The sequence below is a fragment of the Pseudoalteromonas sp. DSM 26666 genome (assembly GCF_900116475.1).
Lineage (GTDB): Bacteria > Pseudomonadota > Gammaproteobacteria > Enterobacterales > Alteromonadaceae > Pseudoalteromonas > Pseudoalteromonas tetraodonis.
In genome coordinates, this window is sequence record NZ_FPAR01000001.1 from 433,869 (window position 1) to 549,211 (window position 115,343).

Annotated in this window: 102 protein-coding genes and 1 tRNA gene (2 of these 103 cut by a window edge); 45 read left to right on the forward strand and 58 right to left on the reverse strand. The window is 40.2% G+C overall.

What is annotated here, in order from left to right:
- The 10 genes from BM380_RS01985 to BM380_RS02030 all read left to right on the forward strand — a co-directional run.
- On the forward strand, nt 1–445 hold the end of the coding sequence (locus BM380_RS01985) for a type 2 periplasmic-binding domain-containing protein (protein WP_090492595.1). The gene continues 455 nt to the left of window position 1, outside the view; only the last 445 of its 900 coding nucleotides appear in the window; the start codon falls outside the window, past its left edge; it ends in the stop codon at nt 443–445.
- A 6-nt stretch (nt 446–451) separates the two neighbouring features.
- Nucleotides 452–1,084, forward strand: a complete 633-nt coding sequence (locus BM380_RS01990; protein WP_024602504.1) for a sulfotransferase — start codon at nt 452–454, stop codon at nt 1,082–1,084.
- Nucleotides 1,085–1,158: 74 nt separating this feature from the next.
- Nucleotides 1,159–1,731 (forward strand): MiaE family protein, encoded by a 573-nt coding sequence (locus tag BM380_RS01995; RefSeq protein ID WP_013464932.1) that lies wholly within the window; start codon nt 1,159–1,161, stop codon nt 1,729–1,731.
- A 192-nt stretch (nt 1,732–1,923) separates the two neighbouring features.
- Nucleotides 1,924–2,892, forward strand: coding sequence for an ATP-dependent 6-phosphofructokinase (locus tag BM380_RS02000; RefSeq protein WP_090492597.1), 969 nt, complete (start codon nt 1,924–1,926; stop codon nt 2,890–2,892).
- A 27-nt stretch (nt 2,893–2,919) separates the two neighbouring features.
- The gene (locus BM380_RS02005; RefSeq protein WP_090492599.1) at nt 2,920–3,345 is read left to right on the forward strand and encodes a DUF1090 domain-containing protein; all 426 of its coding nucleotides are present in this window, start codon (nt 2,920–2,922) and stop codon (nt 3,343–3,345) included.
- Between the two features lie 357 nt (nt 3,346–3,702).
- The gene (locus BM380_RS02010; RefSeq protein ID WP_013464929.1) at nt 3,703–4,086 is read left to right on the forward strand and encodes a response regulator; all 384 of its coding nucleotides are present in this window, start codon (nt 3,703–3,705) and stop codon (nt 4,084–4,086) included.
- 8 nt (nt 4,087–4,094) lie between these two features.
- Nucleotides 4,095–5,000, forward strand: a complete 906-nt coding sequence (locus tag BM380_RS02015) for an AAA family ATPase (protein ID WP_090492601.1) — start codon at nt 4,095–4,097, stop codon at nt 4,998–5,000.
- Between the two features lie 232 nt (nt 5,001–5,232).
- Nucleotides 5,233–5,994 carry a DUF58 domain-containing protein gene (locus tag BM380_RS02020; protein WP_254772043.1) on the forward strand — a complete coding sequence of 254 codons (762 nt, stop codon included), beginning with the start codon at nt 5,233–5,235 and terminating at the stop codon, nt 5,992–5,994.
- Entirely contained in the window at nt 5,987–7,960 is a 1,974-nt protein-coding gene (locus BM380_RS02025; protein WP_090493049.1) for a transglutaminase TgpA family protein, read from the forward strand. Before BM380_RS02020 ends, BM380_RS02025 begins: the two co-directional genes overlap by 8 nt.
- Complete coding sequence (locus BM380_RS02030; protein WP_090492605.1) at nt 7,957–9,279, forward strand: Na+/H+ antiporter family protein; 1,323 nt, start codon at nt 7,957–7,959, stop codon at nt 9,277–9,279. The genes BM380_RS02025 and BM380_RS02030 overlap by 4 nt, the downstream gene beginning before the upstream one ends.
- Nucleotides 9,280–9,463: 184 nt before the next feature.
- On the opposite strand, the gene BM380_RS02035 is transcribed toward BM380_RS02030, so the two are convergent.
- Genes BM380_RS02035 through BM380_RS02045 form a run of 3 tightly spaced genes read right to left on the reverse strand, consistent with a single transcriptional unit; the run spans nt 9,464 to nt 11,572 of the window.
- Entirely contained in the window at nt 9,464–9,898 is a 435-nt protein-coding gene (locus tag BM380_RS02035) for an acyl-CoA thioesterase (RefSeq protein WP_008114650.1), read from the reverse strand.
- Between the two features lie 5 nt (nt 9,899–9,903).
- Nucleotides 9,904–10,722: a M23 family metallopeptidase gene (locus BM380_RS02040; RefSeq protein WP_090492607.1), complete on the reverse strand. Its 819-nt coding sequence runs from the start codon at nt 10,720–10,722 to the stop codon at nt 9,904–9,906.
- On the reverse strand, nt 10,715–11,572 hold the full coding sequence (locus BM380_RS02045) for a 6-carboxytetrahydropterin synthase (RefSeq protein ID WP_090492609.1): 858 nt from the start codon (nt 11,570–11,572) through the stop codon (nt 10,715–10,717). The genes BM380_RS02040 and BM380_RS02045 overlap by 8 nt, the downstream gene beginning before the upstream one ends.
- Before the next feature lie 195 nt (nt 11,573–11,767).
- Between BM380_RS02045 and fabA the strand changes: the two genes are divergently transcribed.
- A complete protein-coding gene (gene fabA / locus BM380_RS02050) occupies nt 11,768–12,283 on the forward strand; it encodes a bifunctional 3-hydroxydecanoyl-ACP dehydratase/trans-2-decenoyl-ACP isomerase (protein ID WP_008114654.1) in 516 nt (171 codons plus the stop codon).
- A 63-nt stretch (nt 12,284–12,346) separates the two neighbouring features.
- Here fabA and rmf read toward each other — a convergent pair whose 3' ends face one another.
- The gene (gene rmf / locus BM380_RS02055; RefSeq protein ID WP_008114656.1) at nt 12,347–12,517 is read right to left on the reverse strand and encodes a ribosome modulation factor; all 171 of its coding nucleotides are present in this window, start codon (nt 12,515–12,517) and stop codon (nt 12,347–12,349) included.
- Between the two features lie 363 nt (nt 12,518–12,880).
- On the opposite strand from rmf, the gene BM380_RS02060 reads away from it, so the two are divergent.
- The 3 genes from BM380_RS02060 (at nt 12,881) to BM380_RS02070 (ending at nt 15,048) form a co-directional block, all read left to right on the forward strand.
- Nucleotides 12,881–13,516 carry an acrylate utilization transcriptional regulator AcuR gene (locus BM380_RS02060; RefSeq protein WP_090492611.1) on the forward strand — a complete coding sequence of 212 codons (636 nt, stop codon included), beginning with the start codon at nt 12,881–12,883 and terminating at the stop codon, nt 13,514–13,516.
- Between the two features lie 49 nt (nt 13,517–13,565).
- Complete coding sequence (locus BM380_RS02065; RefSeq protein WP_090492613.1) at nt 13,566–14,558, forward strand: acrylyl-CoA reductase (NADPH); 993 nt, start codon at nt 13,566–13,568, stop codon at nt 14,556–14,558.
- Between the two features lie 73 nt (nt 14,559–14,631).
- Nucleotides 14,632–15,048: a VF530 family protein gene (locus tag BM380_RS02070; protein WP_008114664.1), complete on the forward strand. Its 417-nt coding sequence runs from the start codon at nt 14,632–14,634 to the stop codon at nt 15,046–15,048.
- Between the two features lie 63 nt (nt 15,049–15,111).
- Here the strand turns inward: BM380_RS02070 and BM380_RS02075 are convergent, their stop codons facing one another.
- Nucleotides 15,112–15,543 (reverse strand): DUF3859 domain-containing protein, encoded by a 432-nt coding sequence (locus BM380_RS02075; RefSeq protein WP_013464918.1) that lies wholly within the window; start codon nt 15,541–15,543, stop codon nt 15,112–15,114.
- Nucleotides 15,544–15,601: 58 nt separating this feature from the next.
- A complete protein-coding gene (locus BM380_RS02080) occupies nt 15,602–17,419 on the reverse strand; it encodes a protein kinase domain-containing protein (RefSeq protein WP_090492615.1) in 1,818 nt (605 codons plus the stop codon).
- A 240-nt stretch (nt 17,420–17,659) separates the two neighbouring features.
- Here BM380_RS02080 and BM380_RS02085 point away from each other — a divergent pair, with 240 nt between their 5' ends.
- Nucleotides 17,660–19,177 carry a leucyl aminopeptidase gene (locus BM380_RS02085; RefSeq protein WP_090492617.1) on the forward strand — a complete coding sequence of 506 codons (1,518 nt, stop codon included), beginning with the start codon at nt 17,660–17,662 and terminating at the stop codon, nt 19,175–19,177.
- Between the two features lie 184 nt (nt 19,178–19,361).
- Complete coding sequence (locus BM380_RS02090) at nt 19,362–20,909, forward strand: methyl-accepting chemotaxis protein (RefSeq protein WP_090492619.1); 1,548 nt, start codon at nt 19,362–19,364, stop codon at nt 20,907–20,909.
- A 49-nt stretch (nt 20,910–20,958) separates the two neighbouring features.
- Here BM380_RS02090 and BM380_RS02095 read toward each other — a convergent pair whose 3' ends face one another.
- The 9 genes from BM380_RS02095 to BM380_RS02135 all read right to left on the reverse strand — a co-directional run bounded on the left by BM380_RS02095 (nt 20,959) and on the right by BM380_RS02135 (nt 31,214).
- Nucleotides 20,959–21,510, reverse strand: coding sequence for a cytochrome b (locus tag BM380_RS02095; RefSeq protein WP_090492621.1), 552 nt, complete (start codon nt 21,508–21,510; stop codon nt 20,959–20,961).
- Nucleotides 21,511–22,018: 508 nt separating this feature from the next.
- Entirely contained in the window at nt 22,019–23,179 is a 1,161-nt protein-coding gene (locus BM380_RS02100) for a hypothetical protein (RefSeq protein ID WP_090492623.1), read from the reverse strand.
- A gap of 384 nt (nt 23,180–23,563) precedes the next feature.
- The gene (locus BM380_RS02105; protein ID WP_090492625.1) at nt 23,564–24,334 is read right to left on the reverse strand and encodes an SDR family oxidoreductase; all 771 of its coding nucleotides are present in this window, start codon (nt 24,332–24,334) and stop codon (nt 23,564–23,566) included.
- Nucleotides 24,335–24,343: 9 nt separating this feature from the next.
- The gene (gene mmsB / locus BM380_RS02110; RefSeq protein WP_013464907.1) at nt 24,344–25,243 is read right to left on the reverse strand and encodes a 3-hydroxyisobutyrate dehydrogenase; all 900 of its coding nucleotides are present in this window, start codon (nt 25,241–25,243) and stop codon (nt 24,344–24,346) included.
- A 4-nt stretch (nt 25,244–25,247) separates the two neighbouring features.
- Nucleotides 25,248–26,405 carry an enoyl-CoA hydratase/isomerase family protein gene (locus BM380_RS02115; RefSeq protein ID WP_090492627.1) on the reverse strand — a complete coding sequence of 386 codons (1,158 nt, stop codon included), beginning with the start codon at nt 26,403–26,405 and terminating at the stop codon, nt 25,248–25,250.
- On the reverse strand, nt 26,405–27,184 hold the full coding sequence (locus tag BM380_RS02120) for an enoyl-CoA hydratase (protein WP_090492629.1): 780 nt from the start codon (nt 27,182–27,184) through the stop codon (nt 26,405–26,407). Before BM380_RS02120 ends, BM380_RS02115 begins: the two co-directional genes overlap by 1 nt.
- Nucleotides 27,185–27,194: 10 nt before the next feature.
- The gene (locus BM380_RS02125; protein ID WP_090492631.1) at nt 27,195–28,352 is read right to left on the reverse strand and encodes an acyl-CoA dehydrogenase family protein; all 1,158 of its coding nucleotides are present in this window, start codon (nt 28,350–28,352) and stop codon (nt 27,195–27,197) included.
- Nucleotides 28,353–28,471: 119 nt separating this feature from the next.
- A complete protein-coding gene (locus BM380_RS02130) occupies nt 28,472–29,962 on the reverse strand; it encodes a CoA-acylating methylmalonate-semialdehyde dehydrogenase (protein WP_090492633.1) in 1,491 nt (496 codons plus the stop codon).
- A gap of 70 nt (nt 29,963–30,032) precedes the next feature.
- Complete coding sequence (locus tag BM380_RS02135; RefSeq protein WP_090492635.1) at nt 30,033–31,214, reverse strand: thiolase family protein; 1,182 nt, start codon at nt 31,212–31,214, stop codon at nt 30,033–30,035.
- Between the two features lie 330 nt (nt 31,215–31,544).
- On the opposite strand from BM380_RS02135, the gene BM380_RS02140 reads away from it, so the two are divergent.
- The 9 genes from BM380_RS02140 to BM380_RS02185 all read left to right on the forward strand — a co-directional run bounded on the left by BM380_RS02140 (nt 31,545) and on the right by BM380_RS02185 (nt 41,015).
- Entirely contained in the window at nt 31,545–31,979 is a 435-nt protein-coding gene (locus BM380_RS02140; RefSeq protein WP_008114692.1) for a MerR family transcriptional regulator, read from the forward strand.
- A 37-nt stretch (nt 31,980–32,016) separates the two neighbouring features.
- Nucleotides 32,017–33,192, forward strand: coding sequence for an isovaleryl-CoA dehydrogenase (locus BM380_RS02145; RefSeq protein WP_090492637.1), 1,176 nt, complete (start codon nt 32,017–32,019; stop codon nt 33,190–33,192).
- 10 nt (nt 33,193–33,202) lie between these two features.
- The gene (locus BM380_RS02150) at nt 33,203–34,810 is read left to right on the forward strand and encodes a carboxyl transferase domain-containing protein (RefSeq protein WP_090492639.1); all 1,608 of its coding nucleotides are present in this window, start codon (nt 33,203–33,205) and stop codon (nt 34,808–34,810) included.
- A 12-nt stretch (nt 34,811–34,822) separates the two neighbouring features.
- Entirely contained in the window at nt 34,823–35,593 is a 771-nt protein-coding gene (locus tag BM380_RS02155) for an enoyl-CoA hydratase/isomerase family protein (protein WP_016899945.1), read from the forward strand.
- 8 nt (nt 35,594–35,601) lie between these two features.
- Complete coding sequence (locus tag BM380_RS02160) at nt 35,602–37,593, forward strand: acetyl/propionyl/methylcrotonyl-CoA carboxylase subunit alpha (RefSeq protein ID WP_090492641.1); 1,992 nt, start codon at nt 35,602–35,604, stop codon at nt 37,591–37,593.
- Nucleotides 37,593–38,489: a hydroxymethylglutaryl-CoA lyase gene (locus tag BM380_RS02165; RefSeq protein WP_090492644.1), complete on the forward strand. Its 897-nt coding sequence runs from the start codon at nt 37,593–37,595 to the stop codon at nt 38,487–38,489. Before BM380_RS02160 ends, BM380_RS02165 begins: the two co-directional genes overlap by 1 nt.
- 29 nt (nt 38,490–38,518) lie before the next feature.
- The gene (locus BM380_RS02170; RefSeq protein ID WP_013464896.1) at nt 38,519–39,217 is read left to right on the forward strand and encodes a CoA transferase subunit A; all 699 of its coding nucleotides are present in this window, start codon (nt 38,519–38,521) and stop codon (nt 39,215–39,217) included.
- A gap of 15 nt (nt 39,218–39,232) precedes the next feature.
- Nucleotides 39,233–39,889 carry a 3-oxoacid CoA-transferase subunit B gene (locus tag BM380_RS02175; protein ID WP_090492646.1) on the forward strand — a complete coding sequence of 219 codons (657 nt, stop codon included), beginning with the start codon at nt 39,233–39,235 and terminating at the stop codon, nt 39,887–39,889.
- A gap of 247 nt (nt 39,890–40,136) precedes the next feature.
- Nucleotides 40,137–41,015 (forward strand): LysR family transcriptional regulator, encoded by an 879-nt coding sequence (locus BM380_RS02185; RefSeq protein ID WP_013464894.1) that lies wholly within the window; start codon nt 40,137–40,139, stop codon nt 41,013–41,015.
- Between the two features lie 643 nt (nt 41,016–41,658).
- Here BM380_RS02185 and msrA read toward each other — a convergent pair.
- Nucleotides 41,659–42,945, reverse strand: a complete 1,287-nt coding sequence (gene msrA, locus BM380_RS02190; protein ID WP_090492649.1) for a peptide-methionine (S)-S-oxide reductase MsrA — start codon at nt 42,943–42,945, stop codon at nt 41,659–41,661.
- A gap of 490 nt (nt 42,946–43,435) precedes the next feature.
- Between msrA and pxpB the strand changes: the two genes are divergently transcribed.
- The 4 genes from pxpB (at nt 43,436) to BM380_RS02210 (ending at nt 49,355) form a co-directional block, all read left to right on the forward strand.
- On the forward strand, nt 43,436–44,092 hold the full coding sequence (gene pxpB, locus BM380_RS02195; RefSeq protein ID WP_090492650.1) for a 5-oxoprolinase subunit PxpB: 657 nt from the start codon (nt 43,436–43,438) through the stop codon (nt 44,090–44,092).
- Entirely contained in the window at nt 44,089–45,030 is a 942-nt protein-coding gene (locus BM380_RS02200) for a 5-oxoprolinase subunit C family protein (RefSeq protein WP_090492652.1), read from the forward strand. The genes pxpB and BM380_RS02200 overlap by 4 nt, the downstream gene beginning before the upstream one ends.
- A 286-nt stretch (nt 45,031–45,316) precedes the next feature.
- Nucleotides 45,317–46,981, forward strand: a complete 1,665-nt coding sequence (gene asnB / locus BM380_RS02205) for an asparagine synthase B (RefSeq protein WP_033103477.1) — start codon at nt 45,317–45,319, stop codon at nt 46,979–46,981.
- A gap of 793 nt (nt 46,982–47,774) precedes the next feature.
- Nucleotides 47,775–49,355 (forward strand): BCCT family transporter, encoded by a 1,581-nt coding sequence (locus BM380_RS02210; RefSeq protein ID WP_013464887.1) that lies wholly within the window; start codon nt 47,775–47,777, stop codon nt 49,353–49,355.
- Between the two features lie 78 nt (nt 49,356–49,433).
- On the opposite strand, the gene BM380_RS02215 is transcribed toward BM380_RS02210, so the two are convergent.
- The 4 genes from BM380_RS02215 to BM380_RS02230 form a co-directional block, all read right to left on the reverse strand.
- On the reverse strand, nt 49,434–50,135 hold the full coding sequence (locus BM380_RS02215) for a 3'-5' exonuclease (protein WP_013464886.1): 702 nt from the start codon (nt 50,133–50,135) through the stop codon (nt 49,434–49,436).
- Between the two features lie 3 nt (nt 50,136–50,138).
- Nucleotides 50,139–52,034 (reverse strand): putative nucleotidyltransferase substrate binding domain-containing protein, encoded by a 1,896-nt coding sequence (locus BM380_RS02220; RefSeq protein ID WP_016899937.1) that lies wholly within the window; start codon nt 52,032–52,034, stop codon nt 50,139–50,141.
- 86 nt (nt 52,035–52,120) lie between these two features.
- Complete coding sequence (locus BM380_RS02225; RefSeq protein ID WP_013464884.1) at nt 52,121–55,201, reverse strand: efflux RND transporter permease subunit; 3,081 nt, start codon at nt 55,199–55,201, stop codon at nt 52,121–52,123.
- 2 nt (nt 55,202–55,203) lie between these two features.
- Nucleotides 55,204–56,220, reverse strand: a complete 1,017-nt coding sequence (locus tag BM380_RS02230; RefSeq protein WP_090492654.1) for an efflux RND transporter periplasmic adaptor subunit — start codon at nt 56,218–56,220, stop codon at nt 55,204–55,206.
- A 221-nt stretch (nt 56,221–56,441) separates the two neighbouring features.
- On the opposite strand from BM380_RS02230, the gene BM380_RS02235 reads away from it, so the two are divergent.
- On the forward strand, nt 56,442–56,879 hold the full coding sequence (locus BM380_RS02235; protein WP_090492656.1) for a hypothetical protein: 438 nt from the start codon (nt 56,442–56,444) through the stop codon (nt 56,877–56,879).
- 56 nt (nt 56,880–56,935) lie between these two features.
- On the opposite strand, the gene BM380_RS02240 is transcribed toward BM380_RS02235, so the two are convergent.
- Entirely contained in the window at nt 56,936–57,943 is a 1,008-nt protein-coding gene (locus BM380_RS02240) for an oxygen-dependent tRNA uridine(34) hydroxylase TrhO (protein WP_064662748.1), read from the reverse strand.
- A 205-nt stretch (nt 57,944–58,148) separates the two neighbouring features.
- Between BM380_RS02240 and BM380_RS02245 the strand changes: the two genes are divergently transcribed.
- Both BM380_RS02245 and BM380_RS02250 read left to right on the forward strand, forming a co-directional pair.
- A complete protein-coding gene (locus BM380_RS02245) occupies nt 58,149–59,471 on the forward strand; it encodes a DEAD/DEAH box helicase (RefSeq protein WP_090492657.1) in 1,323 nt (440 codons plus the stop codon).
- 2 nt (nt 59,472–59,473) lie between these two features.
- Nucleotides 59,474–60,304 carry a CvfB family protein gene (locus tag BM380_RS02250; protein WP_010389931.1) on the forward strand — a complete coding sequence of 277 codons (831 nt, stop codon included), beginning with the start codon at nt 59,474–59,476 and terminating at the stop codon, nt 60,302–60,304.
- Nucleotides 60,305–60,359: 55 nt separating this feature from the next.
- Here the strand turns inward: BM380_RS02250 and BM380_RS02255 are convergent, their stop codons facing one another.
- From BM380_RS02255 to gyrA, 10 genes are all read right to left on the reverse strand, one after another.
- Nucleotides 60,360–60,734: a hypothetical protein gene (locus BM380_RS02255; RefSeq protein WP_254772044.1), complete on the reverse strand. Its 375-nt coding sequence runs from the start codon at nt 60,732–60,734 to the stop codon at nt 60,360–60,362.
- Nucleotides 60,735–60,824: 90 nt separating this feature from the next.
- Nucleotides 60,825–61,529, reverse strand: coding sequence for an orotidine-5'-phosphate decarboxylase (pyrF, locus tag BM380_RS02260; protein WP_090492659.1), 705 nt, complete (start codon nt 61,527–61,529; stop codon nt 60,825–60,827).
- A 33-nt stretch (nt 61,530–61,562) separates the two neighbouring features.
- Entirely contained in the window at nt 61,563–62,699 is a 1,137-nt protein-coding gene (gene lapB / locus BM380_RS02265; RefSeq protein WP_090492660.1) for a lipopolysaccharide assembly protein LapB, read from the reverse strand.
- A gap of 2 nt (nt 62,700–62,701) precedes the next feature.
- Nucleotides 62,702–62,983, reverse strand: a complete 282-nt coding sequence (locus BM380_RS02270) for a lipopolysaccharide assembly protein LapA domain-containing protein (protein ID WP_008114742.1) — start codon at nt 62,981–62,983, stop codon at nt 62,702–62,704.
- Nucleotides 62,984–63,004: 21 nt separating this feature from the next.
- Complete coding sequence (gene ihfB / locus BM380_RS02275) at nt 63,005–63,292, reverse strand: integration host factor subunit beta (protein WP_008114744.1); 288 nt, start codon at nt 63,290–63,292, stop codon at nt 63,005–63,007.
- Nucleotides 63,293–63,359: 67 nt separating this feature from the next.
- Entirely contained in the window at nt 63,360–65,027 is a 1,668-nt protein-coding gene (gene rpsA / locus BM380_RS02280; RefSeq protein WP_002961176.1) for a 30S ribosomal protein S1, read from the reverse strand.
- Nucleotides 65,028–65,122: 95 nt separating this feature from the next.
- Nucleotides 65,123–65,833, reverse strand: coding sequence for a (d)CMP kinase (gene cmk / locus BM380_RS02285; RefSeq protein ID WP_016899929.1), 711 nt, complete (start codon nt 65,831–65,833; stop codon nt 65,123–65,125).
- Nucleotides 65,834–65,940: 107 nt separating this feature from the next.
- Nucleotides 65,941–67,218: a 3-phosphoshikimate 1-carboxyvinyltransferase gene (gene aroA / locus BM380_RS02290; RefSeq protein ID WP_090492661.1), complete on the reverse strand. Its 1,278-nt coding sequence runs from the start codon at nt 67,216–67,218 to the stop codon at nt 65,941–65,943.
- Nucleotides 67,218–68,300 carry a 3-phosphoserine/phosphohydroxythreonine transaminase gene (gene serC, locus BM380_RS02295; RefSeq protein ID WP_036956455.1) on the reverse strand — a complete coding sequence of 361 codons (1,083 nt, stop codon included), beginning with the start codon at nt 68,298–68,300 and terminating at the stop codon, nt 67,218–67,220. The genes aroA and serC overlap by 1 nt, the downstream gene beginning before the upstream one ends.
- Before the next feature lie 98 nt (nt 68,301–68,398).
- Nucleotides 68,399–71,098 (reverse strand): DNA topoisomerase (ATP-hydrolyzing) subunit A, encoded by a 2,700-nt coding sequence (gene gyrA / locus BM380_RS02300; RefSeq protein ID WP_008465686.1) that lies wholly within the window; start codon nt 71,096–71,098, stop codon nt 68,399–68,401.
- Nucleotides 71,099–71,276: 178 nt separating this feature from the next.
- On the opposite strand from gyrA, the gene ubiG reads away from it, so the two are divergent.
- From ubiG to yfaE, 5 genes are all read left to right on the forward strand, one after another.
- Nucleotides 71,277–71,987 carry a bifunctional 2-polyprenyl-6-hydroxyphenol methylase/3-demethylubiquinol 3-O-methyltransferase UbiG gene (gene ubiG / locus BM380_RS02305; RefSeq protein ID WP_036982780.1) on the forward strand — a complete coding sequence of 237 codons (711 nt, stop codon included), beginning with the start codon at nt 71,277–71,279 and terminating at the stop codon, nt 71,985–71,987.
- A complete protein-coding gene (locus BM380_RS02310; RefSeq protein ID WP_090492662.1) occupies nt 71,987–72,667 on the forward strand; it encodes an HAD family hydrolase in 681 nt (226 codons plus the stop codon). The genes ubiG and BM380_RS02310 overlap by 1 nt, the downstream gene beginning before the upstream one ends.
- Nucleotides 72,668–73,078: 411 nt before the next feature.
- Nucleotides 73,079–75,361, forward strand: a complete 2,283-nt coding sequence (gene nrdA, locus BM380_RS02315; protein ID WP_013464874.1) for a class 1a ribonucleoside-diphosphate reductase subunit alpha — start codon at nt 73,079–73,081, stop codon at nt 75,359–75,361.
- A gap of 73 nt (nt 75,362–75,434) precedes the next feature.
- Nucleotides 75,435–76,565: a class Ia ribonucleoside-diphosphate reductase subunit beta gene (nrdB, locus tag BM380_RS02320; RefSeq protein WP_013464873.1), complete on the forward strand. Its 1,131-nt coding sequence runs from the start codon at nt 75,435–75,437 to the stop codon at nt 76,563–76,565.
- Nucleotides 76,565–76,837, forward strand: coding sequence for a class I ribonucleotide reductase maintenance protein YfaE (yfaE, locus tag BM380_RS02325; protein WP_008112475.1), 273 nt, complete (start codon nt 76,565–76,567; stop codon nt 76,835–76,837). The genes nrdB and yfaE overlap by 1 nt, the downstream gene beginning before the upstream one ends.
- 97 nt (nt 76,838–76,934) lie before the next feature.
- Here yfaE and BM380_RS02330 read toward each other — a convergent pair whose 3' ends face one another.
- The 3 genes from BM380_RS02330 to BM380_RS02340 all read right to left on the reverse strand — a co-directional run bounded on the left by BM380_RS02330 (nt 76,935) and on the right by BM380_RS02340 (nt 78,593).
- Complete coding sequence (locus tag BM380_RS02330; protein WP_028835283.1) at nt 76,935–77,531, reverse strand: DUF1287 domain-containing protein; 597 nt, start codon at nt 77,529–77,531, stop codon at nt 76,935–76,937.
- 27 nt (nt 77,532–77,558) lie between these two features.
- Nucleotides 77,559–78,032, reverse strand: coding sequence for a hypothetical protein (locus BM380_RS02335; protein WP_090492663.1), 474 nt, complete (start codon nt 78,030–78,032; stop codon nt 77,559–77,561).
- Nucleotides 78,033–78,167: 135 nt separating this feature from the next.
- Nucleotides 78,168–78,593, reverse strand: coding sequence for a tetratricopeptide repeat protein (locus tag BM380_RS02340; RefSeq protein ID WP_008112472.1), 426 nt, complete (start codon nt 78,591–78,593; stop codon nt 78,168–78,170).
- Nucleotides 78,594–78,801: 208 nt separating this feature from the next.
- Here BM380_RS02340 and BM380_RS02345 point away from each other — a divergent pair, with 208 nt between their 5' ends.
- Both BM380_RS02345 and BM380_RS02350 read left to right on the forward strand, forming a co-directional pair.
- Entirely contained in the window at nt 78,802–79,191 is a 390-nt protein-coding gene (locus BM380_RS02345; RefSeq protein ID WP_008465669.1) for a YkgJ family cysteine cluster protein, read from the forward strand.
- 173 nt (nt 79,192–79,364) lie between these two features.
- Nucleotides 79,365–81,755, forward strand: a complete 2,391-nt coding sequence (locus BM380_RS02350; protein ID WP_090492664.1) for a TonB-dependent receptor — start codon at nt 79,365–79,367, stop codon at nt 81,753–81,755.
- A 78-nt stretch (nt 81,756–81,833) separates the two neighbouring features.
- Here BM380_RS02350 and BM380_RS02355 read toward each other — a convergent pair whose 3' ends face one another.
- The 6 genes from BM380_RS02355 to BM380_RS02380 all read right to left on the reverse strand — a co-directional run bounded on the left by BM380_RS02355 (nt 81,834) and on the right by BM380_RS02380 (nt 86,634).
- The gene (locus BM380_RS02355) at nt 81,834–82,451 is read right to left on the reverse strand and encodes a BamJ family beta-barrel-assembly machinery protein (RefSeq protein ID WP_008112467.1); all 618 of its coding nucleotides are present in this window, start codon (nt 82,449–82,451) and stop codon (nt 81,834–81,836) included.
- A gap of 69 nt (nt 82,452–82,520) precedes the next feature.
- The gene (locus BM380_RS02360) at nt 82,521–82,844 is read right to left on the reverse strand and encodes a hypothetical protein (protein ID WP_013464868.1); all 324 of its coding nucleotides are present in this window, start codon (nt 82,842–82,844) and stop codon (nt 82,521–82,523) included.
- 114 nt (nt 82,845–82,958) lie between these two features.
- A tRNA-Ser gene (locus tag BM380_RS02365) sits at nt 82,959–83,049 on the reverse strand.
- Between the two features lie 98 nt (nt 83,050–83,147).
- On the reverse strand, nt 83,148–83,525 hold the full coding sequence (locus tag BM380_RS02370; protein WP_174818629.1) for a hypothetical protein: 378 nt from the start codon (nt 83,523–83,525) through the stop codon (nt 83,148–83,150).
- 203 nt (nt 83,526–83,728) lie between these two features.
- Complete coding sequence (locus BM380_RS02375; protein ID WP_036982794.1) at nt 83,729–84,277, reverse strand: NAD(P)H nitroreductase; 549 nt, start codon at nt 84,275–84,277, stop codon at nt 83,729–83,731.
- A 395-nt stretch (nt 84,278–84,672) separates the two neighbouring features.
- A complete protein-coding gene (locus BM380_RS02380; RefSeq protein WP_090492674.1) occupies nt 84,673–86,634 on the reverse strand; it encodes an oxidoreductase in 1,962 nt (653 codons plus the stop codon).
- Nucleotides 86,635–86,956: 322 nt separating this feature from the next.
- On the opposite strand from BM380_RS02380, the gene sppA reads away from it, so the two are divergent.
- Together sppA and ansA are read left to right on the forward strand one after the other, a co-directional pair.
- Nucleotides 86,957–88,822: a signal peptide peptidase SppA gene (sppA, locus tag BM380_RS02385; protein ID WP_090492676.1), complete on the forward strand. Its 1,866-nt coding sequence runs from the start codon at nt 86,957–86,959 to the stop codon at nt 88,820–88,822.
- Nucleotides 88,823–88,892: 70 nt separating this feature from the next.
- On the forward strand, nt 88,893–89,903 hold the full coding sequence (gene ansA, locus BM380_RS02390; RefSeq protein WP_024601031.1) for an asparaginase: 1,011 nt from the start codon (nt 88,893–88,895) through the stop codon (nt 89,901–89,903).
- Nucleotides 89,904–89,969: 66 nt separating this feature from the next.
- Here the strand turns inward: ansA and gndA are convergent, their stop codons facing one another.
- On the reverse strand, nt 89,970–91,343 hold the full coding sequence (gene gndA / locus BM380_RS02395; RefSeq protein ID WP_013464864.1) for an NADP-dependent phosphogluconate dehydrogenase: 1,374 nt from the start codon (nt 91,341–91,343) through the stop codon (nt 89,970–89,972).
- Between the two features lie 350 nt (nt 91,344–91,693).
- Here gndA and pyk point away from each other — a divergent pair, with 350 nt between their 5' ends.
- A complete protein-coding gene (pyk, locus tag BM380_RS02400) occupies nt 91,694–93,130 on the forward strand; it encodes a pyruvate kinase (protein ID WP_008112452.1) in 1,437 nt (478 codons plus the stop codon).
- A 61-nt stretch (nt 93,131–93,191) separates the two neighbouring features.
- Here pyk and BM380_RS02405 read toward each other — a convergent pair whose 3' ends face one another.
- The 10 genes from BM380_RS02405 to thrS form a co-directional block, all read right to left on the reverse strand.
- Nucleotides 93,192–94,016, reverse strand: coding sequence for a LytR/AlgR family response regulator transcription factor (locus BM380_RS02405; RefSeq protein WP_008110464.1), 825 nt, complete (start codon nt 94,014–94,016; stop codon nt 93,192–93,194).
- Nucleotides 94,013–95,086: a sensor histidine kinase gene (locus BM380_RS02410; protein WP_008110465.1), complete on the reverse strand. Its 1,074-nt coding sequence runs from the start codon at nt 95,084–95,086 to the stop codon at nt 94,013–94,015. The genes BM380_RS02405 and BM380_RS02410 overlap by 4 nt, the downstream gene beginning before the upstream one ends.
- Before the next feature lie 204 nt (nt 95,087–95,290).
- Nucleotides 95,291–96,847, reverse strand: a complete 1,557-nt coding sequence (locus tag BM380_RS02415) for a SulP family inorganic anion transporter (protein WP_090492679.1) — start codon at nt 96,845–96,847, stop codon at nt 95,291–95,293.
- 114 nt (nt 96,848–96,961) lie between these two features.
- Nucleotides 96,962–97,420 carry an Lrp/AsnC family transcriptional regulator gene (locus tag BM380_RS02420; RefSeq protein WP_008110469.1) on the reverse strand — a complete coding sequence of 153 codons (459 nt, stop codon included), beginning with the start codon at nt 97,418–97,420 and terminating at the stop codon, nt 96,962–96,964.
- 84 nt (nt 97,421–97,504) lie between these two features.
- Nucleotides 97,505–98,146 carry an MBL fold metallo-hydrolase gene (locus BM380_RS02425; protein ID WP_090492681.1) on the reverse strand — a complete coding sequence of 214 codons (642 nt, stop codon included), beginning with the start codon at nt 98,144–98,146 and terminating at the stop codon, nt 97,505–97,507.
- A gap of 1 nt (nt 98,147) precedes the next feature.
- Complete coding sequence (locus BM380_RS02430; protein WP_090492683.1) at nt 98,148–99,965, reverse strand: M14 family metallopeptidase; 1,818 nt, start codon at nt 99,963–99,965, stop codon at nt 98,148–98,150.
- A 287-nt stretch (nt 99,966–100,252) separates the two neighbouring features.
- Entirely contained in the window at nt 100,253–100,615 is a 363-nt protein-coding gene (gene rplT, locus BM380_RS02435) for a 50S ribosomal protein L20 (RefSeq protein WP_008110477.1), read from the reverse strand.
- A gap of 15 nt (nt 100,616–100,630) precedes the next feature.
- The gene (gene rpmI / locus BM380_RS02440; RefSeq protein ID WP_004587840.1) at nt 100,631–100,831 is read right to left on the reverse strand and encodes a 50S ribosomal protein L35; all 201 of its coding nucleotides are present in this window, start codon (nt 100,829–100,831) and stop codon (nt 100,631–100,633) included.
- A gap of 212 nt (nt 100,832–101,043) precedes the next feature.
- A complete protein-coding gene (infC, locus tag BM380_RS02445; RefSeq protein WP_008110479.1) occupies nt 101,044–101,604 on the reverse strand; it encodes a translation initiation factor IF-3 in 561 nt (186 codons plus the stop codon).
- A 59-nt stretch (nt 101,605–101,663) separates the two neighbouring features.
- Nucleotides 101,664–103,574: a threonine--tRNA ligase gene (gene thrS / locus BM380_RS02450; protein WP_024601037.1), complete on the reverse strand. Its 1,911-nt coding sequence runs from the start codon at nt 103,572–103,574 to the stop codon at nt 101,664–101,666.
- A gap of 565 nt (nt 103,575–104,139) precedes the next feature.
- On the opposite strand from thrS, the gene BM380_RS02455 reads away from it, so the two are divergent.
- Entirely contained in the window at nt 104,140–104,586 is a 447-nt protein-coding gene (locus BM380_RS02455; protein ID WP_008110482.1) for a DUF3010 family protein, read from the forward strand.
- 330 nt (nt 104,587–104,916) lie between these two features.
- Complete coding sequence (locus BM380_RS02460) at nt 104,917–106,650, forward strand: AMP-binding protein (protein ID WP_090492685.1); 1,734 nt, start codon at nt 104,917–104,919, stop codon at nt 106,648–106,650.
- 45 nt (nt 106,651–106,695) lie between these two features.
- Here BM380_RS02460 and BM380_RS02465 read toward each other — a convergent pair whose 3' ends face one another.
- The 7 genes from BM380_RS02465 to BM380_RS02495 form a co-directional block, all read right to left on the reverse strand.
- Nucleotides 106,696–107,802, reverse strand: a complete 1,107-nt coding sequence (locus tag BM380_RS02465; protein WP_090492688.1) for a GGDEF domain-containing protein — start codon at nt 107,800–107,802, stop codon at nt 106,696–106,698.
- Nucleotides 107,803–107,982: 180 nt separating this feature from the next.
- Nucleotides 107,983–109,335, reverse strand: coding sequence for an NADP-specific glutamate dehydrogenase (gene gdhA, locus BM380_RS02470; RefSeq protein WP_090492692.1), 1,353 nt, complete (start codon nt 109,333–109,335; stop codon nt 107,983–107,985).
- A 387-nt stretch (nt 109,336–109,722) separates the two neighbouring features.
- Entirely contained in the window at nt 109,723–110,196 is a 474-nt protein-coding gene (locus BM380_RS02475; RefSeq protein WP_024601041.1) for a YehS family protein, read from the reverse strand.
- Between the two features lie 98 nt (nt 110,197–110,294).
- Complete coding sequence (locus BM380_RS02480; RefSeq protein WP_090492694.1) at nt 110,295–111,539, reverse strand: lipoprotein-releasing ABC transporter permease subunit; 1,245 nt, start codon at nt 111,537–111,539, stop codon at nt 110,295–110,297.
- The gene (gene lolD / locus BM380_RS02485; protein WP_090492696.1) at nt 111,529–112,227 is read right to left on the reverse strand and encodes a lipoprotein-releasing ABC transporter ATP-binding protein LolD; all 699 of its coding nucleotides are present in this window, start codon (nt 112,225–112,227) and stop codon (nt 111,529–111,531) included. The genes BM380_RS02480 and lolD overlap by 11 nt, the downstream gene beginning before the upstream one ends.
- Complete coding sequence (locus BM380_RS02490; RefSeq protein ID WP_024601043.1) at nt 112,220–113,437, reverse strand: lipoprotein-releasing ABC transporter permease subunit; 1,218 nt, start codon at nt 113,435–113,437, stop codon at nt 112,220–112,222. Before BM380_RS02490 ends, lolD begins: the two co-directional genes overlap by 8 nt.
- A gap of 136 nt (nt 113,438–113,573) precedes the next feature.
- Complete coding sequence (locus BM380_RS02495) at nt 113,574–114,446, reverse strand: LysR family transcriptional regulator (RefSeq protein ID WP_175527444.1); 873 nt, start codon at nt 114,444–114,446, stop codon at nt 113,574–113,576.
- 130 nt (nt 114,447–114,576) lie between these two features.
- Here BM380_RS02495 and BM380_RS02500 point away from each other — a divergent pair, with 130 nt between their 5' ends.
- On the forward strand, nt 114,577–115,343 hold the 5' portion of the coding sequence (locus BM380_RS02500) for an S-(hydroxymethyl)glutathione dehydrogenase/class III alcohol dehydrogenase (protein ID WP_008110499.1). The gene runs 355 nt beyond the window's last position; 767 of the gene's 1,122 nt are visible here — the first part of the coding sequence; it begins with the start codon at nt 114,577–114,579; its stop codon lies beyond the right edge, outside the window.

A 115,343-nucleotide genomic window follows, 5' to 3' on the forward strand; every position in this document is an offset into this window, starting at 1 on the left:
TTGGCCTGACACACAAATACTGCAGGATAACGGTTTAACTGTATCGACATCAATCGAATATAGTTCGTTATTTAATATGTTGATAAAAGGCCGAGGTGATGTATTTCCTCGTTCTGTGTTAGAGGTTGAAACTGAGCTCAATACCTTTAAAGATGAAGCCGGTGCGAACCTCACGATAGTGCCACACTTATTGTTGCAATACCCAAGTGCAATCTACTTCTTTTTTAGTAAAGAAAAGCCCGAAATAGCGCAAGCGGTTGAGAAAGGCTTAGCTATTATGCGTAAAAACGGTGAGTTTGATCGTTTGTTTAAGGCTTATCATCGCAGTGCGATTGAGCATGCAGATATAAAAAATAAAATCATCATTAAATTAAAAAACAATCAGTTACCCGCATTAACACCCCTTAATGATGCATCACTTTGGTTTTCAGAAAAAGACATTTAAAACGCCATGACACAAAAAATATTTATTATTGGTTTACCACGCACTGGGACGACTAGCGTATGTAATGCATTTTTAGATTTTGGTATACCTACTGCCCATACTGCTTACACTAACGCTTGTTTTGAAAATGCGGTGGCTATCGCAGACACACCCGTATTTAACGATTATCAAACATTAGATAAATATTACCCAGGTTCTAAATTTGTATATTTAAAGCGAGAACTTAGCGCTTGGTTGCCTTCAATCAAACAGCTTTTACTGCGTATGCATACTAATTTAACGCGTGCTGATGGGGGCTTTAATATTCATTTAAAGCGCTGTTACTTAAATACGTTTAGTGATTTTTCACTCGAAAACATTAATCAGGATGAATATTTAACTAATTGTTATAACACTCATTTTAATAGTGCTAATGCTTATTTTGCTGACCGGCCTAATGATTTTTTAGCCATTGATATAGCAAATCCCGAGAGTTTTAATAAGCTATGTGAGTTTTTAAATATTACCAGCAGCTTAGCTGGCTTTGAAAAAATGAACATGGGCGGTAAAGTCACTGCATGGAATGATATAAAGCACCCATTAAAAATTGAGTCAACGTCGAAAGGGCGGATTGATAAGTTTTTGCCTTATGAAAGTTAAATTTAAATCGCGATCAAAGATTTTTATTTTTAAATACGCTAAAATCCACGCATTATTTTATAAGTTGTATCACTATGTTTGAATTAAAATACCACACGCCATTTGAATGGACCGAAGTTGTTTTAGCTGACTTCGAAACCTTTTTACAAGACCACGCTGCTGCTGAGAAAAAAGCATCTGGCATGGCTATGTCAATGCTTTCACATTATCCGGATAAGCGTAAATTAGTTAAAGCCATGACTGACTTAGCTCTTGAAGAGTTAATTCATTTTAAACAAGTGCTTAAACTATTAATTGAACGCGATACTAATTTGGGTGATGATAAAAAAGACCCTTACATTAAACAAATTCGTGCACACTTTAGGCATGGTCGTGATGGTTTTTTAATGGACAGACTATTAGTAGGTGGGGTAATTGAGGCGAGGGGACATGAACGTTTTTCTTTAGTTGCCGAGGCACTACCTGAAGGAAAAGAAAAAGATTTTTATGTCGCAATTGCTAAATCAGAAGAAAAACATAAAAATTTATTTGTGGAACTCGCCTACGAATACTTTGATAAGCAAGAAGTTGACGAACGCTTAGACGAGTTACTAACAATAGAAGCCGAAATTTGTAAAAACATTCCTTTTACAGCGGCTCTTCATTAAAAATTACGGTATGTTGTTTGATAAAGCAAAAGCAACATACCAACTTTTCAAGTTACTATTGCTCCCTTCATACTGATTAAACAATCAAATAAACCCTAAGTAGATCAACTTTACTGCGCTTACTTTACACAGCCTACTAATAAACAGCTATTATGAATTATTAAAGTTTAGCTTATCGAAGGATGTGAACTGATGCAGCCAATTAAACATATTGCCGTATTAACCTCAGGGGGCGATGCGCCTGGGATGAACACCGCATTATTTGCCATAGTAAAAACCGCTCAACAACACGGAATAAAAGTGTCGGGCGTTCGAAAAGGGTTTGAGGGTTTAATTGATAATGACTTAGTGACACTTGATTGCAAAAACCTACAACAAACCATGCACTTAGGTGGTACTGTGTTAAAAACAGCGCGTAGTGAAAGATTTAGAGGTGATGCCGGTAGAAATCAAGCACTAGCCACAATTGAACATAATAATATTGACGCTTTAATTGTGATAGGTGGAGATGGCTCATTTAGAGGGTGTTTATGGTTATCACAAATTACTGACATACCTTATATAGGCATTCCAGGCACTATTGATAATGATATTGCGGGTACAGATTACACCTTAGGGTTTGATACGGCAGTAAACACATCAATGCAATGTATTGATAATATTAGAGATACTGCAGAATCACATAATAGGGTGTTTGTTATTGAAGTAATGGGACGTGATTCTGGTTATATTGGCACTTATGCCGGTTTAACCTCTGGCGCCGATTCGATATTAATACCTGAAAGTGATGAAGACATAACTTATTTAGTGAATAAAATTAGCGATTATCACAGTGAGCATGCTTTTATTGTGGTGGTATCTGAAGGTGATGAAATTGGCGTTGAGCATATATGTGAGAAAATAAGTACCGTTAATCCCAGTATAGATTTGCGCGTAACTAAGCTAGGGCACTTACAACGCGGCGGTAATCCATCTGCAGCGGATCGTATGTTAGCAATAAGATTAGGCGTACACAGTGTTAAGGCTTTATGTGCTGGAGAAAGCGCTAAAATGGTGGGTATTTTAAATAACAAAGTATCAAATACTCCTATGCAAGATGTTGTAAAACAACATGTTATAAATGAAGAGCTGCAAGGGCTGTTATCTGTATTTTGCCGCTAACAATGAATTAAAGAGGAATAATGACCAATGCGAGATAATAAAAACTCTAAAATGACGATTATTAAAGGTATTACAATAAGTTTTTTATTTGCCGGTTCAACAGTCGTATTGGCCAAAGATGATTGTGCAGATTTAACGGGGTGTGCGAAAAAAGCCTGTGAAGTTAACCACCAGTTATTAACTGCAAAACGCCAAGGTAATTCACACCAAGTTGCAGGTCTTAATAAAGCACTCAATAATATAAACGAATACTGCACCCAGGATGGATTAAAAGCAGAGTTACAACAAAAAATAGATGATACCAATAGCGAAATTGAAGAATATAAAACCGATCTTAAAAAAGCTAAGCGCCAAGGTAAGCATGACAAAGTTGAAAAGTATCAGCAAAAGCTAAACGACAAAACTAAACAGCTTAAGCAATTAATTGATGAGCTAAATAGTTTGATTAATTAAAATGTCATTACAGCGTTTTTATATTTAATAAAGTAGAGCATATTACTATAAATAAATAATGTGCGAATAAAAGGGCTAAAATACCATGTTTATAAGTGACGTAATTGCCGATAGTTAGTTTGATTAAGTACATTTTTACCTTATTTAACATAATATAAATTATAGGTAGTTATCTATCTATATATAAGCAGCGCTCTATTTTAAAAGCTTCAAGCTTGCTAAGTCCAATACTAGGCGGTATCGGACATTAAGTGGCTTTAAACAACTATTATAGTTATTCATAGTTATCACCTTGAGGTTCCTTAATGCTTAGCTTAATATTAAAGCACAAGCCGTAAAAAACATTGAAGTATTCATATGGAATTTGTACGCCCACTCGAACCAATTTTAATTATTGATGATGTTAAACAGATCCGCGCTGATTTAAGCCAAGTATTAGCCGGTTTAGGTTTTGATGACATCATTGAGTGTGATAATTTTAATTGTGCTAAACCTCTGCTTATTGAAAAATCACCCAACGTTATATTCTTAGATGTTGATTTACCTGATTCTGAAAGCATTGAAATTTTAGAGTCGATTAACAACGAACACCCTCATGCACATGTTGTTATGTGTTCAGGCCACAATAGCTTTGAAACAGTGCAAAATACCTGGGAGCTAGGCGCAAAAGAATTTATAGCTAAGCCCTTTAACGCGCAAAAAGTTGATGCGGTAATGAAACGTTTAGAACTCATAGATTAAAGGAAATTATGCAGCACATTGTTACGACAATAATTGATGATCTATCTACCGTTATATTTGGTAAACAACAACAAATAAAATTAGCGTTAGCCTGTTTATTTAGTGAAGGCCATTTACTAATTGAAGACTTACCCGGTATGGGAAAAACCACTTTGTCGCATGCATTAGCTGTAGTACTGGGGTTATCGTATCAGCGTATACAATTTACCAGCGATTTATTGCCCGCTGATATTATTGGCACCAATATATTTAATAATAATGAACATAGTTTTTCATTTCATAAAGGCCCAATTTTCAGCCAAGTGGTGCTTGCTGATGAAATAAATCGCGCGGGTCCTAAAACACAAAGTGCTTTATTGGAGGCGATGGAAGAACATCAAGTAACAGTAGATGGAGACAAGTACCCGCTCCCTACTCCATTTTTTGTAATTGCGACTCAAAATCCATTATATCAGGCAGGTACATACCCGTTACCAGAATCACAACTAGATCGTTTTTTAATGCGAATAAGTTTAGGGTTTCCACCTAAAGATGCAGAAAAACGGTTACTGTTAAATAATCTAAAACGTGATTATTCGCAGTTACCGCAGCGAATTGAACAACATCAACTTAAGCAAATTCAAGATGCTATATCAAATATCACGCTAAGTTCGCCAGTGGTTGATTATATAATTGAGTTAGTGACTTATACTCGTGAGTCTCAAACATTAATGACTTCGCTTTCCCCAAGAGCCAGTATGGCACTGGCTAAATCGGCCAAAGCGTGGGCTTATATTGAAAGCCGTGACTACGTATTACCCGAAGATGTACAGGCTGTTTTTTCAAGTGTGTGTCAGCATCGATTAGGCTTACATAGTGATGCGGGCGATACACAAATAGCGGCCATTTTAAAACATGTTTTAGTGCCCGTTTAGGTAAATGCGTATTTATAAATTTAAGCGCCCTACTTTTATTGACGATATAAAAAGCGCGATTTTAACGGCCTTATTAAAAAATAAGCACAAAAAAAATAGCATCACCTTAAAACATAATACTATTTATGTTTTACCATCCACGCTTGGCGTTTACTTTAGCGTTGTTGCATCATTAAATTTTGTAATGGGGATTAATTATCAAAATAATTTAATTCTGTTTATGGCTTATTTAATGTTTGTGATTATAATTTTTGCATTGTTATTGGGCTACAGTAATGCCAGAGGTTTAACTGTCAGCTTTAAATACGTCATTGACAGTTTTGCGCCTCAGACACCACAGCTAGTTTGGCAAATAGAAGCCGATGATCCTTGCCAATCCATTACATTGAGTTACCCCAAGGATTTGAAAAATGCGTGTTACATTACGCGCGTTAAAAATGAAGTAATAAAATGCCAATTATCATTACCTTACAACAAGCGAGGCTGTTACAAGTTAAAGCCAATAAAAATTGCCAGTAATTACCCCTTTGGTTTAGTCAGTGTGTGGAGTTATATACAACCGAATAAAGCAGTGTATGTTTATCCGTCAATAATTAAAACAACAAATCAAAAACACCAAAACTTAGTTGCAAATAATACCGATGAAGGCACTGAAAAACATAAAGGTGATGATGAATTTGAAAGTTTAATTACTCATTTGCCAGAAATGGGGTTACAGCGAATATCATGGAAGCACTATGCAAAAACACAGCAATTACTTGTAAAACAATTTAGTGATTTTAAATCAGCGGATGCACAATTCGATTTTAACTTAGTCACGGGCGATACCGAACAGCGTTTAGGGCAACTCTGTTTTTTAGTTTGCCAAGCATTTGAAAGTGATATTAATTATTCTTTAAAACTTCCTAATAAATTAATCACCACCAATTCAGGCAAGCTGCATCATCAGCGTTGTTTACAAGCGTTAAGCCAAGTCGGTAATGATAATGAATGAGATTAAAAACCATCGCGTTATTAACTTTGCTCTATCGTTTATTTATTTAGGGCTAGTCAGTTTTTTTACAGAGCACTTACCCCTGCCCTTTATTGCAATGCTTAGTGTGTTATGTGGCTGGAATATTTATTTAACAGTTAAACAAAAGCAGAAACCCAACGCATGGTTTGCTAATGGATTGGCCGCCATTGCATTAATTATTATGCTAAGCAGCATAGGCTTTAAAGATACCGTTGTATTGTTTGTAGCCATGCTGTTATTGTCGTGTGTTTTTAAATTATTGCAGGCAAAATCAAAACAGCATTACCAATTGATCATTACTCTTACGTTCTTTTCACTCTCAGCGGTATATTTGTTTAGCCAAACCATTTTTACTACCTTAGTTATAAGCACCTTCTATATTTTAAACTTTGCGGTGCTAGGGTTATTAGAGTCTAGTCATAGCTTAAAACTCTCTTCAAAACAAAGTGCTAAAATTATGCTACTGGCTTTTCCTTTAGCCGTAATACTTTTATTATTTTTACCTAAACTTCCGGCATTTTGGCAACTACCCGGTCCAAAAATGGCACAAACAGGATTATCTGAACAAGTCGATCCGTTTGATATAGCAAAGTTATCAAATTCTGATGAACTGGTATTTAGAGCAAAATTTAATGGTACACCACCCCCTACGCCCTATTATTGGCGCGCTATTGTACATGATGAATTTGATGGTGCAGCGTGGAAAACATCCTCCTTTTTAAAGCAAGCGTTGATATTACCCGCTAAAAAAAGCACGAGTGAAAATGAGGCTCAGTATACGGTTATAGCTGAGCCTGCTATTTCAGATTGGCTATATGGGCTTGGTTTTTCAAGCAGTGAAAGCCCCAATGTTATTGCCAATACTTTAGGTTTATTACGAAAACAACAATATAAATCCAAGGTTTTACAATATGCAGTTAATAGTGAACCGTTATCTAGTACATCGCTTAATAAGTCCCAACAGCGGTTTTATAGCCAATTAACTGTTAGTAATAATCAAAAATCTCAGCAGTTAGCGCAACAATTAAAAAATAATAGCGCCAATGCTGATGAATTTTTTAATCGACTTTTAAGCTATTTTTCAAAAAATGAATTTAGCTATACACTTACACCTACACCCATGCGCGGCGAAAATACGCTCGATCAGTTTATGTTTGATAATAAACGCGGTTTTTGCGGGCATTATGCCAGTGCCGCTGCCTTTATTTTTAGAAGTGCAGGTATTCCTGCGCGTGTTGTCAGTGGCTATTTAGGAGGCGAGTTAAATAAAAACAGTGATTACATGACTATTCGTCAATACGATGCGCATGCCTGGGTTGAAGTATATACCGGTGCCGGTTGGAAAGTATTTGATGCCACAGCGGTTGTCGCACCCGAGCGGTTAAACGGCTCCTTGTCACAAAGTACCACCCTTAATGACGAATTTAAAAATAATATTAGCTTTGGACTCGTTAGTTTAAGTAACTATGCCGCCATTAATTGGCTTAGACTTGAATTAGAAAACTTAGATTATCAATGGTCTAGTTGGGTACTTGGGTTTGATAAAGACAAACAACAAGATTTATTTGCTACCTTATTTGGTAATAAGTTTATTTGGCTGGTGCCACTTGGGGTTATTATTATTTTAATTTTAAGTTTTACGGCTTACTTCATTTATTTAAACAGACCTAAAGCCTCAACAAAGCAACCGCCACTGGTAAGTGAATTTTATGAAATTATTCTTTGGGCTAATAAACATGCGATTAGCTATCCTGAAAATGCCACGCCAACCCAAACTTTAGAACACATTAGCAATCAAGCGCCCCATGCAGAGCAACAAATAACCGCTTTTTGTGAGTTATTTAAGCAAGTGCGTTATGCAAGGCATCCATTTACTAAAGAACGTAAAAATCAGGCTAAAGATCTGATAAAATTAATTAAATCTACAAAACAGAGAAATCTATGAACGCAGTAATTATCGGCGTTATTTTAATGCTTGGACTCACTTTAGTCCGTGTAAATGTGATTGTTGCAATGACGATAAGTGCACTGGTTGCCGGATTAACCGCTGGCATGGGATTGAAAGAAAGCATCGATGCATTTAATTCAGGATTATCGTCAGGTGCCGAGATTGCTTTAAGTTATGCTATGTTGGGCGCATTTGCCGTGGCAATTTCTAAGTCAGGCCTAACACGTATTTTAGCTGCGAAGTTATTAGCTAAAGTTAATGCACAAACAGGTTCGAGTGAAACCCTGCTCAGCTATTTTATCCTGTTTATTATTTTGATTTGTGCTATTTCTTCACAAAATTTAGTCCCTGTTCATATTGCGTTTATTCCTATTTTAATCCCGCCGCTATTAGTGGTGTTTAACAAATTGCGATTAGACAGACGCGCCATTGCTTGTATTTTAACCTTTGGTTTAGCCACCTCGTATATGGTACTCCCTTATGGGTTTGGTGGAATTTATTTATACTCAATATTACATAAAAACCTAGTGGATAATGGCCTTGAAATAGTCAATACCAGCGTACCTTTGGCGATGATTATTCCTGCTATTGGCATGTTCGTGGGGTTGTTAATTGCGCTGTTTATTACTTATAGAAAACGCCGAGAATATACAAATACCGCCCTTACCGTTGAGAGTAAACAAACAGAAATTGATAACCCCAAAAAAGTAATGATGGTTGGTTTATTTGCTGTTGTTGCGTCGTTAATTGCTCAAAATGCCAGTGGCTCCATGATATTAGGCGGCCTAGTTGGCGTGGTTATATTTAGTGTATTTGGTGTGGTTAAGTGGGAAGAAAACGGCGACGTATTTAGTAAAGGCGTGGCAATGATGGCCATGATTGGTTTTATTATGATCTCAGCACAAGGCTTTGCCGCGGTCATGAAAGAAACTGGGCACGTAGCCAGCTTAGTTCACAGTAGCGCCGCAATTTTTGATGGTAATAAGCCGATGGCTGCGGCTGTAATTTTATTAGTCGGCTTATTTATAACGATGGGAATTGGCAGCTCGTTTTCAACGGTACCTATTATTGCCACCTTATTTGTTCCTTTATGTTTAGAGCTAAACTTTTCGGTTATGGCAACCGCTGCACTTGTTGGTACTGCTGGCGCATTAGGTGATGCAGGCTCCCCTGCATCTGATTCTACATTAGGGCCAACTTCCGGCCTTAATGCTGATGGTCAGCACGACCATATTTGGGATTCGGTTGTTCCAACTTTTATTCACTTTAATTTACCGCTATTGGTATTCGGCTGGATAGCCGCCATGGTACTTTAATTTTTAAAAGGTGTGCTTTGTGCACGCCTTTTTATTTTGAAATTTACACCCTCCTTTTTTACTCATTATCTCAAACAAACATTAATGCTAAGTTTGCAGCATTAAGAAATAAAGTATGATGTGTTCTTAATGGGTTTTAATATAAGCACCAAACTAGGTGCTTATATTAATTTACTATATCGCGTTATAACTCAAAGCCATGTAGCATTTTATCGCATACTACCGGTGTTGGTCTGTGGTTATCATCCACGGCAACAAAGGTAAAACTACCCGTAATAGCAGAATGCTTATTATCTTTGTGCATGGTTTCTAGGAATATTTCAACATCTACCTTTAGGCTGGTATTCCCTACATGCGACACTTTTGAGATTAATTCGGCAAATGAACCTGCTGGAATAGCCTCTTTAAAATCTACCCTATCAGATGAAATAGTCACTAATGGCTTACGGCAAAAACGGGTAGCTGCTATAAAAGCAACCTCATCCATCCACGCTAATGCATCACCACCAAATAGCGTATTGTGGTGATTAGTACGCCCAGGAAATACCGCTTTTGTAACCGATGTGGTCGAATCTTTTATACGCTGCGCAATAATTGCTTCGCGCTCTACTTGAGTCATAATCTCTACTTTTTGTTTGCTAATGTGTCTTGCATCAATAATGCAGGGTCCAGGCGTTCACCTTGCCAATTAAATCGCCAATCTAAATGCGGGCCAGTTACACGGCCCGTAGCACCTATTTCAGCCACTTTCATACCTTGTGTAATTTTATCCCCCACTTTCACATCTAGCTTGCTTAAATGAATATAAGTCGAGGTAACACCGTGGCCATGATCTAAAATTAATGTGCCACCTGAGTAATATAAATCTGGTTCAGCAAATACCACGGTACCGCTGATCGGCGCGTACACAGGAGAGCCTGTTTTATTTGCTATGTCTAAACCAAAGTGTGGTCTGCGTGGTTCACCATTAAAGTAACGCTGGCTTCCATAAACACCTGAAATACGGCCCTCAGCAGGCCTGAGCACAGGCTGTAAAAAGTACTCTAGGTCAGAGTCAACAGCGCGCGCTTTTCTTACCGCGACCGCTTCACGGCTAATACGTTCACTGACCGCTTTTGGTGGCGATACATATTTTTTTGCAACACCGGTTATTTTATCGATGTTGTAGTCACGAAGGGTTATAACTAAATCTTGGCTGTAGCTTTTTCCACTTTTATCAACCCATGATAAAGTGTGGTTTGGTTTTGCATCACGACCAAAACCAAATACAAATAAGCCAGTATCAGATAGCTTTAATGGCTTACCATTTAAACTAACCGATTTTGCGTTATTTAATTGCCCTGTAACCAAGCCGCCTTGAGTTAAATGCCCTTTTAGTTCAACTGCCAAAGCACTAAAACTAAATGATGCAATTAACGCTGACACTAATAAGGATTTAAGCATAACTAATTGACCCTTTGCCAACGCCTTCATAAGCGGTAATTTTTACGTCTTTTTCTGGATGCTGCAGTTTTACTTGACCGGCAATATACTCAGCAATACATTCTACTGTGGTATCTATGGGTAAAATGTCGCAACGCGATTCGCTAATAGCCATTTCAAAATAACCTTGCGCGGCTGTATATGCAAAACACACGTCATCTTCTTTGGCGATAATGTGTTTTAATTCAGAGGCGCTGATTTGATCTTCGCTGGTAGCTAAGTAAATATCTTGCCATTTATCAGCCCACTGTTTTTGTAAACGAGGCATAGAGATACCACCTAAGCTGATCCCTATTTGTGAACGATGGCCATGAATAATGCGCTGGCAATTACCATCATGCTTTTTAAGGCCATGGCTGTAGTGGTAGTAAAAACTTTGGTTGTGCTCAGGCTTTAATACCAGTTCAATTTTTTCTATATTATCAGGAAGCTGTGGCAGTATTGTGGCAACTAAATACTCTGTAACCGACTCAATGGTTATCTTATCGGTATCTATCAGGCAAAAAGCTTGATGAGGCGCACTAATTGCAAGGTGCTTATTCTCACCAAATGTACAATCTAATGTTTTATGATCAGCAAATTCATTAATGCTACCGTTTATGTTATTTGGAACAGCTAAACGGTGATCAATACACTCATCAATAATGCCTTTTATTTGCTTTTTAACTAAGCCAAAGTCTAAAACCATAGACTCTTCATTTAGTTTGCCATGTAAAGTCAAATCAACAATCCAACTTTCGCCAACTGCACCGCGTTTATTGCATAAGTAAGAAAAATCAATCACAGTGAGTGAGTTAACAAAAAGGGTCATAAATTTCCTTTAAACTGATTAAAAGTCAGCCCTAATTATAATGATTTCTGTTAGTAATTGCGCGGTTTAATCATACTAAAATCAGTTGCATTGACTGATTGGCTATATTTAAACCATTTTTTAACTGCTCCGAGTTGTTTAGCGTACAAGTGTACGCTAAAGTACGGGGCAATTTCTAAGCAAAGATAAAGTGTTATGGAACCTAAAAATAGCTATACAAAAGAAGATTTGATCCTTTGTGGTCAAGGTGAAATGTTTGGTGAAGGAAATTGTCGTTTACCAAGTGACAACATGTTAATGATGGATCGTATCATCTCTATCACCGATGATGGTGGTGAGCACGGTAAAGGCCAAATTATTGCTGAGCTAGATATTGACCCTAGCCTTTGGTTTTTTGACTGCCACTTTAAAGGCGACCCTGTAATGCCGGGTTGTTTAGGCTTAGATGCAATGTGGCAACTGGTTGGGTTTTTCTTAGGCTGGTCTGGTGGCCCTGGTCTTGGCCGCGCATTAGGTGTAGGCGAAGTTAAATTTACTGGCCAAATTCTACCAACGGCAAAAAAAGTAACTTACCGTCTCGATATGAAACGCGTTATTAAACGTAAGTTGTTTATGGGCATGGCTGATGGCACTGTTGAAGTAGACGGCCGCGTTATATACGAAGCAAAAGATTTAAAAGTGGGCTTATTCCAAGACACTAGCGCGTTTTAATTTTAACGCACGCAACAAAAAAGCCTCTAACTAGAGGCTTTTTTGCTTAAATTCGTTGTGAGTTTATGTTTTATACATATTGCGATTTTCTATTGCCTCGCGCCAACCACCAAGCCACTCAGACTTAGGATCAACTTGTTGATAAGGGCAGTGCTCTTTTGAGCGACCAGCTAAACCAGCTTTAAAACCTTGAGAATGAGCTCTTTCTAAACGATCTCTTTTCTGTCTCTTCATCGGTAAAATCCTCACCTTTATATTTATATTTTTGTAGCATTAAATTCATCTACATTTAATAAATAGCCAACAAAAATGTTAAATTCAAACACAAAATACAATTAATTTGTTTGACTTTAACTAAGCTGCTGATGCAATGATAAATTAATTTAAAAATAATTTTATTGATCAACTTTAACCAATTTAACTTTATTAAAATGTTCCGGTACATCGGTTCAAAACACATAAGTGTCATATTTGTGACTAGCAATATACCCTTAAGTTCCCAATTAATTTGTAATCAAAAAATGAACGTCAGAGCTGTTTTAAAAACATTCCAAATAAAGGCTTGATTAATTAAAACCGATCGGTCTAATATAAGGCATGAACAAAATAGCAGCAATTACAAATCGACGCGGGCGTCCACCCAAAATAGCCAGAGACAGTGCCGATACAAAAGCGCTGCTCATTCGTGTGGGCTTAGAAACCTTAACTGAGTTTGGCTTTAGTGCTACCGGGCTCGATACCATATTAAAAAAAGCAAAAGTACCAAAAGGCTCTTTTTATCATTACTTTAAAAGTAAAGAAGCCTATGGCTTGGCTCTAGTTGATGCCTACGACGATTTTTTTATAAATAAACTTAAATTTTACCTAGAGCAATCTGAAGTCCCCGCACTTGAGCGCATTGTTAATTTCACACAAAGCGCAATTGCTGGAATGCAAAAGTATGATTACAAACGCGGGTGCTTGGTGGGTAACTTAAATCAAGAGCTTAATCATTTAAGTGACGACTTTAAAACCCGTTTAATGCAAAGCTACATCGCTTGGCAACAACAATTAAAACGATGTTTAGATTTAGCCCAGCAGCAACAAACTATTAATCCACACATTAATACCGAACAAATGAGTGAATATTTTTGGGTGGGTTGGGAAGGCGCAGTAATGCGAGCTAAACTAACCCAATCAAGTAAGCCACTTACTTTATACACAGAAATGTTTTTACGCGCATTACTCAGTTAATGCATTTTTTATTATTAATTTAAAGACGATCGGTCTAAAAGGAAATCTAATGAACAATTCTATCAAAGCTATTGTTATAGATAAGCAAGACGACAACTACACTGCAGCTCTAAGCACCATAAACAGTGACGATCTGCCAAACGAAAATGTATTAATTGATGTGCTTTACAGTACCTTAAATTATAAAGATGGCTTAGCCATTACGGGTAAAGGCCCTGTTGTACGTAGCTTTCCTATGGTGCCGGGGATTGATTTAGTGGGTACAGTGACTAGCAGCGACAGTGCTGAATTTAAAAGTGGCGACCACGTTATTTTAAATGGTTTTGGTGTTGGCGAAAAACACTGGGGTGGCTTATCTCAAAAAGCGGCACTGAGCAGTGATTGGTTAATTCCCCTACCCGCTAACTTATCACCTAAACAAGCTATGCAAATTGGTACTGCCGGTTATACGGCAATGCTCAGTGTTATTGCACTAGAAAAGCAAGGCGTTACTCCCGAGTCAGGTGAAATTTTAGTGACCGGTGCTAATGGTGGCGTAGGCAGTTTTGCTATTTATTTACTAAGCCAGCTAGGTTATCAAGTCACCGCTGCAACAGGTCGTATGGAGCAAGCAGACTATTTAAAATCATTAGGAGCAACTAATGTAATTGATAGAAATGAGTTTTCTAACCCTGGTAAACCTCTGCAAAAAGAACGCTTTGCTGCAGCTATTGATTCTGTAGGTAGTCACACACTTGCAAATATTTGTGCATCACTTAAATATGGGGGGGTTGTTACTGCTTGCGGGCTTGCTCAAGGTATGGACTTACCGGCCTCGGTTGCACCATTTATTTTACGTGGGGTTTCATTAATGGGTATTGATAGCGTTATGCGCCCTAAAGCGGATCGTGTTGAAGCATGGGATCGTTTAGCTTCATTAGTTAATGCCGATTACTTGGATAAAATTTCAACTGAAATAAATCTTGATCAAGTCATTGAAAGCGCCGAGCAACTAATGCAGGGCCAAATTCGTGGTCGTGTAGTGGTTAATTGTCAAAGTTAAGCATTTTTGCTACTAAACTCTCGTTATTAAATTTATAATGTTCGCTGATTTTTTAATAACGAGAGTAACACCTATGAGCAACCAAGAACTTTTCAGTAATAACCCACTGCAAGGCGTTAAATTAGAGCAAGTGGTTGAAGAACTGGTTGAGCAATATGGGTGGGAACTCCTGCATGCCTACTTACAACTTAACTGCTTTAAAAATAATCCAGACATTAAATCTGCAGTTAAATTTTTGCGTAAAACCGAGTGGGCACAACAAAAAGTAGATAATTTCTATTTGTACCGCCTTAAAAACTTACCTCGCCCAGATGACGTACAATACGAACTGCCTCCACGCGACCGCATTATTCCTGAAGGCGATAAACCAGGTGAGCCTTGCGAGTTAAGCTTTTCTGATGCAAAACGTATTCAAGAAAAAAAAGCAGCAAAACAACGTGCGCGTACCCGTAAGCAACGTTCAAATTCAAGTAACCCGTGGGGTAACTAATACGTATTTTAGGCAAGAGTTAACAATAAACGTTAGCTCTTGCGTTACTGCAAACTGAAGTCATTAATAACCGCGGTATTTCCAAAAGTCGTCTTCAGTTTTAGTTTTTTCATTAATAAGATTAAATGTTTTATCCGCAATGACTTTCCCCGCTAAAGATAGGGTCATACGCCAGTCACCTATTTTATCCTCAATAGGCTCCCATACCGTATCGCCTAAATAAAACGACCAGTCGTTATCTTTAACATATACAGTGCCCTCAAAAGGCAGCATCACTTCGCCATTGGTATCTATAATACCTGGGTGGTAAATACAAAAATGTAGTTTTTCGCCTTTAGCTTTTTTAATATTAACTATCAGACCAAATTCTACATCAAGTTCTGCTTTGACTTGCGTAGTGAATTGAGTAATTTGCGGTAGCGATTTACTGTCTTTGTCCCAGTGACTATATATGCCGAAACTTTGTAATGTAATTTGTGGTTTAGATTTTGCCATTGAACTTTCTATTTTTGTACTTTCAATTTTTAAACCACCAGCTTAAGCGAGCGGTTTATTAATTAAGTAGTTGCTTTGGATTTTTAGGGTAATAATTGCTGGGTTGTTGTTCACATAAACCAAACTCACGAGTGTTTTTATACGGTAACTTCATAAAGCCAGCCACCCCCACGTCGGTAATATTTACCGCGTATTGCATAAGCTTATTTAGTAAACGTTTAAATTCTACTTCTTTGCTGGCATCAAGTAATCTGTAGTAATGATGAATTTTCATCCTATCTGGCAGCGCTTCAAAAATAATACAGCCGGTATGATGTATCTGGTTTAGCTCAAATACACATTTAATCACTTTTTTAGGCAGTTGCAGTTGCTCATCGGGGTCTTTACCATCTTCAAAATATGAATGCGGACGGGTTACATCGCTGGCTTTTACATTAACCACTTCATAATCAAGCTCAGGTAACTGGTTAAATTTGAACGCGCCAGTGCCATCACGTTCTAACTGAATTGTTTTGCGGGCATCAAATAAACAACACTTAAATAAGCCTTTTTGGCTAATAGCCTGGGCTAACATTACTGTGTTGTTTACTGCATCGGTGAATGCGGTTGCGAGGGTCTCGTCGTGCATAATGAGTGACGATTCAACATACAAAGATTCATCTTTCCAATGAAAGCTGAGCCCTCCTACTACAGGATATTTAGCTAGACGGCTAATAGAGGCCAAAAACGCTTTTTCGGTATCCCCAGTATCAAATAAAAACTCTTTATAATACCTATCAAGCTGAGCATCGTTTACATCGAGTAATTGCTGTTTATGGTCGGCTTGGCGTAAAAATTGTTTTCTAGAGCTATAAACTACGGTTTCGGGTTCGGGGTCTTGGCTAAACCAAAACGGAATTGCCGCTTTAATTTCAGTTTTTGGTAGTTGTGGTAAATACGCTTTTGCCATGGTTTCTATGTTACGCATAAAATAGTCACCTGCTTTGTCTCTTACTAACCGTTCTTTTGAAAGCATGCCATCGATAACGTTTGCCAGCTCCTTAGGTAACATTAAACTACTGGCCGGTATAGCCTGAGCACCAAATCGGCAAGACTGCGCCGAGGCAAGTGCATATAGCGTTGATGCAACCCCTTGCTCATCAAAACGAGGGGACGACTTTTCACCCGACATTTGCGCATCACCTATAAAATAAACATCACCCATTCGTGCGTTAGTGGTACTTAAGTCACCTGACATTAAATCCATAAAATTACTGGCAATTGGGTTTCCTTGTTCATCTACTTGGGCATAAACAGAGCTTCCCCAGTCAACCAAGGATAGCTGCTTTTCATTTTCATCCCACACCAAGTTAGAGGGTTTAATATCACCATGTACAATAGGCTGCGGGCTTAAACCATTTTTATGACGACGTAAATCAAGCAACACATTTCTTAATTTAACCGCTAAGCTCATTATTTTGGCGGCCGGTAAGCGCCCTTGCTTTAGTGATACTTTTTCAAGGTCTTCACCAATGGCGCGCGCCATCATCAAAATGCCTTGTTTTTTTATTCGCTCAAAGCCATAAAATGTTGGCACTAAGGGATTTTTGATTTGCGAAAGCATATACGCTTCATCTTCAAGGCGATCACGTACACTTTGTGCGAGCGTAATTCTAGAAAACTTAAACACCCAAGGCAGGCCATGTTCATCATCCCCTGCAAATACAAACCCAAATGCCCCTGAGCCAATCATTTCTACCTTTTTATACCCAAGCAAAGTGAGCTGTTTAATACAAATATTAAGCCACTGACGATGTTTTTTTGCATCACGGTGTGACAGCAAATAAACCGACTGCTCTTCGTTGATATAAAAATTGCGAATTTCTTTAGCTTTCAATGCGGGTTCTCTAGGTTAGTTGTTAAAAGCGCAGTGTTACCTTTATATTTGATAGTAACGCGAGCATTGTGTTAATTAAACCTTTAAGCATCACAATATGTTTATCAAGCCGTTATGTCATGGTATTTAGTCATGATTTAGACGTATATCGCTGTTATTTGCTATTTCGCCGTATCCTACTTAACCACAGCATCGTAAATAGGGTAAAACACACCTTTATATTATTCTTAGGTTAAAAAAATGAAACGTATTATAAAAGCCTCTTCCATTGCGCTTGCTCTGAGTATGTGCATGAATGCCCAAGCCGCAGACTTTAATTTTTCTTCAAAAGTGAACAGCGATGCAAATACGCTGGTTGTATTTTATAGCCAAGATGGAAATAACAGCCAATTTAAAGCGCTCGACAAGCAGTTCGATGGCCAATTGCAACGCGTTATTGATATAGAAAATTTTACCGGCGATTACGCTAAAGTGGCACAACTTGTTGCGCCAAGTAAAAGTAACTACAGCCGCGTTTTAGTCGTTGGTACTGGTAAAACTAGCGAGCTTGATAAAGCAAAAGCAGCTAAGTTAGGCGGTAATATTCACGCTCAACTAGTTAAAGCCAAAGTAGGCACTGCCAGCGTTGTATTTGAAGATGTAGCCGGTGTAAGTGACAATGCATTACTTGCTGCTAACTTTGCCCATGGTGCAAACTTACGTGATCATCGTTTTGAAAACTATAAAAAAGAACCAAACACTGAAACAGTTAGCTATACCTTTGATGTTGATAACACTAAGCAAACTCGCAAGCTTTACACCCAATTAGAAAGTATTCAAGCCGGTGTTTTTTTAGCTCGCGATTTAACATCTGAAGTCGCTACCGAAATGACACCTGTTGACTTTGCTAATGCGGCAAAAGAATTAGCATCTTTGGGCGTAACCATCAAAGTATTGGAGCCTAAAGAAATAAAAGAACTGGGTATGGGTGCATTAGAAGCTGTTGGTCGAGGTAGCCAGCAAGGTGCCCGTTTAGTGGTTGCCCATTATAAAGGGTCTGACGATGCCCCTATTGCCCTTGTTGGTAAAGGCATTACGTTTGACTCAGGTGGTTACAGCATTAAAACCGGTGCATCTATTGCACGTATGAAGTCAGACATGGCCGGTGCTGCTGCAGTGCTTGGTACAGTTAAAGCAATGGCGTTAGCTAAAGCTGACAAAAACGTGGTAGCCGTTATGGGCATGGCTGCGAATATGGTATCGCAGTTCGCTGTAGCCCCAGGTGATGTAGTTCGCACCGCTGAGGGCTTAAGTGTTGAAATTTTAAATACCGACGCCGAAGGACGCTTAGTATTAAGTGATGCTATGTGGTATGCGCGTGAGCACTACAAACCAGAAATTATGATTGATGTTGCAACACTCACCGGTTCAAAAATCCGTGCTGTAGGCAATGAATATGCAGCAGTGTTCTCAGATGACGATACGCTAGTATCTCAACTAACGATAGCCGGTAAACAAGTAAACGAAAACCTATGGCGCCTACCTTTAGGGTATAAAGATATGTTGGAGTCTGACATAGCTGATTTAACAAATGTGGGTTCAGGTGGCCCAGGTGCAACCACTGCAGCCACTTTCTTAGAGCATTTTGCTGGCGATACCCGTTGGGTGCATATCGATATCGCAGGTAATGCATTAGTGAAAAAAGGTAAAGATGAGCTTTCACCAGGTGGAACGGGGTTTGGTGTTCGTTTACTAAGCGAATGGTTATTAGCTAACTAATTGTTTATTAATACTAATAAAAGCGCCAAAGTAGGTTTACTACTTTGGCGCTTTTTGTATGTAAAGCAGTTTTATCGACCTCAATCCATCACTATTAATAAATCCTTAAAAGTGTGTTTATTATTTGATTTTGTTTGATTTATAGTCAAAGATAGAAGGAACAATTAGTAACGAGGTCAAAGGAATGAAAATAACCTACCTGCTCTACAGCATTTTTTATTTAAGCATTTGTTTTCTTTTCTATTTTGAACAGCTCTCCACCATTGCTGCAGCAATTATAGTGCTGTTATCTGCAATTTTTTATATAAAACCAGCAAAATCTGAATCAGCAAATAACAATTCGTCACTAGGTGCCGTGCAGTCGTTCAATAACAAAATTGCACAAAACATTACCAAAGCCACCTCAAAAAATGCCATAGGCGCAGCTGAAGTGTCATTTTATGTTGATAGCTTATCTAAAGAAATAGACGCTTGTTATAACGAGAGTGAAACTGTCGGGCTTGCCACACACGAGCTTTCACATAATAGTACTGAACTCAGTGACAGCATGACCACTATTAATCAAGCAATGGTACAAACAGCGCAAGCCTCAAGCTCTGCCGATAGCCGCTTACAAACGGCCACCAGCCAAATTGATTCGTTATCAGGCTCTATAGATAAAGTCGCCCAGCAATTAGATTTATTATTAAAAAGTGCCAGTGATATACAAAGCATTACCCAAGTTATTCAAAACATTGCAGAGCAAACCAACCTACTTGCCTTAAATGCAGCCATAGAGGCCGCTCGTGCAGGTGAGCAAGGTCGTGGTTTTGCGGTTGTTGCCGACGAAGTGCGTAACCTTGCAAATAAAACCAATGAAGCAACCAAACAAATTGCTGACATGCTCACAGACATTAACGCCAACAGTATAAAAACCAATGAAGATATGAAGCAGGTTTCACAGCAAAGTATTTCTGTAAAATCAGAGCTTGAAAACGTGACTCAATCCTTTTTAACAATTAACCAAGATATTGGTGCCTCATCTACCGCGCTTGATAGTATGCATCAGTCTGTTTCTGCATTTCAGCATGCAACCACACAAATAAATAGCTCAGTCACTAGCATCAGTAGTTTATTGGGCGAAGTTACTAAAAAAGGCAGTACAATTTCTCAGCAAGCGTCTTCTTTATCGCTGGGATCAGAATCAATATTTAGAGAGCTTGAAAACATAGAGTATGACGCATTCTTTAAACCAATCCTGATATCGGCTAAACACGCCAGTAAAGCAATTGGCGAATGTTTTGAGGGTTGGATCCAAAGCGGAAAAATAACCCAGCAACAACTTTTTTCGCAAAACTATAAACCCATCGAAAATACCAATCCAACCAAGTACACAACCGATTACGATAAACTTACAGATCAATCACTGCCGGCTATACAAGAACCAATACTGGAAAATAAAGACATTATTTTTGCAGGAGCCGTTGATACAAAGGGCTACTTTCCTACTCATAACAAACGCTATAGCCAAGCCCTAACCGGTAACTTTGAAAAAGATTTAGTAAACAACCGTACTAAACGTATTTTTAATGACCCGACAGGAATTCGCTGTGGTAGCCACACCGAAAGCTTTTTATTACAAACCTATAAACGTGATACCGGTGAAATACTGCATGACCTCTCGGTGCCAATTTATGTAAACGGTAAACATTGGGGCGGGTTTAGAATTGGGTTTAAAAGTACAAATCATTAATTAATATAAAAAGGGAGACACATGGTCTCCCTTTTTATATGTGATGTGTTTATTTTTTAGAAAACAGCATACGTTTAAAGGTGTTATCAGCCAAAATGTAATGATGAAATAATGCAGCCGCCGCATGTAAGCCTATTACGTAATAACCAACTTCGCCCGCTGTTTCGTGTATTTCTTTAATGATTTTACCCAGCTCTTTGTTTTCACTTGCCAATGGAGGCAGCTCTAAACCAAAAAATGGCACAGGTTTACCTGCCATACTTAATATTAACCAACCCGCAATTGGCATAGCAAACATAAACACATACAGCGCAAGGTGTACAAATTTAGCTAACTTATCTTGCCACTTTGCAGGCTCAGGGTGTATAGCTGGTACCGAGCCGCCCACTACACGCGCAACTACCCTCACGCTGACTAAAGCTAAAACCGATAAACCCAACATAAAGTGCCACATTTTAAAGGCATCACGGGTTTCAGTGCCTTTATCAAATAATTCACGTAACTCTATACTGCCGTAAACAGTGACAATTAAAATAAACATAAGCCAGTGTAAGGCTATAGAGAGTGTACTGTAATGAGTCGTTGTGTTTTTAAAATTCATAAGGCCTCTTTTAGTGAAGAAACGCAATTGAGTAAAGTGCTCACTTTATGCGTTATGACTACATGTTTACACGTTAACCTTTACTCACTCACACTTTAATGATCTGAAACATGAAATTAGTTATTAACTCAGATGAATGGTTTAAAGGTTTTAATTACAATAACTATGAAAACTTAAAATAAACTTAAATAGTAGGCAAAAAAACGGCAACTTTACGTTACCGTTTTAAACAATTAACGTGTTTTAAAAATAACAAACGGCAGCAAATGAAAGAGTACCGAGAACGACGAGTGATTTAGACTAACCAAAGCTTGAAGAATTGGCTCTTATGATGTCTAAAGTCAAGATTTGACCCCTTTGGTTTTTAACAGCAACATCGACAGACGAAGTAAACGAATTTGTTTATTGATTTAGAATTGACCGTCAATGTATAAAACGGTCAAAAAGAATACTATTGCCTTTTGACAGAGTTAAGGCTCATATGTGTTAAATGCGATTGCTTTTCTATTTACTGAAAAGCATATTGTGAATATATAATGGTTAACAGCATAGGAGATAGTATTTTCATAAATGAAAGAATCTTCTGTAATTTTGTAAACACCTTCGTTCTTCCTTCTTTACCTTCGGGGTAATTTTTAAAAAACCACCTGTACGATATTTTACGAAAAAAACCTAGAAGTTCGTTAGAGAAAAACATAACAAACATAGCTCCAGTAACTGCTTTTGGTAAAAATACAGAAATATCCTGTAAGGTTAAGCCATACCAAATAAAACTTAGTCCGGAAAACGCTATTAAATAAGTAAGTGCCGAGGTTAATATAATAGATTTAGCATCCTTTTTGGCTTCTTCTTTAGAAATCTCGTCCATTAGCTTTTTATACTTTTCAGGATCTTCCTTTTCAAGATTAGCGACCTTTCCATAATTACTGTAATCAACCTCGGGCATAGGCAACTGAACTAATGAAACTAGCCAAGAAAAAAGGATTGATGACAAAGCAAAAATAATTACAAAAGTATTGATATATCCGGGTGTTGCAGGATTAACGTATACATCGTAAATAACAACAATTTGAATAAAAAAAGACGCTAATAACAACGTAACCAAGATCAAAGCTAAAATGAGTAGAATAAATGCAGCTAAAAGAACAGAGAAACCATGCTGATGAATCTTTTCACCTTTTTTCATTTTTTTGAAAAGTGCGTCAGCAGCGGAATCAACCCAAATATGCTTATAAAAATCACGGACGTTTTCGTCAGGAGCTATTTTTGCTATGCACTCTTTGATTAAAGCATCAATATACTTTGTATACGCAGCCACAAGTGCAGATATAGGGGTGACAATTGCACCGATGAACAGTAAAAACTCTTTATAAGCTCCAAGATTTTTAAAGCTATATCCTAAAATTCTTAACTCAATATCCTGTAAATTTTGAGCTGAATACAAAGAGATCATAATAATCGAGTAAAAAATAAAAAGTTTAATTGTTAATGAATTTAGCCTTGCTGATTTTTCCGTTAGTTTTTCTATGTATTCCTTTCCAAAGAACTCTTCGAAGTTATTCCCCTCATTAATAACTTCTCTAAAACTATCAATTCTCCTTGTTAGATTCGACTTCCAAGTAGTTTTTTCAAATTGCTTTAAATCGTCATATTCTGACAACGATGACATTGGTAAATCCTTTTTATAATTGCCGAGGTAGATAAGACACTTAAAAGCTTATCGAACACCAGTTTGGGGGGTTATAAACCCCCCAAAACGGCGTATATTACATTGCTTAATAATTCCACTAAACAACTTCAATGTAAACAGGTAATTACGTAGGCTTTAAAGCACCCGTTGTTAAAATACACCAAAACGACTTTTAATAATGTTACTAGACAAAACACCACTCACTGTCTATATACAATATTCCTTTTAAGTTAAATATCGTTTATGAAATCTCTGTTTCTAACCATGATTAAATTATAATGCTGCGATTTAAAACAAAAAAAGCACTACCCAAAAGGCTGTGCTTTTTAATTACCTAACACTCATACGTTTATAAACATTAGTTTACAAACGAATACCGCCGTCTATCTCTACTACACGGCCAGTGAAAAAGTCGTTTTCGATAATATACTGAGCAGTATGGGCTATTTCAGCGGTTTCACCTAAGCGCCCTACTGGTGTTACTGCTAGCATGCGCTGTTTTGCTTCTGGCTTCATTACATCGGTCATGGCGGTGCTAATAACGCCAGGGGCAATGGCGCCAACGCGTATACCAAAACGGCCAAGCTCTTTAGCCCATGTAGTGGTTAGTGCCACAACACCGGCTTTTGAAGCAGCATAGTTAGTTTGGCCAATATTACCCGCACGCGCTACGCTCGACATATTTACAATTACGCCGCCTTTGCCAGATTCAATCATGTGGCTTGCAGCTTCGCGCCCTGCTAAAAATACGCCTGTTAGGTTAACGTCAATCACTGATTGAAATTGTTCAAGCGACATTTTTTTAACCACTTTGCCGTCTTTGGCTTTTATAAACATACCATCGCGTAAAATGCCGGCGTTATTAATTAATACCCCAATATGACCAAAGTCACTGTTAATGGTATTAAAAACGTCTTCAACTTCGCTCTCAACGGTTACATTAGCGCTGTAGCCTTTAATAGTACCCGTTACGCCTGCTAATGCAGATAGCTGCTCGGTTGCTTCATTTAACTGGGCTTGCGCCATATCAATTAAGGCAACATTAGCGCCCATTAAGGCAAACTTTTGCGCCATTGCAAAACCTAAGCCTTGTGCACCACCGGTAATAACTACGGTATTATTTTTTATTTCCACAATACTTTCCTACTTCGAAAACAATTTAAAAATGGCACTGAAATCATCACTGCCTGCACCTTGGTGCTGCATCATAGTGTATAAATTTTTAGCCATTGAGCCCATTGGCGTCAGTGAATTACTTTGTTGCGCTGCTTCCATAGCAAGGCCTAAGTCTTTAGCCATTAAATCGACCATAAAGCCAGGTTTATAGTCGTTACTAGCTGGTGCGGTTTCCATAACGCCTGGGCAGGGGTTATAAAGTTCTAACGTCCAGTTACGACCCGAGCTTGCGCTCATTATGTCGCTGAGTACTTTTGCGTCGAGGCCGTTATTAATGCCCATTTGAATGGCTTCACTGGTGCCTGCCATTAAAATACTCAACAGCATATTGTTACATATTTTGGCAACTTGCCCTGCACCAATATCACCAGCATGGAATATGTTTTTACCCATATCGACTAATACAGTATTGGCTTTATCGAATGCAGCTTGCTCACCACCAACGATAAACGTAAGCGTTCCTGCTGTTGCACCTGCTACACCACCCGATACCGGTGCATCAACAAACGCAATACCTTGCTCACTTAGGGCATGGCCAACGTCACGTGCTGATTGTGCATCTATAGTTGAACAATCAATCACTAAGGTACTTTTACTCAGTACTTTAATTAAACCCGATTGCTCGTCTGTGCCTAAATAAAGTGATTTAACATGTTTGCTTGCCGGTAGCATGCTAATTAGCACATCAGCCTCATGAGCACAGTCACTGGCGCTTTGCGCCGCACTAGCCCCATGATTCACAAGCTCTTTAACGGCCTCTGCACTTAAGTCAAACACGCGCACACTGTGGCCTGCTTTAACTAAGTTTGCTGCCATTGGGCCGCCCATGTTTCCTAAACCAATAAATCCTATATTAAGTTTACTCATCGCTTTACCCTTGTAAATTTAGTTGTGAAAAGTACGGCTCTAGCGGATGTTGCTCGCCAAAGCGGTTTGCAAAAAAGCTCTCTACTACTTCTTTTGGTACATCAGCTAACGATTTAAACTGCCACTGTGGCGCACCGTCTTTATCGATTAGTAAGGCACGTACACCTTCTTGAAACTCGCCCACTTCACCGGCACGAACCGACATGCCCAATTCCATTTTAAAACACTCAGCTAAGTTTTTACCTTTGCTATGTTTGAGCTGCTCACTTACTAAGGCACAACTTAATGGGCAACCATGGGTTAACGATTTTTGTGCACGTTGTAGCCATTTGTCATCAGTGTTTAGATTTAAAATGTAATCTACCTGCTGCTGTAACGTGTCAAAGTCGCCTAACTTTTGAATCAAGCTTAAGTTTGCTTTTAAATTGCCTTTTGGCATACGGCTAGAGTTGTTATCTAACTCAATAAGCAAGGTACTTAGCTTGTCGTGATTTAAACTTGCTGTTTTACCCCATTTAGTATTGAGTAATGCTTCAACAAGCTCTGGGTACTTGTCGGCATTTACAAAGTGATCGGCAAGCGATACAAGCTTAGCGTCTTCACAATTTATAGATGCCGAGGTCAGCCCTAAAAACAAACCAACATGGGCGGGCATTTTATGTAAAAAATAACTGCCGCCTACATCAGGGTAAAGCCCAATAGTTTGCTCTGGCATGGCAATGCGTGATGTTTCAGTCACTACGCGATGACTGGCACCGGCCATTAAACCTAAACCGCCGCCCATTACAATCCCGTTACCCCACACTAAAATGGGTTTGTTGTAACAGTGAATTAGGTAATCGAGCTGATACTCTTGAGTAAAAAATTCTTCAACCAGTGAGCTCGGTTTTCCCTCACTCATTGCTTTGTGTAAGCTCACTACATCGCCACCGGCACAAAATGCTTTTTCACCAGCGCCTTTAAGAACCACTAATGCAATGTTATCGTCTTTGTCCCATTGCTGTAGTTGCGGCTCGAGTAAGCTGATCATTTCAAAATTAAGGGCATTTAACGATTTAGGCGCATTTAAGGTTGCAAAACCAATGAGTCGGCCATTGTCTGTGGTTGCCGTTTCAAATACCACGGCAGCATCAGCTGAATTTAAACGAGTAAGTTCTGTCATTAGCCATTCACCCAAATAGCTTTACGTTTTTCTAAAAAGGCGTTCACGCCCTCTTGCTGATCTTCGGTATCAAATAAACCAACAAACAGTTCACGCTCAAGGGGTAATGTGGTCGCCATAGGCTGATGACGCCCTTTTTGAATCAAGGTTTTACACGCAGCAACCGACGATGGGCTTTGCTCTGCTACATGGTTTGCCAGTTTTAATGCTGCGGCAAAGCTTTCACCTTGTGCAACCACTTCTTCTACTAAACCAATTTGCAGGGCTTTATCGGCTTTTAAGCGCTCACCGCATAAAATCATGCGTTTTGCCCAGCCCTCGCCAACGAGCCATGCTAAATTTTGCGTTCCACCAGCACAGGGTAATAAACCCACTTTGGCTTCAGGTAATGCCATTTGTGCTTGCTCTTCTGCAATACGAATATCACAAGCCAGTGCCACTTCAAGACCGCCACCCATTGCATAGCCATTAATGGCGGCAACCGACACGCCTCTAAAATTAGTCAGTGCTTCAAACGCTTCACCAAATACACGTGACATGTCTGCAGCTACGCCTTTATCGCCGCCAGCAAATACATTGAGGTCGGCACCGGCACTAAAAAACTTCTCGCCTTCGCCAGTCAGTACCAACGCATAAATATTTTTATTGGTATTTAATTCGTTAACCGTGTCTTTTAGTGCCATTAAGGTGTCTTTTGTCCAGGTATTCGCTGGCGGATTCGACATGGTTAAAATAGCTACATGGCCTTCAATAGTTAATTCAATGCTAGGATTTGACATACTAATCTCCTTATAAAACTTCGCTGGCTGATTCGGCTAAAATACGACGCGCAATAATCACGCGCATAATTTCGTTAGTGCCCTCAAGAATTTGATGAACACGTACATCTCTAACATGGCGCTCAAGCGGGTATTCTTTTATGTAACCGTAGCCACCGTGAATTTGCAGCGCGTCATTACAAACAGTAAAACCTACATCGGTTGCAAAGCGTTTAGCCATAGCACAATAAGTGGTTTTTTCACTGTCGTTAGTATCGAGTTTAAACGCCGCTAAGCGCACCATTTGGCGTGCTGCTACAAGCTCGGTATTCATATCGGCAATTTTAAACTGTAGCGCTTGAAACGCAGCCAATGGCTTACCAAATTGGGTACGCTCTTTTAAATACTCACGTGCGGTATTAAGTGCCGCTTGTGCTGTACCAATAGAGCAAGTGGCAATATTAATACGGCCGCCGTCTAAACCTTGCATTGCAAATTTAAAGCCTTCACCTTCTTGGCCTAATAAGTTTGCGGCTGGAATACGCACATCTTCAAAGCTAATTAAACGTGTGGGCTGTGCATTCCACCCCATTTTTTCTTCTGCTTTTCCGTATTCAACACCTGGTGCATCTGCAGGTACAACAAAAGCCGAAATACCACTTGGGCCATCAGCCCCTGTACGTGCCATTACAACTAAAATTTCTGTTTCACCGGCGCCAGAAATAAACATTTTTGAGCCGTTAATAACATACTCATCGCCATCACGAACTGCTTTAGTTTTTAATGACGCAGCATCAGAGCCAGAGCCTGGCTCAGTTAAACAGTACGATGCCAGTAATTCACCCATTACCAATTGCTCAACGTATTTGTCTTTTACTGCATCGGTACCAAAGCTTGCGATCATCCAGGTTGCCATATTATGAATGGTCAGCATAGCTGTAGTTGCTGTACAACCCAATGCAAGTTGCTCAAAAATAATGCTTGAATCTAAACGAGATAAACCTAAGCCACCGGCTTCTTCTGGCGTGTATAAGCCACAAAAACCAAGCTCACCAGCGGCTTTAATGGTGTCTTTAGGAAAAATATGTTCGCGGTCCCACTTGGCAGCGTGTGGTGCTAGTTCAGACTCTGCGAATTGGCGAGCGGTTTGCGCAAAAGCTTGTTGATCTTCAGATAAGTTAAAGTCCATGGTAGACCTCTTGTTGTGTTTTGTTTGTTGTCGGTGCATCCCATAACGGGAGTTATTAGTGAGGAGCGACAACATTATGTGTTGTGCCCCTCTTTTTTATTAATTATGCGGTTAAAATGTTACTTAAGATTAATACTCATATTTGGACCTGAAGCGATATCATCTTCAAACCAGCGAGAAGTAATGGTTTTGGTTTCTGTGTAAAAACGAATACCTTGTTTACCATACGTGTGAGTATCGCCGTAGAATGAGCCTTTCCAACCCGTGAACGAGAAAAATGGTAAAGGCACAGGAATTGGCACATTAATACCCACTTGGCCTACTTCAATTTCGTGTTGGAATTTACGCGCAGCCGCACCACTTGAGGTAAATAGTGAGGTACCGTTGCCGTAAGGGCTTTCGTTAATAAGCGCAATGGCTTCTTCAAGGGTATCAACAAACATACACGCCAATACTGGGCCAAAAATCTCTTCTTTGTACAAGTTCATCTCTTTGGTTACATCAGTAAATAACGTAGGACCTACCCAGTTACCTTGCTCGTAACCTTCAACGCTAAAATCAGAGCCATCAATTAAACAGGTAGCGCCTTGTGCTTTACCATCGGCAATTAGTGATAAAATACGTGCTTTAGCAGCAGGCGATGTTTGTGGGCCATAAGCCGCGTCTGCATCATCCCAAACACCTGGGCGTACACCTTCAAATCCTGCTTTAATTTCATCAACCCAGTCTTTTGCTTGACCAACAAATACCGCCACTGAAATACCCATACAGCGCTGACCTGCCGCACCTACAGAGGCACCCACAAGATTATTAACAACATGCGATTTACTCGCATCAGGCATAATTACCATGTGGTTTTTAGCGCCCACACACGCTTGAACGCGTTTTAAGTTTTGTGTGCCTTTAGAGTAAATATAGGCACCTACACCACATGAACCCACAAATGAAATAGCACGAACGGCTTTGTCTTCTAATAAGCGGTCTACTTGTGGTTTTGTACCGTGCACAACTTGTAACACGCCTTTAGGTGCACCGGCTTCAATAAATAGCTCAGCTAAGCGCATAGGCGTAAGTGGGTCTTGCTCAGAGGGTTTTAAAATAAAGGTGTTACCACACACAATTGCCAGTGGGAACATCCAAAGTGGGATCATGGCCGGAAAATTAAATGGGGTAATACCTGCACATACACCTAGTGGCTGCATATATGAATAGGTATCGATTTTACGCGCTACGTTTTCCATCGTCTCGCCCATCATTAATGATGGTGCATTAGCAGCTTGCTCGACTACTTCAATACCACGCCACACATCGCCTTTGGCATCTTCAAATGTTTTACCTAGCTCATGACAAATAATAGTGGCTAATTCATCATGGTTTTCTTTTAACAGCGCCGCGTATTTCATCATAATGCGCGCACGTTCTGTAATAGGAACGTCTTTCCACGTTTTAAACGTTTCGCTGGCAGAGGCAATAGCCGCGTCCATTTCAGCGTCTGTAGCACAAGGTACTTGCGCTAACACTTCTTGATTAGCAGGATTTACAACATCAATTAGTTCATTTGAAGTTGATTGAATAAATTCGCCGTTAATGAGTAAGGGTACTTGGTGCATAATTAAAATCCTATTGATTAAATTGGGTACCGCAGCGTTTTTGTTATAGTTGCTACGGCTTTATTATTAGTTAAAGTGCTTCTACGGCCATGGCAACGGCTTCACCGCCACCAATACATAAAGAGGCTACGCCCTTTTTAAGACCCCGGTTTTTAAGTGCATGGATAAGTGTTACTAAAATACGCGCACCGCTGGCACCAATAGGATGACCCAATGCACAAGCGCCACCGTTAACATTAACTTTGCTTTCATCGAGCTTTAACTCGTTAATAGCTAGCATGGTAACCATGGCAAACGCTTCGTTAATTTCCCATAGGTCAACATCTGCGGTTGTCCACCCTGCTTTTTCAAGCACACTGTTCATTGCACCAACAGGCGCTACGGTAAATTCACTGGGTTTTTGAGAATGCGTGCTGTGAGCCACAATTTTGCACAGTGGCGTTAAACCCTCTGCTTTTGCTTTTGATTCGCTCATTAAAATCAGTGCTGCGCCACCATCTGAAATAGACGATGAGTTTGCCGCAGTAATGGTGCCGTCTTTTTTAAATGCTGCACGTAAACTTGGGATTTTTTCAGGGCGAGCATTACCAGGTTGTTCATCAATTGAAACTGTTACATCACCTTTGCGGGTTTTAATAGTATGAGGGACGATTTCGTTGTCAAAGCTACCATTTTCTATGGCTGCGTTTGCTTTACTTAACGAACCCAGTGCAAACGCGTCCATTTGCTCACGGCCAATGCCATATTCATCAGCCGTGTCTTGAGCAAAACAACCCATTGCTTTATTGTCGTAAGCATCTTCAAGGCCATCGCTCATCATATGATCTTTTATTTCACCGTGGCCCATACGCATGCCGCCACGTGCTTTAGGAATAAAATAAGGCGCATTAGTCATACTTTCCATACCACCGGCAATGGCTGATTCAATAGAACCTGCTTTAATAAGGTCATTCGCTAACATGGCCGCTTTTAAACCCGAGCCACATACTTTATTAATTGTGGTAGCGCCTGTGCTCAGTGAAAGCCCTGCTTTAAGCATAGCCTGACGTGCAGGTGCTTGGCCTAAGCCAGCTGGTAATACACAGCCCATAATCACTTCATCAATTGCATCATTGCTTAAACCCGTTTGAGCAAGTGCACCTGCAATAGCTGTAGCACCTAGTTCGGTAGACTGCGCATCACTTAGTGCGCCCATAAATCCACCCATTGGGGTGCGTTTTGCTGCTACAATTACAACGCTTTCAAAAGACATAAAAAGGCTCCATTTTCAATTACCGCAAACATGTTTTATTATGTTTAGCTTAATGTTTAAACTAATCTGATAAATACGAGCATACATAAAATTTACGTTTACGCCAACGTAAATATAAAATCAACTTTCTAATTAGTGTAAAAACTGTAAAGCAAGCTTGCTAAAAATGTATTACAACCTCCTAAAATGGCTTATAACGTTTATAAACACTCAACTTCTACTGTAAATCCGCATTTGTTTTGTACGTCTAAAGTATAACAACCAGATCGCACTTTACCTTTACGTAAACTTCACTTATATTGGTGATATTCGAATGAGGTAAACATTACAATGAAATCAGATAATCAAACAAACTTTGCAAATTCAGCCAATGAGCCGGCTAAAAACGAACAAACTTTTAGTATCAGCGAATTAGCGAAAGAATTTGATATTACCACGCGCTCTATTCGCTTTTACGAAGACCAAGGGCTTATATCGCCAGAGCGCAATGGCCAAACTCGTATTTACTCAAAGCGCGATAAAGTGCGCCTAAAGTTAATACTACGTGGTAAACGTTTAGGGTTTACCTTGGCTGAAACCGGTCGTTTGTTTGAACTTTATGATGCAGACAAATCAAGCGCTAAACAGTTAGTTACTATGCTTGACCTCATCAGCGAAAAAAAGGCCGACCTATCTCAACAAATGGACGACATTAAAGTTGTACTAATGGAGTTGGTTACCGCAGAACGTCGTTGTCGCGACACGCTTAGCAAAATAGATGAATAAAATATAATAAACGTCATCAAACACACAGGAATGAATCATGAGCACTATTTCACTATATAAAGAAATGAATTTTGGTCTTGGCGAAACAGCGGACATGATCCGCAGTCATGTTAATAGCTTCGCAAGTCAAGAAATTGCCCCACTAGCTGAAAAAACAGATCTGAATAATGCGTTTCCCAATCAACTTTGGCCGCAAATGGGTGAAATGGGCGTTTTAGGCATGACCGTCGATGAAGAATTTGGCGGTGCGGGTTTAGGTTATTTAGAGCACGTTATTGCCATGGAAGAAATTAGCCGTGCAAGTGCCTCTATTGGCTTAAGCTATGGTGCGCATTCAAACCTGTGTGTTAATCAAATAAACCGTAATGGATCACAAGCACAAAAAGAAAAATACTTACCTAAACTAATTAGCGGTGAACACATTGGTGCCTTGGCCATGAGTGAGCCTAACGCAGGCTCTGATGTTGTATCAATGAAACTTAAAGCCGAGAAAAAAGGCGATAAGTACATTTTAAACGGCAATAAAATGTGGATCACCAATGGCCCTGACGCTGATACTCTGGTTATTTACGCAAAAACAGATTTAAATGCCGGTGCGAAAGGCATTACCGCCTTTATTGTTGAGAAAACATTCCCGGGGTTTTCTACCGCACAAAAGCTCGACAAACTCGGTATGCGCGGTTCAAACACCTGTGAACTGGTCTTTGATAACTGCGAAGTACCCGAAGAAAACATTTTAGGTAACTTAAACGAAGGCGTTAAGGTACTTATGAGCGGCCTTGATTACGAGCGAGTTGTTTTAGCTGCAGGCCCGTTAGGAATTATGCAAGCATGTATGGACATTGTGGTGCCTTACATTCATGAGCGTAAGCAGTTTGACAGCCCGATTGGTCAATTTCAGTTAATTCAAGGCAAAATTGCCGATATGTATACACAAATGAATGCTGCTCGCTCATATGTGTACACAGTAGCAAAAGCCTGTGACCGTGGTGAAACCACCCGTAAAGACGCAGCTGGCGCAATTTTATACGCTGCAGAGCTTGCAACTAAAATGGCCCTTGATGCAATCCAAATTTTAGGCGGCAATGGCTACATAAACGAATACGCAACAGGTCGTTTACTGCGTGATGCTAAGTTATACGAAATTGGCGCAGGCACCTCAGAAATACGCCGCATGTTGATTGGCCGTGAATTATTTACTGAAAGCCGTTAAGGATTAATTTATGACGATTTTAAAATCGAGCGTTAATCCCCACGATCCTAGTTTTGTGCAAAACCACAAAAATATGTCGGTGCTGGTGGATGATTTACGCGATAAAGTTGCCAATATTAGCTTAGGTGGTGGCGCTGCACTTAAAGAGCGCCATGAAAGCAGAGGAAAGCTGTTTGTTCGTGACCGTATCAGTACTTTATTAGATGAAGGCTCACCCTTTTTAGAAATATCGCAATTTGCTGCATTTGGTGTGTATGAACAAGAGATACCTTGTGCCGGTGTAGTTGCAGGTATTGGTCGCGTGAAAGGCGTTGAATGTATGGTGATTGCAAACGACGCGACAGTTAAAGGTGGCACCTATTTCCCGCTTACTGTTAAAAAGCATTTACGCGCACAAGATATTGCTGAGCGTTGCCACTTACCGTGTATTTACTTAGTTGATTCTGGCGGTGCTAATTTGCCAGAGCAAGACGATGTATTTCCAGATAAACTGCATTTTGGGCGTATTTTTTACAATCAAGCACGTATGTCGGGTAAAGGCATTCCACAAATTGCAGTGGTTATGGGCTTATGTACCGCAGGTGGTGCGTATGTTCCTGCTATGGCCGATGAAAGTATTATTGTAAAAGAGCAAGGCACTATATTTTTAGCAGGCCCACCACTGGTAAAAGCGGCAACCGGTGAAGAAGTTACCGCAGAAGAGCTTGGCGGCGCCGATGTTCATTGTAAAACATCGGGTGTGGCCGATCATTACGCTGAAAATGATGCGCATGCATTATCAATTGCACGCCAATGCATAGAGCGAATTAATTACACACGTCCTACCGCCCCATTATTAGATGACGTAAAAGCTCCCCGTTACGATATTAACGAGCTTTACGGCATTGTTGGTACTGATCTTAAAAAGCCATTTGATGTGCGTGAAGTAATAGCCCGCACTGTCGATGACTCGTCTTTTGATGAATTTAAACGTTACTTTGGCGAAACACTGGTGACAGGCTTTGCCAGCATTTATGGCAACCCTGTGGGCATAGTGGCTAACAACGGTATTTTATTTAGTGAGTCGGCGCAAAAAGGCGCGCACTTTATTCAGCTGTGTGCCCAGCGCAATATTCCATTGGTATTTTTACAAAACATTACTGGCTTTATGGTCGGTAAAAAATACGAAGCCGAAGGCATTGCTAAACATGGCGCTAAAATGGTGATGGCGGTGTCGTGTGCTGATGTACCAAAATTCACCGTGCTTATTGGCGGCTCTTATGGCGCCGGCAATTATGGTATGTGTGGCCGTGCATTTGAACCGACCATGATGTGGATGTGGCCAAATGCCCGTATTTCAGTCATGGGTGGTGAGCAAGCTGCAGGTGTTATGGCACAAGTTAAACAAGATGGATTAGCCCGTAAAGGCGAAAGCATGAGCGAGCAAGAAGTTAGCGATTTTAAAAAGCCAATTATTAGTCAATACGAACAACAAGGTCATCCTTACTATGCCAGTGCCCGCTTATGGGACGATGGCATTATAGACCCTGTCGATACACGTAATGTGTTAGGGCTTGCATTAACAGCAGCTAAAAATGCACCACAGCGTGAGTCTAAGTTTGGCGTATTTAGAATGTAACCGGAGCGCACAATGTCAGTAACACTACAAATAACAAAATCTAATGTGGCTGTACTCGTTTTAAGCCGCCCAGAAAAACGTAATGCGTTTAATAGCGACGTTATCCATGAGCTTATTCAATGTATTGAACATGCTAATACGCTCGATATTCGTGCCTTAGTACTCAAAACCGAAGGTAAACATTTTTCAGCCGGTGCCGACTTAGCCTGGATGAAATCGATGGCAGATAATAACTATAACGATAACCTAGCTGATTCAATGCAACTGGCTAAACTTATGCAAGTATTAGCACAGAGCCCGCATCCTACAATTTGTGCGGTACAAGGTGCCGCCTTTGGTGGGGCATTAGGCTTAATTGCCTGCTGTGATATTGCGCTTAGTAAAGACGATGCACAATTTTGTTTAAGTGAAGTTAAACTTGGGCTAATACCTGCCGTGATCAGCCCTTATGTGATTAAGGCCATTGGTGAGCGTGCTGCACGCAGATATTTTTTAACTGCAGAAGTGTTTGATGCCCACACAGCAAAGCAACTGGGTTTAGTGCATCAAATTACTGGGAACTTAGAGACAGCCCTCGATAATTTGCTGCAAACCTTGATTGATAACGGCCCTATTGCCGTTAAAGCCGCAAAAGCACTTATTAACGATGTTGCCAATAAAGAGATAAACGAGGAGCTAATTGCACTGACTGCAGAGCGTATAGCTAAAATTCGTGTATCAACTGAAGGCCAAGAAGGACTGAGCGCCTTTTTTGATAAACGCCCTCCCCAATGGCAACTCTAGGACGGATTATGAACACATTACAATTACAAAAAATTCTGATTGCTAACCGTGGCGAAATTGCCTGTCGTATTATGCGCACCGCAAAGCAAATGGGCTTAACCACGGTTGCGGTGTATTCAGATGCAGATAAAAACGCGCAACATGTAAAAATGGCCGACGAAGCCTACCATATTGGTGCTGCGCCAAGTAAAGATTCATACCTAGTCGCAGATAAAATTTTGCAGGTTGCTAAAGCCAGTGGCGCTGATTGCATTCATCCAGGCTACGGCTTTTTATCAGAAAACAGTGAATTTGCTAAAGCCTGTGAAGCCCATAACATTGCTTTTATTGGCCCACCAGCAACGAGTATTGAAGCAATGGGCTCAAAAACCCGTGCTAAAGAAATAATGGCCGCGGCTAACGTTCCTTTGGTACCTGGTTACTATGGTGATAAACAAGACCCAGCTTTTTTGCAATCTGAGGCCGAAAAAATTGGTTACCCTGTTCTTATCAAAGCGGCCTTTGGCGGCGGCGGTAAAGGGATGCGGGTGGTAGAAAAGCCGAAAGACTTTATAACTGCACTTGAAGGCGCACAACGTGAAGCCATTGCCGGTTTTGGTAACGATTTAGTGCTATTAGAGCGCTACGTTAATCAACCTCGCCATGTTGAAGTACAAGTATTTGCAGATAATCACGGTAACTGTGTTTATTTGGGTGATCGTGATTGTTCGTTGCAACGCCGACACCAAAAAGTGATTGAAGAAGCCCCTGCTCCAGGTTTATCTGACGCGCTGCGTAAAGAAATGGGCGAAGCGGCTGTACGCTGTGCATTAGCCATTAATTACCGTGGTGCGGGTACCGTTGAGTTTTTACTTTGCGGTAATGAATTTTTCTTTATGGAAATGAACACTCGCCTGCAAGTAGAGCACCCAGTAACCGAAATGGTGACCGGTGTTGATTTAGTAAACTGGCAAATTAATATAGCGGGCGGGCAAACACTGCCGTTAAAGCAATCTGATATTCAACTGCAAGGCCATAGCTTTGAAGCGCGTATTTACGCCGAAGACCCTGCAAATGACTTTATTCCGTGCTCAGGCACCATTGAAGCGCTACACGTCCCCGTTAATAGTGAATTTGTACGCATAGATACCGGGATTGCCCAAGGTGATGAAATAAGCCCCTATTACGACCCAATGATTGCAAAGTTAATTGTTCATGATGACAATCGCGAACAAGCGCTTTCTCGCTTGCAACAGGCGCTTGAGCAATTTCATTTAGCAGGCTTTAGTACCAATATTGGCTTTTTACATAACTTAGCTTGCCACGCAAGCTTTAAACAAGGCGCGCCAAGTACACACTTTATTGCTGAGCAAGGTGATTCACTCGCTGCGGTTGATGAGTCATTATTGCAATCAAGCCAGCTTATTGCCGCTTTTGCGTATTTAGAGTCGTTAAACACGCACCAAGCACACACTAATAGCGCCAGCCCTTGGCAACAGCTGAGTGGGTTTACTTTAAATGCACCGCAGGCAATTAAAATCCCATTTGTAGATTTACCGCTAAGCGCTATCAAAACTGCGCAGGGTTACAATGTGACACACAGCGCGGGCGTATACAGTGTACAAGGGACGCTAAATAATGGTGTGTGCAACGTATTTATTAACGGTGAAAAGCACAGCGCACATGTCAGCATAACTGACAATGCAATCACTGTAATGAATAAAGCACTGCAAACTAAGTTTGAATGTGTTGATAAACATTATATTAGTTCACACGAAAATGACGCGCTGCCGCTCGCTGCGCCACTCAATGGCACGGTAGTAAAACATTTAATTGAAGTAGGTAGCACTATCACTAAAGGTGATGCCGTTGTTATTATCGAAGCCATGAAAATGGAATATACACTTAATGCACCGCATGACGGCATATTACAGAGTTACTGTTTTGGTGAAGGTGAACTAGTTTCACACGGCGCACTGTTAGCCATTGTTGAAGATACGACTGTGCAGGAAGGTGCTTAATGAGAGCCTTTGCAAACAAAGTACGTATTGTTGAAGTGGGTGCACGTGATGGTTTACAAAATGAAAAAACCGTCAGCACTGAAGATAAAGTAACACTTATTAATGCTCTCGCCGCCGCGGGATTAAAAGACATAGAAGCTGGTTCATTTGTATCTCCCAAATGGGTGCCACAAATGGCAGACTCAAGCGAAGTGATCAGTGCGCTTGACCTTCCAGAGATTAATTTAAGTGCCTTAACGCCAAATTTAAAAGGCGCACAAGCTGCGCATGCTGTTGGTATTAAAGAATTTGCTATATTTACGGCGGCCAGCGAAGCGTTTTGTCAAAAAAATATAAATTGTTCAATAGCGCAAAGTATTGATCGTTTTAGCGAGGTAATGACTTTTGCTAAAGCGAATAATATACGCGTTCGAGGCTATGTAAGCTGTGTTTTAGGCTGCCCTTATGAGGGAGACGTTGACCCTCAGGTTGTTTTAAACGTGGCACAAAAGTTATTAGCGCTTGGCTGCTATGAAGTGAGCCTTGGCGATACTATTGGTGTCGGCACCGCAGGTAAAGTGACTGAGCTGCTTACATTGCTGCTCAAGCATATTGATAAAAGTAAGCTTGCAGTACACTTTCATGATACATATGGACAGGCGCTCACAAATATTTACGCTGCCTTAAGCCTAGGTATTTCAACGGTTGACGCTGCCGTTGCTGGCCTTGGTGGCTGCCCTTACGCTAAGGGTGCGTCAGGAAATGTTGCCACCGAAGATGTTGTTTACTTACTGCAAGGGCTTGGCATTGAACATGGAATTGATTTAAAAAGGCTTGCACAAGCAGGTTGGCAAATTACTAATGCGCTTAATAAACAGCCTGTTAGTAAAGTTTCAGTGGCATTACACACACAATAATTGCAATAGCATAGAATGAGGAGTCACTCATGGCCGGTTTTGATAAAGTAGTTTCGAGTTACGAAGCTGCAATGGAAGGTTTAAAAGACGGCGATACTATCATCGCTGGTGGTTTTGGTTTATGCGGTATTCCCGAGGGATTAATAGCACAAATTAAAAAAATGCAAACCAAAGAGTTAACGGTCGTATCGAACAATTGCGGCGTTGATGACTTTGGTTTAGGACTTTTATTACAAGACAAACAAATTAAAAAAGTGGTTGCCTCTTATGTGGGCGAAAATGCTCTTTTTGAACAACAACTACTTAATGGCGAAATTGATGTAGAGCTAACACCGCAAGGGACTCTAGCAGAAAAAATGCGTGCTGGTGGTGCCGGTATTCCTGCTTTTTATACCGCCACGGGTTACGGTACGCCAGTAGCTGAGGGTAAAGAAGTAAAAGAATTTAATGGTCGCCCTTATATTTTAGAAGAGTCAATCACGGGTGAATTTGCCATTGTAAAAGCATGGAAAGCAGACCGTTACGGTAATTTAGTATTTCGCCATACCGCAATGAACTTTAATCCAATGGCCGCAACCGCAGGTAAAATTACCGTTGCCGAAGTGGAAGAGATTGTTGAACCCGGTGAGCTAGAGCCAAGTCAAATTCATACCCCTGGCATTTTTGTAAATCGCGTGATCAAGGGCAACTTTGAAAAACGCATTGAACGTGTTACCACACGAGATTAAGCAGGAGCACTTAAAATGGCATTATCACGTGAACAAGTCGCAATGCGCGTCGCTCAAGAGCTACAAGATGGGTACTATGTTAATTTAGGCATAGGTATTCCGACACTCGTCGCAAACTATGTACCCGATGGCATAGAAGTTATGCTACAGTCCGAAAATGGCCTATTAGGTATGGGTGAATACCCAACCAAAGACACAGTAGATGCAGATATGATCAACGCGGGTAAAGAAACCGTGACGGCAGCTACCGGTGCAGCTATATTTAATAGTGCAGATAGTTTTGCCATGATACGGGGTGGTCATGTAGACTTAACGGTTCTGGGTGCATTTGAGGTAGACCAAAACGGGTCTATAGCCTCATGGATGATCCCTAAAAAATTAATAAAAGGCATGGGCGGAGCAATGGATTTAGTTGCTGGTGCAAAAAACATTATTGTTACTATGACCCATGCCAGTAAACACGGCGATTCTAAATTATTAGAAAGCTGTACGTTACCGCTGACGGGCGTTAACTGTGTTAAAAAAATAGTAACCGATTTAGCCGTATTAGAAGTTAAAAACGGCGCATTTCATTTGCTAGAACGCGCACCAGGCGTATCAGTTGATGAAATTATTAGTAAAACGGCAGGTAAATTGCTTGTTGACGGTGATATTCCTGAGATGGTGTTTTAAACTACTCACAATTTCACCCTGTACCGACCTCATTCCCAGTGCCAATGGCGCTGAGTTACCCAAAATCCCTCGCAAGAGGGATTTTTTTTGCCTTTATTTTAGTTTTTGCACTATAGTGAGAATTTAACGCACCACTTGGGTGAATTCGCCCTAATAAAAAAATTAAATAACTGATATAGTTAACTTTTATTTTTGGTTTAATAATTGCCTGTAATAAGGTGATTGAAATAACTTTATATTGGATACCATGCAAACACCTATTCGCGGCCTTCGCTCTTTTTGTTTTGCCGCAAAAAGCTTAAGTTTTAAACATGCCGCCAAAGAGCTGTATTTAACGCCATCGGCGGTCAGCCATCAAATAAAGCAGCTAGAAGAGCAGCTGGGCATTGATTTATTTCAAAGGCAAACCCGCTCCATAAGCTTAACGCCAGCTGGAAAAAACTTTTTTGAAGCGATTTACCCCATTATAAATATGCTGGAAAGTACCATTACCGAATTTAGTCAGTTACAACAAAATGTAAATTTAACCATTACCCTGCCCGAGTTTTTTGCCAGTGAATTGCTAATGCCAAAACTCAGTGAGTGGACGAGTGAGCATCCTAATATTAATTTACACATGGACACCCTTAAAACACGCAAAGAGTTGACTCGCCAAAGTGATTTATCAATCATTTTATCTTCAAGTAAACCGCTTGATGGGCTGGCTACTGAGTTATTTAATTTAGAATATATTCCAGCGTGTAATAAAAAGCTGCTCGATCAGTGGCAAAACGATCATTGCCAGGCACTCAATCAAGTGCCGCTTATTGTTCATAAAGCCCGGCCTTGGGCATGGCACCAATGGGCTGAAAAAGTCGGTATTGATGACTTTTCCCCTGCACAAATTATTCAAATAGACAGTATGTTTGGTGTTGCACGGGCTGCACAGCAAGGTATGGGCATTGCGCTTATTCCTTTACCAATAAGTCAAAGCTGGCTGGATGAGCAATGGCTCTACAAACTGTTTGAGCAACCACTAACAACAAAAGACAAATACTATTTAGTTCAGCATGGCTCAAGTACCGCTAATCACCCTCTCGATTTGTTTGCGAAATGGGTGATTAACACCTTTAGGCAAACTAAATAGCACATTCAATTAAGCGCTCCTTGTTGAGCGCTTATTAGCTAATTTTAAAGTGTGCAACTTTTATTTCTTAACCCCCCCTACCGGGAATACAACAAAAACGCTTATTTATCAGTGATTTATTTATTGTAAAAATCTAAAACCCCATAAGTTAGTTTTTTTCACTTATTAGTTTTGTTTTTATCGCTTGTCGAAATTGAGTAAAAGCTCTAAAGTTAACTCAACCAAACGGCAACACGCTAAAAAATATAAAACGTGTTACTTAAATCAGATTTCATTAGTTTGTAACAACGAGCTAGTAAAAAAGAATCTTTATTGTGTGTGAAGATGTTGTCAGTGTAAAAAACAGCTCAAGTTCGGTGGTGACTTAGCTTGAGTTGTTTTTATTTTTACCCTTACACCCGCCAATAAACTTAAGAATCTTTATTGTGTGTGAAGATGTTGTCAGTGTAAAAAACAACTCAAGTCCGGTGGTGACTGAGCTTGGGTTGTTTTTATTTTCATTCTCATCAACAACAATAAGCCAGAGTTAGTTTTGTACTAATACAACCCCCCGAATCTTTATTGTGTGTGAAGATGTTGTCAATTGAAATGCAGCGACCGTTAAGTATCTACTTAATCATCGCTGCTTTTTTTTGCTTAAAATTTACTGTTTTCTGGCTACAAATTCTAAAACAGTCGCATTAATACAATATCTATCTTGCCCTCTAGGCCCCTCACCCGGAAATAAATGCCCTAAGTGAATACCAGTACTTTTAGACTTAAGCTCAATGCGCTGCATTCCCCAGCTGTTATCCTCATGTTGGGTTACACTGTCTTTTATTGGGTGGGTAAACGAAAGCCAGCCCGTGCCTGAGTTAAATCTATCACGGGTATCAAATAATGGCTCACCGCTTAATTTATCAATAAAGATGCCATCGGGCGTGTTTTTAAAAATAGCATATTCTTTGCAGTAAGGGCTGTCGGTTTTAGCATTAAATGCCACCTTATAAGCTTCACTGTTGCCAAGCTTAAACGCGCCTAATGCTTTATAAAATTGCTCTGCGTTCATGTAGCCTTGGCGAGAATAGACTTCAACCCCATTTTCTAAAAATAATATGGTAGGTGTAGCCCATGTCGCCGATTTAATCGTTAACCCATCAAGCTGATCAGCATGGCGGAAAGTCATTGGAATTGTGCCTTTATAATCATTGGCAACGGCCGCTTTAAACTTTTCGCAGTAAGGGCAATAACTTTGCGAGTCTAAAATGACAATCTGCTTGCCATTTAATAATGCAGTATTATCTATCTGTGGTTTATCACTTTGAGTAAATACAACCCCGGTTGAATGATCAGGGCAATAGCCGTTTGGATTTTTTTCAAGGTAATTTTGATGATACTCTTCAGCCGAATAAAAGCGCTCAAGTGGCTTTATTTGCGTCACTATTTTTCCATAATCGGCTTTACTTAATAATTGCTGATACTCATTCGTAACCGCCTTTGCAATACTCGCTTGCTGATCGGTAGTGGTTAAAATAATAGAGCGATATTGCGTGCCTACATCATTACCCTGACGATTCTTTTGCGTTGGATCGTGGCTCTCGTAGTAATTTTGCAACAGCTCTCTTGCCGAAATAATATTACTATTAAAGGTAACCTGCACCACTTCGGCGTAATTATCCTCATCAAAACGACGGGATAACTTAGTGATATTTCTATAGGTTGGCTTAAATCCCCGGCCATCGGCGTAACCCGATTCAGCGTCTAACACACCATTAAGTGCTTCGTAGCGTTTTTCTGCCCCCCAAAAACAGCCTGAACCCAGCACTATTTTTTCAACATGCATGGTTGCATCTAAATCAGTTGGTTTGATTATTTCATCTGACGATATAGCACTCATTGCACTTAGTAAGCCCACAATGGCAAACGCCGATAGTATTACCCGCTTAAACATACGATGACCTCTTAGTTTTAGTTACTCTAGGGTCTGTTGACCTTCCAAGGTTAAATTTGCAGCAGTCTGTTTGGTATTTAGGTAAGGCAGAGCCTATGTGGTGTGGTTATTCCCCATAAATAGGCGATAACGCAGCATCAATGCCAAACAGGCGCTGCCCTTCGGGTTCTGCCTAGGAGCGATTTACCCTTTGTTGCCTACATGGATGTAGGTAAGGGGCGTGAGCAGGACGCGGAAGCTTTGCTCGGTTTTTACTTAGCCCACTAGGTTACAAACCTCGCGCCGCGATTAAACCGCTCCTAGTTTGAACAATTTTAATCCGCAAAGGTCAACAGACCCTAAAGCAGACCTGTAAACGCAAGAATAAATTTCACACGCAATAAAACTTTACGAAGACGGGAATTTAATCGATCCGAGTTTGTCTATTAATATCGTAATAGCACAACGACTGTGATAGCTTAAATACAAACAATATTAATAAGTTATCTGTATGAGCACTTTGCCAAGTATAAAAATATTAACAAATTCTAGTCTGCTTTTTGATGTTTCTCACTACAGCGAACAACACATACTTGCGACGCAAAAAAAACTCTGGGCGCTGTCACAGTATTGTAAAAACACCAATGAGTTTATAGATTTAGTCCCCGGAATGAACTCATTAACCTTGTATTTAAAATCAACCAGTAATTTACATCAATGGCAAAACACCTTAACCAAACTATGGGATGAGGTTGATGATTACGCCTTTGAAAGTCAGCATCATAAAATAGACACCTATTACCAAGGTGAAGATTTAAACTATGTGGCTAATTATCACAAGCTAACAATAGATGAGGTAATTAATTTACACAGTAAAGAAATTTACCATGTGTTGTTTTTAGGTTTTGTGCCCGGTTTTCCTTATTTACATGGGCTCAATTCTCAACTGTTTACCCCAAGGCGTGATAACCCACGAGTCAGTGTTCCTAAAGGCGCGATTGCGATTGGGGCAGACCAAACAGGCATTTATCCTGAAAACTCACCTGGTGGCTGGCATATTATTGCTCATACTGATGCCTGTTTATTTGATGCAACCGCCTTAAACCCTTGTTTATTTAAACCCGGTGACACCCTTGAATTTGTGCCTGTTAAAAGGAGTAAACAATGATTAAAGTAATCAAACCCGGTATACAGCTTACAATCCAAGATTTAGGCCGTGTGGGTTTTCGTCATTTAGGGGTTAGCCGCTCGGGTAGCTTAGACGCCTATGCGCACATTATTGCCAATCGCTTAGTAAATAATCACGATAACGATGCCGTACTTGAACTCACCGTTGGGTTATGTGAATTGCAATTTGAGTGCGATACCGTCATTGCTCTGCATGGAGCCGACTTAAACGCTAAAATTGACACTCAAGCCGTTTACCCCGGGTGGAGTTATCCGGTAAAAGCAAAACAAACACTTAAATTTGATACAGGACGCGGTGGCTCCAGAGCTTACATTGCCGTAAGAGGTGGAATTGAATGCCCTGAAGTTATGGGTTCTAAATCAACCGACTTAGGGGCAGCCATTGGTGGTTATAATGGCCAAGCATTACAAAGCGACGATATTATAAAAATAACCCCATATACTCAGCCTTGGCTATGCAATAAAGGCGCATTAACACCGCCTAAACGAAAAGTTATTCGGCTACATCAAGGCCCACATCATGAACTACTTACACCTGAGTGTATAAACGCTTTCTGTACCACCTCATTTACTATTAACCCGAATAGTAATCGAATGGGGGTACGCTTAGATCATAATAATAGCCAAATAATGCAACACTCGCTCTCACTGCACTCACTCGCGGTAGCACCGGGAAGCGTGCAACTCCCACCTGATGGCAACCCAATTGTGCTGTTAAATGATGCACAAACAACCGGGGGCTACCCATTGATAGGCCATGTAATAGAGGCGGATTTACATCAGTTTGCTCAGTTTAGAACCGCCGATTCTATTACTTTTGAGTTTGTAACGCTTGAACAAGCAACCACGGCAAAAAGTAAACTCGATGCGCATCTATCTCAGCTTAAACTGAGTTTAAATCGCTATTGGGCTAATTAACATAAAGCTATTTCTTAACGATTATATTTGCACCCACTTGGTGCAAATATAAATTTACATCAGCATGAAACGCTAACCCCAGCCGGTTTTAAATTAAAAATTGTACAATTCGTTGCTATCATACCATCAATCTCACCATGTTGGTGCGCCAGCAACTTATTTGGTGCATAAATTATTCTTATTAATTTAAAAAAGCCGTGTGACTTAGTTATTTATTTCTGATAAAACAAGGTTAGTCTTTAGCAAACTCGCTATCGTAGGCACTTAATAGGAATGAGGAAAAATTATGTGTTCAATTTTTGGTGTACTCGATATTAAATCGGATCCCAGCCAGTTACGCACTCAGGCAATCGAAATGTCTAAACTGTTACGTCATCGTGGGCCAGATTGGTCTGGTGTGTATTCATCTGATAAAGCAATTTTAGTGCATGAGCGCTTAGCCATTGTTGGCGTATCAAGCGGTGCTCAACCCCTTTACAACCCAGAAAAAACCCATATTTTAGCGGTTAATGGCGAAATTTATAACCACAAAGAGCTGGCCGCTAATTTAGAGGTCGACTTTGATTTTCAAACCCAGTCAGACTGTGAAGTGATTTTAGCCCTGTATAAACAAAAAGGGCCGGCATTTTTAGATGACTTAAATGGTATTTTTGCTTTTTGTTTATATGACGAAGAGCAAGACGCGTACTTAATTGGTCGCGATCACATTGGTATTATTCCACTGTACACAGGTCACGATGAGCACGGTAACTTTTATGTAGCGTCAGAGCTCAAAGCGCTGTCACCTATTTGTAAGCACATTGAAGAGTTTCCGCCGGGGCATTACCTGTACAGCAAAGACGGCAAATTAACCCCTTACTATCAACGTGATTGGCAACGCTTCGACGCTGTTAAAAACAACGATGCCAAAGCAGAAGATGTAAAAGATGCATTGGAAGCGGCGGTTAAGCGCCAGCTTATGTGTGACGTACCCTATGGCGTATTGCTATCGGGTGGCTTAGATTCATCGGTTATTTCCGCTATTACCCAGCGCTTTGCTGCAAAACGTATTGAAGATAACGATGAAAGTGATGCTTGGTGGCCTAAACTGCATTCCTTTTCGGTAGGTTTAGAAGGCTCCCCCGATTTAGCCGCAGCGCAAAAAGTAGCTGATATGATAGGGACTATTCACCACCCTATTATCTTTACTATTCAACAAGGTATTGATGCACTTAAAGAAGTGATTTACCACATTGAAACTTACGATGTAACCACCATTCGTGCATCAACCCCAATGTACTTAATGGCCCGTCAAATTAAAGCCATGGGTATAAAAATGGTGCTCTCAGGTGAAGGTGCAGATGAATTATTTGGCGGTTATTTATATTTTCATAAAGCGCCTAATGCAAAAGAATTTCATGAAGAGCTGAACCGTAAAGTTTCAAAGCTCCATATGTTTGACTGTTTACGTGCCAACAAATCAATGGCCGCTTGGGGCGTTGAAGCACGCGTACCATTTTTAGATAAAGAGTTTGTTGATGTGGCAATGCGCATTAACCCTGAAGCTAAAATGTGTAAAGACGGCAAAATTGAAAAACACATTTTACGTGCAGGCTTCGACGGCTACCTCCCAGATGAAGTGTTATGGCGTCAAAAAGAGCAATTCTCTGATGGCGTTGGCTACAGCTGGATAGATACCTTAAAAGAGTTTGTTAATGAGCAAGTAACGGATCAAGAATTGGCGAATGCCAAATTTAAATACCCAATTAACACGCCAGACTCTAAAGAAGCGTATTTTTACCGCAGTATTTTTGAGTCGCACTTCCCAGGCGATGCCTCGGCTAAGTGTGTACCACATGGTAAATCAGTTGCGTGTTCAACCCCAGAAGCACTTGCATGGGATGCATCATTTCAAAATAATGCCGATCCATCAGGGCGCGCCGCGGGCGTTCACAACGAAGCGTACAAATAAAATTTAACTATAAGCTGCAGTGTTAAAGCTGCAGCGTTTTTGATCTCTTTGCGCATGATTTTCTAAAGGTTTTATTGCACAGAGAGAAGTGAATGAGAAGAAAATGAGAAAACAAAAGCCATTCTGCCTCATCATTTATGTTTAATTATGTGGCTTTGTTACTTCTCTATTAGCGCAGCGTCACTTTATCCTCTTTGTGAGTTAAGCTGTTAATCGTCAAAATAAATGAGAAAGCAAATTAGTTTAAACCGCAAAATAAATAAGCCACTTTTTTATAAAAACTACTTTAACATCGCTATTCTCATTGCTGACTCTATTAACCTCCCCTTAGCTAAAAACCCAAAGCTATAAAAATGTAATTAAAAAGTCATAAAAAAGCCCATTTAACAAATTACTCTTAGTTTTAAAAATCAGAGTACGCTTTTAGCGTATCCAATTAAGTGATTTATCTGTTTATACTCCCTATTAATTTGAATATTCATTAACTTAGCTTTTGCATTCATTGCTATTTATGACTATAAAATAAAGTGCTAACGCGTTAGTTTTCATTTTCTTAGCGACCAGACATGTACAATAAAAAGACAAAGTCAGCTCAAAATTTTAGCAAAGTGTTAATTCTTTCGTATTTAATATTTAACTCCCCTAGCAGTAAAGGTATGATGGGCAATTAAATTAGTTAGTCTTCTAATTATTCGTGTTGTTAGCTTTGGCAAAGAATCTAATAAGACGAATACAGTGAACTATAAAAAACTGGCATTAAGCCAGCCTGTTTCATTAACCAATGAGGTATTGCATGAGCGAGAATCATGACAAGTACAGTATTGACAATACGGACTACACCGTAGGTCAAGACAACGTGCAAAAATGGGGGTTTGATATACATAACCCTGTATTCGGAATAAGTGCAGGGTTAATAGCGCTGTTTTTAATTGCCGTATTAGTATCTGATGCCGAAGTTGCTAAAACGACGCTAGATGGTATTAAAACCGATATTATTAATAATTTTGACGGCCTGTTTATGTGGGCTGCTAACTTCTTTGTTATTTTTTGTTTAGTTTTAATTTTTTCGCCTTACGGCAATATCCGTTTAGGCGGCGACGATGCTAAACCATCTCACTCTCGTATTTCTTGGCTGGCAATGTTATTTGCAGCAGGTATGGGTATTGGCTTAATGTTTTGGGGAGTTGCTGAACCGGTGGCTTATTACACCGGCTGGTATGAAACACCGCTTAATGTGGCTGCCAACACCCCAGAAGCAGCAAAGCTTGCAATGGGCGCAACTATGTTCCACTGGGGTCTTCATCCTTGGGCCATTTATGCGGTTGTCGCGCTTTCTTTAGCGTTTTTCACATACAATAAAGGCTTACCGCTTTCTATACGCTCAATTTTTTACCCTATTTTAGGTGATAAAGCATGGGGCTGGCCGGGGCATATAATCGATATTTTAGCTGTGCTTGCGACCTTATTTGGTTTGGCAACGTCTTTAGGATTAGGTGCTCAACAAGCTTCAGCGGGTATTAACCACGTATTTGGCCTTGAAGGTGGCGTAGGTTCACAAATTCTGGTTATTACAGGGGTGACGTTATTAGCCATTGTCTCAGTTATTCGAGGCATTGATGGTGGCGTTAAGCTACTAAGTAACGTCAATATGCTTATTGCTTTAGTGCTACTGGTATTTGTATGTTTAGTTGGTTTTGCTGTATCTATGGGTAATATACCAAACACGGTAATGGGCTATGTAGAAAACATTATTCCGTTAAGTAACCCACATGGTCGTGAAGATGAAACATGGATGCATGGATGGACAGTATTTTATTGGGCTTGGTGGATTTCGTGGTCACCGTTTGTAGGTATGTTTATTGCCCGTGTTTCACGTGGTCGTACAATTCGTGAGTTTTTAACCGCTGTACTACTTATTCCTACAGCAGTCACTATCTTATGGATGTCTATTTATGGCGGCATCGCAATTGACCAAGTAGTTAATGGAATTGGTGCCCTAGGAACTGACGGTTTAACAAGTGTGCCTATGGCGATGTTCCAAATGCTTGATGAAATGCCAATGGCAAACGTTTTATCTTTCATTGCTATTGTTTTAGTACTGGTATTCTTTATTACTTCTTCTGATTCAGGGTCACTTGTAATCGATTCAATCACAGCAGGTGGTAAGATTGATGCGCCGGTACCACAGCGTATTTTTTGGGCGTCTGTTGAGGGTGCTATTGCTGCTGCATTACTTTGGATTGGTGGCACTCAAGCGATTGAAGCACTGCAAGCGGGGGCTATATCAACCGGTCTGCCATTTACCATTGTATTGTTATTGATGTGTGTAAGCTTAATTTTAGGTTTACGAACTGAGCCTCGCCCAGTTAAATAACACAACACATTCCATAATAAAAAAGCCGCAAATTGCGGCTTTTTTTGTGCTCTATTTTTAACAGTAATGCTTCAATAGCTAAAGCCAAATTTCACTCACTGGCGTGTCTGATCTATAGTGGTAACTCAGCTGCGCTTGCAGCAGCTCGGCAGTGGCTAGTGCATCAGTAAGCGCATTATGGTTTTGATACAGTGGCAATGAATAACGCTCCCGTGTATCACTTAACCTAAGTGATCCTAGCTTTGAATTAAACAGCCTGCCTAATAACCCCTGCCGCGCTTTAAGCGCCCGCCTTTCTATTTCCATCGTATCAACTAGTGCAAACTCAATGCCCTCTTTTATACGCATAAGTAGCGCGTTATAAAAAAAATGACGTTCTATTGCAGCATAATGTACCACCACCACTTTGCCTTTAAGGGCATCAAGCAGTGGCGCTAAAATTCGATTAAGATCAGGGGCTTCATCCACTTCTGAATGAGTAATTCCATGAATAACTATTGACTCTTCACTTAAATCTCGTCGTGGTTGCACCACCCAGTGACGGCTCTCTTTACAATAAATACGATTTACATTAAAAGGCACCAGCCCCACACTAACAATATCATCGCTATTCGCATCAAGGCCGGTTGTTTCAAAGTCGAGCGCCACAAAAGGGACATCTTTAAGTGGAGCAGCCTGATTGGTAAACGCTTGTTGATAAAAGTCTTTAAGTAACGGGTTTTGCGCAGTTTGCAATAACTGCTCGTAGCGCTGTGACCAATCTAACGGTGATTTAGCCATAACTTATTTCACACCCGGGTGCGCAGAATAGCTAAATTTTAAAAAGCTTTGCGCTTTTTCTAAAATAGCAAAGGCTTCTTTTAAATTACTTTGCTCAAAGGGTGAAAGTAAATGGGGGTCTAGATCGTTATCTGGGGCTTCACCCTGCTCTATTTGCCACGCCTGATGACGAATACGTACTGTGGCAATATACTCAAACGCATCACGTAAATCTTGTGCTTTACCTTTAGGCAGTAAATTTGCCTCTATAATATCTTCTAAGCGCTCAAAGGAGTTTTGTTTACGTGAGCCAACCGCTAAGGCGTGCACGCGCACCACATCAGATAGCGGCGCCGTACCACGGCGTTTTAAGTTCATTGACCGCTTATGCTGGCCATTATGCTCAAGCACAAAACCGTTAAAGAATCCTAGTGGCGGCGTTCTATTGCGGGCATTTGCAGCAAGGTTCGCTAAAAAGCGTTTGTTTACTTTGCTTTCTTTGGCCACCAGCGTTTTAAGCTCATCGGCCCATTTTAGCTTGCCCCATACACCATCTAAGTCAAAAAATATCGAACTATTAAGCAGTGCTTGCGGTTTCGGCTCGGCCATCCAACTAGCAAATTTTTCTTTCCATTGTGTACGGGTCATACGCCATTTTTTAAACGACGCCATAATTTCACCGTCACAATAGGTATAGCCACATTTAGCTAAACCATCACACACAAAATCTGATAGGTTTTGAAAATACTCATCGTGCAGTGCCTCATCAAAACTATTATCCAAAATGAGAGCATTATCTTGATCAGTCACAATTAGCTGCTCGTCGCGGGCCATTGAGCCTAAGGCTATAAAACAATAAGGAATAGGCGGCTCGCCAAATTTTTCTTCGGCCAGTGCTAACAAACGCTGTTTAAAGGTACGGCCTATGACCGCCATAGCGGTTCCTATCATATGCGAATTTGCATCTTCATTAACCATACGTACAAATACATTAGGTAATTGGCGCGCGTAATGAACTAAGTCATCAACTGATTGCTGCGCTAAAATACCGCGTACTAACAGTAAGCTACTTTGTGATTCATAACGTAAAATGTCAGACAGCGATATTACCCCAATAGGCCGTTTTTTATGTACCACAGGTAAATGATGTAAGTTATCTCTTAGCATGGCTAATACGGCTTCAAACACATAGGCGTTGCTATCAAGTAGTACTAAGCTTGATGTCATTACTTCTTTGGCGGGTGTATCATATGTTAACCCTTGGGCAACCACCTTAGTGCGAATATCTCTGTCGGTTATGATCCCAACAACTTGACCGTCGTCTTCTTCTGGGTCATCGCTTATTTGTTTTTCTATGTCGGTAACTAACACTGAAGAGACCGATTCTTGCGTCATTAAAAATGCGACGTCTTGAATAGCAGTTTGCATTGTTACTGTGACCACATCACGGTGTAATAATGACTTTACTTTCGCGGTGGTTAAATCATTGCTGTCGGCTTGCTCTACAATGGCTTGGTGCAAACGTACGTTACCATCCACTTCAAAAAAATCGGCAAAGGTTTCGTATTTATCACAATATTCGTTGAAGGTATTAACGTTAATACAATAGGTTAAGGTGTCTTCTAGGGCACGAGCCGGAAAGCGCACTTTGCGGTTCATCAATAGGCCCATTTGGCCAAAAATGCCGCCTGTGGCTAAACGATTATAGAGCTCGCCATTACGACGTGAAATTTCAACCGAGCCACTACGAATAATATATAAGTCACTAATATCTTGGCCTAAATGTAAAATATCAGTTTGCGCACGAAAATAAGCAACTTCAATTTGCATTGCTAGTTCGTTTAGTGCCTCGCTCTCAAGCGTATCAAAAGGGGGGTGTTCAACTAAAAATTGGGCTATTTCAACTTGCTCGGCCTGCATGGGTGATCCTTGTGGCTTTAATCTAGTTGAATTGTGGGCTTAATTGGCTATTTTTTCAAAGAAAAATAGCCAATTAGCGTAATTAGTTAGTCAAGTTGCTCCAGCTCTTGGGCTAATTGCTTTGACTCATCGCCACGAGGACTGGTAAAGCGGGCTAATCCTAAATAAATCACCGGTGTTAAGTAAAGCGTAAACAATACCGCTAACGCAAGTCCACCAAATACCACCCAGCCAATGGCATTACGTGCTTCTGCTCCGGCACCTGTTGACATAATGAGGGGTAACGCACCGAGTAAGGTCGATATTAAGGTCATGGTGATTGGTCTTAAACGTACCAATGCAGCTTGTTCAACCGCTTTTCGAACACTCAGCCCCTGATCTCTTAATTGATCAGCAAACTCGACCAATAAAATTGCATTTTTAGCGATTAACCCAATTAACATCACTAGGCCTATTTGCGAGTAAATATTCAGTGAGGTACCGGTTAAATACAGCGCTAGAATGGCCGATGTAATCCCAAATGGTACAGTGATCATTACCACGATTGCACTGTTAACATTTTCAAATTGCGCCGCAAGTACTAAAAACACAATTAAAAATGCCAATACGTAGGTCATTAATACTTCGTTGGAGGTTTCTTCAAATGTCAGTGCTTCCCCTTTAAATGCAAGAGTAATACCTGCTGGTAATGATTGCTCAGACACTTGCTTTATTTGTTCCACTAAGGTGGCAATTGTTAAGCCCTCAGGCAGCTCCATACTGAGCTCTATGGCACGGCGCTGAGCATGACGCTCAAGCTCGGCAGCAACCCCTTCCTCTGAAATGTTAGCGACACTACTGAGCGGCACCAATTGATTATTACGAGCTCTAATAAACAAGTTTGCTAAATCACTTGGGTCGTTAATAGTTTGATTTTGTGCCTGTAGCATAATAGGAATAGATTGATCGCCAATGTTTAAATCAGCGATATCGTCACCATTAATAGCGGCTCTTAATGTAATTGCGATATCACTTAAAGACACGCCAAGTTCTTCTGCGCGTCGTCTGTCAATATTAACACGCAATTGCGGCTGCGATGGCTGATACGATACTCTTACCGGCGCAACCTCTGGCACGGCTTTTTCAAGATCAGCTGAGAACTGCTGTGCAGCCTTAAATATTTCAAGGTAATCTTGTCCCAGTAAAGCGATTTCTATGCCGCCACCTTGGCCACGTAAATTTAAGCTATTTGCCCCACCAGGGTAAGCTGGTGCGCCTGGGATGTTGCCTAAAGGCTGGCGAATTTTATTAATAATCTCTTGTTGGCTAAAGTTACGTTCATCCCAATGCTTTAATGGCACAGTAATAAACACAATATTGGGATCCCATTGCCCAACCACAGTGTAAATAGACTCAATTTCACCACTTTCAACGAAAGGCAGTAAGGTATCTTCCATTTTAATGGCTTGTCTATCCATAAAATTTAAGCCTACGCCATCAGGTCCGCGGGCAAATATTCTAATTTTACCGCGGTCTTCAGTAGGGAGCAGTTCGTTATCTAAACTCATATACAAAGCACCCGAACCGCCTGCAACTAATAAACAAACAATAAAGGTAACCCACGCATGATCCAGTACTTTATGAATTGTTTTGGTATAAATATTGGCAAGCACGTTACCAAATTTAGCAAAGGGGTGAAAACCACCTTGTTTGAGTTTTAATTTTGAGGTGAGCGCCGGCACTAACGATAACGCAACAAAGCTAGATATAATTACCGCACCAGCTAGTACGCCACCAAACTCCCTAAATAAACGCCCTGCTGTAGAGGGTAAAAATGCGATGGGTACAAACACAGCCGCTAATACTGCAGTGGTGGCAATAACGGCAAAAAATACTTCACGGGTACCAACAACCGCTGCGGCACGCCTTCCAAGTCCTAACCCTCGCTGGCGTTGAATATTTTCACTCACTACAATTGCATCATCAACAATTAATCCTGTCGCTAATACCAGTGCTAATAAGGTTAAAATATTAATTGAAAACCCAAGTGCCCATATCAGAGCTAATGAACCTATAAGCGCAACAGGAATGGCAAATGCTGGGACTAATGTTGCACGCCATGAACCAATAAACACCCATAAGGTGATGATCACTAGCAGTACCGTTAGAACCAATGAGTTAATCACTTCATCTACTGAGCTTCTAATAAACTGCGCGTCATCTGATGTTAGCGTAAACTCCATCTCAGGAAAGCGCTCACGCATCCCCTCTATAAGGTTGAGTACTTCATCAGAAATTTCGATGGTGTTGGACTGTGCTTGGCGAATAATTTCCATACCAATAACAGGTTTACCATTAAGCCTTACCATAGAGCGCGGATCGGCCGGACCAAAGTACACGGCAGCAATATCGCTAATACGAGTATCGCCCTGAATTATAATGTCGCCCACCTGTGCGGGGGTAACAGACGTTGCATCAGCGCGCACTATTATTTGCTGATCGTTTGATTTTAAACTCCCTGCAGGCACATCAAAGGGGGCTTGCCTGAGTACATCGGCGACATCTGGAATCGTTAAATTAAAACTGCTGAGCTTTAATGGATCAATGCGAACCCTGAGCACACGTTCTCTATCGCCGTTTAATCGTACGTCGGCAACGCCAGGAATAGTTAAAAACTGCGGCGCTAAGTCAACATCAACCCGCTCTGTTAATGCCTCTAACGATAAACTTTCGCTTGATACTGTTAATGAAACCACCGCTTCAGCGTCGTTATCAGCCTTAATGATAGAAACGCGCTCTACCTCTTCAGGGAGCTCTCTTTGCACTCGAGCAACTGACTCACGCGTTTCATTCGCAGCGTCGTCAAGGTTAACACCCGGTCTAAATTCAACCACAATGCGTGAATTACCTTCTTCACTTTGTGCACGAATCGATTTAACACCGCTCACGCGGGCCACGGCACCTTCAAGTTTACTGGTAACTTCGGTATCAACGGTTTCAGGTGAACCACCAGGGAACGAGGCTGATACAGTAATACGGGGTCTGTCTACATCTGGAAGCTCTCGAACTTCTACGCCTGCTATGGCGGCAATTCCGGCAATAATAATCAGTAAATTCAGTACCACAATAAGCACTGGGCGGCGAATAGCCATTGATGGCAAGTCTTGCATCATAGGTTGCTGTTTCATGGCTACTCCTGCGTATTAGCGATTGGCGCTGAGAAGCTTAGCTCTTGGTTAGCTCGTAAGCGCTGTACGCCCTCTACCACTAAGTTATCTTGTTCTTTTAAAGCCCCCGAAACTAATAAACGACCTGCAAGGCGCTGTTCAATTTTAACATCAATTCGAGTGGCTTTTTTATCAACACTTGTCCATACGTAAGGGCCTGTTGCTCCCCACAGTAATGCCGCCTCAGGTACAGCAGCAAAACGTTGCCCTTCTACTTCAATATGAACACGAAAACTCATGCCGGGTAAGAACTTTTGCTGCGGGTTTTCAAGCTGCGCTTTTACACGTAAGGTGCGGGTTTGTGGGTCTATTCGTGAATCTAGATAAGCAATTTTTGCGTTTACAGCATTTTGTGACTGCCAAGGGAATACTTTTACATTGCCTTTATTGCGCAGCATATAAACGGCCGATTCTGGGGCGTTAAAGTTTATATATAAAGCACGCGTATCATCAATACTTGCAATCGTCGTTTGGGGAGTAATTCTGTCACCCACTTCAACGTCGGTAAGTCCCATAGTGCCGTTAAAAGGCGCACGAACTTGGCGGTCTTCAAATTCTGTTTCTGCTTGGGTAAGGGTCACTTTTGCTAATTCAACAACTGTTTTTGCATCATCCACATCACTCTGTGGCACAGCCCCTTTTGCTTGGCTTTGCTTTAAACGTGCGAGGGTTCTTTGGGTGTCAGCAAGTTTTATTTTTGCCTCTTCAAGTGCCGCTTTTTGTCTGCGTGAATCAAGTTCGAGTAACACATCACCGGCCTTTACGCTATCACCCGGTTTAAAATGCACCGCCGTTACTTTATCGCCCACAGCCGGATATAAAATAACCGAATGAATTGCTTCGGCGTTACCGACAGCCTGAACTTGCTCTTTAGCACGTTCCATCGCTACCTGCTCCACCACGACATTGGCACTCTTTACAGATAAACTTAACGACATTAAAGAAAAAAACACGCTGGTAAAAAGAATTCGCGATTTCAAAGGATCACCCTAATTAATTATTATTTCCATTATGTTACGCAGTTTAACAGCTCTATGATCAATAAATAGCTAAGTACGACAAATTAGCAAAACAATAAGCTGAAATTAAGCATGCTAGCCACTCTACATATTTTTACAGCAGCATACAAAATCCACACATATTTAAATTACATTTATGACTATGATTTAGCTCATCAATATTTTTAATAAAGGCAACATTTATGAAAAAGAGTTTAATTATGGTGATCTTGCTATCAGGCTGTGCATCACCAGGGATTGATCGGACAGATCAAAATCAAGTTGTTAAACGTTATTATGCGTCTGTTGAATCAATACAAAAAGTAACACTCTCCTCAGAAGTGGGAACTGGAATAGCTGCTGGTGCGGGGTTTGGCTTTGTAGATAGCTTAGATGGCAATAAAGAAGAAATGATTGGCGGCGCCATTGTTGGTGGATTAGTCGGTGGATTATTTACTGCTTTATTTGAAGGGGGCAACACCGCGTATCAGTATAATCTATATGCTGCTGATGAAGGTGAATTTACCGTTATTCAAAAGAAAAAGCTCGATAAAAACACAAAATGTGTGCTCGTCAATGCTGCCAACAAGGTCACGCTCTCTACTACAGATACAAGCAATTGTGAAAAGAGTTTAAAATAAAAAACCTCAGTTGAAACTGAGGTTTTTATTAATAACGTACAAACAAAAAGTACCGCTTATTTATTTCGCTGTGCGTCTTTTTGCGCTTTTTTAGCTTCTTTACGTTGTTGTAAAACAGCTTGTGCTTCGTTACCAATGTGGCCTTCACCGCGCGCTTGAGCAAGCTCTATTTGCTTTTGGCGCTCTGCAAAGCGAGCGCGTTGTTCATCGGTTACATTGTCAATACAGTGGTGACACGACACCCCTTCCATATATTCTGGCTTTTGCTTTTCTTCTTCTGTGATAGGCATGCGACATGCGTGACACTGATCGTATGAGCCTTTTTGTAAGTCATGATTTACCGCTACACGGTTATCAAATACAAAACACTCGCCTTCCCACATGGTTTCTTCTTTTGGCACTTCCTCTAGGTATTTTAATATGCCGCCTTCAAGGTGGTATACCTCATCAAAACCTTGCTCTTTCATATAGGCTGTTGATTTTTCACAGCGAATACCACCAGTACAAAACATGGCTACTTTTTTATGTTTTGATGGGTCTAAGTTTTCTTTGGCCCACTGAGGAAATTCACGGAACGTTTTAGTGTTTGGGTCTACTGCGTTTTGAAACGTACCAATTTCAATTTCGTAATCATTACGGGTATCAACAAGGATCACCTCTGGATCAGAAATAAGGGCATTCCATTCATTTGGCTTAACATAACTGCCCACTACTTTTAATGGGTCTACGCCTTCAACGCCCATAGTCACAATTTCTTTTTTCAGCTTAACTTTTGTGCGGTAAAACGGGCATTCGTCATCAAATGATTCTTTGGTAACAATGTTGTCTAAATTTGGTTGGGTGTCTAACCACGCAAGTAAATTATCTATGCCTTCACGTTTTGCAGAGACAGTACCGTTAATCCCCTCTGCGGCAATTAATAAAGTGCCTCGTACTTCGTTTTGCTCCATTACATTAAGTAAAGGTTGGCGAAGTGCTTCAAAATCCGGTAGAGAAACAAATTTATACAGAGCGCATACAACAAAGTGTTCGCTGGTTACATTATCTTTATGGACAGCAGTCATGGTATTCCTATTTTGCTTTTAAAACCCGCAAGGGGCGTTTACCGAATCGTAAATCCGGCGCATATGGGGCGCGTATTTTACGCTTTTTTTATTTAAATGCAAAAAAATGGATGATAATGCGCTTTTTACTGTTAGCGCAGTAGCTCAGTGGGCTATAATGCGCGGATAAATTTATACAGACTTGCTCATATTGGAGAAACATACATTGCACTTTACTGAACTTGGGATTGATACTCGCCTAGAAACACAATTAGCGCACCAAGGGATCACCCAGCCTACCGATATTCAAGCCCATGCTGTGCCAACGGCACTGGCGGGACATGACATTTTCGCTCAGTCAAAAACAGGGTCAGGCAAAACTTTAGCGTTTTTATTACCGGCTGTGCAGCGTGTAATGAAACAAAAAGCACTCAGTAAACGTGATCCTCGTGTACTTATTGTTGCTCCAACTCGTGAGCTTGCGACCCAAGTTTTTACTCAACTTCGATTACTTATTGCCGGTACCAACATAAAGGCCGTTAAAATCCTCGGTGGCGAAAATTTTAACGACCAAATTAAAGCACTGCGTAACGACCCTCACTTTGTGGTCGCCACACCTGGGCGTTTAGCCGATCATTTAAAGCAACGTTCATTACAATTAAGTGGCCTAGAGTTACTTATATTTGATGAAGCTGACCGTATTTTAGATTTAGGTTTTACCGATCAACTTAAACTAATTAATGAACTGGCCGATCATCGTCTTCGTCAAACTTTATTGTTTTCGGCGACATTAGATCATGCTCAAGTTGATGCGTTATCGCGTAATTTATTAAAAAAACCAAAACAAATTATGCTCAGTGCAGCCAATGAGCAACACAGTGATATTAAACAAACATTGTATTTAGCTGACCACCTTGATCATAAAGAAGCACTGCTTGAGCACTTTTTAAACCAAGATAACGTCGGCCAGTGCATTATATTTACTGCCACACGAGCTGATACCAGCCGTTTAAGTGAATCATTAAATAGTAAAGGCTTTAAATCTGTCGCATTAGCTGGGGATTTAACTCAAAGTAAGCGTCTTGATATTATGGATGCGTTTAGCCGTGAAAACTTTAAAATATTAATTACTACAGATGTTGCTTCGCGCGGTTTAGATTTACTCAGTGTTACCCATGTTATTAACTTTGATTTACCAAAACACGCAGAAGAATACGTTCATCGTATTGGTCGAACTGGTCGTGCTGGTTTTAAAGGTAACGCATTATCACTTGTGGGCCCTAAAGATTGGGCAAGTTACTTGGCAATAAAATCATTTTTAAATGATGAATTATCGTTTGCTGCTGTTGAGGGTTTAAAAGCGAAATTTAAAGGTATTAAAGAGAAAAAAGTAACGCCAATTAAACCGACTAAAAAAGCAGTGACCACGAATAAGCCACAGCCAAAACGAAAAGCAAAACCGAAAAAGCCAGCGGCCCCAATTAAAGCACCTCTTAATATTGATGGTGATACCCCGATGCGTCGTAAAAAAAAGCCTGAGCAGGAATAATTATGAGTTACCTAGGAACCACCCAAACCCTTTTTGTTAAAGAAGTCAGCAACGAAGGTGCCTATTTAGATGGGCACGACTTAGGTGAAGTTTTTTTACCTAAACATGAAATAAAACATGAGCTTGAAGCTGGCGATAGCATCAGTGTATTCACATTTTTAGATAATGCAAACCTGCCAACAGCCACAACTAAAAAGCCGCATGCTCAAGTGGGCGAATATGCCCTACTGCGTGTAAAAGAAATAAACAGCATAGGCGCGTTTTTAGATTGGGGCTTAGAAAAAGACGTACTCGCACCGTTTAATGAACAAAAACCACGTATGCAAGAAGGCTATTCATATTTAGTGCGTTTATATCTTGATAACGCCAGTCAGCGTATTTGTGCCTCAACTAACTTTAACCGTTTTTTATCAAAAGATGAGCCTCAGTATAGTCACTTACAAGAAGTTGACTTAATTGTAGCAGGCAAAACTGATATTGGTTACAAGGTGCTTATTGAAGAATCCCATTTTGGCGTCGTGTTTTACAACATGGTGTTTAAAAACCTGTTTGTTGGTCAAAAGCTAAAAGGATTTATTCAAAAAGTACGTGAAGACGGAAAAATTGACGTCATACTTGAAAAGCCAGGCATGGGTAAAGTAAGCGAGCTTGGTGAAAAAATAATGGAAAAACTAAAAGATGAAGGTGGCATATTAGCCATAGGCGATAAGTCTGAACCTGAATTAATTAAAAAAGTGTTTTCGACCAGCAAAGCAAATTACAAAAAAGCCATTGGCGGTTTATTTAAACAAGGCTTAATCGATATTGAAGCTAAGTCTATTCGTTTAAAATAATTAAATAAAAAGCCACTTAAGTTTTAAACCTAAGTGGCTTTTTAGTATTTGAAATTTATAACCTAATATTTTTATAAGGTAAGGTACAGCGAGAATATTCATTTGAGTATTCAATTAATTCTTTTTTAGAATCTAGATTTAACGGCGCTAGCCTAAAAACTTTTTCTGTACACTCATTTTGCATTTCATCATGTGTCGCAACACATTCTCTGCTGCTAATATCTATTCCTGCTAACACACCTTCATTGGTGTAACACAGATGCTGGGCATAATTTTGAGCAATTTTTTTAAACTTGAATAAATCAACGGGGTAACCAGATACCAAGTCAGTAACGTTTGAAACATCATCATACATTTTAGTTGAAAAAACATATTTATTAACAGCAAAGCCACTAATGATAATTACAACTAAAAATATTATTATACGCAAAGCAAATCCCTCACTGCACACCCATAATTTAAATGTAGCACAAAGAAAAGCAGTTGTAAGGAACTACACTCAATTATGCTAATTTTTAATTTAAGCTATTGATTCATTTACATCATTTAGTACTTTTACAGGATTTTGTGCCTGAGTGATCGGACGCCCAATCACTAAATAGTCACTACCCGCTTCAATCGCTTCTTTAGGTGTCATAATACGTTTTTGATCGCCCGCATCACTGCCCGCTGGGCGAATACCTGGCGTAACTAATTTAAACTCTTTCCCTAAAGCAGCCTTTAAACTTTGCGCTTCTTGCGCGGAACAAACAACACCGTCTAGTCCTGCTTGCTTTGTTAATTTAGCTAAATGCATAACTTGCTCTTGGGGTGATTTAGTTATACCTAAACGCTCAAGTTCAGCTTCGTCCATGCTGGTTAATACAGTTACCGCAATCAGTAATGGCGCTTTGTCGCCAAACTGTCCGAGTGCTTGTTTAGCTTTATGCATCATTTCATAACCGCCCGATGCATGCACATTGACCATCCATACACCCATTTTAGCCGCAGCAGTCACCGCTTTAGCAACGGTATTTGGAATATCGTGAAACTTTAAATCTAAAAATACATCAAAACCTAAATCGACCAATTCTTTAACAAATGCAGGACCAAAATAAGTAAACATTTCTTTACCCACTTTTAATCGACAGGTATCTGGTGATAACAGTTTTACAAATGCTAAAGCAGTTTGCTGATCATCATAATCAAGCGCGATAAGAATTTTTTTTGATTTTTCGAAAGACATAACTATCCTACTAGTGAGCGAAAAGTATAAAGATTAAAATCCGTCTAAGCCTCTGCTAGGCACAATGGTTTCCCAGTGTTTACATGAAGGGCAATTCCAATAAATGGTGTAGCTAGTAAAGCCACAATGCTGACATTGAAAGTCAGGTTTAGTGGCAATGTACGAAGTAACAAGTTTATCGATTTGATTAAGCACATCTTTTGTATTTTTATTTTCTGTACTCATTAACTGTAATAAAAAACTAAAGCCACGAATAGTGGGTTGACGTTTTAAATTATCAGTTAAAAATTCAAAGGCTTGTTCAGTGTGTCCTTGCTCAAGCAAGGCTTGGCAATGCTGTATTTTTATCATCACCCCACCCTTTTCTAGTAACTCAGTAATGAGTTCATGGAATTGGTGAGTTAATTTTAATTGCTTATAGCTGTGAGCTAACTTTTCAATAAACAATGGCGCAAAAAAAGTAAATTGGCAGATTAATTCTCGCCAATAGTAAATTGCTTTTACGTAATCTTCTTTGGTGTAAGCTGACAGTCCAAGCTCATATAAAGGCCTAATTGTTTTAAAGTTTAAGCCAATGGCTTTGCGCATAAGTTGTGGATTATTACTGGCAATGGCATGCTCACAGTAAAAATTAGCGATGGCTTTAAAGTGTTGTTCTTTTGAAAAAAGCTCAGTATGCGCTTCAAACATATTAATGCCTTTTTCCCATTCACGGGTTTGTGAATATAAAGAAATAATAGGATCGAGTGCATCTGCATGGCTATTTTTTACCAGCCATATTAAATGTTCTTCTGCGCTGTCTAATAAGCCAGCCATAATATAATCTTCGGCTAGTTCTAAACGGCTATTAGCGGCTTGTTTTTCGTTAAGGCTTGGGTGTTTTAGCAGCAGTTCGTGAATTTTTATTGCGCGGTCAAGCTCACCACGACGGCGAAACATGGTGGCCAGTGTAGAATAATGTTCAACAGAGTCAGCAGCTACTTCGAGCAAATTAATTAAGTGCTCAAGCCCCTGATCTTCTTCTCTATCCAGTAAAAACTTTAACCCTTTACTGTATTCAGAAGTAATTTGACGATTAAATTGATGAGCCTGATTTTTAGCACTGTTTTTCCCCATGATCCAACCATAACCGGCAGCAACGGGAAGCAGTAAAAACAACAGCTCAATCATAATTAGGTGTCTTTGTTGGCAATACGCTTTTTATTATCTTTTTCAGGCGTTAATTGCTTTTTTAAACGGTAATTTTGCCACTTTAATTGCGTGAACAATTTAAAACTCACAAAACAACCCACTACAACACCTAGCAAAAAGCAGATACTTATTATAACGGCTAAAGGTAATGTATTACTGGCTATTATGTAGTTAATTTGTGTTAATTGTGGGTTTTGAGAACCCAATACAAACGCACCAATTAAAAAAAGTGCCGCCAGAATAATTTTTAATACCTTGAACAAGTAACTACTCCAATAAGTTTACTAAGCAATGCTCTCGTTTACACGGTCACGTAGTTCTTTGCCTGGTTTAAAATGAGGTACATGCTTACCATCTAACTCTACAGTTTCACCTGTTTTAGGGTTACGGCCTGTACGAGGCGCACGGTAATGCAAAGAGAAACTTCCAAAACCTCGGATCTCAATACGATCTGAAGAAGATAATGAGCCGGCCATTTGTTCAAGAATTTCTTTAACAGCGTTCTCAACATCTTTCACAGGAATATGTGAATGTTGTTCAGCAAGTGTTTCTATCAGTTCTGACTTAGTCATAGCGTTTCCTTAAAAAGAAATAGTGGAAGGGCATAAACTGCCCTTCCAATTAAAAGACTATAATTAATTAGTCTTTTTGTGCATTTGCGAAAGCAGCTGCCATTGCGTTTTCAAACACTGGCTCTTCTTTCTTAAGCTTCTCTAGTACTTCTTTCTCTTCTGCTTCGAAAAGAGCTTTAACAGATAAGCTTAAAGTGCGGTTCTTACGATCAACACCAACGTATTTAACTTCAATCTCGTCGCCTACAGAAACAACAGTAGTTGCATCTTCAACGCGCTCTTGAGCGATATCAGCTACACGGATGTAACCTTCAACGCCTTCGATAAGTTCAACAGTTGCGCCTTTCGCATCAACTTCAGTCACTTTACCTTTAACAATAGCACCTTTTTTGTTTGCATCAAGGTAGTTATTGAATGGGTCAGCTTCGATTTGCTTAACACCTAGAGAGATACGTTCACGCTCTGGGTCAACTTGCAATACGATAGCAGTGATTTCGTCGCCTTTCTTGAATTCACGTACAGCTTCTTCGCCAGGTGTATTCCAAGAAATGTCTGAAAGGTGTACAAGACCATCAATACCACCGTCAAGACCGATAAAGATACCGAAGTCAGTGATTGATTTGATCTTACCAGTAACTTGGTCGCCTTTGTTTTGTAGACGAGCAAATTCCTGCCAAGGATTAGCAATACATTGCTTAAGACCTAGAGAAATACGACGACGTTCTTCGTCGATTTCAAGAACCATAACTTCAACAGTGTCACCTAGTGATACAACTTTTGAAGGGTGAATGTTCTTGTTAGTCCAATCCATTTCAGAAACGTGTACTAGACCTTCAACGCCTTCTTCGATTTCTACGAAGCAACCGTAATCAGTAAGGTTAGTTACACGACCAGAAAGTTTAGAACCTTCTGGGTAACGACCAGCGATAGCTGCCCATGGATCTTCGCCAAGCTGTTTAAGGCCTAGAGATACACGAGTTTTATCTTTGTCGAATTTAAGAACTTTAACTGCGATTTCGTCGCCAACATTAACGATTTCTGAAGGGTGCTTAACACGCTTCCACGCCATATCAGTAATGTGTAGTAGACCATCAACACCACCAAGGTCAACGAACGCACCGTAGTCAGTAAGGTTCTTAACGATACCTTTAACTTCTTGACCTTCAACAAGGTTAGCAAGAAGTTCTTCACGTTCTTGTGAGTTTTCTGATTCGATAACTGCACGACGTGAAACAACAACGTTGTTACGTTTTTGATCAAGCTTGATTACTTTAAATTCAAGCTCTTTGCCTTCAAGGTGAGTTGTGTCACGTACTGGACGAACATCAACAAGTGAACCAGGTAGGAAAGCACGGATTGAATCAACTTCAACTGTGAAACCGCCTTTAACTTTACCGTTGATAACACCAGTAACAGTCTCTTGCTCTTCACATGCTTTCTCAAGACGGATCCACGCTTCGTGACGCTTCGCTTTCTCACGAGAAAGGATAGTTTCACCGAAACCGTCTTCGATTGCATCTAGTGCAACATCTACTTCGTCGCCAACAGCAACCTCTAGTTCACCAGCAGCATTTTTGAACTGCTCTGCAGGGATAGCACTTTCTGATTTAAGACCAGCATCTACAAGTACAATGTTGTTCTCGATTGAGATTACTGTACCTTTAACGATAGAGCCTTGCTCTGCTTCAAAACCCTTTAAGCTTTCTTCAAATAACTGCGCAAAATTTTCTGACATACGAATATACGTCTCATATATTAATACCAATAAGCAACCATGCTGCATGGGGTTGTTAAAATAGCACTGGCATCCTGCTGGTGCATAAAATGTATTTAGCTTCGTTTAGGAAGCTTACCTTCTGAGATGCTCGCATCTAATAAAGTTATAACTTTATCAAAGACTTGCTGTGCGTTGAGTTCGCTAGTATCAAGCTCAATCGCATCCTCTGCAGGTACAAGCGGCGCAACGGCGCGATTCATATCGCGATCATCACGTGCTTGAATGTCCTGTAATAGACCACTTAGTGTAACATCAAGCCCGCGCTCATTCAACTCAACAAAACGTCTGCGAGCACGTTCTTCTGCACTTGCGGTTAGAAATATCTTTAATGGCGCATCTGGAAATACCACAGTGCCCATATCGCGGCCATCGGCAATTAAACCGTTTTCTGTTCTAAACGCACGCTGGCGGCGAAGCAACGCTTCTCGAACACGCGGCAATGCGGCAACTTTCGACGCTGCAGCACCCACTTCTTCATTTCGAATAGTGGTTGTAACATCTTCGCCTTCTAAAATAATCTTTCCTGCATTAGTGTCACTGTCTATCAAAAACTGCACATCAAGATTTGCAGCTAATGGGACGAGTGCTTCTTCGTTATCTAACGCAATTTGGTGATGAAGTGCTGCAAGTGATAGTACGCGATAAATTGCTCCGCTATCTAACACATCCCAGCCTAATTTTTCAGCCAATAGGCGACAAACAGTTCCTTTACCAGAACCACTTGGGCCATCTACGGTGATTACGGGCATTAATAACGCCGGCATTTAAAACCTCCTTCAATGCACACCAAAATAAACCGCCACATTATACGCCAATTAATAAAGATTATCCGCTTTTAGTATGTAACTTTTTATAAATACTTATAAATAGCCTATTTACTAACAGATGCTAACACTTTGAAAAATGTTGGGAATGTCTTATAAGTACAGGCCGGATCGTTAATCGTTATGGGCTTGCCCCCTACTGCCACCATTGCAAAGCACATGGCAATACGGTGATCGTCGTAGGTATCTACAGCCACATTATTAAATTGCTTTGGCGGTGTGATCTCAATAAAGTCGTGCCCTTCAACCACTTCAGCCCCTACTTTTCTAAGCTCGGTGGCCATTGCATGTAAACGGTCAGTTTCTTTTACCCGCCAGTTATAAATATTACGAATAGCGGTTGGCCCTTTAGCAAACAAGGCAACAGTCGCCAAGGTCATTGCAGCATCAGGTATCGCATTAGCATCTATATCGATACCGTTAAGCTCGCCTTTACGAACAACTAAACGCTCGTCATACCAATCAATTTTGGCACCCACTTGCTCCATCACTTTAGCAAAGCCAATATCACCTTGAACTGATTTAGCGCCAACGCCTTTAATTTCTATTTCGCCACCGGCAATTGCTGCAGCAGCAATAAAATAAGAAGCCGATGAAGCATCACCTTCAACCATTATGCGCTCAACCGCTTGGTATTGCTGAGCACCTTTAACGAAGAACGTGGTGTAATTATCATGCTCAACAGTTACACCAAAGCGCGCCATCACATCCAGCGTAATATCAATATAAGGCTTAGAGACTAAGGTGCCTTTAATTTTAATGTGTGTATCGCCTTTAAATAACGGCGCAGCCATGAGCAGCGCCGTTAAAAATTGACTTGAAATACTGCCGTCAATTTCGACTTCACCGCCGGCTATTTGCCCACCGATAATTTTAAGTGGTGGGTAATCTTTATTTTTTAAATAACTAACATCACCCCCGAGCGCTTGTAAAGCATCAACTAAATGCCCTATAGGGCGCTCTTCCATGCGCGGCTCACCAATTAACTCATACTCACCAGCAATCGCACTCAGTACTGCCGTTAATGGCCGATACGCTGTACCTGCATTACCTAAAAACAACGGCTCAGTTGGCGTATTAAACACGCCACTCACGCCCTCTACGGTTGCTACGGTGCGTTCAGTATTAAGCGTTACATTAACGCCCAAGTGCTTTAACGCACCCAGCATATGGCGAATATCGTCGCTGTCGAGTAAATTTTCAACAACCGTGGTGCCGTTAGATAATGCTGCTAATAATAAAATTCGGTTTGATAAACTCTTTGAGCCCGGTAATGTCACACTGCCATTCACTTGTGAAATAGGGGCTAAGAAAAGTTGCTCCATTAACTATTCTCCTTGGCGAAGTTAGCCATAAAGTCAACTAAGGCTTGTACACCTTCCAATGGCATCGCGTTATAAATACTGGCGCGCATCCCGCCAACAATACGATGACCTTCAAGCGCTAACAAGCCCGCTTCTTTTGACTCTTTAACAAACTTATCATTTAAGCTTTCATCAACCAGCCAAAAAGGCACATTCATACGTGAACGGCAATGCTTCGCTACTTTATTGGTATAAAAATCTGAACCATCAATAAAATCATAAAGCAGCTGCGCTTTGGCAATATTATGAGCTTCCATGGCTTTTACACCCCCGGTTTGCTCAAGCCATGCAAATACTTCAGCCGCTAAATACCAAGCAAAAGTCGGTGGGGTGTTAAACATGCTGCCTTGTTTTGCTTCAAGGGCGTAATCTAAAATACCCGGCTTGGCGAGCCCTTCACGCTCAAGTAGCGTTTTGCGAACAATCACAATAGCAATGCCCGATGGACCGATATTTTTTTGTGCACCCGCGTAGATTAAATCAAATTTATTAACGTCAATTTCGCGCGATAAAATAGTCGACGACATATCGGCCACAATCGGCGCCGTTGGGTGACTGGGTACATCAAATATTTCAAGGCCGTCTACGGTTTCATTCGGGCAATAGTGAATGTAAGCCGCATCAGCAGGTAAAACCCAATCGGCTACCTGCTTAATAGAAAACAGGCCGTTATCATCATTGCGCACATCAACAGCGTGTGTATTTGTAAACTTATCGGCTTCGCTGGTTGCACTTTTTGACCAAACGCCATTTTCACAATAAACTGCTTTTTTACCGTTAACATGAAGGTTTAAAGGTACGGCACTGAATTGACCTCGACCACCACCGTGCATAAATAGCACTTCAAACTCGTCACTGATATTCATTAAACGACGCAGGCTGGCTTCACATTTAGCGGTTAATGCTAAAAATTCATGACTACGATGACTTATTTCCATCACCGATACACCAAGACCTTGCCAGTTTAAAAACTCTTTTTGCGCTTTTTGCATAACTGCCGGTGGTAACATTGCAGGGCCTGCACAAAAATTATATATACTCATTACCTTTTCCTCATTCCAGTAATTTAACTTGAATTAAACTAATTTAATTTTTTTCAACTACATAAAAAAAGCGGCCAAGGCCGCTTTTTTCAATCTAATTATTCTGAAGGAGGATTGTCATCCGCCACTTCATCAATAACTGTATCTACTGTTTCAACGTCTTCGATATCAACCAAGTCACTTTCAGTCACTTCAATCTCTTCTATACGTTGTAAACCAACTACTTGCTCTTCGTCAATAGTTCTGATCAAAATAACACCTTGGGTGTTACGTCCAACCGTAGAAACTTCATTAACGCGAGTACGTACTAAGGTACCACGATTCGAAATAATCATTATTTCGTCGTTGTCATCAACCTGTACAGCACCAACAACAGCACCGTTACGCTCACTCACTTTGATTGATACAACACCTTGTGTTGCACGACTCTTAGATGGGTAATCTTCAAGTTGAGTACGCTTGCCGTAGCCATTTTCTGTCACTGTTAATATTGCACCATCATTCTTTGGTACAATAAGTGATACAACACGCTGATCGTCTGGCATCTTAATACCACGAACACCCGTTGCAGTACGGCCCATAGGACGTACGCCTTTGAAACGGATTTCAGGTTTGCCTTCTTCATCAAGAACAGGGTTACCATTTTCATCAACAACAGCTGTTTCTTCAGCCTCTTTGAAGCGAACAACTTTACCCGCATCAGTGAACAACATAATTTCGTTACTGCCATCGGTAATATCAACACCGATTAAACTATCACCTTCGTTTAAGTTAACCGCAATAATTCCGCTTGCACGTTGACGACTGTATGCCGTTAATGGCGTTTTCTTAACAGTACCAAATGCTGTCGCCATAAAGATGTACTTATCATCTTCATAATCGCGTACTGGCAGGATTGCAGTAATACGTTCATCTGCTTCAAGTGGTAATAAGTTAACAATTGGCTTACCGCGCGCTGCACGACTGGCAAGTGGCAACTGGTATACTTTAAGCCAATATAAACGACCCGCTGTAGAGAAACAAAGAATAGTATCGTGCGTGTTGGCAACCAATAAACGTTCAATGAAATCTTCATCTTTCATCTTAGTTGCTGATTTACCTTTACCACCACGACGCTGCGCTTCGTAATCAGTTAATGCTTGATACTTAACGTACCCTTCATGTGAAAGCGTAACAACTACGTTTTCTTCGTTGATTAAATCTTCAAGGCTTATATCGTGTGCTGCAGCATTTATTTCAGTGCGGCGCTCATCACCATATTGCTCTTTAATTTCAACGAGCTCATCACGAATAACTTCCATTAAACGCTCTGGATTTGCCAAAATGAATAATAACTCAGCAATCAACTCAAGTAATGATTGATATTCGGTAAGAATTTTTTCGTGTTCAAGACCAGTAAGTTTATGTAAACGTAAGTCTAATATTGCTTGAGCTTGTTGCTCAGAAATATAGTACTGACCATCTCGAATACCAAGCTCGCTTGCTAACCAATCTGGGCGTGCCACGTTGTCTTCGCCTGCTTTATCAAGCATGGCTTTAACATTACCTAATTCCCATGGACGCGCTGTTAATGCAACTTTTGCTTCAGCAGGTGTTGGCGACTTACGAATAAGTTCGATAATTGGGTCAATGTTAGCCAGTGCAATCGCTAAACCTTCTAGCGTATGCGCACGGTCGCGGGCTTTGCGTAAATCAAATACCGTACGACGGGTAACAACTTCACGGCGGTGAATAATAAACTCTTCAAGCATTTCTTTTAAGTTGAAACACTTAGGTTGGTTATTAATTAACGCAACCATATTCATACCAAACACAGTTTGCAACTGAGTTTGTGAATAAAGGTTGTTTAAAATAACTTCACCTACGTCACCACGTTTGATCTCGATAACGATACGCATACCGTCTTTATCTGATTCATCACGTAATGCGCTGATCCCTTCAATTTTTTTATCTTTAACTAGCTCGGCGATTTTTTCAATCAAACGTGCTTTGTTAACTTGGTAAGGGATTTCATGAACAATAATGGTTTCGCGACCCGTCTTTTCATCGGTTTCGATGTCAGCACGCGCACGCATGTACACTTTACCACGACCGGTTTGATAAGCTTGTTCAATGCCTTTTTTACCGTTAATAATCGCCGCAGTTGGGAAATCAGGCCCAGGAATGTAATCCATTAACTCAGTAATGGTCAATTCAGGGTTTTGAATAAGCGCTAAACAGCCATTCACGACTTCTGTTAAGTTATGTGGCGGAATATTTGTTGCCATACCAACCGCAATACCCGATGAACCATTAACTAACAGGTTAGGTATTTTAGTGGGTAACACATCAGGAATTTGCTCTGTACCATCGTAGTTAGGCACAAAATCAACCGTTTCTTTTTCAAGATCGGCTAATAATTCGTGCGACATTTTTGCCATACGTACTTCTGTATAACGCATTGCCGCTGCTGAATCACCATCAACCGAACCAAAGTTACCCTGACCATCTACTAGCATGTAACGCAGTGAGAATGGCTGAGCCATACGTACGATGGTGTCATAAACTGCACTATCGCCGTGTGGGTGGTATTTACCGATTACGTCACCGACCACACGGGCCGATTTTTTGTAAGGCTTGTTCCAGTCATTACTAAGCTCGTTCATTGCAAACAAAACGCGACGGTGAACAGGTTTTAAACCGTCACGTACGTCTGGTAATGCACGTCCTACAATTACACTCATAGCGTAATCTAAGTAGGAGTTTTTTAACTCGTCTTCAATATTGACTGGCAGAATTTCATTGGCGAGATCAGTCATTTGATATCACATTCCTTCAGTATCAGCTCTTAACAACCCAGTATTAGGTATTAAGAGTGTTTGTTATTATTTCTAAGTAACCATGCTATCACAATTAATTTTAATTTACAGGCGCAAAACTTTGCGATTTATCAATTTAGGCCTATATAATGGCCTCAGATTGACGAGGAAGTATTTTATGACCGAACATCAAAATGTAGATAACGCAGAAATAGCAAAGTTTGAAGCCATCGCAGAACGTTGGTGGGATTTAGAAGGCGAATTTAAGCCGCTTCACGAAATTAATCCATTACGATTAGATTTCATCGCAGACAAAACCAAAGGATTATTTGATAAAGAAACCCTAGATGTAGGATGTGGTGGTGGCATTTTAAGTCACAGCATGGCGCGAATGGGCGCTAAAGTAACTGGCATCGATATGGGCCAAGAGCCTTTAACTGTCGCCAAGTTACACAGCTTAGAAACAAGTGTCCCCGTTGAGTATATAAAAGTACCTGCAGAGCAGTTTGCAGATGAGCACCCTGAGCGCTTTGATGTGATCACTTGTATGGAAATGTTAGAGCACGTCCCCGACCCTGCTTCTATTATTCATGCGGTGGCTAAATTGGCAAAACCAGGCGCTGATGTTTTTTTCTCTACTCTTAATAAAACCCCAAAAGCTTACTTATACGCTATTGTCGGGGCAGAAAAACTGTTAAAAATGGTCCCCGAAGGTACCCATGACCATAAAAAGTTTATTAAACCTGCACAATTAATTGCATGGGCAGAGCAAGCTGGCTTAAAAGTACGTGCCAGTGCTGGTTTAAGTTACAACCCGCTTTCTAAGCAATACACAATGAATGATGATGTAAGCGTAAATTATATGCTGCATTTTGAGAAGTTAGTGTAATGGCAAGCTCTCAACCCCCCATTGCCCCAATGGAATATCAAGCATTGCTGTTTGACTTAGATGGCACTTTACTCGATACCGCTGATGATTTAGGCGCCGCACTCAACACCGTGCTGCAAAATCATCAACAACCCCAAGTGGGCAGTGATATATATCGCCCCGCGGCTTCAAACGGTGCTGCCGCTTTATTGGCTGCTGGTTTTAAAGAAAGCTGGGCACAACAGCCGCAAGAGCAACTTTTACATGAGCTAGTCACGCAATATGCTGCCAATATTGCCACCCATACTCGATGTTTTGTAGGAATAGAGCAATTATTAATCGCACTTGATAACAAAGCAATCCCTTGGGGAATTATGACCAATAAGCCCGGATTTTTAACTGATCCTTTAGTCAAGGCGATTCCTGCATTAAAAAATGCACGTATTGTGATAAGCGGTGATACCTTAGCTGAATCTAAGCCCTCACCCCTTCCTTTACTGTATTGCGCTGAGCAAATGAGTGTAGATCCTTCACGTTGCTTATATATAGGTGATGCGCAGCGTGACATTCAAGCAGGTAAAGCAGCCAATATGCACACCGCAACCGCACTATGGGGATATGTACCGAGTGTTGACGAGGCATTGGCTTGGAATGCGGATTTTAATTGGCACAGTCCTATAGATGCATTTAACCACATATAGTGCCATGTTAATTAATAAACACTACATATTGTGATTGTGTTAGTTTTTACGCAAAGCTTGATGATAAAAAAAGCAGACAAAATTTATTTTAAAAAAGCGTAAATTTAATCTTTCCTTAGTTGATTTTTACAAATTTCAACTTAACCGAATGATCAAAGGTTAATGCCTACTAACACAATTGCGTTATCCCAACGTTATCCACAATGAGAGCGGTTTCTGTCCCTTGCAAAAGATCCCAGACCACACTATCTTGTGATCTCTAATTTGAACAACACCAGATATTGTGGCTAAATGTTATTCAATTAAATTCACCAAACCGGTGAAAATAACAATAAACGAATAGGCACTGCGCTTTTTTAGGTGCACGCATTGGTCAAAAATATTTAATTCCCAAGGAATACAGGCAAAGCTATGAACCAACAGTTATCTGTAAGCAAACGTGACGGTCGTAAAGAGCCACTCGATCTTGATAAGATCCATCGCGTTATTGAATGGGCCGCCGAAGGTTTAAATAACGTTTCGGTTTCACAAGTTGAACTAAAATCGCATATTCAATTTTATGACGGTATTCGTACTAAAGACATCCACGAAACGATTATTAAAGCCGCTGCGGATCAGATCTCAAAAGAATCACCTGATTATCAGTACCTTGCTGCTCGTTTAGCTGTATTCCATTTACGTAAAAAAGCCTATGGCCAGTTTGAGCCACCGCGTCTTTTTGACCATGTTACTAACATGGTTGAACAAAAACGCTACGATGCACATTTACTTGTTGATTACACAGAGCAAGAATTAGATGAGCTAGATGCGTACTTAGATCATTCTCGCGATCTTAACTTTAGCTACGCAGCGGTAAAGCAACTTGAAGGTAAATACCTAGTTCAAAACCGTGTAACGGGTGAAATTTACGAAAGCGCGCAGTTTTTATATATCTTAGTGGCTGCAAGCTTATTCTCTGATTACCCTCGTGATACACGTATTGATTACATCAAACGTTTTTATGATGCGGTTTCATTATTTAAAATTTCTTTACCTACGCCAATTATGTCGGGCGTACGTACACCAACACGCCAGTTTAGCTCATGTGTACTTATTGAGTGTGGCGATAGCCTAGACTCAATTAATGCTACATCATCAGCAATTGTTAAATACGTTTCTCAACGTGCTGGCATTGGTATTAATGCAGGTCGTATTCGTGCATTAGGTAGCCCTATTCGTAACGGTGAAGCGTATCACACTGGCTGTATTCCGTTTTATAAGCACTTTCAAACAGCGGTTAAAAGCTGTTCGCAAGGCGGTGTACGTGGTGGCGCAGCAACCCTTTTCTACCCGCTTTGGCATTTAGAAGTTGAAAACTTATTAGTACTTAAAAACAACCGTGGTGTTGATGATAACCGCGTACGTCACTTAGATTACGGCGTACAGTTTAATAAACTCATGTACTCACGTTTAATTAAAGATGATTACATCACGTTATTCAGCCCATCTGATGTGCCTGGCCTTTACGATGCATTTTTTGAAGACCAAGACGAGTTTGACGCGCTATATGTAAAATATGAGCAAGACGAGTCAATTCGTAAAAAACGAATTAAAGCAATTGAGCTGTTCTCTATGTTTGCTCAAGAACGTGCTAGCACGGGTCGTATTTATTTACAGAACGTAGACCACTGTAATACACACAGTCCGTTTATCTCAAAAGTGGCGCCTATTCGTCAATCTAACTTATGTTTAGAAATTGCGTTACCGACTAAGCCTCTTAGCAACGTGAATGATGAAGAAGGTGAAATTGCACTTTGTACATTATCTGCGTTTAACTTAGGTGCCATTGAGTCTTTAGATGAACTAGAAGAGTTAGCAGAGCTTGCGGTACGCGCACTTGATAACCTACTTGATTTCCAAGACTACCCAGTACCTGCAGCTAAAAATGCAACCATGGGACGTCGTACGCTAGGCATAGGCGTTATTAACTACGCATACTACCTAGCTAAAAACGGTAAGCGTTATTCAGATGGCAGCGCAAATGCGCTTACGCACAGAACATTTGAAGCGATTCAGTACTACCTAATGAAAGCATCTAATGAGCTGGCAAAAGAACGTGGTGCCTGTCCTAAATTTAACGAAACAACGTACTCACAAGGTATTATGCCAACCGATACGTACAAACGTGATTTAGATAAAATTTGTGATGAACCACTTCATCTTGATTGGGACGCGTTACGTGCCAGTATTAAAGAGCACGGTATGCGTAACTCAACACTGAGCGCATTAATGCCATCAGAAACATCATCGCAAATATCTAATGCAACCAATGGCATTGAGCCACCGCGTGGCCATATTAGTGTTAAAGCAAGTAAAGACGGTATTTTAAAACAAGTTGTCCCTGAATACGAACGCCTTAAAGATAGCTATGAGTTACTGTGGGATATCCCATCAAACGATGGTTACTTACAATTAGTAGGCATAATGCAGAAATTTATCGACCAAACGATTTCAGCAAATACTAATTATGATCCAAATAAATACGAAGGCGGTAGAGTACCTATGAAAGTCTTATTAAAAGACTTACTTGGTGCCTACAAGCTAGGTGTTAAAACGCTGTACTACCATAACACCCGTGATGGCGCATCAGATGCACAAGAAGACGCTCCAGAAGTGGAAGATGACGATTGTGCAGGCGGCGCGTGTAAAATTTAATAGTTAAACTTAAAGCGGGCGCCTTGCCCGCTTTGTCCTGATAGTTTTAGTGATAGTTTTTTGAGTGATAAACATGTCTTATACTACTTTTAGCAGAAATCATAATAACCAAATGCAAGAGCCAATGTTTTTTGGTCAAACCGTTAACGTGTCACGTTACGATCAACAAAAATACCCTATTTTTGAAAAGCTGATTGAAAAACAATTGTCTTTCTTTTGGCGTCCTGAAGAAGTTGACGTAAGTAAAGATCGTTTAGACTTTCAAGCACTTCCTGATCACGAAAAGCATATCTTTTTAAGTAACTTAAAATACCAAACTTTGCTTGATAGTGTTCAAGGCCGTTCGCCTAACGTTGCACTATTGCCAATTGTGTCAATTCCTGAGCTTGAAACATGGATTGAAACATGGGCGTTTAGTGAAACCATTCACAGTCGCTCATACACACATATTATTCGTAACGTAACCCAAGCGCCTGAACTCATCTTTGACGACATTGTTAGCAATGACAAAATTAGTGAACGTGCCGATGCCGTAACCACTTATTACGACGATTTAATTAACTCGGTGTCGCTTTACAACCTGTACGGTGAAGGCAAACATGACATTAATGGTGAAACCGTGGTGGTTAATTTATTTGAGCTGAAAAAGAAATTGTATCTGGCGATGATGTCAGTGAACATTCTTGAAGCTATTCGCTTTTATGTCAGCTTTGCGTGTTCATTTGCGTTTGCCGAGCGTGAGCTAATGGAAGGCAATGCTAAAATTATTAAGCTTATTGCCCGTGATGAAGCGCTTCACCTTTCAGGCACTCAGCATATTTTAAATATTATGCAAGATGGCAAAGACGACCCTGAAATGGCAATTGTTGCTGCACAGTGCCGTGAAGAAGCAATCAAAATGTTTGTTGACGCTGCAGAGCAAGAAAAAGAATGGGCCGAGTACCTGTTTAAAGATGGTTCAATGATTGGCTTAAATAAGCATATTTTATGTCAGTATGTTGAATACATTACCAATGCACGCATGACTGCTATTGGTTTACCAGCACAGTTTGATAATAACAGTAACCCTATTCCATGGATCAACTCATGGCTTGTTTCTGATAACGTGCAAGTTGCTCCACAAGAAGCGGAAATTAGCTCATACCTTGTAGGTCAAATTGATTCACAGGTTGATGCAGCTGAATTTGGTGACTTTGATTTATAATGACTGATAGAACCACTGCAAGTGTCACGCTTGCAGATAACAGCCAGTGTTTAGATTTTACCGCTGGCTGCCCTTCTCTTTTACACTGCTTAGAATCGAATAAAATTGATGTTGCTTACCAGTGCCGTGAGGGATATTGTGGTGCGTGTCGTGCTACGCTTGTCTCTGGTGAAGTCAATTACAATGAAGAACCGTTAGCCTTTGTGCGTGATGGTGAAATACTATTGTGTTGCTGCAAGCCCAATGGTGATATCAGTATTAATTTAAAGTAACTAGCAAACCACACAGTATAATGCCTAACAGCTCGCTTTATTCACTTACCTGTTTCTGCAATTATTACTCAAGTAATCGCGATTATAGCCGTGTTATTTACTCTGAATAAGCAGCAGGTACAAATCGGTAATGACCCGTAATTGTATAAGCAAAAAGCATATCGCTCATTTCAGGTCCGCGACCAATATTGTGCACAATAAGCGGGTGACCACTGTCCTGCGCTATTTGATTAACGACCATACCTATGTGCGGTAAATTGCCTGGCAGCATCCAAGTGACTATGTCACCGGTTTTATAATCTGCTGCATTAAGCGATTTAGTTAACACTTGAGCATGGCGCTCAAAGTAAACCTGTAAGTTAGGTACACGTCGATGATCAATGTTTTTATCTGGCTTGGTTAATCCCCAAATACGCTTAGAAGGATATGCGCGAAAATTGGCCTGCATGTCTTCATGTACTAACTTTTGTAAATCAATACCAAGCTGTCGATACGACCTAATTATAACATCAGTACACACACCAATATTATCGGGCACATCGCCACCAGGGTATTCAAGCCTATGATAGGCGCCATCGTAAGTTACTTGTTGCGTTGTTCTGTGGATCAATGCATTGACGATATCGTCATCAAAAGAGCTCGCCTGCACATTAAAGGCAGATAAAACTAGTACATAGAGCATAAAGCGCGACATATAAATTCCTTTTATAATATTTATTAACTAAAGCTGTTGAGTAATATAGTCAGGAATATTAAATTTATTTCCATTGCTGGTAAAGTGCGCATCAAGTGCATAGGCCATTTTTTCAAGCGGAGCATCATCATAACCACAGGTTTGGATTTCATTGATGTAGCGCATAATAAAAGCGTGAGCACCGAGCTCGCGCCATTGAACGACATGAGCCAGCTCATGAAAATGCACTATTAAATTACGCGCAACATGAGATAATATGTAATAAGTGTTTTTATAGGTGATCCCTGCTACATCCATGTCAATAAAATCGCTTAAACCAATTTCACGTAAACCAGTAAAGTCAGGCTTGGGAATGTGTTCAACAACCACATAAAATGCAGTTTTCAAAAAATCATGCGGGTAAAAGCCAGCAAATTCGCTAACAAATGTATCACAGCATATTCTTTGATCAACATACTCGCTATTCGTTTTATCAATCCATTGTTCTATTTGCGCTAGCATGTTTTCTCCAAAAAATTTGCTTAGTGACTTAACTTAAGCATAAATATTTAATGACGCAGAATTTGCTTTTATCAATAAAAAAGCGCCAATGGTATTATTACTGACGCTGATTATTAATAATGGCTATAAAGTTGCCTAGCCTTCTTCTTCAACCAATGATTCTAATAACTCATGGATCTCTGATTTTAATTCTTTGTCTTCAATTTTATTCGCACTGATTTTAGCATCTTGCAGATTTTTAATTGCCGCTTCTTTATCACCCAGCTCAAGCTGTAAAGTAGCCATAGAAAAGGCAACAGACGACATATGATCTTTGTTATTAATTTCTATCGACTTCTGTAACGCTTTTTCGTAAGTCTCGATAGCTTCCTCTAGCTCTTCGGTGAAATCAGCCAATGTTTCCCACTGAACAGGGTGATCTTTCGCTGTATTTTCGTTTTCAATACAAATAGCTTTTAGCTCAGCATATAAAGATTCAAACTGTTTAGTATCATTTTTATTAGCCGCTGCCATCAGCTTTTCCGCCAAATCGTGAACCGCTTTGTATACTTTAGTATTCATAATTAATTGCTACCTTATTAACGCGCCTTTTTTGATTTATTAAAGGCATCGTATTCGAAATATATTCCCTAATAGTACATTATTATTGAGCGCTGCGTTGTTACAAAAGTATTATAAGCGATAAAAACAGAGGTTTAATTTAAAAACCTGGATATTACAGTGCTACACTTAACGCTTAATTTAAGTCGCAATAGTAAATACCTACCCTATGCAAAATTGCAATCAATGCGGTAAATGCTGCACTAAATATGGTGCGGCAGATTTAGATACAAATCAGGATGAAATTGAAATGTGGGCGTTATTCAACCCAGAAATATTTCAATATGTTAAAAACGATCAGCTATGGTTTGATCCCAAAACAGGCGAGCAATTAACGCAATGCCCATTTTTAGTACTTAGCAGTAAAAAATATCCACAAGAAAAAGATAAATATACATGCAGTATTTACCATGACCGTCCTCAAGATTGCCGACACTACCCAAGTTTAATTTCAGAAATGATAAACGATGACTGTGAAATGCTTGAACCAATCGATAAACAAAATCCTTTCAAAGCACAAAAAAAATTAGACATACTAATGATAGACAGCCGCTCTTAAGCGAATAAATATAACAAATGCACTGATCGGTAATAATGAGCTGGTAATGTAAATTTAACGCGATTATTTTGCCATTCAACGCAAAATTAAAAGTTATAGTATAACATTGTTGATGATGCCATTTTGTAGTGTTATATTATATCACAACATAACAACCACGATTCGAAGTAATTATGACAAAGTTAACACTCATATCCTCAGCGCTACTGTCTGTTTTGTGTTCTCACTCTGCCCTAGCAGCAACGATTAACGGCACAGTAACAGATTCAAAAAAACAACCTATTGCTAATGCAACTATCCATGTTCATGGAAAGTCACAAAGCGTGAAAAGCAATGAACAAGGTCAGTTTAGCATCGACATAGATGCTAAAAGCCAATTACATATTAGTAAAGATAACTACATCGATTCACGTATATCGCTTGAGAATGTAGACGATACAATTACTGTTACATTAAAGCCGTCTTCGGTTGAAACTGTTGTTGTGTATGCCTCGGCACTGCATAAAAATAGCTTAGAAATGATTTCACCTGTAAGCGTACTATCAGGGGATGAACTAAAAAATAAAGCGAAACCGACCCTAGGTGAAACACTTAAAGGAATACCAGGAGTAAACGCTAGCTACTTCGGCCCTGTCTCTTCAAGTCCGATTATTCGTGGCCTAGGTGGTCCTCGTGTTAAAATTACTCAAAACGGTTTAGATAGCAGTGATGCATCACGTATCGGTCCAGATCACGCGACATCAAGTGATAGCTTAGCCGCTGAACAAATTGAAGTACTACGAGGCCCAAGCACCCTACTATATGGCTCTGGTGCTATTGGCGGTGTAGTAAATGTGGTTGATAACCGTATTCCAACCAATAATATTGACGCACTCTCGGGAGCGGCACAATACACACACGATACCGTTTCAAATGCGAACACCTATGCGGCAAAATTAGAAACAGGCAGCAATAACTTTAATTTTCATTTTGATGGCACCAAACGCAGTGGTGATGACTATCAAACGCCTCGCTTTAACCTACCAGATGAACATGAAGAAGGTGAAGTACACATTGAGGGCGATGAAGAAACAGCCACTTCAGTTGAAAATACTTTTATCGACAGTGAAACAGTGAACTTTGGTACCAGCTATGTCGGTGAGCATTTAACCGTTGGCTTTTCATACGGCAATATTGAAACAGACTATGGCATTCCAGGGCATTCACATGATCACGGTCATGCCCATGAAGAAGAAGGCGATCATGAAGCGCACGCAGATGAAGAACACGCAGAAACTCCCGTTTATGCTCATTTAGAGCAAGATCGTTGGCAAGGACTGGTAAGTTATGCATTTCATGATAACTGGATTGAATCGATTAATCTTCGTCTTGGCTACACCGACTACACTCACAGTGAAATTGAAGATGGCGCGATTGGCACCACGTTTAGTAACGAAACCACTGAAGCACGTTTAAATGTAGAGCATCAGTTAGGCCAATGGCATGGCATGATTGGCTATCACTATAGTGAATCTGATTACGATGCAATTGGCGAAGAAGCGTTTACGCCTGCAAGTGTCACTACCACTCATGCGTTATATTTACTTGAAGAACGCACATTTGGCGATGTCACCGTAGAGCTTGGCGCCCGCCTAGAAGATTATGATATCAAAAGTGATGTAGATACACATCAGCACAGCCATGATGAACAACCTGTATCGGCAGATGAGACTATTAACTACACCCAAAGCTTTACTAATGTAAGTGCCTCAGCCGGTGCGATTTGGGAGTATATGCCAAGTCACAACCTAGCCGTTAGCTTATCACATTCAGAGCGTGCGCCACTTTCAGCTGAATTACTCTCTAATGGTTTGCATGTTGCCACAGGTACTTATGAGCTTGGCTTGGGCTATCATATTGAAGGGGCAGAAGCGCATTTTGAACCTGAAGAAATTAAACAAGAGACCTCTACCAATCTTGATATTAGTTTACGTCGTTTTAGCGGTGACTTTGGCTACACCGTCAACTTTTTCTATAACGATATTAAAAACTTTTATTATCAACAAAACACCGGATTAGTGTTTGATGAGATGGATGGCTTTGAGTCTGCTGCCAATGGACACAGCGATGCAATTGATGTTTATCAATTTACCAGTAAAGATGCGCAGCTTTATGGTTTTGAATTTGATGCACATTATCAAATAAACCCCAGCGCCATGGTAAAAGTATTTGGTGACTCTACTCGCGCCAAACTAAAAGATAATGAAGGTAATTTACCACGTATCCCTGCCAATAAATTGGGCTCAGAACTACAATATACCCTAGGTAATGCGCAATTTACCTTAACAGGAACCCATTACTTTGAGCAAAATGATATTAGTGCTTACGAAACGGCAACGGATGGCTATACATTAATTGATTTACAAGCTAATTATCAGCTTGATTTAGGTGCCGTTGACACTCAGCTTTACCTAAGTGTTGATAACATTACTGATGAACTTGGCTTTGTACATAGTTCATTTATTAAAGATACGGCACCTCTTCCTGGACGTAACTTCCAATTTGGCGTTAGAGGCTACTTTTAAAACGCGCTCATTTTTAATCAGACAATAAAAAACCGCATTCGTAATAATGAATGCGGTTTTTTTACAACTAAATTCTAATTAAAGAATCGCGTGTAACTCAACGTCAAATACTAGAGTTGAGTAAGGTGCGATTGCAGCACCGGCACCACGTTCACCATAAGCAAGCTCATGAGGAACGTATAAACGCCATTTAGTACCTACTGGCATCATTTGTAATGCTTCAGTCCAACCTTTGATCACGCCACCTACTGGGAATTCAGCAGGTTGACCGCGCTCGTATGAGCTATCAAAAACAGTACCGTTTACTAAAGTACCGTGGTAATCAACACGTACTGTAGACTCTGCAGTTGGCTTTTCACCTTCACCTGTAGCAAGTACTTCGTACTGAAGACCTGACTCAGTAACTGTAATTTCAGGACGTTTTGCGTTTTCTTCTAAAAATGCAATACCTTCAGCAGCCAATACTTTAGCTTCTTCTTCACGACGAGCTTGGATCTCTTCGTTGATTTTCTCAAATGCAGCTTGGATCTCAGGGATCTCTACTTGAAAAGCACTGCCTGCATACGCATCTTTCATGCCTTCAAATACTGAATTTAAGTTTAAACCTTCAAAAGGGTTAGCCTTAAGTTGCTCACCCATTTGTAAGCCAATACCGTAACTTGCTTTTTCAGCATCTGTAGTAAAATTATCTGACATAATGTGTTATTCACGTTTTGTTAGTTAAAAGACCCGTATATGCTATCACAAAATAAAAGCCGTTTGGGGCTAGTTTTTATTGAGTTTTTCTTTAATTAAACCAATAGCAAAGGTACACACAGGTAAACTGAGCAAAATTCCAACAAGTAAGCTCATCGGCAACAATCCGACCACGCCGATCAACAAAAGAGGCACAGCCACCAAACCGATAATGCCAATGTAAAACGCGCCCCACACTGGCCAAAAATGATCGTATTTTGTGATTAAATGCCCGGATAAAAGATTAAACCCGATGCCATATAAGAAAGTCATCATCAGCGCATTATCTGGGTATGCATCAATGGCCATTTTTTGTAATAACGATATGGCACTTTGGTAACAATAACCAAACACAGTCCATAGCAGGATGTGCTTGAGTAAACGTTTAGAAAAGGATAACTCCGGGGACTGTGACATAATAAAGCTCCAGATAGCAAAAAACCGCCAATAAGGCGGTTTTTTAAATAATGGTGGAGAGATAGGGATTTGAACCCTAGAGGGGCTATAAACCCCTGCCGGTTTTCAAGACCGGTGCATTCGACCACTCTGCCATCTCTCCGTACGGCGCGCATAATAAGATCATACGCTTAGCTTGTAAAGCCCTATTTTACTAAAACCGGTTAAATAGTTAAATATTAATCAGGATAGTCATAAACCCTAGTAATATTGTTTAGGTCTGCGGGCAATCCAAGAACATACTAAACACACCAATAAGCTGGCAGTTAAAAATGCAATACTTTGAAATATTAAATCGAAGCGGTTTAAATCATCACTTGGGATCACAACTAACACAAACGAAGGTAGTACGGTGAATAATAGAACATAGCAGCATATTTTAAAGGCTCTGCCAAAATCAAATCGTCGAGACTGTTGCATCCACCATGTAAGCAGTACTAGGACACCCATCGCAGTTGCAGCAATAAAGTGAGCTGTTTGTGTATTCATTGCAACATAAAATGTCGCAAGCGCGCCAACAACACCCCAGATTGACCAAGCAAACCAGTTTTCTTTTTCACGTAAAAATAAATTTCCCATCATTTTCGTCTTCTTTATCGTTATTATTGGTAAGACTTTCCATACATTACCAAAAAACAACCGATTAAAAAACAAACTGAAGAAGATTTATTGCGTATGGTGCTTCCGTGCGCTTCTCGCAGCTACAATATTAACCGCGGTAGTGTAACACGATTAACTTAATGAATTATGACTATATTGAATATAAAAAGTTCATCCTATTGCTACAAAAAACTAAAATAGTTTTCTGGTTTATGGCGCGGTGACTTTTTACACTCAACTGCTGGCGTCCCTAAATACAAATAACCCACTATTTCATCATCATTATTTAAGTTAAGCGCTTGTTTAACACTGGGGCTTTGTGCAAAGTAACCTGTGCGCCAAATACCGCCAAGCCCTTGTGCAAATGCGGCTTGTTGCATAGCCAGCACGCCACAGCCTGCACTTTGAACTTGTTCTATTCTTGGTACTTTTGGATGTTGTTGATATTTTGCAATGGCAATAATGATCATGGGTGCTCTAAGGGGTAACTCTTTAGCACGATTAATTACTTTTTCAGCTTGCTGCTCGGCCAAAGCGCTTTGATAATAAATTTCACCCAACTTATGACGTGCATCCCCTTGAACAATAATATATTGCCAAGGCGCAATACAGCCATGATCGGGAACTCTGAGCCCAGCCTGCTGAATAATGTTTAGTTGTTCTTCATTAGGGCCTGGCTCTGTCAGTTTTGCATCTGACTGGCGGGTTAATAAAAGCTCAATAGCATCCATTATAATTACTCAAAAGACAAAACAATAGCATACCATTGAAACCCTTAGGTTAAAATATAATGGGCACCCCGCTGTTATTATTTGCTTATCAAGAAAGTACCTAGGTTAAAAAAGCACACAAATAATATCGCAACCCAAATAGCCGTGTATTTGTGCCATTACAAAGTGGCGCTCGCCTTTTGCGTGTAAATAATTAGGTCGAACTAATGATGGGCTTTATAAATTTAATTTTGCCAGTTAAGCGTTGTAGCCGAGGCACCATTAAAAGTCGCAATAGCGTATTTATTAGCTATACAAGAAATGGGGGAAAGTAAAAATCAACAATATAAGGGTCTGATTATAAGTTAACTATCTTTAAAAAATAATCAGACCCGTGTACTTACTTAAATTGCATATTAGATACTGCGTGCAACTTGTAAAGCTTCAAATATAGCGCGCTTGGCATCAATAGCCGCTGCCAGTTTAGCGCCACCAATAACATGAACCTTGGCATTCTCTGCTTGCGTCTTAAATAGTTCGTCATTAGACACTTGGCCAATACAAGCAATCACAGTATCAACTGGCAATACTTGTGTTTCGCCAGCAACACTGATAGTTAGGCCGTTTTTATCAAAACGATGGTACTGGCAATTGGCAATTTGCTTAACGCCATGTTGTTTAGCAACTTGACGATGTATCCAACCGGTTGTTTTACCTAAATCACCACCAAAGCGCCCTTCACTGCGTTTAAGCATATAAAGTTGACGCTCATCTTTATGAGGCTGAGCATCGCACTCTATTCCCCACTGGGTTTTAAAGTCGCTGATACTTTGTGATTTATGTTCACTTAAAAATGCCACCATATCAAAACCGATACCGCCTGCGCCTAAAATCGCAATCGAGTTACCAAGTTCAACCTCACCGCGAATGACTTCATCGTAGGCAAAAACACGTTTGTCATCACTACATTCTATAGAGGCTTGACGTGGCCTTACACCCGTGGCAAAAACCACATCGTCAAACTGGCTCAGCATACTATCATCAAATGCTTTGCCTAATTCAATGGTGACGTTTAAACGCTTAAGTTCATTGGTAAAGTAAGCCAATGTATGATTAAAGTCTTCTTTACCTGGTATTTGCATGGCTAAATTAAACTGCCCACCCATATGCTGCTTTTGGTCAATAAGCGTTACATTGTGACCTTTTTGCGCTAAGTAACAACTTGAAGAAAGCCCCGCAGGACCCGCTCCAACCACTAATACATTTTTAGCTGTTGCGGCTTTTTCTAGAGGGTAATCAAGTTCAAAACCCGCTTGTGGGTTAACTAAGCACGTAGCACGTTTACCTTTAAATACGTGGTCTAAACAGCCCTGATTACATCCAATACAAATATTAATATGGTCAGAGCGCTTGGCTTGGTATTTATTAAAAAACTCAGGATCGGCAAGTAAAGGGCGCGCCATAGAGATTAAATCAGCTTCACCCGCCGTTAAAATATCATTAGCAATCTCTGGTGTATTAATTCGGTTTACGGCAATAACAGGCACGCTAATAACATCTTTCAAACGCTTTGACGCTTCTTTAAATGCGCCTGGGGGTACCATGCTTGCAATTGTCGGTACTCGAGCTTCATGCCAACCAATGCCAGTATTAAAAATATCAACACCTGCTTTTTCAAGTGCAATAGCTTGTTGTGTTACTTCCTCAGGAGTTGAGCCATTCGGAATTAAATCGATAACAGACAGTCTAAAAATAATTAGAAATTTATCTGAAACTTTAGCTCTTACTGCTTTTACAATCTCAACAGCTAAACGCATTCTGTTTTCAAGACTGCCACCAAACTCATCGTCTCGTTTGTTTGTATGCGGTGCCATAAATTCATTAATTAAGTAACCTTCAGAGCCCATCACCTCAACGCCATCGTAACCTGCTTTTTCTGCTAAATATGCAGAGTGAGCAAAATCTTTAATGGTTTTTTTAATTGAACTTAAAGACATAGCCTTAGGTTTATAAGGGTTGATCGGTGCTTTTATAGCACTTGGGGCTTGATTGAATGGATGATAAGCATAGCGCCCAGCATGCAATAACTGCAGACAAATTTTACCACCATGTTGATGAACAGCTTGTGTATAAGCGCGGTGTTTAAAAACATCATAATAACTATTAAATGATGATGAAATAGGCGTTAACTTGCCGCGAAGATTAGGGCTATATCCCCCCGTAATGAGCATTGCTGTGCCACCTTTAGCACGTGCTTCATAAAAAGCACGTAGGCGTTTACGATTATGCCATCCCTCTTCGAGGCCGGTATGCATTGATCCCATTACTAAACGGTTACGTAATTGTGTGTGCTTTAGTTCTAATTTTTGTTCTAACATCCTGTGCCCCAATAACTGGTCTAACCTGTGTGCATTTAGTCAATTCTGCTTTAATGACCAACAATAAGCAATATATGAGCAGATTAAACTTAATAATTTTTTAACTTAAAACCTGTTGACTGCGTTTATCTTGACCAATAGCGTGTGATAAAAGTAGTGACTACAGCCATAATTTCAGTAATTATTTATTAAATAAACACGTGTTTAATCTCAAGTGTAATTGAATTTATAAATGTTTCGTTACGATTTAGCAGTTAAATTTATTTATATTCTACGCTAAGATGGCAATAACGTTTTAGCTGTACCAATTTAAGGAGCTATTTTGATAGCAAAGGTATTTAAAGGTATATGGACGGGGATCAACTTCTCACGTCGTTTAATACTCAACGTATTGTTTTTATTTTTGGTCGTCATTTTTATCGTATCGGTATCAAGTGACGGTGATAAAATTATTGTCGAAGAGGGCTCTGTTCTTAGACTTAACCTTAATGGCCCTATTGTCGAAGAAAAAACCTATATAGACCCTGTTGAAGCCGCTATCAATGATGCAACGGCCAGTGCTGACTCACCCAGTGAAATATTGCTCGACGATGTAGTTGAAGTAATAAATGAAGCAGCACAAGACTCGCGTATAAGCGCTATTTTGCTTGATTTACAAGAAATGCCAAAAGCACATTTAAATAAGCTCAAACAAATTACGCAGGCACTTGAAACATTTAAAGCAACTGGTAAAAAAGTGATTGCCTCAGGGTATTACTACACCCAAGCACAATATTACATTGCCGCGCATGCAGACGAAATTGCGATGCATCCTTATGGTAGTGTGCTTATTGAAGGCTACGGTATGTACCCGCTTTACTTCAAAGACGCATTAGAAAAATTAGAAGTCACTCAGCATATATTCCGTGTAGGTACCTTTAAATCGGCCGTTGAACCGTTTATCAGAAACGATATGTCAGAGGCAGCTAAAGAAGCAAACCGCGTATGGCTTGGTGCTTTATGGAATGAATATAAGCAAGACGTTAGTGCTGTACGTCCTTTTGATGAGTCAAACTTTGATGAAACAATGGATGTTTATTTAGCTAAAATGCAAGCCGCTAATGGTGATGCCGGTAAATATGCACTGGATAACCAATGGGTTGATTCATTAAAAACCAATCAGCAAATTCGCCAACAATTAATTGAATTGGTTGGAGAAAATGAAGATGGAAAAACATTCAAACAAGTCTCTTTTGGTGAATACTTAAGTTTAGTAAAACCGCCTATTGAGTTTGATAACCCTATGACTGAAAAAGTCGCTGTTGTGGTTGCTAAAGGCACTATTGTTGATGGTGAACGCCGTGCTGGTGAAATTGGTGGTGATTCAACTGCAGCCCTCCTTCGCAAAGCCCGACTTGATGACAAGGTTAAAGCGGTGGTTTTACGAATAGATTCAGGCGGTGGCAGCATGTTTGCCTCAGAAGTAATTCGTGCTGAAGTACTTGCACTTAAAGCTGCTGGTAAACCCGTTATTGCATCAATGAGCTCAGTAGCTGCATCAGGCGGTTATTGGATTGCATCGGCGGCCAATGAAATTTGGGCAGCACCGAGTACAATTACCGGTTCAATTGGCGTATTTGGTACCTTTATGACATTTGAAGATACCCTCGCTAAAATAGGTGTGTATTCAGATGGCGTAGCGACCACCGAATTGGCAGGTTTTTCAATCACTCGCCCACTTAACGAGAAAATGGCTAAAGTTATTCAAATGAGTGTTGAAGAAGCGTATGGACGCTTTTTAAATGTGGTTGCTGAGGCACGTAATATGACCCCAGAGCAAGTTGATAAAATTGCCCAAGGCCGGGTATGGATTGCCTCTCAAGCACAAGAGCTTGGTTTAGTTGATAAACTTGGTAATAAACAAGATGCGATTAAAGCAGCTGCTGAGCTTGCAAAGCTTAACTACTATGACGTTAAAACAATTAAGCAATCGCTTAGCCCACAAGAAAAAATGCTTCAAGATATTTTCGGCAATGCCGCTGTTAAATCAGTACTTGGGCTTGAAACACAAAAAACAGCAGTATTAGCCAGCCAAGCTAATCTGCAAAGTGTTATTAAACAATTAAGCAGTGAAGTAGAAAACCTAAAAGATTATAACGATCCACAAGGTGTTTATGCCCGCTGTTTAGAGTGTACTATTGCACAATAGTGCCTTAACAGGCTGTATTGATTAGCAGTTAGCGTTATACTAAGCCCAGTTTTTTTACTGGGCTTTTTTTATGAAACGTAAACGCATTTATATCGCTTACACTGGCGGTACCATAGGAATGAAAAAATCAATTCGCGGCTATATTCCTGCTGAAGGGTTTTTAACCGAAACCGTGGTTAATAACGCAGAGTTTAATCGTGAAGAAATGCCATTATTTGATATTCATGAATACTGCCCGCTTATAGATTCTTCCGATATGTCACCGGCTCATTGGCAACTCATCGCCGATGACATAAAAAGTAAATACCAAGATTACGATGGCTTTGTGGTACTGCATGGTACTGATACTATGGCCTATACTGCATCAGCTCTGTCGTTTATGTTTGAAAACTTAACTAAACCTATTATTGTGACCGGCTCACAAATTCCGCTGTCTCAATTACGCTCAGATGGCCAAGTTAACCTACTTAATGCCATGTATTTAGCGGCTAACTACCCCATTGCAGAAGTCAGCTTATTTTTTAATAATCAGTTGTTCAGAGGTAATCGTGCCACTAAAGCCCATGCAGATGGGTTTGATGCATTCGCCTCACCTAACTTAGAGCCGCTTGCACTTTCAGGTATTAATATTCAGCTGATCAAAGGGCAATTAAGCCCGTATGTAGAAAATGAACTCCAAGTTACCCCTATTACACCGCAAGCTATTGGCGTGCTGTATTTATACCCAGGGATCAGCAAAGAAGTAGTAAAAAGCTTAGTTAATGGCAATATTAAAGCCCTTGTACTGCTAAGCTTTGGTGTAGGCAATGCGCCACAAGACCCTGAGTTTTTAGCGATTCTGGATGAAGCAAGTAAACGGGGTGTTATTATTACTAATTTAACCCAATGTTTAAAAGGCCAAGTGAACATGGGCGGTTATGCCACGGGTAATGCGCTGTTAAACATAGGCGTGATCAGCGGTTACGATATGACCTTAGAAGCATGCTTAACTAAGCTGCATTACTTGTTTAGTCAAAACCTAGAAATTGAAACAATTCGCCATTTAATGCAAGATAACCTGCGTGGTGAGCTGACCCGTTAAGTAATCAGTTAAGCGAATAACAAAAAAGGACGCTACTTAGCGTCCTTTTTGATAACTTAGATTTTATTAACGAACTTTTGCGTCAATATCAACTAAGTCAGTTAAATGACACGTTTCACCACTGTGGGTTTTAATGCCATGCTCACCAAAGTAATCACGCTGGGCTTGAACTAAGTGCCCATTACTTGGTGTTGTTAGCGTTGCTAAGTAGGTTTGTGTTGCACTAAGCACAGGAAACGCCAGACCCGTCATAACGGCTTGGCCAGTCACTTTACGCATCGCTAATGACTCTTTTTCAAGCGTGTCAATAAACTCAACGCCTTGCGCTACACTATCAAGGTAATCAGCACGGATAATACACCCTGCACGCCATGTTTGTAGCGTTTTCGCTAAATCAACTTTCCATTGATGAGTTCGTGAAGCGCCTTTAATTAATGCAAGTCCTTGACGATAAGCCAACAGGCTCGCAAGGGTAAACGCATCTTTTAATTCATCTAAATCAATATCAACTTGCGTGGTATTTTGTGCGCTGTATGTCATTTCTTGTGCGGCAGTGGTATTACACGCATTGGTTAAATGACGAGCTTGTACAGCAGCCACTAGCGACGGTACCGCAATACCTAATTCAAGGGCGTTTTGTGCTGTCCATAAACCGGTGCCTTTTGCGCCTACTTTATTGTCAATTAAATCTACAAGCGGCACATTATGCGAATTCTCAAGTGATAAAATATGGCTTGAGATTGACAGTAAATAGCTATTTAGCTGCCCTTGAGACCATTCGTTAAATATCTCTGCAATTTCTTTAGGTGAGCGATTAGTGCCGTGACGCAATAGCTGATACATTTCTGCAATCAGTTGCATGAGTGCGTATTCAATTCCATTATGAACCATTTTTACAAAATGGCCGCTGGCTGACTGGCCCACACGCGCAAAACACGACTCGCCTTTATAGCTTGCAGCAACCTTTGTAAACCATGGCTCGACACGCTCCCAGCCACCTTCAGAACCACTGGCCATCATAGCTGGACCGTGACGTGCACCCTCGGCACCGCCTGAAATACCCATAGTGGCAAATTCAAACTTATCTTGGTATTTGAGCTTACGGTTAATACCGTCTTTATAATTACTGTTACCACAATCAACAATAATATCACTACACTGAACACCCGCTTCAATAAGCTCGTTGCAAACCGCATCAACTAACTCACCAGCAGGCACAAGTAATAAAATAGAACGCGGTGCTTCTAAACGCCTAACCATATCCCCTAGATCAGAGACAATGTGAAGTTTATCAGCCATGCCTTGTGATTTAGCACAACTTAGTAATTCTTCACCCGCATTTGGGTTTTTGTCATAAGCGACAAGCGTTATCCCTTTTTCAATCAAGTTCAGGGCAAGATTTTTCCCCATAACGCCTAACCCTACTAATGCAACTTGCATTTAGTGCCCTCCTCGGTAACAACTATTTGGTTAGTAAATTAAAATAATACCGCGTGCATTATACTCAGACCGCAGCCATGAGCAAAGCTACATGCATTTATTACAGTTAAAATAAACGCCGCAATTATATCAAACAACCGCCCTCTCAGGGGAAGAAATAGCAGTGCTATTTAAATTTTTAGATCATTGACGCCCTGTGACACCGGTGTCATAATGATGACATATTCATTTTGTATATAATAGTCGCAATGTTATAAAAATTGCATAAAACTAAAGATTGCTCTTTATTAGTAATCGCTAAAAACAAAATAACCGTCAACTTGCTTAAAAAAAGCACACAGGAGAATTTAATGTTAAGACGTACAAAAATAGTCGCGACACTTGGACCTGCAACAGATAGAGATAATAACTTAGAAAAAATTATTCGTGCAGGCGCAAATGTCGTTCGATTAAATTTCTCACACGGTGTTGCACAAGATCATAAAGACCGTGCACAAGCTGTTCGAGATATTGCAACTAAACTTGGTAAGCACATCGCGATTCTCGCTGACTTACAAGGCCCAAAAATTCGCGTTTCAACCTTCAAAGAAGGCAAAGTGACCTTATCTGTTGGTGCAAAATTTATTCTTGATGCCAAAATGGAAAAAGGCCAAGGCGATATTAACGCCGTCGGTATTGACTACAAAGAGCTACCACAAGATGTTGCCCCTGGTGATTTATTGCTATTAAACGATGGCTTAATTCAACTCACCGTAGAAAGTGTTGAAGGTCACTTAGTTCATACCATTGTGACTGTTGGCGGCGTACTTTCTAATAATAAAGGGATTAACCGTTTAGGTGGTGGCTTAACGGCACCTGCATTTACGGAAAAAGATAAAGAAGATTTAATCACCGCTGCTGAAATTGGTGTTGATTACATTGCGGTTTCTTTTCCTCGCAGTGGCGATGATATGCGTTATGTGCGTTCACTTGCGGAAGCTGCAGGCTCTAATGCACAGCTTTTAGCTAAAATTGAGCGTGCTGAAGCAGTAGAAACACAAGAAGCAGTTGATGACATTATTTTAGCGTCTGACGCTGTTATGGTTGCCCGTGGCGACTTAGGTGTTGAAATTGGTGATGCTGCACTAATGGGTAAACAAAAACTCATTATTCGTCGTGCTCGTTCATTAAATCGTACCGTAGTAACCGCTACGCAAATGATGGAATCGATGATCGATAACCCTATGCCAACACGCGCAGAAGTTATGGATGTTGCCAATGCAGTACTTGATGGCACAGATGCAGTGATGCTTTCTGCTGAAACAGCCGCTGGTGATTACCCGGAAGAAACCGTTGCTACTATGGCGCGTGTTTGTTTAGGTGCTGAATCACAAAAAGAAACACACGTTTCTAAACATCGTTTAGACAGCCGTTTTTCTTCTAATGCCGAATCAATTGCCTTATCAGCTATGTATGCAGCTAACCACTTAGACTCTGTTAAAGCGATTATCACCTTGACTGAGTCAGGTAGTACGGCAAAATTGATGTCGCGTATTAGCTCTGGACTGCCTATTTATTCACTTTCACGTCATGCAAGTACATTAGGTCAAACAGCACTGTATCGTGGTGTTTACCCTGTATTTTTTGACTCTACAAAATGTGAAAAAGATAGCATGGTTAAAGATGCATTAAGCACACTTGTAGCCGCAGGCTCTTTACAAGCAGGCGATACCGTGATTATTACCCACGGTGATGCGATGGAAACGATTGGTGCAACCAACACGATGAAAATAGTCACGGTTTCGTAACTGTAACGCGCATAAAAAACGCGAGCTAAAAGCTCGCGTTTTTTTATGTTATTTATTAAAGTTAGCTAGCCAGTGCTGCTTTTACTTTATCACGGTAACTTCTACTTACTTTAAGCTCTTGTCCGTTATCTAACACTAATAAATATTCACCACTAACCTGAGTTACCAGCTTGCTAATTTGTTTGGTGTTAACAATCGCGCTGCGATGAACACGTACAAATAAGCTTGGATCTAATTCTTGTTCAAGCTCTTTCATGGTTTTACGTAATATATGCGTTTGCCCATCTTGGCAATGCAGACACATGTAATCACCTGCCGCATCTACCCACTGTATAGTAGCAACGGGTACTCTGACAATTTCGCCCTGCTCTTTTACGGCCAATGATTCAGGATAACGACGATCTGTAAGGGTATCGCCAGTGGCTAATTTCTTTAAAATTTCTTCGCAGTTATTGCCTGTTATCCCTGCTACGAAACTCGCTAGTTTTTTCTTATGGGCGTTATCCTGCTGAGTTTTTAAATAGGTATGCACTTTTTCTACCGCCTGTTTTAATCTGTTATCATCAACGGGTTTTAAAATGTAATCTAAAGCATGAATTTCAAATGCTTTAACAGCAAAGTGATCAAACGCCGTAACAAACACAATGGCAGGTAAATCTTTACTGCTTTCACTTAAAGCACGTGCCACTTCAAAACCGTTCATACCAGGCATTTGAATATCAAGAAAGACGAGATCAATTTTTTCGTTTTTACAACTTTCAATCGCATCAAAACCTGAACTACACAGTTTGATCACTTCAATATCAGAAAACTCTTCAAGCCTGACGGCTAAACCTTTACGTGCTAATGGTTCATCATCAACAATAAGCGTTTTTATTCTTGTCATTTCTTCACAGCCTTCTCAAACGGGACTCGCAGGTTAACTTTTAATCCACTTGGCGTATTATGTGATAATACAAACGAGTAATTATTTTCGTAGAGCGTTTTTAATCTGTCTCGGGTGTTTGCCACCCCTACGCCTTGTGCATTAACTAACTGGCCATTTTCAATATCAGTGCCAGGACCATTATCGCCCACTTCAAGTAATAATTCATTAGCAAAAACTTGTGCTTTTATATCAATAACGCCACCTTCTGACATATGGGCAATCGCATATTTAATGGCATTTTCGATGATCGGTTGCAATATTAAGCTTGGCACTAATGCTTGTTTGGCCTGCTCACTCACGTCCACATTAACTTGTAAGCGCTCATCAAAACGTACACGTTCAATTTCTAAATAGAGCATTAATGCATGTAACTCTTGCTCCAGCGGCACTTTTTTAATTGGATCAGTATTAAGCGTATAGCGTAAAAAGTCACTCAATTTAGATACCATCAAGTTAGCATCTTTATTTTCTTTTACCAAAACTAAGGTTGATATTGCATTGAGCGTATTAAACAAAAAATGAGGATTTAGCTGGTATCTAAGCATTTTTAACTGCGCTTCGTGCGCCATTGTGGTTGCTTTTAAGGCTTTTTGACGTTCACTTTGTAATAACTGGTAATACTTAACACCAAAGTACAAACCACTCCAACACAAAATAATATAAACAGAATCGAGTCCTTGTTGTAAATAATAAAACCATTCTTCAGGACGGTATCCGTGGCGATAAATTTCCCACAGGTTAAACTTTTGCACCACGGCCCATAATGTACCGGTTATATAAGAGGCGCCAAATACAACAATAATTAATACCCAAGGTGAGGCATTCCAAATTTTGCGATAAATATAACGCAGAGGCACAGTCATTAAACAGCCCGCATAGGCGTTTAGTAAAATAACGAATACGTAAATATCACGCATTTCGAATACTTTAGAACCAATATAGTTAACTAACGCATAACCTATCCAGCCTGCAATTTGCAAAAGCCAGAAAAAACGTTGTCTGTTATCAATTAAAGACTGCCAATTCAAAATTAATTATTACCTTGTAAATTTGTCACTATTATATCGATTTATCGTCGGGTATAGCACTACCAACTGTCTTACTTTTTAATAGCCCTATCGCAAACGATAACGTTGGCTGATGCTATTCGGTTAAGCGATTCAATTGATCTATATGCATAAAAAAAGCGAAAGGTATGTACCTTTCGCTTCTCAATGTTTACTTTTTATTTATTAAGCAAGTTTGTCTGAAGCAACTTTATAAGTCGGATCTTCAATTACGTTTACTTCCACTAAATCACGTGCTTTATGAAGTAGTTCTGTACAGTCTTTACTTAAGTGACGTAAATGCAACTTTTTACCCGCTTTATTGTACTTATCAGCTAGGCTATCAATTGCTTCTATTGCACTGTGATCCGCAACACGGCTGTATTTAAACTCAACAATAACGTCTTTAGGGTCGTTCTTTACATCAAATAAATCAGCAAAGTTTTTAACCGAACCAAAAAATAAAGGCCCATGTAGCTCGTACACTTTTGAACCTTCTTTATCAATATAGTTAGTTGTGTAAATATGTTTTGCATGCTGCCATGCAAACACTAACGCAGAGACAATAACACCTACACACACCGCAATCGCAAGGTCGGTAATAACCGTTACACCCGAAACTAATACAATTACAAAAGCATCAGATAAAGGGACGCGTTTCATCATTTTGAAACTCGCCCATTCAAACGTACCCAGCACCACCATAAACATAACCCCAACTAATGCCGCCAGTGGAATCATTTCGATTAAGCTTGAAGCGAAGATAATAAATGCAAGTAACATCAATGCTGCACTAATACCTGATAAACGCGAACGCCCACCTGAATTAATGTTGATCATAGATTGGCCAATCATGGCACAGCCACCCATTGCACCAAAGAAACCACATGTGACATTGGCCGCACCTTGGCCAATACATTCTTTATTAGAATGGCCACGGGTTTCTGTAATTTCGTCAATCAAGCTTAGCGTTAACAGCGATTCAATTAAGCCAATTGCTGCAAGAATAAGCGCATATGGAAAGATAATTTGTAGTGTTTCTAGGTTAAAAGGGACCATAGGAATATGAAACTGTGGTAAGCCACCGGCAATGGTTGCAGCTTCATTTCCTGTCATGCCTTTTAAGAAATCAAGTACCGTACGTGCTTCTAAATCAAGACCAATCACTAAACCCGTTACAGTAACAATAGCAACCAGTGATGAAGGCACCGCGGTAGTTAATTTTGGTAAAAAGTGAATAATTGCCATCGTTAGCGCCACTAAACCTAACATGATGTAAAGCGCACTGCCCGTCATCCACATTTGGCCGCCAGCACCATCAGGCACTTTAAACTGTCCAAGCTGGGCTAAAAATATAACAATCGCTAAACCGTTAACGAAACCGAGCATAACAGGATGCGGAACCATACGAATAAATTTACCGAGCTTAAATACCCCAGCCAATATTTGTAGTAGTCCCATCAGCAACACAGTGGCAAATAGGTATTCCACTCCGTGATCAAGTACTAAACTTACCATCACAACCGCTAATGCACCGGTTGCACCCGAAATCATACCCGGACGACCACCAAAAATAGCCGTAATTAAGCCCACAATAAATGCGGCGTATAAACCAACAAGAGGTTCTACATTTGCAACAAAGGCAAATGCAACAGCTTCTGGGATCAAGGCAAGTGCCACTGTCAATCCAGAGAGAATATCGTTTTTAGCAGAGCTTGACGCTCTGCTGAGTAAGTTAAACATTGAGTTCCTCAGTTTTATTTCGCTAACAAAAAAAGCGCTAGATTTTATCAAATTAGCGCTCATTTCACAATTATAGTTAATTCAGCCTGTGTGTTTTTAGCTGCTTAGTAAAGTTTAAAGTGGCAGTGCCGTGCTTCGTTTAACACACGTCATGGTCACATTAGAATGAACCTCTTGTACATATTCTAAGCTAAGCAAGTTATCGCGTACAAAGTGCTCATAACCTTCTATGCCTTGAGAAATAATACGCAACATAAAGTCCATAGTGCCAGCCATGGTGTAACATTCAGTCACTTCATCATAGCTAAGTATTAATTTTTCAAACTCAGCTAAATTCTTTTTACCATGGTTTGATAAACGTACATGGGCGTAAACCAACATATCAAAGCCCAGCTTTTTTTCATCAAGCAATGCGACTTTACTTTTGATGTAGCCATCTTGTTCTAATTTAGCAATACGACGCCAACAAGGAGACTGAGAAAGTCCGACTTTGTCTGCAATCTCAGCAGTTGATAAACTTGCATCTTGTTGTAAAAGTGCCAATATTTGGCGATCTACGTGATTTAGAGACATTTTATTTCTTATTTATCTAATAAATTGGTTAAATTATACAGCCTTTTTAAAAAGCAGTCTGCTTATTTTTAACAAATATGCACATCAACCAAACTGGCCACTTACAAATGGGTTAGTAGCCTGTTCATGAGCAACATGGGTGTTGTCACCATGGCCACTTAAAATTGCAGTGTTCGGTGGTAATGACATGATATGTTGCATTATAGAGTCGATTAGCTGCTTGCTGTCGCCTTTAGGAAAGTCGGTACGCCCTATTGAACCTTTGAAAATAACATCCCCGACGATAACCGTATTCTGTGCTTGTTGATAAAACACAACATGCCCTGGCGTATGCCCTGGGCAATGAAGTACTTTAAATTCAAGCTGCCCAATTTTGATACTATCACCATGGGCTAACCATTCATCAGGATAGAAGGAGTTGATCGGTTTAAAGCCAAACATAGTGGCTTGCATCGGTAAATTGTCGAACCAAAAACGTTCATCCTCATGAGGCCCAATCATCTTTACCTTGTGTTGCTCGCGTAAATTATGCGCAGCGCCTACATGATCTAAATGCCCATGGGTTAACCAAATCGCTGCTAATGATAAATTATGCTGCTTAAGTGATGCATTAATTTTGTCAGCATCACCGCCAGGGTCGACCACGACAGCTTGCTGGGTTTGTTCACATACTATAATGCGGCAATTTTGCATAAACGGGGTTACGGGAATAGTGATTATTTTCATCTTATATTTCTTTATCTTTTTGTGCTGGAATAACTATATTCTCTTCGTATGACATTAAAACTGGGTATTTCAAATAAGCTTGATCATAAAATGGGCTATGCTCATATAACCAATTTAAACGTGCATCAGCGTTCTTAGCAAAGTCTTTATCCTGGTTTACTTTTTTATCAAATTCTTGGGCTAATTTGGGGTCATCAGCAAGCATTTTTTCAGCAAACGGTATCAAAGCATAATTTTCCATATATTCAGTGCGCTGAAAAATAGTATTAAACTCCCCCCAAGCAAAAAATGAATCTGGTGCTTCAGGATGTAGCAAGTGGACAGCTAACTCTCCTGCCTTTTGCTGCGTACTCACTTCAAACCAACCATCTAAATCCACATTTGTAGCTGGTACATAATCAAAACTAGCCGACACTCTAAAACGCCCTTCAAATGGCGCTTTATCAAAACTATATTGCGCTACTTTTGCCATTTTTAATGGCTGAGTGTTGGCACCACTGAGCTTATTAACTGACACCCCATGCAGGGCTAATTTCTCAATAATATCGGTGTAAACAGGTGGAATAAAAAATGATTTTGGTACTTCAACCGTGTGCTGCACCTCTTTTTGCCAAAAAATAGGCAGCTTGTCATAATCCTGTTTTTTACCCAAATAGCTTACTTCTTGTTGATTTGACAATGGGCTCAGGCTTTTAGAATAAGCAATACCTTTAAACGCGATATGATCAGGCTGCTCAGAATAACCACGCTTAACAATTAATTGCTTAGGAACAAATTCTTGTTCTTTTTTTACTGCATTAGCGAGTTTATCTTTATGCGCTGATAATGCTTCAATAGCACCATCTATAAACACATAAGTCCCTAACACGCGTTGTTTGTATGGCTTTAAAGAATGGTTTTCAACTAAAATGGTAGGCAATGACTTTAAATCACCCCACCCGTTTGAAAACCGCGGTGTGGCAACCCAACCGGCCAGCCCTGATTTAAATTCTTGCTTATCCATAACAAACACTAAAGGGCCCGGAATATGGCCTTGCTCAGTGAGGGTTTGATCAATCATTGGTTTAAAATAACGGTTAAGCGCATCTGAAATGGCAGGCGACTCGCTAGCAAATACCGGGTTATAGCCATAGGTTACATCGTATTGGTAATCAGCCCCATCAGTCACGTGTACGTCAATATACAAATTCGGATTATAATCATTAATTACTTGAAGGACGCTTTTAACCTCTGGCGTATCAAGCTTAGTGTAATCACGATTTAAATTAAGATTATTTGCGTTTGTTCTAAAACCCATTTTTACAGGGCCACGCTGATTAATACGATTAAACGCACTACTACGCTCGTGACCATCAACGTTTAATATTGGGATAAATAAAATGTTTACCTTTTTTAATATATCGCGTCGTTTACCCGTAGCAATATCTCTAAGCAGCATAAACATCGCATCTTTACCATCAATCTCACCAGCGTGAATACCAGCCTGAATAAGCACGGTTGGTTTGGTGCTATTGGCCATTTGACCCGCATTAAAAAAACCTTGTTCGCTGGCAATCAACATTTTTATTGCTCGTTTACTATTACTATAGCCAATCGTTTTTGATTTAAATTGAGTGGGATTCGCCGCCACTAATCTATCAACAAATGCCATGGTATCAGCATAATTGGGAGACGAGACTCCTGCAGAAATTTCAAAGTCTGTGGTTAAGGGTCCCTGTTGTTGCAATAGTGAGGTACTACTACCTTCCCATGGTAATAATGGCGGTAAATGATTGCTATTTGCCATACTTGCAGATAAAACCAATAAACTTATAAACATATACTTCTCTAACAAACCCATTAATTAAGAAAAATTATAGCAATTAAACTTTTCTAGTTGCCAAAACTGCGGTGGTTCAACAAAAAAATACAGCCAACGGCATTTTTAGTTGCAGCCCAGCCACGCTATCAACATCTACTGAATAAAAAGGGCTAATAAGTACCTAAAAAAACGAACACACAACGGTAATAAATAAAGGAAAAAGCCTACAAGCGCATAAAAAAGATAATAAATTACAGGCACAAAAAAAGGAGCCATGGGCTCCTTCTCATTACTTATACAAAAACTTAAGCTGCCGCTAGGCCTTCTTTTGCTTTTGCTACAAGCGCTGCGAATGCAACTTGGTCGTAAACAGCGATATCTGCAAGGATCTTACGATCGATTTCTACAGATGTCTTTTTAAGACCATTGATAAAACGGCTGTAAGACAGACCATTTTGACGTGAAGCAGCATTGATACGTGCAATCCATAGTTGACGGAAAGTACGTTTCTTAGCACGGCGGTCACGGTAAGCGTATTGACCCGCTTTAGTAACAGCCTGGAAAGCTACGCGGTAAACACGTGAACGTGCTCCGTAGTAACCTTTCGCTTGTTTTAAAACTTTTTTGTGACGTGCACGTGCGACAACGCCGCGTTTAACTCTTGCCATTTCTAAAAACCCCTATTAAGCGAATGGTAACATACGTGAAACTAGACCATGGTCATTTTTATGAACCATCATCTTAGGACGTAGGTGTAACTTACGCTTAGAAGTTTTCTTAGTCAGAATGTGACGAAGATGCGCTTGTTTACGCTTGAAACCGCCAGAAGCAGTCTTTTTGAAACGCTTAGCTGCGCCTCTGTGACTTTTTAGCTTGTAAGCCATTGCAATAACTCCAATTGTATTGCTTTAAATTTAGTAAGAAGGCGTGAGATATATTGCTATAGCTCCACTTTAAAGGCCTAACTTACTGCTATGTTCCGGTGAAAACTCGATATAAATACCGCAATTTTACTTTAAAACCGGTTAACTCAGGTGGACATTTTCACATCACTTGCAAACCTGAGCTAAATTCGGTGCGTATTATCGCCTAATTATTACTTTTTAGCAACCGGTGCCATCATCATAACCATTTGACGACCTTCAACACGATTTGGGAAAGACTCAACAACTGCTAACTCTTCTAAATCGGTTTTAATACGGTTTAATAATTCGATACCAATTTCTTGGTGAGCCATTTCACGACCACGGAAGCGGATAGTTATCTTAGCTTTATCGCCAGCTTCTAAGAACTTACGTAAGTTGCGCAGCTTAACCTGATAATCGCCTTCATCCGTTCCCGGACGGAATTTGATTTCTTTAATCTGGATTTGCTTTTGCTTCTTCTTCTGCTCTTTTAGTTCTTTGCTTTTTTCAAAGATGAACTTACCGTAGTCCATAACCTTACAAACAGGCGGCTCAGCGTTTGGACTGATCTCTACAAGATCAACACCCGCTGCATCAGCCATAGCTTGCGCGTCTTTTAATGACTGAATTCCAGCTTGTTCGCCGTCGATGTCGATTAAACGAACTTCTAGCGCTGTAATTTCTTCGTTAATACGATTTTTTTGAGCTGTTTGTTGCCCTTTCTTGCCGCCTCTAATGGTACGTTCCTCCAAGAATATCAATAATATAAGCGTGTAGTTGGCTGTTTGTGATTGCCCTACACGCTCGATTTTTACTGTCGATTTTTGATTTCTTCACTGATTTTAGCGATAAAATCATCGACATTAAATTTGCCTAGGTCTTCACCTGTGCGAGTTCGTACTGCTACTTCTTGTTGTTCAACTTCTTTATCGCCAACAACCAGTAAGTAAGGAATACGCTTAAGTGTATGTTCTCGGATTTTAAAGCCAATCTTCTCATTTCTCAAGTCAGCAGCGGCTCTAATTCCAAGTTTATTTAATTTTTGTACAATTTCCTGCACATAAGGTGCTTGTTTATCGGTGATATTCATAATCACCACTTGCTTAGGCGCAAGCCACGTTGGGAATAAACCAGCGTACTCTTCTGTTAAGATACCGATAAAGCGCTCAATAGACCCTAAAATAGCGCGGTGTATCATAACAGGTGTGCGACGTTCGTTATTTTCAGCTACATAAGTAGCGCCCAAACGACCCGGTAATGCAAAATCTAGTTGCACTGTACCACACTGCCACGCTCTGTCTAAGCAATCGTACAAAGTAAATTCAATTTTAGGGCCATAAAACGCCCCTTCACCTGGTAAATAATCAAATTCAATGTCATTTGCTTTAAGTGCGTCAGCAAGTGCAAGCTCTGCTTTGTCCCACATTTCATCTTCGCCAATACGTTGCTCTGGGCGAGTTGAAAGTTTAACAACAATTTTTTCGAAACCAAATGTTTCATAGGTATCGTAAACCATTTTAATACAGGCCGATACTTCATCCATGATTTGCTCTTCTGTACAAAATACATGCGCATCATCTTGGGTAAAGCCGCGTACACGCATTAAGCCATGAAGCGCGCCTGATGGTTCATTTCGGTGACAACAACCAAACTCTGCCATACGCAGTGGTAAGTCACGGTACGATTTTAAACCTTGGTTGAAAATTTGTACGTGACCTGGACAGTTCATTGGCTTGATTGCGTATTCACGCTTTTCAGATTCCGTGGTAAACATGGCTTCTGAATACTTTTCCCAATGCCCTGATTTTTCCCACAAAGAGCGATCCATCATCATTGGACCTTTCACTTCTTCGTATTGGTACTCACGTAATTTTTCACGCACAAAGTCTTCTAGCTCGCGGTAAATGCTCCAACCATCGTTGTGCCAAAATACCATACCTGGCGCTTCTTCTTGCCAGTGCCATAAATCGAGTGCTTTACCGATACGACGGTGATCGCGCTTCTCAGCCTCTTCTAAACGCTTTAAATACGCTTTAAGTTGCTTTTTATCGCCCCATGCTGTGCCGTAAATACGCTGTAGCATTTTGTTTTCAGAATCACCGCGCCAGTATGCGCCGGCCACTTTCATAATTTTGAAGTTTTGACAAAACTTCATGTTTGGCACATGAGGACCACGACACATATCGATGTATTCTTCGTGATGATATAAACCTGGACGGTCATCTTGTGCGATATTTTCGTCTAGTATTTCAATTTTGTATGTTTCGCCACGCGCTGCAAAAGTGTCGCGCGCTTCTTGCCAGCTAACGGTTTTTTTCACTACGTCGTAGTTTGTTTTTGCAAGCTGTAGCATACGTTTTTCAATGGCATCAAGATCATCTTGAGATAACGAATGTTCCATATCAATATCGTAGTAAAAACCGTTATCAATTGTTGGACCAATCGCCATTTTTGCATCAGGAAAAAGTTGTTTAACAGCATGACCAATTAAGTGCGCACACGAGTGGCGAATAATCTCTAGGCCATCGTCGTCTTTTGCGGTAATGATCTCAAGACGAGAATCGTCACTAATTAAATCACACGCATCTACGCGTTCGCCATTAACACGACCCGCAATGGTGGCTTTTGCAAGACCAGGGCCTATATCGTTTGCTACATCAAGAGTGCTTACAGGGTTTTCAAAACTACGCTGACTACCGTCAGGAAGAGTAATAACTGGCATTATAAATCCTTACATACAGTGGTGACACCTACAATGTATCACGTGTATTTTTAATTAATTAAATGAGAATGACTCGACAACGCTTTTACGAATAAGCATTGACTATTTTTCGCCAAAAATGGCTAATGTAGATGCTGAGTCTGCTCAACTACAAGAGAGTTATTGTCGCGTGCTGCAGCATTAATTACAAGTTTTAAGCTATTAAAAACCACCCAATTTTACCATAAAAGTGCAATTAATAACGTTTAATAGGAGTCTGTTGGCTTTCTATATTAGGATTTGTTCAATCTAGGGGCGATTTAGTTAAAGCCCGGGAGCTATCACCTGGCGCTAAGTAAAAAATTGAGCAACGCTTACACCTATTTAAAGTAAACAAACCATAGCGCTGTCTTGGCTAAAAAAAGGAGGGCTGCACATTTAGCCGCAAAGATAAACAGACCTTGTTACATCAAAATGACGAATGGACGTTAAGCGCTAACAAAAACACCACTGTAAGTGCTTAAACTCGCATTTTAATGCGTGTTGCGTATAATAACGGGTAATTAAGTTATAGTAGAGATTAGCAATGAGAACATGTGGTGTAGAAATTACCGGTAGTGATGTACTACTTTGTATTTTAAGTAAAGATAATGACGTTTTTGATATTCGTGATGTGCGCCAAACACGCTTTACCTTAGGTAACGGTAACGACACTGAAGTAATGCGTAAGTTTCAGTTTGATTTTGCCAAGTTAATGCAAGATTACCAAATTGATTCGGTTGCCATTCGCGAACGCCAACCTAAAGGTAAGTTTGCTGGCAGCGCTAAAGGATTCAAAATGGAAACCGCTATTCAGTTAATCGATAATCTCGATGTACGCGTGTTTTCAACCACCGAAATAAAAGAACAAGTAAAACGTAATCCGATACCTATCGCGTTTGAAGACACCGGTCTTAAAAAGTATCAAGAAAATGCATTTGTTAATGCTTACGTTTACATCATGAAAAAAACGTATCGCAGCGACGAAATGTAAATTAATTACATCCTTATAAAAACGCGTATTCGCTAGAGAGTACGCGTTTTTTTGTCTTTAAATTCTACATAAAAACAGTAATACCAATTCGCTTAACTAAGTGATCTAATTTGAGGGAGGAAATCGTGTCGATATCAAAGCAAATATTTCGTTAGTTAGTTGTTCTAAATGAGAAATCTTTAACACAGCTAGCGTCTGATTTGCCCCCTCAAAATGATTTAGTATTATTGCCGATTGGTATAATACATTAGTCTAACCCTCTTCCTTTTGTCGACAATTCGTGTTTATTTAAACAGCAGGCCTCTCAAAAATAAAAACATGGAGTATGTCATGAAAGCGACACAAAAAGTGATAAAAGAAGTAGAGCAAATAAACACTATACCGCTATCAAGCAGCTATTTTAAAGGAATTCAGAGCACACCATTAGTAGAACAAACCATAGGCGAATACTTTGACGCCATTGTCGACAATAACCCAGACGCTCTGGCCGTAGTCGTTGCCCATCAAAATATACGTTTACGCTATAAGCAATTTCAACAGCAGATTAATCAACTTGCTATGGGGTTACTGGCTTTAGGGGTAAAACCTGGTGAACGGGTCGGTATTTGGTCACCGAACAATATACAGTGGTGCTTAACACAATTTGCCACCGCTAAAATAGGTGCCATTATGGTATGCATTAACCCAGCTTACCGCCCTAGTGAACTGCAATATGCACTAAACAGTGTGGAATGCTCTACGCTTATAACCGCCACTGAATTTAAAGGCAGCCACTATATTAATATGCTGCAAAGTTTAGCTCCTGAGCTTAGCGGTTGTAACAAAGGTGAGTTAACCGCAGTCAAATTACCCACTTTAAAAAATGTAATTTGTATTGGTGATGAACCCGTCGATGGGATGTTTTCCTTTAATGAGGTTATGAGCATGCCCACCGATGCACATAAATTAGAACTGCAAGCGGTGGCCAAAACCCTCGATTGCAATCAAGATATCAATATTCAATTTACCTCTGGCACAACAGGAAACCCTAAAGGGGCTACGTTGACGCATAAAAATATATTGAATAATGCGCTTTTAGTCGCACAAGCTATGCACTTTACTGAGCGCGATAAGCTCTGTATTCCTGTTCCGCTATATCACTGCTTTGGCATGGTATTAGGCAGTTTATTGTGTGTCAGTAAAGGGGCCGCTGCAATTTATCCACGTGATTCTTTTGATCCAAAAACTACATTAGAGGTGGTACAACAAGAAAAATGCACCGGCCTTCATGGTGTACCCACTATGTTTATAAGCGAGTTAGAGCTTAATAACTTTAACGAGTATGACTTAAGTACACTGCGAACGGGTGTTATGGCAGGCTCAACTTGTCCTGAACAGGTGATGCGTAAAGTACAAACACTCATGAATATGAATCAGGTGGTAATTGCCTATGGGCAAACAGAATGCAGCCCAATTAATAACATTACCGAAACCGACTCTTCTATTGAGCGTCAAGTCACTACGGTTGGCCGAGCACTTGCACACACCGAAGTAAAAATTATTGATGAGGTTGGTGACATTCAAAAAATCGGGCAGCCTGGTGAAGTATGTAGCCGTGGGGCCGGCATTATGCGTTGCTACTGGAATGATGAAGAGAAAACCAAAGCCACTATCGACAATGACGGCTGGCTGCACTCGGGCGATTTAGGGGTAATGGACAGTGAGGGCTTTGTCAGCATTGTTGGCAGAATTAAAGACATGATTATTCGTGGTGGTGAAAACATTTATCCGCGTGAAATTGAAGAAGTGCTTTACACCTATCCGGGTATACAAGACGCCGCTATTTTTGGCATTAGTGATGAAAAATTTGGCGAAGAAGTCTGTGCTTGGATCCAGCCTAAAGAAGGTGAAGTGCTTGATGAGCAAGCAATTCGTCTGTTTTTAAAGGACAAACTCGCCTACTTTAAACAACCTAAATACATTCGCTTTGTTGAAAATTACCCGATGACGGTAACCGGCAAATTGCAAAAATTTAAAATGCGTGAACAAATGCAAGAAGAGCTCGCCGAATCTGCATTTTCGTAAACCGATTCAATGCGAAGCACTATCAGCTTAGTGCTTTGCATTGTCTTACTCAATTTCAGGTTGTTTAGGGTCAACAAAATCGGTAATACTGATATTTCGTCCTGCATTTTTAGCTTTATAAACCCCTACATCAGCTGTTGCTAACAATGATTTTATTGAAGGTCTATATGTCGTGTATTGATCAATTGCAATACCGGCAGAGACAGTAATACGGTTAAAAGGTGAATATTGGTGTGCAATGGGGTCGTCTGCGAAGCACTTAGGTAAGTCACTTAACCAATCTAGCTCATTCGCTTGCAATGTTTTTACCAATATGAATTCTTCACCACCAAAACGCACCACAATATCAGCGTCACAATGCTTTAATCGGTTTGCTACTGCTATTAGTACGTTATCTCCCTCTAAGTGGCCGTAGTTATCGTTATATTTTTTAAAATAGTCGACATCAATCATGGCTAACCCTAAATATTGTGATGGCGCTAACTTGTTAATTAATGCTTTACAGCGCCGATCAAAACTATGCCGATTATGCATACCTGTTAACTGATCGGTGTTGGCTTTTTCCGTTTCAAATAACTCCGCTTTATATTGCTTTCTTAATAAGGTATCTAGTTGATATTGCACAATAGCCAATACAATCACCATGCTAAAATAAAAATAAAGTGTCCATACAATCGAAGTAGAAGAAAAAAGCTCAATAAATATCAAGGCAATGCCGATTATTGACCATAAAACCAGTTTATGTCCTAAGTGCAGCATCGGTATGGCTATAAATGCAGCCGCTACAAGCATAGGCCCTCCCTCTTTCAACTCACCGTAACGCTGAACATATACCCAGAAGAAATAACTAAATAAAAAACAAAATAAAACCGCATAACTAAAAAAGCGCGAATGTAAGTACTCTGAACTTAGTGTTTTATTTATAATAATCAGAACTATCGATAGCAATACCATAACTACACGTAAAATTGTTATGGTTGAATTAGCAGGCTCTTGTTGATTAAACCAAGACATAAAAATAAAAGATAATAAAAAAAGTGTTACAAGGTAGAGTGATGCATCAGCAAGACGCATTGAGCTTTTATTAAGTTGATTTTGGAAGTCGTGCTCTGTCGCACTTGAAAAATAAAAAATTGCGGGAATAAGTCGCACCTGCACTCTCCTTAATAAGCTCACTGATCCTTATCCACACTATAGTTTATTGTTATTAATTAGCGAGTTAAATTTACCTTATTAAATAATATTATACATTATTTTTGCTATATCCTGAACAATTCTTATTCAGGATATAACGAATAAAAGTAGAGAGTTAATTAAATAGCCGAGGCGCTACTATACAACGCCTTGTTCAATCATTGCATCGGCTACACGTCTAAATCCAGCGATGTTAGCGCCTAATAATAGATTACCGGGTTGATCAAATTCTTTTGCGGTATCGCTTGCTGTTGTGAAAATATCTTTCATTATTTGCTTGAGCTTTTCATCAACTTCTTCAAACGTCCAGCTTTGCATACTGGCATTTTGCGCCATTTCTAGTTGGCTGGTTGCCACGCCACCGGCATTAGCCGCTTTACCCGGGCCATAAGCTATTTTTGCTTCAATAAAGCAATCAATCGCTTCTTTGGTTGAGGGCATATTGGCACCTTCACATACTAATTTACAGCCATTATCAAGTAGCGCTTTTGCATCCGCTTCGGTCAATTCATTTTGCGTGGCGCAAGGGAATGCCGCATCCGCACTGTAGCGCCATACCATATGACCATCCTCTGGGTAGTCATCGCGAGGCGTATACTTGGCTTGTGAATGACTATCTAAATAGTCACTTAAACACCCTCTTGATTGCTCTTTGAGCTGTTTTATCAGCTTTAAATCAATACCATTCTCATCATATAAAGTGCCTTTAGAGTCACTACAGGTAATTGGCGTTGCACCAAGTTGATATAACTTTTCCATGGCATAAATAGCCACATTACCAGAGCCTGAAATTAAACAGCGCTTACCTGATAAACTATCGTTACGCTCTTCAAGCATATTATTAGCAAAATAGGCAGCGCCATAGCCTGTGGCCTCTTTACGGGCAAGCGATCCACCCCAAAGTAAACTCTTACCCGTTAGCACCCCTTCATAACGCCCTGTTAAGCGTTTGTATTGACCAAACATATAGCCAATCTCTCTGGCACCTACGCCAATATCGCCGGCAGGTACATCGGTAGTCGGGCCAATATGGCGGTATAGCTCGTTCATAAAGGATTGGCAAAAACGCATAATTTCGCCATCAGAGCGTCCTTTAGGATCAAAGTTCGCACCGCCTTTTCCCCCACCAATAGGCAAACCTGTTAGTGCATTTTTAAAAATTTGTTCAAAGCCTAAAAACTTTATAATGCTGGCATTTACACTCGGGTGAAAACGTAAGCCGCCTTTGTAAGGCCCTAACGCCGAATTAAATTCAATACGGTAGCCTTTATTCACTTGAATATTGCCCTCATCGTCAACCCAAGGCACACGAAACATTAGTTGGCGCTCTGGCTCTACCATTCTTTGAATAATTGCTTGTTGTTGGTAATGACTTGTTTGCGCAAATACAGGTTCAAGTGAGTCAAGCACTTCTTCCACTGCTTGATAAAACTCACATTGCGCAGGGCTCGTTTGTTTTAACTGCGCAATGGTTGTGTGTATATAATTCATATTTATTCTTCCATGTAGGTATTTTTTAATTTGAAATAGGAAAAATGATCAATGCTATTGTTAGTGAAGAAATTAATTATCCGATCATTATTTTCACACTTTAACATCATAGATAAACTGGATGCACGTGTTTGATGTTGAATTAAATTGTTGTTTCTTTTGTATAAAAACTCATTAAAAAAGAATTTATATGCTAAAAACACCCATTTGAATGAATAACACGTTAAAAGTATTAAAAAAATAGTAAAACAAAATACGACTCTACATTTTTACGAGAGCGACAAAATAAACTGCTTTATGAGACTGAAGTTGTAGAAGGATAGACTGATGATTGAGTAAATGTGGAGAGGTCAAAATGGAGGTTGTATTCAACCTCCATAAAATGCATTAAGCTTTTTCGCCATCTGGGCGAAAAGTACGCTGTACACCGGTTAAAAATAAACGCAATATTTGATCGTTACACACACGGTAATGCTTGTTTTCAACTTTACGTGAAAATGCGCTTAGCTCATGTTTACTTAAATCAAAATCAACCAACGCCAAGGTCGCGATCACGTCTTCTGCTTTCATATTTAAAGCAATACGTAGCTTCATAAAAATAATATTGTTGTTCAATTTACTTTCAGGCTCTGGCTGCTCACCTTCACGCTTGCCGCGCTTGGTGTTTATAAAGCCATTTAAAAATACCGCAAATTCAGTGTCACTTATTGGGGTATACCCAGGCTCGCCCTCTTTAGTTAACCATGCAATCACCTGCTCAGTGCTTACGCTCTGCGCTGCTGCGGCGAAAACATCAACCATAGCTGAATCAGTTAAATCAAAGGTGTAGCGAATACGGCGTAAAATATCGTTATTTGTCAAAGTAAATCCCAAGGTAAATAAGCGCTCAGCAAACAAAAGCTGTTTAGTAGCGGCGCAGTTTATCAGAGTTACACTAAGCACCCTATTAAATACTGTGTTTAATTACCCAATACCTTTGCCGGATCTACGCGTGTTGCTTGCCATGCTGGATATAGCGTCGCCAATATCGCAAGCACAAAGGTGGCTATAACGGTCAACACGATATCTTGCCAAACTAATTTACTGGGCAAAAATTCGATAAAGTACACACCTTCTAGCGGGTTTTCACCCAGTAACAAGCTCAGCCAAGTAAATAGCTCACTAATATTAATTGCTAAAATCACGCCAACAATTGAGCCTAAAAGTACACCCACAAATGCTTGGGTTAAGCCTTGCATGACAAAAGTAGCCAATATGGTACTGTCTTTGGCACCCATGCTTTTTAAAATAGCAATATTGCCTTCTTTTTCACGCACTTCCATTACCAGTGAAGACACAATATTGAAACTCGCCACCGCGATAATTAAAAACACCACAATATAAACAATCGTGCGCACCATTTGAATATCTTGATACAAGCTACCTTGCGTTCTAAGCCAACTCGAAATATACACATAATCGGTAATAGTCTGGCCAACACGAAGCGCTATTTGATGCGCCGAAAACACATCATCAACACGCAAGCGTAACCCTGTTACTTGGCTTTGATCATAGCCTAAGGTTTGTTGTGCTTTGTTAAGATGAATAAAAGCAGCGCTGCTGTCGATTGGTCCGCCCATTTCTATAATGCCCGCAAGCGTGAGGGTAACACGTTTTGGGGCGAGTAATGACTGGCCTTTTTCACTAATTTGCGGGATTAACAAGGTCACATTATCACCTAATGCGATATTAAGTTGCTTAACAATTTGCTTGCCTAAAATAACATCATCATCTGTTAACTGGCTGACTAATTTACCTTGTGTAAATTGGTTTATGGCTGACACATCACCTTCCAACGAAGGCTCAACACCTCGGATCTCAACCGCTTTTAATTGGCTTTTAAATTGCGCCATCCCATTAACAGCAATAAATGGGGCTGCGCCTGTTACGTGTGGTTGCTGTTTTAACTTTTCGACTTTAGTGGGCCAATCGGCAATTGGCCTACTTGGGGCAACATATTCAACTTGCGGCACTACACTTAATAAACGATGCACTAATTGCTGCTCAAACCCATTAATCACCGATAACGCCACAATTAACACGGCAACACCAAGTAAAATACCAATAGTGGATGCTTTGGCTATAAAACTTACGAAGGCATTTTTTTCATCTTTATGGCCTGAATAGGCTCTAAAGCGTTTACTAATAAAGGCACTAAGCAACATGGCTAGACTCTTTTATTGATAGTTTACCATCATCTAAGTACGCTATTTTACCCAGCTTATCTGCCAGTTCTAAATCATGAGTCACTACCACAAAGCTGGTGTTTAAACTTTTATTTAACTCATTAATTAAATCGTAAATTTTAATCGCATTTTGCTTATCTAAATTACCCGTTGGCTCATCAGCAAGCACCAGCGCAGGCTCTGTCACTAAAGCGCGTGCAATGGCAACACGCTGACGTTCACCACCAGAAAGAGCCGAAGGCTTATGGCTACTTCTATGTGCAAGGCCTACCTTATCTAGCATGTTAAGTGCTTTCTTTTTGGCTTCTTTCGCGCTCAACCCTTTTATGAGTAATGGCATGGCAACGTTTTCAACCGCACTAAATTCCATTAATAAATGGTGGAACTGATAAATAAACCCTAAGTTTTTATTTCTAAAAGCCGCTTGCTGCGAGCGAGATAACTTAGAAACGTCTTGGTTTTTTATTTTTGCACTACCCGCACTGGCCGTGTCTAAGGTGCCTAAAATATGTAACAAGGTGCTTTTACCTGAACCTGAGCTGCCAACAATTGCCAGCATTTCACCTTGCGTTAGGGCTAAATCAACGCCTTTTAATACCTCAACCTGATTTTGCCCGTCTTGGTACACCTTACTTATTTTTTCACAACTAATTACTAAATCATTCATAACGTAATACCTCTGCTGGGTTTACTTTAGCGGCTTGGCGCGCTGGATATAAAGTCGCTAAAAAGCTCATTGCTAAGCTTAAAACGGCAATAACACTTAAACTAACCACATCAAATTTGACGGGGAGTGAAATTCCCGATAGTAAATTTAAACCAACCAAAGCCAGCAGTTCATTTATATATAAGCTTAATAAAAGACCTAAAAAAGCACCCACGGCCGTGCCAATTACCCCGTTATAGAGCCCTTGTACCATAAATACGGTTTGCACTTGGCTTGGTGTGAGCCCTAATGTTTGCAAAATTGCTACTTCGCTTTGTTTTTCACTGACCATCATGGTCAGTGCCGATACAATATTAAATACCGCCACCAGCACAATTAAGCCAAGGAGCATAGACATAATGCGTTTTTCCATCGCAACGGCGGCAAATAAAGTGCCTTGACTGCTTCGCCAGTCGGTGAGTTTAAAGTCATTGAGTATGTGTTGGCTGTCTTGCATAAATTGGTCAAGTGCAAACGGCTCATGCAGTGACACGCTTAAATTAGGTACCGTATTGTTGCTAAGTTTTAAAACCCGTTGTAGTGATACGCCACTGGTAAATGCCAGTCCCATGTCTATTTCGGAGCCAGTTTCATAGATAGCAGCAATTTTAAATAAACGTTGGCTTGGCATGCGCCCAAGTGGGGTGTACGTAGATGCGTTAGGCATAATTACACGTAACTTATCACCTAAGCCAACGCCAAGTTTGCGGCTTAAATAACGACTTATTGCAATATTATAATTATTATTTAGTACGCTTTGCCAATTGCCTTGCACTATTTTGTCGGTGATTTTATACAGCGAGCCGTTATTGTCGTAAAGCCCTTGTAATAACACCCCGTGAAGATCTTTATTGGTTTGCAATATGGCTTCACCGTGGCGGTACAAACTAACATGATCAACATACGGTGATTGCTCAAGCGCAGATTTTAACGAATTCATTTGCGCTTTGGAGTGATCTTTGGCTTGTACTTCAACGTGTGGAATAAGCCCCAACATATTAGATTTTAAACTACTCTCAAAGCCGTTCATTACACTACTGACCGTAAAAAGCGCCATTAAACCAATCGCTATACCTGCAATAGAAAAAAACGAAATGAACGAAATAAACGCATTGCCTTTAGAGGAGCGGCTATATCTGAGTCCGATAAATAGGCTAACAGGTTGAAACATATTAATTAAAACATTAATGCCAAAAGTGTGGCGTTATAGTAGCACGAACTCAGCGCAATTGAATATCACCATAAATGTAAGAAATAATTTATAAATCTGACACTTGGCTATATTTTAAACAAGCCAGTAAACCCTGCTAAACTTTCAGCCCTGTTACTAAGTAATCAAGTAATACCCGCACATTAGTAGCCACAAATTGCCGTGGCGGATATAGACCCCACACGCCCTCTTGTTGTGGTTGGTATGCAGTTAATATAGGCACTAACTGACCGGATTTAATTTCATTTTCAATATAGTAATCAGGCAACTGAACAATACCCAAACCTTTTTTAGCGCCGTCAACCAGTGCCCAGCCGCTATTACAATGCAATCGCCCTGCGACCTTAATATGTTTATCACGATTATTTTCATTTACTCGCCAATAACTACTATTGCCAATTAAACATTGATGATTATTAAGCTCCCCCAAAGTGTGAGGCTCACCAAAACACGCTAAATATGCAGGTGAAGCACACATAATAAATCGTCGCGAGCTCAAGCGCCGCGCTTTTAAGCTTGAATCTTTTAAATGGCCTAGTCGAATGGCTAAATCAAAGCCCCCCTCTAATAAGTTTTCTTGCTCGTTAGAGAGCGTTGCGATTACTTCTACCTCTGGGTGATCATGCATAAATGAATGCACAATGGGCATAATAAAACTTTCACCATACATAACCGGTGCTGTTAATTTAATTTTACCTTTAGGTGAGGTTTGTACCGATGCTAAGCCTTGAGTGGCCTCGTCCATTGCGTGCTGTAAATGTTTAACTTGGTGTAAAAACTGCTCGCCCTCTTTGGTTAACACAACCTTTCGAGTGGTACGTGTTAATAATTGCGTATTTAACCGTTGTTCTAGCTTTGTAACATGGCGGCTAATATGAGCAACCGAGAAACCTAACGTCTGTGCAGCTTGGGTAAAACTTCCCTCTTCGCCAACAGCAATAAACTCATCAATACCTTCCCAACGCATAATTATTACCATACTGTAAAAGTGTTTTATTAAATTGAAGATTATCATTATCTGAGAAACAAATACAATAACCTCATCACCCAAACAGTATGGGTCTACAATTCATATTCAAACCACTACAAAGGATATACACATGTCTGAATTTATAAAATCAAAAGCAGCGATTGCCTGGGGCCCTAATCAGCCTTTAAGCGTTGAAGAAGTTGATGTGATGATGCCTAAAAAAGGCGAAGTAATGGTAAAAATCACTGCCACTGGTGTATGCCATACAGACGCTTTTACTTTATCAGGTGAAGATCCTGAAGGTATTTTCCCCGCTATTTTAGGTCATGAAGGCGCTGGGGTGGTTTACGCTGTGGGCGAAGGCGTTACGAGTGTAGAAGTTGGCGATCACGTTATTCCTTTATACACCGCAGAATGTGGTGAATGTAAAATGTGTACTTCAGGTAAAACAAACTTGTGTTCAGCAGTGCGCGAAACACAAGGTAAAGGCTTAATGCCAGATGGCACCACTCGCTTTTTCAAAGATGGCGAGCCTATTTACCACTATATGGGTACATCTACATTTTCTGAATACACAGTATTGCCAGAAATCTCATTGGCTAAAGTAAACAAAGAAGCGTCGTTAGAAGAAATTTGTTTATTAGGCTGTGGTGTTACTACCGGTATGGGCGCTGTTACAAATACGGCTAAAGTAAAAGCGGGCGATACGGTGGCTATTTTTGGTTTAGGCGGTATTGGTTTATCTGCCATTATTGGTGCTAAAATGGCTGGTGCTAGCCGTATTATTGGTATTGATATTAATACCTCTAAATTTGACTTGGCGACCAAACTAGGTGCTACCGACTTAATTAATCCAAAAGACTTTGACAAGCCAATTCAAGAAGTCATTGTTGAGAT

Excerpts from the sequence above, each read along its gene's own strand:
- BM380_RS01990 (WP_024602504.1), top strand. The coding sequence starts at position 452 with ATGACACAAAAAATATTTATTATTGGTTTACCACGCACTGGGACGACT.
- BM380_RS01995 (WP_013464932.1), top strand. The coding sequence starts at position 1,159 with ATGTTTGAATTAAAATACCACACGCCATTTGAATGGACCGAAGTTGTT.
- BM380_RS02000 (WP_090492597.1), top strand. The coding sequence starts at position 1,924 with ATGCAGCCAATTAAACATATTGCCGTATTAACCTCAGGGGGCGATGCG.
- BM380_RS02005 (WP_090492599.1), top strand. The coding sequence starts at position 2,920 with ATGCGAGATAATAAAAACTCTAAAATGACGATTATTAAAGGTATTACA.
- BM380_RS02010 (WP_013464929.1), top strand. The coding sequence starts at position 3,703 with ATGGAATTTGTACGCCCACTCGAACCAATTTTAATTATTGATGATGTT.
- BM380_RS02015 (WP_090492601.1), top strand. The coding sequence starts at position 4,095 with ATGCAGCACATTGTTACGACAATAATTGATGATCTATCTACCGTTATA.
- BM380_RS02020 (WP_254772043.1), top strand. The coding sequence starts at position 5,233 with ATGTTTGTGATTATAATTTTTGCATTGTTATTGGGCTACAGTAATGCC.
- BM380_RS02025 (WP_090493049.1), top strand. The coding sequence starts at position 5,987 with ATGAATGAGATTAAAAACCATCGCGTTATTAACTTTGCTCTATCGTTT.
- BM380_RS02030 (WP_090492605.1), top strand. The coding sequence starts at position 7,957 with ATGAACGCAGTAATTATCGGCGTTATTTTAATGCTTGGACTCACTTTA.
- BM380_RS02035 (WP_008114650.1), bottom strand. The coding sequence starts at position 9,898 with ATGACTCAAGTAGAGCGCGAAGCAATTATTGCGCAGCGTATAAAAGAT.
- BM380_RS02040 (WP_090492607.1), bottom strand. The coding sequence starts at position 10,722 with ATGCTTAAATCCTTATTAGTGTCAGCGTTAATTGCATCATTTAGTTTT.
- BM380_RS02045 (WP_090492609.1), bottom strand. The coding sequence starts at position 11,572 with ATGACCCTTTTTGTTAACTCACTCACTGTGATTGATTTTTCTTACTTA.
- fabA (WP_008114654.1), top strand. The coding sequence starts at position 11,768 with ATGGAACCTAAAAATAGCTATACAAAAGAAGATTTGATCCTTTGTGGT.
- rmf (WP_008114656.1), bottom strand. The coding sequence starts at position 12,517 with ATGAAGAGACAGAAAAGAGATCGTTTAGAAAGAGCTCATTCTCAAGGT.
- BM380_RS02060 (WP_090492611.1), top strand. The coding sequence starts at position 12,881 with ATGAACAAAATAGCAGCAATTACAAATCGACGCGGGCGTCCACCCAAA.
- BM380_RS02065 (WP_090492613.1), top strand. The coding sequence starts at position 13,566 with ATGAACAATTCTATCAAAGCTATTGTTATAGATAAGCAAGACGACAAC.
- BM380_RS02070 (WP_008114664.1), top strand. The coding sequence starts at position 14,632 with ATGAGCAACCAAGAACTTTTCAGTAATAACCCACTGCAAGGCGTTAAA.
- BM380_RS02075 (WP_013464918.1), bottom strand. The coding sequence starts at position 15,543 with ATGGCAAAATCTAAACCACAAATTACATTACAAAGTTTCGGCATATAT.
- BM380_RS02085 (WP_090492617.1), top strand. The coding sequence starts at position 17,660 with ATGAAACGTATTATAAAAGCCTCTTCCATTGCGCTTGCTCTGAGTATG.
- BM380_RS02090 (WP_090492619.1), top strand. The coding sequence starts at position 19,362 with ATGAAAATAACCTACCTGCTCTACAGCATTTTTTATTTAAGCATTTGT.
- BM380_RS02095 (WP_090492621.1), bottom strand. The coding sequence starts at position 21,510 with ATGAATTTTAAAAACACAACGACTCATTACAGTACACTCTCTATAGCC.
- BM380_RS02100 (WP_090492623.1), bottom strand. The coding sequence starts at position 23,179 with ATGTCATCGTTGTCAGAATATGACGATTTAAAGCAATTTGAAAAAACT.
- mmsB (WP_013464907.1), bottom strand. The coding sequence starts at position 25,243 with ATGAGTAAACTTAATATAGGATTTATTGGTTTAGGAAACATGGGCGGC.
- BM380_RS02115 (WP_090492627.1), bottom strand. The coding sequence starts at position 26,405 with ATGACAGAACTTACTCGTTTAAATTCAGCTGATGCTGCCGTGGTATTT.
- BM380_RS02120 (WP_090492629.1), bottom strand. The coding sequence starts at position 27,184 with ATGTCAAATCCTAGCATTGAATTAACTATTGAAGGCCATGTAGCTATT.
- BM380_RS02125 (WP_090492631.1), bottom strand. The coding sequence starts at position 28,352 with ATGGACTTTAACTTATCTGAAGATCAACAAGCTTTTGCGCAAACCGCT.
- BM380_RS02130 (WP_090492633.1), bottom strand. The coding sequence starts at position 29,962 with ATGCACCAAGTACCCTTACTCATTAACGGCGAATTTATTCAATCAACT.
- BM380_RS02135 (WP_090492635.1), bottom strand. The coding sequence starts at position 31,214 with ATGTCTTTTGAAAGCGTTGTAATTGTAGCAGCAAAACGCACCCCAATG.
- BM380_RS02140 (WP_008114692.1), top strand. The coding sequence starts at position 31,545 with ATGAAATCAGATAATCAAACAAACTTTGCAAATTCAGCCAATGAGCCG.
- BM380_RS02145 (WP_090492637.1), top strand. The coding sequence starts at position 32,017 with ATGAGCACTATTTCACTATATAAAGAAATGAATTTTGGTCTTGGCGAA.
- BM380_RS02150 (WP_090492639.1), top strand. The coding sequence starts at position 33,203 with ATGACGATTTTAAAATCGAGCGTTAATCCCCACGATCCTAGTTTTGTG.
- BM380_RS02155 (WP_016899945.1), top strand. The coding sequence starts at position 34,823 with ATGTCAGTAACACTACAAATAACAAAATCTAATGTGGCTGTACTCGTT.
- BM380_RS02160 (WP_090492641.1), top strand. The coding sequence starts at position 35,602 with ATGAACACATTACAATTACAAAAAATTCTGATTGCTAACCGTGGCGAA.
- BM380_RS02165 (WP_090492644.1), top strand. The coding sequence starts at position 37,593 with ATGAGAGCCTTTGCAAACAAAGTACGTATTGTTGAAGTGGGTGCACGT.
- BM380_RS02170 (WP_013464896.1), top strand. The coding sequence starts at position 38,519 with ATGGCCGGTTTTGATAAAGTAGTTTCGAGTTACGAAGCTGCAATGGAA.
- BM380_RS02175 (WP_090492646.1), top strand. The coding sequence starts at position 39,233 with ATGGCATTATCACGTGAACAAGTCGCAATGCGCGTCGCTCAAGAGCTA.
- BM380_RS02185 (WP_013464894.1), top strand. The coding sequence starts at position 40,137 with ATGCAAACACCTATTCGCGGCCTTCGCTCTTTTTGTTTTGCCGCAAAA.
- msrA (WP_090492649.1), bottom strand. The coding sequence starts at position 42,945 with ATGTTTAAGCGGGTAATACTATCGGCGTTTGCCATTGTGGGCTTACTA.
- pxpB (WP_090492650.1), top strand. The coding sequence starts at position 43,436 with ATGAGCACTTTGCCAAGTATAAAAATATTAACAAATTCTAGTCTGCTT.
- BM380_RS02200 (WP_090492652.1), top strand. The coding sequence starts at position 44,089 with ATGATTAAAGTAATCAAACCCGGTATACAGCTTACAATCCAAGATTTA.
- asnB (WP_033103477.1), top strand. The coding sequence starts at position 45,317 with ATGTGTTCAATTTTTGGTGTACTCGATATTAAATCGGATCCCAGCCAG.
- BM380_RS02210 (WP_013464887.1), top strand. The coding sequence starts at position 47,775 with ATGAGCGAGAATCATGACAAGTACAGTATTGACAATACGGACTACACC.
- BM380_RS02215 (WP_013464886.1), bottom strand. The coding sequence starts at position 50,135 with ATGGCTAAATCACCGTTAGATTGGTCACAGCGCTACGAGCAGTTATTG.
- BM380_RS02220 (WP_016899937.1), bottom strand. The coding sequence starts at position 52,034 with ATGCAGGCCGAGCAAGTTGAAATAGCCCAATTTTTAGTTGAACACCCC.
- BM380_RS02225 (WP_013464884.1), bottom strand. The coding sequence starts at position 55,201 with ATGAAACAGCAACCTATGATGCAAGACTTGCCATCAATGGCTATTCGC.
- BM380_RS02235 (WP_090492656.1), top strand. The coding sequence starts at position 56,442 with ATGAAAAAGAGTTTAATTATGGTGATCTTGCTATCAGGCTGTGCATCA.
- BM380_RS02240 (WP_064662748.1), bottom strand. The coding sequence starts at position 57,943 with ATGACTGCTGTCCATAAAGATAATGTAACCAGCGAACACTTTGTTGTA.
- BM380_RS02250 (WP_010389931.1), top strand. The coding sequence starts at position 59,474 with ATGAGTTACCTAGGAACCACCCAAACCCTTTTTGTTAAAGAAGTCAGC.
- pyrF (WP_090492659.1), bottom strand. The coding sequence starts at position 61,529 with ATGTCTTTCGAAAAATCAAAAAAAATTCTTATCGCGCTTGATTATGAT.
- lapB (WP_090492660.1), bottom strand. The coding sequence starts at position 62,699 with ATGATTGAGCTGTTGTTTTTACTGCTTCCCGTTGCTGCCGGTTATGGT.
- ihfB (WP_008114744.1), bottom strand. The coding sequence starts at position 63,292 with ATGACTAAGTCAGAACTGATAGAAACACTTGCTGAACAACATTCACAT.
- rpsA (WP_002961176.1), bottom strand. The coding sequence starts at position 65,027 with ATGTCAGAAAATTTTGCGCAGTTATTTGAAGAAAGCTTAAAGGGTTTT.
- cmk (WP_016899929.1), bottom strand. The coding sequence starts at position 65,833 with ATGCCGGCGTTATTAATGCCCGTAATCACCGTAGATGGCCCAAGTGGT.
- aroA (WP_090492661.1), bottom strand. The coding sequence starts at position 67,218 with ATGGAGCAACTTTTCTTAGCCCCTATTTCACAAGTGAATGGCAGTGTG.
- serC (WP_036956455.1), bottom strand. The coding sequence starts at position 68,300 with ATGAGTATATATAATTTTTGTGCAGGCCCTGCAATGTTACCACCGGCA.
- gyrA (WP_008465686.1), bottom strand. The coding sequence starts at position 71,098 with ATGACTGATCTCGCCAATGAAATTCTGCCAGTCAATATTGAAGACGAG.
- ubiG (WP_036982780.1), top strand. The coding sequence starts at position 71,277 with ATGACCGAACATCAAAATGTAGATAACGCAGAAATAGCAAAGTTTGAA.
- BM380_RS02310 (WP_090492662.1), top strand. The coding sequence starts at position 71,987 with ATGGCAAGCTCTCAACCCCCCATTGCCCCAATGGAATATCAAGCATTG.
- nrdA (WP_013464874.1), top strand. The coding sequence starts at position 73,079 with ATGAACCAACAGTTATCTGTAAGCAAACGTGACGGTCGTAAAGAGCCA.
- nrdB (WP_013464873.1), top strand. The coding sequence starts at position 75,435 with ATGTCTTATACTACTTTTAGCAGAAATCATAATAACCAAATGCAAGAG.
- yfaE (WP_008112475.1), top strand. The coding sequence starts at position 76,565 with ATGACTGATAGAACCACTGCAAGTGTCACGCTTGCAGATAACAGCCAG.
- BM380_RS02330 (WP_028835283.1), bottom strand. The coding sequence starts at position 77,531 with ATGTCGCGCTTTATGCTCTATGTACTAGTTTTATCTGCCTTTAATGTG.
- BM380_RS02335 (WP_090492663.1), bottom strand. The coding sequence starts at position 78,032 with ATGCTAGCGCAAATAGAACAATGGATTGATAAAACGAATAGCGAGTAT.
- BM380_RS02340 (WP_008112472.1), bottom strand. The coding sequence starts at position 78,593 with ATGAATACTAAAGTATACAAAGCGGTTCACGATTTGGCGGAAAAGCTG.
- BM380_RS02345 (WP_008465669.1), top strand. The coding sequence starts at position 78,802 with ATGCAAAATTGCAATCAATGCGGTAAATGCTGCACTAAATATGGTGCG.
- BM380_RS02350 (WP_090492664.1), top strand. The coding sequence starts at position 79,365 with ATGACAAAGTTAACACTCATATCCTCAGCGCTACTGTCTGTTTTGTGT.
- BM380_RS02355 (WP_008112467.1), bottom strand. The coding sequence starts at position 82,451 with ATGTCAGATAATTTTACTACAGATGCTGAAAAAGCAAGTTACGGTATT.
- BM380_RS02370 (WP_174818629.1), bottom strand. The coding sequence starts at position 83,525 with ATGGGAAATTTATTTTTACGTGAAAAAGAAAACTGGTTTGCTTGGTCA.
- BM380_RS02375 (WP_036982794.1), bottom strand. The coding sequence starts at position 84,277 with ATGGATGCTATTGAGCTTTTATTAACCCGCCAGTCAGATGCAAAACTG.
- BM380_RS02380 (WP_090492674.1), bottom strand. The coding sequence starts at position 86,634 with ATGTTAGAACAAAAATTAGAACTAAAGCACACACAATTACGTAACCGT.
- ansA (WP_024601031.1), top strand. The coding sequence starts at position 88,893 with ATGAAACGTAAACGCATTTATATCGCTTACACTGGCGGTACCATAGGA.
- gndA (WP_013464864.1), bottom strand. The coding sequence starts at position 91,343 with ATGCAAGTTGCATTAGTAGGGTTAGGCGTTATGGGGAAAAATCTTGCC.
- pyk (WP_008112452.1), top strand. The coding sequence starts at position 91,694 with ATGTTAAGACGTACAAAAATAGTCGCGACACTTGGACCTGCAACAGAT.
- BM380_RS02405 (WP_008110464.1), bottom strand. The coding sequence starts at position 94,016 with ATGACAAGAATAAAAACGCTTATTGTTGATGATGAACCATTAGCACGT.
- BM380_RS02415 (WP_090492679.1), bottom strand. The coding sequence starts at position 96,847 with ATGTTTAACTTACTCAGCAGAGCGTCAAGCTCTGCTAAAAACGATATT.
- BM380_RS02420 (WP_008110469.1), bottom strand. The coding sequence starts at position 97,420 with ATGTCTCTAAATCACGTAGATCGCCAAATATTGGCACTTTTACAACAA.
- BM380_RS02425 (WP_090492681.1), bottom strand. The coding sequence starts at position 98,146 with ATGAAAATAATCACTATTCCCGTAACCCCGTTTATGCAAAATTGCCGC.
- BM380_RS02430 (WP_090492683.1), bottom strand. The coding sequence starts at position 99,965 with ATGTTTATAAGTTTATTGGTTTTATCTGCAAGTATGGCAAATAGCAAT.
- rplT (WP_008110477.1), bottom strand. The coding sequence starts at position 100,615 with ATGGCAAGAGTTAAACGCGGCGTTGTCGCACGTGCACGTCACAAAAAA.
- rpmI (WP_004587840.1), bottom strand. The coding sequence starts at position 100,831 with ATGGCTTACAAGCTAAAAAGTCACAGAGGCGCAGCTAAGCGTTTCAAA.
- thrS (WP_024601037.1), bottom strand. The coding sequence starts at position 103,574 with ATGCCAGTTATTACTCTTCCTGACGGTAGTCAGCGTAGTTTTGAAAAC.
- BM380_RS02455 (WP_008110482.1), top strand. The coding sequence starts at position 104,140 with ATGAGAACATGTGGTGTAGAAATTACCGGTAGTGATGTACTACTTTGT.
- BM380_RS02460 (WP_090492685.1), top strand. The coding sequence starts at position 104,917 with ATGAAAGCGACACAAAAAGTGATAAAAGAAGTAGAGCAAATAAACACT.
- gdhA (WP_090492692.1), bottom strand. The coding sequence starts at position 109,335 with ATGAATTATATACACACAACCATTGCGCAGTTAAAACAAACGAGCCCT.
- BM380_RS02480 (WP_090492694.1), bottom strand. The coding sequence starts at position 111,539 with ATGTTGCTTAGTGCCTTTATTAGTAAACGCTTTAGAGCCTATTCAGGC.
- lolD (WP_090492696.1), bottom strand. The coding sequence starts at position 112,227 with ATGAATGATTTAGTAATTAGTTGTGAAAAAATAAGTAAGGTGTACCAA.
- BM380_RS02490 (WP_024601043.1), bottom strand. The coding sequence starts at position 113,437 with ATGTTTCAACCTGTTAGCCTATTTATCGGACTCAGATATAGCCGCTCC.